This is a genomic window from Enterovibrio coralii (genome assembly GCF_001559595.1).
GTDB classification, from domain to species: domain Bacteria; phylum Pseudomonadota; class Gammaproteobacteria; order Enterobacterales; family Vibrionaceae; genus Enterovibrio; species Enterovibrio coralii.
Window position 1 is genome coordinate 1 of the sequence record NZ_LNTY01000022.1, and the last position, 100,330, is coordinate 100,330.

At 51.0% G+C, this 100,330-nt stretch carries 80 protein-coding genes, 1 tRNA gene, 20 pseudogenes and 2 riboswitches; of the genes and pseudogenes, 69 read left to right on the forward strand and 32 right to left on the reverse strand.

Going from position 1 to position 100,330, the window contains the following annotated elements; all coding sequences use genetic code 11:
• The first annotated feature begins 523 nt into the window (after positions 1-523).
• From ATN88_RS28160 to thiH, 9 genes and pseudogenes are all read left to right on the forward strand, one after another.
• On the forward strand, positions 524-655 hold the full coding sequence (locus tag ATN88_RS28160; RefSeq protein WP_269748105.1) for a hypothetical protein: 132 nt from the start codon (positions 524-526) through the stop codon (positions 653-655).
• A gap of 86 nt (positions 656-741) precedes the next feature.
• Positions 742-818: transfer RNA gene (locus ATN88_RS06615), tRNA-Trp, on the forward strand.
• A 300-nt stretch (positions 819-1,118) separates the two neighbouring features.
• A complete protein-coding gene (gene crcB, locus ATN88_RS06620; RefSeq protein WP_067413196.1) occupies positions 1,119-1,502 on the forward strand; it encodes a fluoride efflux transporter CrcB in 384 nt (127 codons plus the stop codon).
• Positions 1,503-1,552: 50 nt separating this feature from the next.
• A riboswitch (TPP riboswitch) is annotated at positions 1,553-1,650 on the forward strand.
• Positions 1,651-1,770: 120 nt separating this feature from the next.
• Positions 1,771-3,683: pseudogene (gene thiC / locus ATN88_RS06625) on the forward strand (phosphomethylpyrimidine synthase ThiC).
• A 9-nt stretch (positions 3,684-3,692) separates the two neighbouring features.
• Positions 3,693-4,357 (forward strand): annotated as a pseudogene (gene thiE / locus ATN88_RS28165) (thiamine phosphate synthase).
• Positions 4,335-5,124 (forward strand): annotated as a pseudogene (locus tag ATN88_RS06635) (HesA/MoeB/ThiF family protein). The pseudogenes thiE and ATN88_RS06635 overlap by 23 nt, the downstream one beginning before the upstream one ends.
• The gene (gene thiS / locus ATN88_RS06640) at positions 5,108-5,308 is read left to right on the forward strand and encodes a sulfur carrier protein ThiS (RefSeq protein WP_067413199.1); all 201 of its coding nucleotides are present in this window, start codon (positions 5,108-5,110) and stop codon (positions 5,306-5,308) included. The pseudogene ATN88_RS06635 and the gene thiS overlap by 17 nt, the downstream one beginning before the upstream one ends.
• A gap of 2 nt (positions 5,309-5,310) precedes the next feature.
• Positions 5,311-6,081, forward strand: coding sequence for a thiazole synthase (locus ATN88_RS06645; protein ID WP_067413202.1), 771 nt, complete (start codon positions 5,311-5,313; stop codon positions 6,079-6,081).
• Positions 6,082-6,095: 14 nt separating this feature from the next.
• Positions 6,096-7,221: pseudogene (thiH, locus tag ATN88_RS06650) on the forward strand (2-iminoacetate synthase ThiH).
• 60 nt (positions 7,222-7,281) lie between these two features.
• Here the strand turns inward: thiH and ATN88_RS06655 are convergent.
• A pseudogene (locus ATN88_RS06655) lies at positions 7,282-9,068 on the reverse strand (aminopeptidase P family protein).
• A 95-nt stretch (positions 9,069-9,163) separates the two neighbouring features.
• On the reverse strand, positions 9,164-10,132 hold the full coding sequence (locus ATN88_RS06660) for a LysR substrate-binding domain-containing protein (protein ID WP_067413206.1): 969 nt from the start codon (positions 10,130-10,132) through the stop codon (positions 9,164-9,166).
• A gap of 99 nt (positions 10,133-10,231) precedes the next feature.
• Between ATN88_RS06660 and ATN88_RS06665 the strand changes: the two genes are divergently transcribed.
• Both ATN88_RS06665 and tsrA read left to right on the forward strand, forming a co-directional pair.
• A complete protein-coding gene (locus tag ATN88_RS06665) occupies positions 10,232-11,428 on the forward strand; it encodes a multidrug effflux MFS transporter (protein WP_067413210.1) in 1,197 nt (398 codons plus the stop codon).
• Positions 11,429-11,616: 188 nt separating this feature from the next.
• Positions 11,617-11,907, forward strand: coding sequence for an H-NS-like global regulator TsrA (gene tsrA, locus ATN88_RS06670; RefSeq protein ID WP_067413213.1), 291 nt, complete (start codon positions 11,617-11,619; stop codon positions 11,905-11,907).
• 10 nt (positions 11,908-11,917) lie between these two features.
• On the opposite strand, the gene ATN88_RS06675 is transcribed toward tsrA, so the two are convergent.
• Entirely contained in the window at positions 11,918-12,796 is an 879-nt protein-coding gene (locus tag ATN88_RS06675; RefSeq protein WP_067413216.1) for a DMT family transporter, read from the reverse strand.
• Positions 12,797-12,933: 137 nt separating this feature from the next.
• Between ATN88_RS06675 and rmuC the strand changes: the two are divergent.
• From rmuC to hemB, 9 genes and pseudogenes are all read left to right on the forward strand, one after another.
• Positions 12,934-14,452 (forward strand): annotated as a pseudogene (gene rmuC, locus ATN88_RS06680) (DNA recombination protein RmuC).
• 184 nt (positions 14,453-14,636) lie between these two features.
• A complete protein-coding gene (ubiE, locus tag ATN88_RS06685; RefSeq protein WP_067413220.1) occupies positions 14,637-15,416 on the forward strand; it encodes a bifunctional demethylmenaquinone methyltransferase/2-methoxy-6-polyprenyl-1,4-benzoquinol methylase UbiE in 780 nt (259 codons plus the stop codon).
• A 10-nt stretch (positions 15,417-15,426) separates the two neighbouring features.
• Positions 15,427-16,055 (forward strand): annotated as a pseudogene (locus ATN88_RS06690) (ubiquinone biosynthesis accessory factor UbiJ).
• Complete coding sequence (gene ubiB, locus ATN88_RS06695; protein WP_067413224.1) at positions 16,052-17,686, forward strand: ubiquinone biosynthesis regulatory protein kinase UbiB; 1,635 nt, start codon at positions 16,052-16,054, stop codon at positions 17,684-17,686. The pseudogene ATN88_RS06690 and the gene ubiB overlap by 4 nt, the downstream one beginning before the upstream one ends.
• A gap of 83 nt (positions 17,687-17,769) precedes the next feature.
• Positions 17,770-18,000, forward strand: a complete 231-nt coding sequence (gene tatA, locus ATN88_RS06700; protein WP_067413228.1) for a Sec-independent protein translocase subunit TatA — start codon at positions 17,770-17,772, stop codon at positions 17,998-18,000.
• Positions 18,001-18,003: 3 nt separating this feature from the next.
• Positions 18,004-18,357, forward strand: coding sequence for a Sec-independent protein translocase protein TatB (tatB, locus tag ATN88_RS06705; RefSeq protein ID WP_067413231.1), 354 nt, complete (start codon positions 18,004-18,006; stop codon positions 18,355-18,357).
• Between the two features lie 40 nt (positions 18,358-18,397).
• Positions 18,398-19,156, forward strand: coding sequence for a Sec-independent protein translocase subunit TatC (gene tatC / locus ATN88_RS06710; protein WP_067413235.1), 759 nt, complete (start codon positions 18,398-18,400; stop codon positions 19,154-19,156).
• Between the two features lie 69 nt (positions 19,157-19,225).
• Positions 19,226-20,004, forward strand: a pseudogene (gene tatD / locus ATN88_RS06715) (3'-5' ssDNA/RNA exonuclease TatD).
• A gap of 113 nt (positions 20,005-20,117) precedes the next feature.
• Positions 20,118-21,172: pseudogene (gene hemB, locus ATN88_RS06720) on the forward strand (porphobilinogen synthase).
• A gap of 62 nt (positions 21,173-21,234) precedes the next feature.
• On the opposite strand, the gene asnC reads toward hemB, so the two are convergent.
• Positions 21,235-21,696, reverse strand: a complete 462-nt coding sequence (gene asnC / locus ATN88_RS06725; RefSeq protein ID WP_067413240.1) for a transcriptional regulator AsnC — start codon at positions 21,694-21,696, stop codon at positions 21,235-21,237.
• A gap of 178 nt (positions 21,697-21,874) precedes the next feature.
• Between asnC and ATN88_RS26900 the strand changes: the two genes are divergently transcribed.
• The 6 genes from ATN88_RS26900 to ATN88_RS06735 are packed head-to-tail and all read left to right on the forward strand — an operon-like array spanning position 21,875 to position 25,856.
• Complete coding sequence (locus ATN88_RS26900; protein ID WP_232312891.1) at positions 21,875-22,591, forward strand: type 1 periplasmic-binding domain-containing protein; 717 nt, start codon at positions 21,875-21,877, stop codon at positions 22,589-22,591.
• 11 nt (positions 22,592-22,602) lie between these two features.
• On the forward strand, positions 22,603-22,986 hold the full coding sequence (locus ATN88_RS26905) for a hypothetical protein (protein WP_232312892.1): 384 nt from the start codon (positions 22,603-22,605) through the stop codon (positions 22,984-22,986).
• On the forward strand, positions 22,983-23,426 hold the full coding sequence (locus ATN88_RS26910; RefSeq protein WP_232312894.1) for a PAS domain-containing protein: 444 nt from the start codon (positions 22,983-22,985) through the stop codon (positions 23,424-23,426). Before ATN88_RS26905 ends, ATN88_RS26910 begins: the two co-directional genes overlap by 4 nt.
• Complete coding sequence (locus ATN88_RS26915; protein WP_232312896.1) at positions 23,423-23,974, forward strand: GGDEF domain-containing protein; 552 nt, start codon at positions 23,423-23,425, stop codon at positions 23,972-23,974. Before ATN88_RS26910 ends, ATN88_RS26915 begins: the two co-directional genes overlap by 4 nt.
• Positions 23,914-25,101: an EAL domain-containing protein gene (locus ATN88_RS26920; RefSeq protein ID WP_232312897.1), complete on the forward strand. Its 1,188-nt coding sequence runs from the start codon at positions 23,914-23,916 to the stop codon at positions 25,099-25,101. The genes ATN88_RS26915 and ATN88_RS26920 overlap by 61 nt, the downstream gene beginning before the upstream one ends.
• Positions 25,086-25,856, forward strand: a complete 771-nt coding sequence (locus tag ATN88_RS06735) for a class I SAM-dependent methyltransferase (protein ID WP_067413244.1) — start codon at positions 25,086-25,088, stop codon at positions 25,854-25,856. The genes ATN88_RS26920 and ATN88_RS06735 overlap by 16 nt, the downstream gene beginning before the upstream one ends.
• Positions 25,857-26,394: 538 nt before the next feature.
• On the opposite strand, the gene ATN88_RS06740 is transcribed toward ATN88_RS06735, so the two are convergent.
• From ATN88_RS06740 to hemC, 4 genes are read right to left on the reverse strand one after another with little or no spacing between them, the layout of a single operon-like run.
• Positions 26,395-27,582 carry a heme biosynthesis HemY N-terminal domain-containing protein gene (locus tag ATN88_RS06740; RefSeq protein WP_067413247.1) on the reverse strand — a complete coding sequence of 396 codons (1,188 nt, stop codon included), beginning with the start codon at positions 27,580-27,582 and terminating at the stop codon, positions 26,395-26,397.
• Complete coding sequence (locus tag ATN88_RS06745) at positions 27,579-28,826, reverse strand: uroporphyrinogen-III C-methyltransferase (RefSeq protein WP_067413250.1); 1,248 nt, start codon at positions 28,824-28,826, stop codon at positions 27,579-27,581. Before ATN88_RS06745 ends, ATN88_RS06740 begins: the two co-directional genes overlap by 4 nt.
• Positions 28,810-29,583 carry a uroporphyrinogen-III synthase gene (locus tag ATN88_RS06750; protein WP_067413253.1) on the reverse strand — a complete coding sequence of 258 codons (774 nt, stop codon included), beginning with the start codon at positions 29,581-29,583 and terminating at the stop codon, positions 28,810-28,812. Before ATN88_RS06750 ends, ATN88_RS06745 begins: the two co-directional genes overlap by 17 nt.
• Positions 29,580-30,515 carry a hydroxymethylbilane synthase gene (gene hemC, locus ATN88_RS06755; protein ID WP_067413257.1) on the reverse strand — a complete coding sequence of 312 codons (936 nt, stop codon included), beginning with the start codon at positions 30,513-30,515 and terminating at the stop codon, positions 29,580-29,582. The genes ATN88_RS06750 and hemC overlap by 4 nt, the downstream gene beginning before the upstream one ends.
• Positions 30,516-30,893: 378 nt before the next feature.
• Here hemC and ATN88_RS06760 point away from each other — a divergent pair, with 378 nt between their 5' ends.
• Positions 30,894-33,458 carry a class I adenylate cyclase gene (locus ATN88_RS06760; RefSeq protein ID WP_067413261.1) on the forward strand — a complete coding sequence of 855 codons (2,565 nt, stop codon included), beginning with the start codon at positions 30,894-30,896 and terminating at the stop codon, positions 33,456-33,458.
• A gap of 48 nt (positions 33,459-33,506) precedes the next feature.
• On the opposite strand, the gene cyaY is transcribed toward ATN88_RS06760, so the two are convergent.
• Positions 33,507-33,818, reverse strand: a complete 312-nt coding sequence (gene cyaY, locus ATN88_RS06765; protein WP_067413265.1) for an iron donor protein CyaY — start codon at positions 33,816-33,818, stop codon at positions 33,507-33,509.
• Between the two features lie 124 nt (positions 33,819-33,942).
• On the opposite strand from cyaY, the gene lptM reads away from it, so the two are divergent.
• From lptM to yigB, 6 genes are read left to right on the forward strand one after another with little or no spacing between them, the layout of a single operon-like run.
• Positions 33,943-34,110: an LPS translocon maturation chaperone LptM gene (gene lptM / locus ATN88_RS25480; protein ID WP_083539434.1), complete on the forward strand. Its 168-nt coding sequence runs from the start codon at positions 33,943-33,945 to the stop codon at positions 34,108-34,110.
• A 24-nt stretch (positions 34,111-34,134) separates the two neighbouring features.
• Positions 34,135-35,388 (forward strand): diaminopimelate decarboxylase, encoded by a 1,254-nt coding sequence (gene lysA / locus ATN88_RS06770; RefSeq protein WP_067413268.1) that lies wholly within the window; start codon positions 34,135-34,137, stop codon positions 35,386-35,388.
• A gap of 9 nt (positions 35,389-35,397) precedes the next feature.
• Complete coding sequence (gene dapF, locus ATN88_RS06775; protein ID WP_067413271.1) at positions 35,398-36,228, forward strand: diaminopimelate epimerase; 831 nt, start codon at positions 35,398-35,400, stop codon at positions 36,226-36,228.
• Positions 36,225-36,896 (forward strand): DUF484 family protein, encoded by a 672-nt coding sequence (locus ATN88_RS06780; protein WP_067413274.1) that lies wholly within the window; start codon positions 36,225-36,227, stop codon positions 36,894-36,896. Before dapF ends, ATN88_RS06780 begins: the two co-directional genes overlap by 4 nt.
• Positions 36,896-37,810 (forward strand): tyrosine recombinase XerC, encoded by a 915-nt coding sequence (xerC, locus tag ATN88_RS06785; RefSeq protein WP_067413277.1) that lies wholly within the window; start codon positions 36,896-36,898, stop codon positions 37,808-37,810. The genes ATN88_RS06780 and xerC overlap by 1 nt, the downstream gene beginning before the upstream one ends.
• Before the next feature lie 9 nt (positions 37,811-37,819).
• Positions 37,820-38,545, forward strand: a complete 726-nt coding sequence (gene yigB / locus ATN88_RS06790) for a 5-amino-6-(5-phospho-D-ribitylamino)uracil phosphatase YigB (RefSeq protein WP_067413280.1) — start codon at positions 37,820-37,822, stop codon at positions 38,543-38,545.
• On the opposite strand, the gene ATN88_RS06795 is transcribed toward yigB, so the two are convergent.
• The 4 genes from ATN88_RS06795 to ATN88_RS06810 all read right to left on the reverse strand — a co-directional run bounded on the left by ATN88_RS06795 (position 38,529) and on the right by ATN88_RS06810 (position 40,887).
• Complete coding sequence (locus ATN88_RS06795) at positions 38,529-38,966, reverse strand: DoxX family protein (protein ID WP_067413282.1); 438 nt, start codon at positions 38,964-38,966, stop codon at positions 38,529-38,531. The genes yigB and ATN88_RS06795 overlap by 17 nt on opposite strands.
• Before the next feature lie 17 nt (positions 38,967-38,983).
• Positions 38,984-39,631 (reverse strand): HvfC/BufC N-terminal domain-containing protein, encoded by a 648-nt coding sequence (locus ATN88_RS06800; protein ID WP_232312899.1) that lies wholly within the window; start codon positions 39,629-39,631, stop codon positions 38,984-38,986.
• 103 nt (positions 39,632-39,734) lie between these two features.
• On the reverse strand, positions 39,735-40,601 hold the full coding sequence (gene bufB / locus ATN88_RS06805; protein ID WP_067413285.1) for an MNIO family bufferin maturase: 867 nt from the start codon (positions 40,599-40,601) through the stop codon (positions 39,735-39,737).
• Positions 40,602-40,626: 25 nt separating this feature from the next.
• Complete coding sequence (locus ATN88_RS06810) at positions 40,627-40,887, reverse strand: BufA1 family periplasmic bufferin-type metallophore (RefSeq protein ID WP_067413288.1); 261 nt, start codon at positions 40,885-40,887, stop codon at positions 40,627-40,629.
• A 389-nt stretch (positions 40,888-41,276) separates the two neighbouring features.
• On the opposite strand from ATN88_RS06810, the gene uvrD reads away from it, so the two are divergent.
• A complete protein-coding gene (gene uvrD / locus ATN88_RS06815; RefSeq protein ID WP_067413291.1) occupies positions 41,277-43,454 on the forward strand; it encodes a DNA helicase II in 2,178 nt (725 codons plus the stop codon).
• 60 nt (positions 43,455-43,514) lie between these two features.
• Here the strand turns inward: uvrD and ATN88_RS06820 are convergent, their stop codons facing one another.
• The 3 genes from ATN88_RS06820 to rarD form a co-directional block, all read right to left on the reverse strand.
• Positions 43,515-44,018: a DUF2780 domain-containing protein gene (locus ATN88_RS06820; protein WP_067413294.1), complete on the reverse strand. Its 504-nt coding sequence runs from the start codon at positions 44,016-44,018 to the stop codon at positions 43,515-43,517.
• Between the two features lie 29 nt (positions 44,019-44,047).
• Positions 44,048-45,787 (reverse strand): gamma-glutamyltransferase, encoded by a 1,740-nt coding sequence (gene ggt / locus ATN88_RS06825; protein WP_408607699.1) that lies wholly within the window; start codon positions 45,785-45,787, stop codon positions 44,048-44,050.
• Positions 45,788-45,990: 203 nt separating this feature from the next.
• Positions 45,991-46,896, reverse strand: a complete 906-nt coding sequence (rarD, locus tag ATN88_RS06830; protein ID WP_067413300.1) for an EamA family transporter RarD — start codon at positions 46,894-46,896, stop codon at positions 45,991-45,993.
• A 276-nt stretch (positions 46,897-47,172) separates the two neighbouring features.
• Between rarD and recQ the strand changes: the two genes are divergently transcribed.
• The 4 genes from recQ (at position 47,173) to ATN88_RS06850 (ending at position 50,684) form a co-directional block, all read left to right on the forward strand.
• The gene (gene recQ, locus ATN88_RS06835) at positions 47,173-49,014 is read left to right on the forward strand and encodes an ATP-dependent DNA helicase RecQ (RefSeq protein ID WP_067413303.1); all 1,842 of its coding nucleotides are present in this window, start codon (positions 47,173-47,175) and stop codon (positions 49,012-49,014) included.
• The gene (locus ATN88_RS06840) at positions 49,007-49,315 is read left to right on the forward strand and encodes a DUF3630 family protein (RefSeq protein WP_067413306.1); all 309 of its coding nucleotides are present in this window, start codon (positions 49,007-49,009) and stop codon (positions 49,313-49,315) included. The genes recQ and ATN88_RS06840 overlap by 8 nt, the downstream gene beginning before the upstream one ends.
• A gap of 132 nt (positions 49,316-49,447) precedes the next feature.
• Positions 49,448-50,113 (forward strand): 7-cyano-7-deazaguanine/7-aminomethyl-7-deazaguanine transporter, encoded by a 666-nt coding sequence (locus tag ATN88_RS06845; RefSeq protein ID WP_067413309.1) that lies wholly within the window; start codon positions 49,448-49,450, stop codon positions 50,111-50,113.
• A 130-nt stretch (positions 50,114-50,243) separates the two neighbouring features.
• On the forward strand, positions 50,244-50,684 hold the full coding sequence (locus ATN88_RS06850) for a GNAT family N-acetyltransferase (protein WP_067413312.1): 441 nt from the start codon (positions 50,244-50,246) through the stop codon (positions 50,682-50,684).
• A gap of 215 nt (positions 50,685-50,899) precedes the next feature.
• On the opposite strand, the gene elbB is transcribed toward ATN88_RS06850, so the two are convergent.
• A complete protein-coding gene (gene elbB, locus ATN88_RS06855) occupies positions 50,900-51,550 on the reverse strand; it encodes an isoprenoid biosynthesis glyoxalase ElbB (protein WP_067413316.1) in 651 nt (216 codons plus the stop codon).
• 525 nt (positions 51,551-52,075) lie between these two features.
• Between elbB and polA the strand changes: the two are divergent.
• A pseudogene (gene polA, locus ATN88_RS06860) lies at positions 52,076-54,865 on the forward strand (DNA polymerase I).
• Between the two features lie 198 nt (positions 54,866-55,063).
• The gene (locus tag ATN88_RS29070) at positions 55,064-55,111 is read left to right on the forward strand and encodes a hypothetical protein (protein ID WP_438356882.1); all 48 of its coding nucleotides are present in this window, start codon (positions 55,064-55,066) and stop codon (positions 55,109-55,111) included.
• Positions 55,112-55,732: 621 nt separating this feature from the next.
• Here ATN88_RS29070 and yihA read toward each other — a convergent pair.
• On the reverse strand, positions 55,733-56,395 hold the full coding sequence (gene yihA / locus ATN88_RS06865; RefSeq protein ID WP_067413318.1) for a ribosome biogenesis GTP-binding protein YihA/YsxC: 663 nt from the start codon (positions 56,393-56,395) through the stop codon (positions 55,733-55,735).
• 149 nt (positions 56,396-56,544) lie between these two features.
• On the opposite strand from yihA, the gene ATN88_RS06870 reads away from it, so the two are divergent.
• The 5 genes and pseudogenes from ATN88_RS06870 to hemN all read left to right on the forward strand — a co-directional run bounded on the left by ATN88_RS06870 (position 56,545) and on the right by hemN (position 61,021).
• Entirely contained in the window at positions 56,545-57,162 is a 618-nt protein-coding gene (locus tag ATN88_RS06870) for a c-type cytochrome (protein WP_067413321.1), read from the forward strand.
• Between the two features lie 658 nt (positions 57,163-57,820).
• Positions 57,821-58,467 (forward strand): annotated as a pseudogene (locus ATN88_RS06875) (class I SAM-dependent methyltransferase).
• Positions 58,464-59,009, forward strand: a complete 546-nt coding sequence (yihI, locus tag ATN88_RS06880; RefSeq protein ID WP_067413323.1) for a Der GTPase-activating protein YihI — start codon at positions 58,464-58,466, stop codon at positions 59,007-59,009. Before ATN88_RS06875 ends, yihI begins: the two are co-directional and overlap by 4 nt.
• Positions 59,010-59,507, forward strand: a complete 498-nt coding sequence (locus ATN88_RS06885) for a DUF2489 domain-containing protein (protein ID WP_067413326.1) — start codon at positions 59,010-59,012, stop codon at positions 59,505-59,507.
• A gap of 140 nt (positions 59,508-59,647) precedes the next feature.
• Entirely contained in the window at positions 59,648-61,021 is a 1,374-nt protein-coding gene (gene hemN / locus ATN88_RS06890) for an oxygen-independent coproporphyrinogen III oxidase (RefSeq protein ID WP_067413329.1), read from the forward strand.
• A 306-nt stretch (positions 61,022-61,327) separates the two neighbouring features.
• Here the strand turns inward: hemN and add are convergent.
• The 5 genes and pseudogenes from add to glnA all read right to left on the reverse strand — a co-directional run bounded on the left by add (position 61,328) and on the right by glnA (position 67,141).
• Positions 61,328-62,331, reverse strand: a pseudogene (add, locus tag ATN88_RS06895) (adenosine deaminase).
• Between the two features lie 147 nt (positions 62,332-62,478).
• Entirely contained in the window at positions 62,479-63,888 is a 1,410-nt protein-coding gene (gene glnG / locus ATN88_RS06900; RefSeq protein ID WP_067413333.1) for a nitrogen regulation protein NR(I), read from the reverse strand.
• A gap of 9 nt (positions 63,889-63,897) precedes the next feature.
• Positions 63,898-64,944: a nitrogen regulation protein NR(II) gene (gene glnL, locus ATN88_RS06905; RefSeq protein ID WP_067413336.1), complete on the reverse strand. Its 1,047-nt coding sequence runs from the start codon at positions 64,942-64,944 to the stop codon at positions 63,898-63,900.
• A 121-nt stretch (positions 64,945-65,065) separates the two neighbouring features.
• Complete coding sequence (locus ATN88_RS06910) at positions 65,066-65,620, reverse strand: DUF4124 domain-containing protein (RefSeq protein WP_067413339.1); 555 nt, start codon at positions 65,618-65,620, stop codon at positions 65,066-65,068.
• A 111-nt stretch (positions 65,621-65,731) separates the two neighbouring features.
• The gene (glnA, locus tag ATN88_RS06915) at positions 65,732-67,141 is read right to left on the reverse strand and encodes a glutamate--ammonia ligase (RefSeq protein WP_067413342.1); all 1,410 of its coding nucleotides are present in this window, start codon (positions 67,139-67,141) and stop codon (positions 65,732-65,734) included.
• A 574-nt stretch (positions 67,142-67,715) separates the two neighbouring features.
• Here glnA and typA point away from each other — a divergent pair.
• Positions 67,716-69,545: a translational GTPase TypA gene (gene typA / locus ATN88_RS06920; protein WP_067413345.1), complete on the forward strand. Its 1,830-nt coding sequence runs from the start codon at positions 67,716-67,718 to the stop codon at positions 69,543-69,545.
• A gap of 63 nt (positions 69,546-69,608) precedes the next feature.
• Here the strand turns inward: typA and ATN88_RS06925 are convergent, their stop codons facing one another.
• A complete protein-coding gene (locus ATN88_RS06925) occupies positions 69,609-69,857 on the reverse strand; it encodes a GlsB/YeaQ/YmgE family stress response membrane protein (protein ID WP_067413348.1) in 249 nt (82 codons plus the stop codon).
• A gap of 131 nt (positions 69,858-69,988) precedes the next feature.
• Positions 69,989-70,624 (reverse strand): DUF2959 domain-containing protein, encoded by a 636-nt coding sequence (locus ATN88_RS06930; protein WP_067413351.1) that lies wholly within the window; start codon positions 70,622-70,624, stop codon positions 69,989-69,991.
• Between the two features lie 95 nt (positions 70,625-70,719).
• On the opposite strand from ATN88_RS06930, the gene ATN88_RS06935 reads away from it, so the two are divergent.
• The 3 genes and pseudogenes from ATN88_RS06935 to ATN88_RS06945 all read left to right on the forward strand — a co-directional run bounded on the left by ATN88_RS06935 (position 70,720) and on the right by ATN88_RS06945 (position 73,065).
• Complete coding sequence (locus tag ATN88_RS06935; RefSeq protein ID WP_067413355.1) at positions 70,720-71,613, forward strand: virulence factor BrkB family protein; 894 nt, start codon at positions 70,720-70,722, stop codon at positions 71,611-71,613.
• A gap of 21 nt (positions 71,614-71,634) precedes the next feature.
• Positions 71,635-72,069, forward strand: coding sequence for a D-aminoacyl-tRNA deacylase (gene dtd / locus ATN88_RS06940; RefSeq protein WP_067413358.1), 435 nt, complete (start codon positions 71,635-71,637; stop codon positions 72,067-72,069).
• A 52-nt stretch (positions 72,070-72,121) separates the two neighbouring features.
• Positions 72,122-73,065, forward strand: a pseudogene (locus ATN88_RS06945) (bifunctional GNAT family N-acetyltransferase/hotdog fold thioesterase).
• An 82-nt stretch (positions 73,066-73,147) separates the two neighbouring features.
• Here ATN88_RS06945 and ATN88_RS06950 read toward each other — a convergent pair.
• The 4 genes and pseudogenes from ATN88_RS06950 to hslR all read right to left on the reverse strand — a co-directional run bounded on the left by ATN88_RS06950 (position 73,148) and on the right by hslR (position 78,436).
• Positions 73,148-74,977 carry an AsmA family protein gene (locus ATN88_RS06950; RefSeq protein WP_067413361.1) on the reverse strand — a complete coding sequence of 610 codons (1,830 nt, stop codon included), beginning with the start codon at positions 74,975-74,977 and terminating at the stop codon, positions 73,148-73,150.
• Between the two features lie 213 nt (positions 74,978-75,190).
• Positions 75,191-76,819, reverse strand: coding sequence for a phosphoenolpyruvate carboxykinase (ATP) (pckA, locus tag ATN88_RS06955; RefSeq protein WP_067413366.1), 1,629 nt, complete (start codon positions 76,817-76,819; stop codon positions 75,191-75,193).
• A 310-nt stretch (positions 76,820-77,129) separates the two neighbouring features.
• Positions 77,130-78,007, reverse strand: a pseudogene (gene hslO / locus ATN88_RS06960) (Hsp33 family molecular chaperone HslO).
• A gap of 18 nt (positions 78,008-78,025) precedes the next feature.
• A complete protein-coding gene (gene hslR, locus ATN88_RS06965) occupies positions 78,026-78,436 on the reverse strand; it encodes a ribosome-associated heat shock protein Hsp15 (RefSeq protein ID WP_067413367.1) in 411 nt (136 codons plus the stop codon).
• 267 nt (positions 78,437-78,703) lie between these two features.
• On the opposite strand from hslR, the pseudogene gspC reads away from it, so the two are divergent.
• The 14 genes and pseudogenes from gspC (at position 78,704) to cysQ (ending at position 91,344) form a co-directional block, all read left to right on the forward strand.
• Positions 78,704-79,613, forward strand: a pseudogene (gene gspC / locus ATN88_RS28825) (type II secretion system protein GspC).
• Positions 79,614-79,637: 24 nt separating this feature from the next.
• A complete protein-coding gene (gspD, locus tag ATN88_RS06975) occupies positions 79,638-81,653 on the forward strand; it encodes a type II secretion system secretin GspD (RefSeq protein ID WP_083539436.1) in 2,016 nt (671 codons plus the stop codon).
• A gap of 34 nt (positions 81,654-81,687) precedes the next feature.
• Positions 81,688-83,207, forward strand: a pseudogene (gene gspE, locus ATN88_RS06980) (type II secretion system ATPase GspE).
• Positions 83,194-84,413, forward strand: a pseudogene (gspF, locus tag ATN88_RS06985) (type II secretion system inner membrane protein GspF). The pseudogenes gspE and gspF overlap by 14 nt, the downstream one beginning before the upstream one ends.
• A gap of 43 nt (positions 84,414-84,456) precedes the next feature.
• Positions 84,457-84,894 carry a type II secretion system major pseudopilin GspG gene (gene gspG / locus ATN88_RS06990; RefSeq protein WP_067413372.1) on the forward strand — a complete coding sequence of 146 codons (438 nt, stop codon included), beginning with the start codon at positions 84,457-84,459 and terminating at the stop codon, positions 84,892-84,894.
• Positions 84,894-85,457 (forward strand): type II secretion system minor pseudopilin GspH, encoded by a 564-nt coding sequence (gene gspH / locus ATN88_RS06995; protein WP_269748109.1) that lies wholly within the window; start codon positions 84,894-84,896, stop codon positions 85,455-85,457. The genes gspG and gspH overlap by 1 nt, the downstream gene beginning before the upstream one ends.
• Positions 85,454-85,815: pseudogene (gene gspI / locus ATN88_RS07000) on the forward strand (type II secretion system minor pseudopilin GspI). Before gspH ends, gspI begins: the two are co-directional and overlap by 4 nt.
• Position 85,816: 1 nt before the next feature.
• A complete protein-coding gene (gene gspJ, locus ATN88_RS07005; protein WP_232312902.1) occupies positions 85,817-86,452 on the forward strand; it encodes a type II secretion system minor pseudopilin GspJ in 636 nt (211 codons plus the stop codon).
• Positions 86,449-87,470, forward strand: a pseudogene (gene gspK / locus ATN88_RS07010) (type II secretion system minor pseudopilin GspK). Before gspJ ends, gspK begins: the two are co-directional and overlap by 4 nt.
• Entirely contained in the window at positions 87,442-88,644 is a 1,203-nt protein-coding gene (gspL, locus tag ATN88_RS07015) for a type II secretion system protein GspL (protein ID WP_083539437.1), read from the forward strand. The pseudogene gspK and the gene gspL overlap by 29 nt, the downstream one beginning before the upstream one ends.
• Positions 88,645-89,130 carry a type II secretion system protein M gene (locus ATN88_RS07020; protein ID WP_067413381.1) on the forward strand — a complete coding sequence of 162 codons (486 nt, stop codon included), beginning with the start codon at positions 88,645-88,647 and terminating at the stop codon, positions 89,128-89,130.
• 1 nt (position 89,131) lies between these two features.
• Positions 89,132-89,878 (forward strand): type II secretion system protein N, encoded by a 747-nt coding sequence (locus ATN88_RS07025; protein ID WP_067413384.1) that lies wholly within the window; start codon positions 89,132-89,134, stop codon positions 89,876-89,878.
• A gap of 23 nt (positions 89,879-89,901) precedes the next feature.
• A complete protein-coding gene (nudE, locus tag ATN88_RS07030; RefSeq protein ID WP_067413387.1) occupies positions 89,902-90,453 on the forward strand; it encodes an ADP compounds hydrolase NudE in 552 nt (183 codons plus the stop codon).
• Between the two features lie 75 nt (positions 90,454-90,528).
• A complete protein-coding gene (gene cysQ / locus ATN88_RS07035; RefSeq protein ID WP_067413390.1) occupies positions 90,529-91,344 on the forward strand; it encodes a 3'(2'),5'-bisphosphate nucleotidase CysQ in 816 nt (271 codons plus the stop codon).
• 74 nt (positions 91,345-91,418) lie between these two features.
• On the opposite strand, the pseudogene sthA reads toward cysQ, so the two are convergent.
• Positions 91,419-92,833, reverse strand: a pseudogene (sthA, locus tag ATN88_RS07040) (Si-specific NAD(P)(+) transhydrogenase).
• A gap of 261 nt (positions 92,834-93,094) precedes the next feature.
• Here sthA and fabR point away from each other — a divergent pair.
• Entirely contained in the window at positions 93,095-93,739 is a 645-nt protein-coding gene (gene fabR / locus ATN88_RS07045; protein ID WP_067413393.1) for an HTH-type transcriptional repressor FabR, read from the forward strand.
• A gap of 5 nt (positions 93,740-93,744) precedes the next feature.
• On the forward strand, positions 93,745-94,122 hold the full coding sequence (locus tag ATN88_RS07050) for a YijD family membrane protein (RefSeq protein ID WP_067413396.1): 378 nt from the start codon (positions 93,745-93,747) through the stop codon (positions 94,120-94,122).
• A gap of 48 nt (positions 94,123-94,170) precedes the next feature.
• Here the strand turns inward: ATN88_RS07050 and trmA are convergent, their stop codons facing one another.
• Positions 94,171-95,277, reverse strand: a complete 1,107-nt coding sequence (gene trmA, locus ATN88_RS07055) for a tRNA (uridine(54)-C5)-methyltransferase TrmA (protein ID WP_067413399.1) — start codon at positions 95,275-95,277, stop codon at positions 94,171-94,173.
• A gap of 158 nt (positions 95,278-95,435) precedes the next feature.
• Between trmA and ATN88_RS07060 the strand changes: the two genes are divergently transcribed.
• The 4 genes from ATN88_RS07060 (at position 95,436) to murI (ending at position 99,670) form a co-directional block, all read left to right on the forward strand.
• On the forward strand, positions 95,436-95,963 hold the full coding sequence (locus ATN88_RS07060; RefSeq protein WP_067413413.1) for a cobalamin adenosyltransferase: 528 nt from the start codon (positions 95,436-95,438) through the stop codon (positions 95,961-95,963).
• A gap of 73 nt (positions 95,964-96,036) precedes the next feature.
• A riboswitch (cobalamin riboswitch) is annotated at positions 96,037-96,227 on the forward strand.
• A gap of 46 nt (positions 96,228-96,273) precedes the next feature.
• Entirely contained in the window at positions 96,274-98,097 is a 1,824-nt protein-coding gene (locus ATN88_RS07065; protein WP_157490675.1) for a TonB-dependent receptor domain-containing protein, read from the forward strand.
• 54 nt (positions 98,098-98,151) lie between these two features.
• Positions 98,152-98,814 carry a Dph6-related ATP pyrophosphatase gene (locus tag ATN88_RS07070; protein ID WP_067413402.1) on the forward strand — a complete coding sequence of 221 codons (663 nt, stop codon included), beginning with the start codon at positions 98,152-98,154 and terminating at the stop codon, positions 98,812-98,814.
• Positions 98,815-98,872: 58 nt separating this feature from the next.
• Positions 98,873-99,670, forward strand: a complete 798-nt coding sequence (gene murI / locus ATN88_RS07075; protein ID WP_067413419.1) for a glutamate racemase — start codon at positions 98,873-98,875, stop codon at positions 99,668-99,670.
• On the opposite strand, the gene ATN88_RS07080 is transcribed toward murI, so the two are convergent.
• A complete protein-coding gene (locus ATN88_RS07080) occupies positions 99,648-100,097 on the reverse strand; it encodes an RNA recognition motif domain-containing protein (RefSeq protein ID WP_067413405.1) in 450 nt (149 codons plus the stop codon). The genes murI and ATN88_RS07080 overlap by 23 nt on opposite strands.
• Positions 100,098-100,330 lie beyond the last annotated feature (233 nt).

Here is a 100,330-nt window from a genome sequence, read left to right on the forward strand (position 1 = left end):
AAGAAGCCTCGCTAGAAATAGCGGGGCTTTTTATCGTTTAAAGAAAACTTGGGACTCTCACGAGCCTTTGGCTTGAGTCCCGCTGGTGCGCCAGCCCGGCCGTTCCGCCACTTATTAAGAAGCCTCGCTAGCAATAGCAGGGCTTTCTTTCGTCTGCGATAAAGTAATTTTCCACACCACAACAACCCTCAGATCTCACATCCCAGTTGTGTCTGTATCATGTTCAACGACGGCAACCTTCGAGTTCTTCCTAGCGATCGCACACTGCCTTGGTTTTTAGATGATAAAACAATCATTTATGTAGAGATCTGAGTCACGCTATCATTAGTTCGCTGAATTTTAAGTATTTATAATGTTAGTATTATGTATGATTTGTTCGGCAACAGCAGAAACGATGAAAAGTCCAATAATGGATATTTAGGAGGCTTTTCGAACTATCGTTCACGATCTCAATTTCGGGACGAAATGACGTTTTTTTGTCGCGTTACTATGGATATGACAGACGATATTTGGAGAGCTTCTTATGGGTGATCTATCAGCCTTAATTCAGATGACTTTACTTTGTACAGCAGTCGCAACTGCGGTGGCTGCACCTGCGGTTATTGCTTTGCTGGCTTTTAACAAGTACAAGCAGAAACTTGCTGAAAAATCATAATATTGCTCGAGATATGTTCAGTTGGAACACTCCTTAGCATTATCTTCTAGCATTTTGCCAAAATGTCGCTAGAATGGCGTCCATATAGGGGTGTAGCTCCAATTGGCAGAGCAGCGGATTCCAAATCCGCGTGTTGGGAGTTCGAATCTCTCCACCCCTGCCACATTTAAAGCCTCAGCAGAAATGCTGGGGCTTTTTCGTATCTGTGATTTGGCACAGCATTCTGGCTGGGGTGTTATTCTGCTTGTTGGCCAAGCTAGGCGTTAAAGCCTCAGACTGCGCGTCCCGGCAGAAATGCCGCGGCTTTTTCGTAATCTGGCGTTTAGAGTTTGCGCCGCTGTTATCGCGTTTCCCTTTCCTTCTCATTCCTGCGCAAAACTTATTATTCCATTTATCGCTTTAGCGCTCTCTGATTTAAGGGCGTATGATATGCCTACTTAAAAATCCACCACGGTTACAGATAATGAATCAAGCCATACTACTGCTCTATATTGGGCTTGGCGGCGCATTCGGTGCCTGCTCTCGCTACTTAATCTCTGAACTTTGCGTCATGCTGATGGGAAGGGGATTTCCATATGGAACACTGACAGTGAACGTGGTTGGTTCGTTTATTATGGGTCTTCTCGTCGCAGGTCTCGAACAAGAAACCTTCGGCCCTGGCCCTTGGCGTCATCTGATCGGTCTGGGCTTTCTCGGTGCATTGACGACCTTCTCAACCTTCTCGATGGACAATGTGTTGCTGCTGCAACAAGGTGAATGGTTCAAGATGGGACTGAACATCATCCTTAACGTTGTGGTCTGTATTTTTGCTGCGTGGGCGGGTTTTCAGTTACTAATGCGCGGTTAATCACGTCATCAATTGTTGAGATGATGTAAAGCATTTCTTATACTGCGGTTTGATACTTGTCGGAGTGCCATTTGGCTGAGACGCGAAAGCGGGATCCGTTGAACCTGATCAGGCTAATACCTGCGAAGGGAACAAGAGAAAATGTGTTGTGAGTGCACAGCGAAAATTAGATAAGACAGAATAGTACAGATCTAACTTTCTACGCCTCAATCCTCTTGCTCAGCAAATCCGGCAAGCATTTATTCCCAATAAATACTGGAGTAATGCTATGTCGAATCGTAAACAAGCCCGTACCGAAGCCAAAGCGTTTATTGATAACCTGTCGGTGCAACCCTTTCCAAACTCTCAGAAAGTCCATGTAGAAGGCTCTCGCCCTGATATTCGCGTAGGTATGCGCGAGATCTCTCTTTCTCCAAGCCTTGTGGGCGGAACCAAAGACAACCCTCAGTTAGAGCCAAACGAGCCAATCCGTGTGTATGACACCTCTGGCATCTACACCGACCCAGACTATGAAATCGATATCTACGCCGGTCTGCCAAAGCTTCGCGAGCGTTGGATTGAAGAGCGTAGCGACACCGAGTTCCTTGATGGCGTAAGCTCAGACTTTGCAAAACTACGTTTGGATGATGAAACGCTGGATGAGCTGCGTTTTGGTAATCTGCCGACCATTCGCCGCGCCAAAGAAGGCCAGTGTGTCACCCAGCTTCACTACGCGCGCAAAGGCATTATCACCCCAGAGATGGAATACATTGCTATCCGTGAAAACATGGGACGCCAGAAGTTTGCAGATGAACAACTGAATCACCAGCATCCAGGTCAAAGCTTCGGTGCTAACCTGCCAAAAGAAATCACCCCTGAGTTTGTGCGCAAAGAAGTCGCGGAAGGCCGCGCCATCATTCCGTCAAACATCAACCACCCAGAATCTGAGCCGATGATCATTGGCCGTAATTTCCTGGTGAAAGTGAACGCCAACATCGGTAACTCTTCAGTGACGTCTTCGATTGAGGAAGAAACGGAGAAACTGGTGTGGTCAACGCGCTGGGGCGCAGATACCGTGATGGATTTGTCGACGGGTCGAAATATTCACGAAACCCGCGAGTGGATCTTGCGAAACAGCCCAGTGCCAATTGGTACTGTACCTATGTACCAAGCACTTGAGAAAGTGAACGGCATTGCGGAAAACCTGACGTGGGAAGTCATGCGTGACACCTTGATTGAGCAAGCCGAGCAAGGGGTGGATTACTTCACCATCCATGCGGGTGTCTTACTGCGCTATGTACCGATGACGGCAAAACGCGTAACCGGCATCGTATCGCGCGGCGGTTCTATCATCGCGAAATGGTGTTTGGCGCACCACACCGAAAGCTTCCTATACACCAATTTCCGTGAGATCTGTGAAATTTGTGCCAAGTACGACGTGCACTGTCGCTGGGTGATGGCCTGCGTCCGGGGTCGGTTGCTGACGCCAATGATGAAGCGCAATTTGCTGAACTGCGCACGCTGGGTGAGCTGACCAAGATCGCGTGGGAATACGATGTGCAGGTGATCATTGAAGGCCCGGGTCATGTGCCGATGCACCTTATCAAAGAGAACATGGAAGAGCAGCTTGAGCACTGCCATGAAGCCCCTTTCTACACCTTGGGCCCACTGACGACGGACATCGCACCGGGTTATGACCACATTACTTCTGGCATAGGTGCTGCGCTAATTGGTTGGTACGGCTGCGCCATGCTGTGTTACGTGACACCAAAAGAACACTTAGGTCTGCCAAACAAAGAAGACGTGAAAACCGGCCTTATCACTTACAAACTTTGTGCTCATGCTGCAGATTTGGCCAAAGGGCATCCGGGCGCACAAGTGCGTGACAATGCGTTGTCGAAAGCGCGCTTTGAATTCCGCTGGGAAGATCAGTTTAACCTGGCACTCGACCCAGATACCGCGCGTGCTTACCACGATGAAACCCTGCCACAAGAATCTGGCAAGGTCGCTCACTTCTGTTCGATGTGTGGCCCTAAATTCTGTTCGATGAAAATCAGCCAAGAAGTTAGAGAGTACGCCAAAAACATCGAAGAAGGTGAAGCCATTGAAGTGCAGATGCTGGAAGACCCACTCGAAGGCATGAAGCAAAAATCGGCTGAGTTTCTCGCTAAAGGCAGCGAGCTTTACCATACCAAAGCATAAGGAGGAGGTATGAAACCTTCTTTAAGCTTTGCGCGCATGGAGGGGGGCATTGGCCCCCTGTATCCGGTCGTCGATGATGTGGCCTTGTTAAAGCGTTTGTTGGCGTTTGGTGTCAAAACGGTGCAGCTTCGGGTGAAAGACCCGGAGCATCCCCAGTTGGATGCCATGATCCAAGAAGCCGTGAACTGTGGAAAACTCTGCGGTGCGCAGGTGTTTATCAATGATCACTGGCAGAAAGCTTTGGCTGCAGGCGCATATGGGATCCACCTTGGGCAGGACGATCTTAAAACCGCGGATCTGGCGGCGATCGCCAACGCGGGGATCCGTCTTGGCGTATCGACACGCACGGCTGACGAGCTGGACTTAGCTTGGCTATTCATCCTAGCTATGTCGCGATTGGTCATATTTTTCCGACACCTACCAAGCAGATGCCTACGCCACCACAAGGCGTGGCGCAGCTCGCCAAGCACCTGAAAACCGTGAACGGACAAGTGCCAACGGTCGCGATTGGCGGCCTTGATTTGTCTGTGGTGTCAGAGGTGTGGCAAACCGGCGTGGACGCAGTGGCTGTGGTACGTGCGGTGACCCAATCCTGTGACTTGGCGGCTACGTTGCAATCTTTCGCTGAAATCTTGAATGAGGAAGCGCGCCATGGCGAAGCAACCGCTCTCTGATCAGGCGTTTCAGCGTTATAGCCGACAGATCATGCTCTCGGAATGGGGCGAAGACAATCAAAGCGCCTTGGCCAATGCAAGGTGCTGATTGTCGGGTGTGGCGGCCTTGGCACGGCTGCAGGTTTGTACCTTGCCGGAGCGGGGGTGGGACAGCTTGTGTTGGCCGACGACGACGAGTTGGAACTGTCCAATCTTCCTCGTCAGGTGGCCTATCGTGAACGCGACCTTGGTAGTCACAAAGCAAAGGCACTGGCAGCGCAATTGTCAGCACTCAATAGTGACAGCCGTTGCCGCGTCGTCGCCAGACGTTTAAGCGGTATGTCCTTGTCATTGGAGGTGTCGCTCGCGGATGTGGTGCTTGATTGCAGTGACAACATGCAAACCAGACAAGCCGTGAATAAGGCCTGCGCAGAGAATCGCAAACCGCTCGTTGCCGGTGCGGCTATCGGTTGGCAAGGGCAATTGATGGTGTTCGATTTCTCTCGCACCTCATCGCCTTGTTATCACTGTCTGTTTCCCGCCAATGAAGAGCTGCGCCGCGAAACTGCCAAAGTGCGGGAGTGGTGGGCCCGGTTGTCGGTGCCATCGGTAACTTTCAGGCGTTAGAAGCGTTAAAGCTTTTGATGAACCAGAGCCAGTCCCAATCGTCTTTTTATCAGTTAGATGGCAAAACGCTAAGTTTGCGCTCGATGAAGGTGCCTTCCGATCCGACCTGCAGCGTCTGCCAGTGTGTGAATACGGAGGTGCCAGATGCAGATTTGGCTTAATGAACAGGCGTATTCGCCGTCTGCTGCCACCAACTTGTTGGCGTTGGTAGCCGAATTGGCGTTACCCGAAAAGGCCGTCGCTATCGCCATTGATGGTGACATTATTCCCCGTAGCCAGTGGCAGGAAACCGCGCTGACCGACGGAATTCAGGTTGCAGTATTCCAGGCGATTGCTGGAGGTTAGTCATGTTAAAGATTGCCGATAAAACCTTTTCTTCCCGTTTGTTTACCGGAACGGGCAAATTCTCGGGCACCCAAATGATGGCCGAGAGCCTGATTGCCAGTGGCTCTGAACTGGTGACTATGGCGTTAAAACGCGTGGATATCCAAAACCGTGACGATGACATCCTTTCACCCCTCATTGCCTCTGGCGTCAATTTGTTGCCAAACACCTCAGGGGCAAAGACGGCGAAAGAAGCGATTTTCGCAGCAAGATTGGCGCGCGAAGCCTTGGGCACCAACTGGCTGAAGCTGGAAATTCACCCGGATCCGAAATACCTCATGCCGGACCCGATTGAGACACTCAAAGCCGCGGAAGCTTTGGTCAAAGAAGGCTTTGTGGTGCTGCCATACTGTCATGCTGATCCTGTGCTGTGTAAGCATCTGGAAGAGGTTGGCTGCGCGGCAGTAATGCCGCTTGGCGCGCCCATTGGCAGTAACAAAGGTCTCGCGTCTCGCGATTTTCTCGACATCATCATCGATCAAGCTAAGGTTCCTGTGGTGGTTGATGCGGGGATTGGCGCGCCGTCTCATGCTGCAGAAGCGATGGAAAAAGGGGCCGATGCGGTGTTGGTGAACACGGCGATTGCGGCGGCAGCGAACCCCGTTGCGATGGCGAAAGCTTTCAAGATGGCCGTGGAAGCAGGGCGTATGGCTTATGAAGCGGGACTGGCCGGTCAGGTCAGGCATGCGGTGGCTTCGAGCCCATTAACGGCTTTCCTTGATGAGCTGGCATAAAGGTGGAGACAGGGATGAGTTTTTCAACATTTTGGGAAACGCAGGATTGGGATGATATCCGTTTGTCCATCGGCGCAAAGACAGAGGCCGATGTGCTTCGCGCGTTGGCGAAACCAAAGCGCGATTTGGAGGATTTCAAAGCCCTGATTTCTCCGGCGGCAGACGCACACTTAGAAGCCATGGCACAGCAAGCGGCCGCGTTAACCCGCCGCCGTTTCGGCTATACGGTCAATTTTTACGTACCGCTCTATCTCTCCAACCTGTGTGCCAATGCGTGCACTTACTGCGGCTTTTCAATGGAAAACCGCATCAAGCGCCGCACCTTGTCGGTCGATGACATTGAGCGTGAATGCAATGCCATCAAAGCCATGCACTTTGACAGCATTTTGCTGGTCACAGGCGAGCACCAAACCAAAGTGGGTATGGCGTATTTTCGGGAGGCACTGCCTGCGATAAAACGCCACTTCAGTTATCTGGCGATGGAAGTGCAGCCCCTAGAAGAAGCGGAATATGCTGAGCTCAAAGGTCTCGGTTTGGACGCGGTCATGGTGTATCAGGAAACCTATAACCGGGCGACCTATGGTGAGCATCATCTCCGCGGCAACAAAACCGACTTTGCCTACCGTCTGGATACGCCTGACAGGCTGGCGCGCGCGGTATAGATAAGATTGGCATTGGTGCTTTGATTGGCTAGATGATTGGCGCACCGACAGCTTCTTCGTGGCAAGCCATTTGGATTACCTAGAGCGCACCTATTGGCGAAGCCGCTATTCTATTTCTTTCCCGAGGCTGCGGCCTTGCGAGGGCGGCTCTTCGCAAAACTTGGTGCAGCCTAAGTCGGTGATGTCTGACAGGCAATTGGTGCAGCTTATCTGCGCCTATCGTTTACTGAACCCAGAAGTGGAATTGTCGCTCTCGACCCGAGAGTCGCCAGCGTTTCGCGACAAGGTCTTGCCGCTTGGTATCACCACCATGTCAGCGGCATCCAAAACCCAACCGGGTGGCTATGCGGATGATGTGCCTGAACTTGAGCAGTTTGAAGTGTCAGACGAGCGCAGTGCGGCGGCGGTCGCGCAGGCGGTCAAAGCGGCAGGGTTTGAAGTCGTCTGGAAAGACTGGGACCCGAGCTATTCCGGGTAATGGCTTCAAAATAAAAAAGAGCACCTTACGGTGCTCTTTTCTTTTACGAGTGTGTATTGCTTAGCGAGATAGCGGTGCAGTGGCTTGCTCAAGCCATGCCAGATCGCCACCGTCCAATGCTGGGCTCACGTCCTGCCACACTTTCTGGTGGTACTCATTCCACCATGCGATTTCGCTGTCAGTTAGCAAAGAGACATCCACCAAGCGACGGTCAATAGGTGCACGCGTCAGTGACTCAAAGCCGAGCATTGTCATGTCGCCAGCGGTTGGTACTTCCACCACCAACTCAAGGTTTTCGATTCGGATGCCGAATGCATCTGCACGGTAGTACCCTGGCTCGTTCGACAGCACCATACCTGGCAGCAATGCCACGGTATTTGGCGCTTTGGCGATTCGTTGAGGGCCTTCGTGAACACTCAGGAAGTGACCGACGCCGTGGCCTGTGCCGTGGTCGTAGTCAAAGCCATGTGCCACAAGTGTTGGCGTGCCAATGCATCCAGTTGGCTGCCAGCGGTACCTTTCGGGAAGCGTGCTGTTGCCAGCGCGATGTGGCCTTTCAACACCAGTGTGAAGGTGGTTTTTACGTCTGCGTCGCATTCGCCAATGGCAATCGTGCGGGTGATGTCGGTGGTGCCGTCTGGGTACTGACCGCCTGAGTCCACCAAGTACACATTGTTCAGCTCTAGGCTGCTTGGTGCAGGTTGGTTTAGGTGGTTGTAGTGACACATAGCGGCGTTGCCACCTGCCGCTGAGATGGTGTCAAAGCTCAGATCGGCCAAGGTCTCGTCTTGCTCGCGGAAGCTGTAGAGCTTGTCCGAAAGTTCAGCTTCATTCGCCAGATTGCCTTCGGCAACCTCGCTATCCAGCCATGCAAGGAAACGGCTCACGGCCACGCCATCGCGTACGTGTGAGGCTTTCATGCCCGCAATTTCGGTCGCGTTTTTAGCCGCTTTTGGCAACATGCACGGGTCAGCTGCGTGTTTGATGTCTGCGCCGTTTTGACTCAGCACTTGGCTTGCCCACGCGTTGCTGGTCATAGGGTCAACCATAACGGTTTTGCCGCTAAATGCAGCCAGTGTAGAGGCCATCTCATCTGGTGAAGCCACGGTAACACCCGCGCCAACGTGTGCCCCAAAACCCTCTGGTAGACGGCTTGGGTCGATAAACAGTGTGACATCGCCATTGGCTTGGACAATCGCGCTTGATAGCAGCACAGGCAGGCGAGAGACATCGCCACCACGGATGTTCAGCAGCCAGCAAATGCTGTCCAATTGGCTCAGCAGTGCCGCATCTGCGCCTGCTTTTGCAATCACTTCACCGATTTGTGCGCGTTTCTCCGCGCTGCCTTGGCCAACAAGCGCATTGCCCATCAAGCGTGCTTGGGTCAGTAATGGTGCTGGACGGTCGTGCCACAGCGAATCGATAGGGTTGCTATCAATAAGTGCAAGTATCAGCTTGCCATCCACGGTTTGCTCAGCATTGCTTAGCCAGTTTGCGCTGTGGAGGCGGGTATCAACGGCCACTTTGCTGCCAGTTGCCAGATTGCCTTGTAGCCATTGCAGCGCAGGCTCTTCAATCAGGTGGCGGTATTCGAAAATCTCACCCGGCACTTGCTTGCGAACTTGTACCGTGTAGCGACCATCGACAAACACGGCAGCCTTTTCACGGGTGATCACGGCTGCACCGGCAGAGCCTGTGAAACCAGTGACCCAATGGAGGCGCTCGTTGTGCGCAGGAATGTACTCTCCAAGAAATTCGTCTTCATGCGGAATGATCAGTGCGTCCAGTGCGTGATCGTCCAGCCAGCGTCTCAATGCATCGACGCGTTCAGCAATAATGGCGTGCATTTGTCGTCCTATTGGTAATACCTGCCGCTATTCATCCGCGAATGGGGTGAGGGCGACAGGTATGGGTAAGAAACCTTGTATGTAGATAGCATAAGCTATCTGTTTTCCTCAGCCGCTGCAATTTCCGTCATATGTCGACAACGCGAAATAATTAACTGCCGCAACCATTGGTGGCCGGGATCATTTTGCTGGCTTTGATGCCAGAACAAGGTATATGCCATTGGCGGCAGCGGTGTGGGTAATGGCAGCACCTGCAAATTGAGCTGTTTGGCGACCGCGTTGGCAAAGTGCGACGGTGAGGTGAAAACCAAATCCGTGTGGGTACAAAGGCTCGCGGCACTGTTGAAATCCGGTACATACATGGCAATGTCGCGGTCGAGACCTAGCTCTGCCAGTTTGTAATCGAGCAACCAGCGATCGCTACCATCGCAACGTACCTGCACATGACGCTGTTTGAGGTAGGCGTCGAGATCCCAAGGTCTATCCAACACGGGATGGCCTTTTCTCACGATCACGCGCTGGTGGTCTTGGTACAACTCTTCATAAATGATGCCTTTGGGTGGCATCAGCGTCAGCATGGCATCGGCAGGGTTTAAATCCTTGCCTGTGATGCCAAAGTCCACTTCGCCTCGCGCCATGGCATCGAAAGTATGACGACCCCAGGCTTCGGTATACAGGGTGATCGACGGTGCGGCATCGAGAATTTCGCCGAGAAACCGTGGCATGAGCAGCGGATAAGAGCTTTCCACTAAGGACAAGTGAAAGCGTCTGTCGCTGGTGGCGGGGTCAAATTCATCCGAAATCGTCAGCCCTTCCACATGTTGCAGCAGATTCTTCAGCCCCGGCTTGAGCGATAGGGCTTTCGGCGTTGGGTGTAAGCCACGGGACGTGCGGTTAAACAGTGGGTCATCGAATTGCTCACGCAATTTGCCAAGGTTCTTGCTGACCGCCGACTGGCTCAGGTGCAGCCGTTGAGAGGCGCGGGTGACATTGCACTCTTCTAAAAGGACATGCAGGCAAATCAGCAAACTGAGGTCATAACGGAGCAGTTGATTGAGGTTCATTGAGTGTTATTCCATAAGGGAATGTCTGACCTGAATATATACCATTTTTATTCATATCAAAATCTCACTACACTCTCGGCAAATTATCAGGAGAACAGTATGTCCACCCCTTCTTCAAAACCTGATAGCCGTTTAGTCGCCTTAATGGTGCTGCTGGTGCTGTTTAGCCCACTGGCTATTGATATTTATCTTCCCGCAATGCCTGTGATGGCAGAAGACCTTGGCGTTTCTGCAACCCGCATGCAAGACACCATCTCCTGGTTCTTGGTGACAATGGGATTGGGACAACTGCTGGCAGGCCCGTTGGCTGACCGCTTTGGTCGTCGTCCGGTGGCTCTAACTGGCATCGTGATTTATGCCGTAAGTGCGGGTTTAGCCTGGGTGGCCTCTTCAATGGATGCACTCTTGGCAGCGCGCCTTTTGCAAGGTGCAGGTGCTTGTGCGACCTCTGTATGTGCCTTTGCTGCGGTGCGTGACACCTTCAGCGGCAAGCGTTGTGGCCAGATGATCAGCTACCTCAATGGTGCTATCTGTTTCATTCCTGCGCTGGCCCCGTTGTTGGGTGCATGGTTAACCGCACAGTTTGGCTGGCGTTCAAACTTCTCCTTTATGATGGCTTTTGCTGTGGTGGCGTTTGTTCTGGTGCTGACCTTGTTCCGAGAAACCCGTCCTGCTGATACTGACACAAGCGGTCCTTTACTGAGCCCTGCGCGTTACTGGTCAGTATTGAAAGAGCCTGTGTTTATCTACCACGCCATGCTGTGTCTGCTGGCGATGTCGGTCATCCTCTCTTACGTGACGTCTGCGCCAGTGCGTTTGATTAACGGTCTGGGTCTGACCATGGATGAATTCACCGTGTGGTTCGGTATTAATGCCGCGTTCAACATCTTCGCGTCGATGACGGCTCCTAAAGTGATGGACATGATTGGCAGCCGTAAAACGCTGTATGGCGGTCTGATCACCTTAGTTTCAGGTGGCGTTTTGATGTTGTCACTGAGTCATATTCAGGCCGCGTGGGCATTTATGGTGCCAGTATTTATCTCATCTTTTGGATTTGCGTGGGTTTTAGGTTCAGCCGCAGGCAAAGCTTTGGAGCCATTTGGTCAGCGTGCAGGCACCGCAGCAGCGTTGCTAGGCCTGTTCCAAATGAGTGGTTCAGGCGTGTTGGTGAGCCTCAGTCAGCGTGTTGGTTTTAGCGAACCAGAACTGTTGGCGTTCCATATGTTCTTGATGTTACCGGGTTTATTGCTGCTTTGGTCTGCAAAAGGAAAACGCTGGCACACGGCAGAATGTTAATTTCAATAAATTGAATTAAAAATAAGACGCGGAAAGCGCACGGTCTCGACAACCGAAAATACCCATTTATTTGCCCGCATAATTAAAATTGTGCGGGTTTTTTTTGTTGTTTAAACTCGAAAGGGAGTATATTTAATATGCAAAAACTCCAAATCTTTTCAAATTCCAATTACAGGCAGTAAATAAATATGTCGATGTCGATGCTTGAATTAGCTCGTCATCTGGAGATGCTTGACGAATCTCCAGAGAAAGTTATGTTTGGGAAATTGCTCACCGAATTAAGCGGTATGAGCGAAGAGCGCGTTCAGCGTGCGGCGCGCCAGGTACCAATCAGCGGTTTGCGTGAACTGGTACATCAATTTAATAAAGTGATCCACGAGCGTCGTGGCGAGCGCGTACAAGAGTTGGCACAAGAAATGGCCAATGACGGGATATCCGCAGAAGAGCTGCGCGAGTATCTGGCGCAGCACAAACGTTAATCGCGTTTATTTACGCTTTACTTTTTCGCTGCTGAATTACCAATCCAATTACAATCATCACTAACCCGATAAGTGTCGTTGGGTGAATTTGTTCGCCTATAATCGTGGCGAGCAATATCAGCGAAATAAATGGCGAAATAAATATAAGGTTGCTGACTTTCGCAGCGTTGCTGGCGAGTTTGACGGCATTTAACCAAAGCACAAAGGTAATGCCCATTTCAAACAGGCCCACGTAGCTGACCGCTAGCCAACCCTGCCAAGGGATGCCCTGCCAGTCAGAGGTATAAAGGCTAAGGCTAATGGAAAACGGCAAAGAAAGTAGAAAGCCAAGCAAGAGCCCAATCACGGGGTCAGCTTGGTTTTTTGCGTTTAAAATCCAATAACCTGCCCACAGCAAGGTCGACAGCAACGCCAGTCCCACGCCGAGCGGACTGTCGAACTGTAAACCGAAGATGTCGCCTTTGGTGGCGATGATCACCACACCAATGTAGCCCAGTCCTGCGGCAATCCAATCCTGCTTTCGAATTTTCTGACCAAGGAAAATGGCGGCCATTAACGTCAGTGTAATTGCCCAAGAATAATTAATTGGCTGCGCCAGAGAAGCAGGCAATAAATCGTAGGCTTTAAATAACACCAAATAATAAATAAACGGATTGATCAGCCCGAGCATCAGGTAATAAAGCGGGCGTTTGGCAAAGGTAGAGGAAAGTTGGTTCAGTTTTCCTTGCCAGCCAGCAACCGCGATCAAAGAAAGGGTAGAGACCACACTGGCGGCGGCCAGCATCTGGATAGGATCCATGTAGGTCAGGGTGATTTTAAACGCGGTGGCGACGGTCGACCAAAGCAATACGGCTGCCAGTCCGTAGCTGATCGCAAGGCGGTCGTTCATGTAATGCACTTATTCAGAGTAAGGTTGAGAATTGGGCAGTCTAGAGCAAATAAGCATCACTGGAAAAGCTGGACATTTATCCAGTGTCTTATTAGCCTTCATTACGGGATATCACGAGAAATGAAAAGGTTATCAGCATGCAGATCGCGACTCTGCTTTCCGACAGTGCAGTGTGGATTGCTGCCGGTGTAGGCGCAGCCTCGATGGCGGCTCTTGGTGGTATGTATTACCGCATGGCACTGAGAAACGTGCGAGAGCTTATCGAGCAGCAGCATTTGGCTGACGAAAAAATCAGTCAGGCTGCGATGGCGCACTTACGTGCCGAAAATCAAACCTTAAAAGATGAGCTTGATGGCTTAGATCTCGAACGTGACAGACTCAGTGCCGAGCTTCGCACCCAATATGCCAAGCTTGCCGCTGCGGCTGAAAAGCTACGTCAAATGGAAGTGCTGCGTGCTGAGAAAGAGCAACTCACCGATACGCTGGATAACCTGCGAGACAACAAAGCCGCGCTTGAGCTGACCCTTCGCGAGCAACAAACCCGCACCGAAGAGCAACTGGAAGCGGCGGAAGCCAAAATTCGTCTGTTGGAAGGGGCAGAGGAGAGGCTTCGCGTCCAATTTGAAAGTCTGGCCAACAAGGTGTTTGACCACAAGACCCGCACCGTTGATGAGCAAAACCGTCAAAGCCTGGAATCTCTACTGGGGCCACTGAAATCTCAATTAGAAGGCTTTAGAAAGCAAGTGTCGGACAGCTTTGGCGAACAGGCCAAAGAACGTCATACGTTGGTGCATGAAATTAAAAACCTGCAAAAGCTTAATGAAGACATGACCCGCGAAGCGTGGCACTGACCCAAGCATTGAAAGGTGACAACAAGCAGCAGGGCAATTGGGGTGAAGTGGTTTTGGCGCGCGTGTTGGAAGAATCTGGCCTTCGTGAAGGCTTTGAGTACCAAACGCAGGTCAGCTCGAGAACGAAGACGGCAAGCGCTACCAGCCGGATGTCATTGTCAGACTGCCACAGGAAAAAGACGTGGTGATTGATGCCAAGATGGCATTGGTTGCGTATGAACGTTACTTCCATGCCGAAACCTTGGCAGAAAAAGATCTCGCCCTGCGCGAGCACGTGGCCTCGATTCGCGGCCATATTCGTGGGCTTGGCAGGAAGGACTATCACCAGCTTCATGGCATTCAAAGCCTGGATTATGTGTTGATGTTTATTCCGGTCGAGCCTGCTTTCCAGATTGCGATAGAAGCAGAGCCGTCACTCATACGTGAGGCATTGGATCACAACATCATGCTGGTGAGTCCAACCACCTTGCTGGTGGCACTGCGTACCATCAATAACTTGTGGCGTTATGAGCACCAAAACCAAAACGCGCGATTGATTGCAGAAAAAGCGGCCAAGCTTTACGACAAACTGCGTTTGTTTGTGGCGGATGTAGAAGTGATGGGCGCGGCATTAGATAAAGCCAGCGACAGCTACCAAAACGCAGTGAACAAGCTTTCTAGCGGTCGAGGCAATATTTTGCGTCAAGCAGAGAGTTTTAAATCGCTGGGCGTGGAAGTGAAGCGGGATATCAGCCCCGCTATGCTGAAAAGAGACACCACCGATGACAGTGAAGAGATGGCGACACTCGGCGTTTCATCGGAATGAACTGACAAAGGCTTGGCGCAGCAGGCTCTTTCTGGGCATGTTGCGCTTGTGGTCAAATAACCTTGAGATGCCAGTGTCAGTCTGAATCGCACTTCTTGTGGTTGATTGAGTATGTAAAGTACACTAAGCGGCAAAAATATCGGGTATTTTCAGTTTCCAGCCCGGTGTTACTCAGGGGTTTACAATGACAGATACAACACAGGGCGTGGCGCAAGACGCAGATCAGAACACCACTCACTTTGGTTTTCAGACCGTCGCCAAAGAAGACAAAGTTGGCATGGTAGCTAACGTCTTTCACAACGTAGCCGCAAAATACGACATCATGAACGACGTGATGTCCATGGGTATCCACCGAATTTGGAAGCGTTTTACCATTGATTGCAGTGGTGTTCGCCCAGGTCACCGTGTGCTTGACCTTGCTGGTGGTACCGGCGATCTCACCGCAAAATTCTCTCGCATTGTTGGCGACAAAGGCCAAGTCGTGCTGGCGGACATCAACAACTCTATGCTGAATGTCGGCCGCGATAAACTGCGCGATATCGGCATCGTGGGCAACGTGAACTACGTGCAGGCGAACGCTGAAGAGCTGCCATTCCCGGACGACTACTTTGACTGCATCACCATTGGTTTTGGTCTTCGTAACGTCACCGACAAAGACAAAGCATTGCGTTCGATGTACCGCGTGCTGAAGCCGGGTGGTCGCCTGTTGGTACTGGAGTTCTCTAAGCCTATCGTTGAGCCGCTCTCGAAAGTTTACGACGCCTACTCTTTCCATCTTCTGCCGAAAATGGGCGAGATCATCGCAAACGATGCAGACAGCTACCGCTATCTTGCTGAATCCATTCGCATGCACCCTGATCAAGATACCTTGAAGGGCATGATGGAAGACGCAGGCTTTGAGCAAACCAAATACTTCAACCTGACCGGTGGCATTGTTGCACTGCACCGCGGTTACAAGTTCTAAGGGGATAATGATGCCTCTGGACCCATTGGTTACCGCTGTCGTTGAAACCAGCCTCAACACCCTTATCCGTCAAGATGGGGAAAGCCAGCGTCGTTTAGCCAAGCTAAAGGGCAAAGTGCTGCGCGTAAGCCTGACGGATATCAACAAGCAGTTGATTTTCGTGTTCAGCCAACAGGTCGATGTGTTGGCGGCTTATGAAGGCGACGCCGATTGTGAGTTGGCGTTGGCTATTTCTGTTGCACCACAACTCAAAGACAAAGCCAACCTGACCAAGCTTATCAAACAAGACAAGCTGCACTTGGATGGCGATATTGATGTGGCGCAGCAGTTCTCCAATCTGCTCAACGGCATCAACCAGACATTGCTGAGTGGCTGTCTCATTACACAGGTGATGTGGTGGCACATACGCTGGTGCGTGGCGCACAACAAGGTTTGGCGTTTCTCAAACAAATGACTGAACGCAACCAACGGTATGTTGGCGAGTTGGTGGTTGAAGAATGGCGCCTTGCACCGGGTGCGCTCGAGATTGCGTACTTTGCCGATCAGGTTGATGACGTGCAAAGCCACGCCTCGCGCCTGTCTGCCCGTTTTGATGCGCTGGAGAAACGCCTTGCAGCCACTGAGACGGAGCGCGCATGACACCTAGCGAAATCCGCCGCCTCTACAAAATTACCAAAGTGCAGCTCAGTTATGGGCTGGATGAGTTGTTGCCAAAACAGCCGATCACCCGTGGTCCGCATTTGATGCGCAAAATGCTGTTTTGGATGAAAAACCAACATCAAGACAAACCCATGGGTGCGCGTCTGCGTCTTGCCCTGCAGGAGCTGGGGCCGGTGTGGATCAAGTTCGGTCAGATGATGTCGACCCGCCGCGACCTTTTCCCGCCGGCTATCGCTGATCAATTGGCCTTGCTGCAAGACCAAGTTGAGCCGTTTGACGGCAAATTGGCGAAAGCGCAGATGGAAGAAGCCCTCGGCGGTCCACTGGAAACCTGGTTTGATGATTTTGATGAAACGCCGCTGGCCTCTGCTTCGATTGCACAGGTGCACACAGCGACGTTAAAAGAAAATGGCCGCGAAGTGGTGCTCAAGGTGATTCGCCCTGACATCCTCCCAGTCATTCAAGCTGATATCAGACTCATGTATCGCATGGCGCGTATTGTTGCTCGCTTCCTGCCAGAGGCGCGTCGCTTGAAGCCAGTAGAAGTGGTGCGTGAGTACGAAAAGACCTTGCTCGATGAGCTGGATCTGATGCGTGAAGCGGCCAATGCCATTCAGCTTCGCCGCAACTTCGAAAACGACCATATTCTGTATGTGCCGGAAGTGTTCAGCGATTATTGCCGCACCTCGTTGATGGTGTCAGAGCGCATCTACGGCATTCAGGTGTCGGACATCGAGGGTCTTAAAGCCAACGGCACGGATCTGAAACTGCTGGCTGAGCGTGGTGTGCAGGTGTTCTTCACCCAGGTGTTCCGTGACAGCTTCTTCCACGCTGACATGCACCCGGGCAACGTGTTCGTCTCTTACGACCACCCAGAAGACCCGCAGTGGATTGGGCTCGACTGTGGCATCGTTGGCACCTTGAACCGCGAAGATAAGCGTTATCTTGCTGAGAACTTCTTGGCATTCTTTAACCGCGATTATCGCAAGGTGGCTGAACTTCACGTTGATTCGGGTTGGGTGCCGCATGACACCAACGTCGATGAGTTCGAGTTTGCTATTCGCACTGTGTGTGAGCCGATTTTTGAAAAACCGCTGTGCGAAATCTCGTTCGGCCATGTACTGTTAAATCTGTTTAACACTGCCCGTCGCTTCAACATGGAAGTGCAGCCACAATTAGTGCTGCTGCAGAAGACCTTGTTGTACGTTGAAGGCCTGGGTAGACAGCTTTACCCGCAGCTCGATCTGTGGGACACCGCCAAGCCGTTCCTTGAAGATTGGATGGGACGTCAGGTGGGTCCACAGGCAGTGTGGAATGCGATTAAAGAAAAAGCACCATTTTGGGCTGAAAAACTGCCTGAATTGCCAGAGCTGGTTTACGATAGCCTGCGCCAAGGCCGACAGGTCAATCAGCGTATGGACGTCATGTACAGAGAGTTTATGGCGGCGAGAAAGCGCCAAAACAAGGCGAAGTTCCTGTTAGGTGTGGGTGCCACTATGCTGGTGACATCTGCCATACTCTACAGTAATCAGATAGAAATTCTTCCTCAAGTCGCAGGGGGAATCGCAGTCTTCAGTTGGATGTTTGCGTGGCGAGCGTTCAATAAGTGAGATTTATCAATTTAGTTGTAACAGTAACCGAGTAGACTCCGGTAACTTTTTTATTCACCACATAACGCAGAGGTAGCACTAGCATGGGTGGTATTAGTATTTGGCAACTGCTGATCGTCGCAGTTATCGTTATTCTTCTGTTCGGAACCAAGAAGCTGCGCAACATCGGTGGCGATCTGGGTTCAGCGGTTAAAGGCTTCAAGAAAGCCATGGCTGACGACGAGAAGAAAGACGCTGATTTCGGCCAGGAAAAACTGGAAGAGAAAAACAGTACTGCACAAAAAAGCGAAGCGAAAGACAAAGAGCAGGCTTAATCCGTGTTTGATATCGGTTTTTGGGAGCTGATCCTAATCGCTGTTGTTGGTTTGGTGGTTCTCGGCCCTGAGCGGTTGCCGGTGGCTATTCGTAACGTGTCGCGCTGGATTGGTGCGGCTCGTCGTATGGCGGGTTCTGTGAGAGATGAGCTGGAACAAGAGCTCAAAATTCAAGAGCTGCAGGAAAACCTAAAAAAAGCCGAGCAGATGGGGATGAAAAACCTGTCACCGGAAATACAGCAGTCAGTTGATGAGCTCAAGAAAGCAGCGGAAGACGTGCAACGCCCTTACTCACCGAAGAGCGACAGCACCGACGCTGCAAGCGCATCCAGCCCTACAAAAGACAAGACGGAATAACGCTTGTTTGGGGTAGGGCCCCGTTTTTTGTCGAGAATCTATGTCATCAGTTGAAGATACCCAACCGCTCATCAGTCATCTGGTTGAGCTGAGAGACCGCCTGTTGCGCGCCTTGCTGGCTGTGCTGGTAGTGTTTCTTTGCTTGGTATATTTCGCCAACGATATCTATACCTTCGTTTCTGCCCCTTTAGTCGATCGTCTTCCAGAAGGTACGAGCATGATCGCGACCGATGTCGCGTCGCCATTCTTCACCCCTATTAAGTTAACCTTGGTGGTGTCGGTGTTCGTGGCGGTTCCCATGATCTTGTACCAACTATGGGCGTTCGTTGCGCCGGGTCTGTATAAGCACGAGAAACGTCTGGTGTTGCCACTTCTGGCGTCAAGCTCACTGCTGTTCTACTGCGGTGTGGCGTTTGCGTATTTCATCGTGTTCCCGCTGGTGTTTGGCTTCTTTACCTCCATCGCCCCGGAAAACATTCAAATAGCGACTGACATTGCCAGCTATCTGGACTTTATCCTCGCGCTGTTTATGGCGTTTGGTATCGCGTTTGAAATTCCGGTCGCCATCATATTGCTGGTGTGGACGGGCGCGGTAGAGCCAGACGACCTACGTCAAAAACGCCCGTACATCATTGTGGCGGCGTTCGTGGTCGGTATGCTTCTGACACCGCCGGACATCATTTCTCAGACGCTGTTGGCGGTGCCAATGTGTCTGTTGTTCGAAGTGGGTCTTTTCTTCTCGCGCTTCTACAAGCCGCGTGGAGATGAAAGCGAAAACGAAGAGCAAAGCGAAGGCTAAAGCCTGTCAAACATCGAAAAGCCAGTGTTACACTGGCTTTTTTTATGTCTTCAATCGGTGGGAACACAAGTGATAGATATTGGCGTCAACTTAACCAGCAGCAGTTTGATAAAGACCGTGACGACGTGGTCGCGCGCGCCCAAGAGGCGGGTGTGACTACCATGGTGCTGACGGGAACGGATCTGGAATCAAGCCCAGAAGCGGCAGAGCTCGCTGCGCGTTATCCAGGCTTTGCGTATTCCACGGCAGGTGTGCACCCGCACGATGCCAAAACAGTTGAAGACCTGACGCTGCCGTCTATCCGTGCCTTGGCGCAGTTGCCGCAGGTGGTGGCGATAGGGGAGTGTGGCCTTGATTTCAACCGTGACTTCTCACCACGTTCACAGCAAGAGGCGGTGTTTGAAGCGCACCTGACACTTGCCGCTGAACTTAACATGCCCGTATTTTTGCACTGTCGTGACGCGCATGAGCGTTTCATGGCCATACTGTCACCTTGGCTAGATAAGATCCCAGCGGCAGTTTTGCATTGCTTCACCGGCACTGAAGAAGAACTCAAGGTTTGCTTGGATGCAGGCCTGTACATTGGTATCACAGGCTGGGTGTGCGATGAGCGTCGCGGCGAAGCCCTTCGCGACATCGTGCCGCTTATTCCTGATGACAAACTGATGATTGAAACCGATGCGCCGTATTTGCTGCCGCGTGATTTAAAGCCTAAGCCAAAATCTCGCCGCAATGAGCCATGTTATCTGCCCCATATTGCCAATGAAATTGCGCAGCTTCGTGAGCAAGATGTGGAACAACTGATTGCCCAAAGCACCGACAACAGCCGTCGATTCTTTGGCGTGTAATTGCCGCACCAGTGCAATCTGAAGATGCCCGCCGTTAGGGTGAGTTGAGTCCTGTATCTTCAGGTTGCTTGGGTATATGATGCATTCTATGTACTTGGATTAAGGAGGATACCGTGACTGTATCTATTCAGGGCGCGTTTCCTGCCCGTCGCATGCGCCGTCTGCGCAAGCATGACTTCAGCCGTCGTCTGATGGCAGAAAACCAACTTTCAGCGAGCGATCTCATTTACCCAATGTTCATTCTGATGGGTAAAAACCGCCGTGAAAGCATCGACTCCATGCCGGGTATCGAGCGTCTGTCTATCGACCTGATGTTGTATGAAGCAGAATATCTGGCAAAGCTGGGTGTTCCTGCGATCGCACTGTTCCCTGTGGTGCCACAAGAATTCAAATCGGCGACCGCGGATGAAGCACACAATCCAGAAGGTCTGGTGCAACGTGCGGTGCGTTTGCTGAAAGAGCACGTGCCGCAAATGGGCGTGATCACCGACGTGGCGTTGGACCCTTACACCCTGTCGGGTCAAGACGGTCTGACCGACGAAGACGGCTATGTCCTGAACGATGAAACCACAGAAGTGCTGATCAAGCAGGCACTGTCACACGCAGAAGCGGGTGCAGACATTGTTGCACCATCAGACATGATGGACGGCCGCATCGGCGCGATTCGTGAAGCACTGGAAGAAGCGGGCCATATTCACACCCAAATTCTGGCGTACTCTGCAAAATACGCGTCGCATACTACGGCCCGTTCCGCGATGCCGTCGGTTCAGCGGCAAATCTGAAAGGTGGCGACAAGAAAACCTATCAAATGGATCCAGCCAACAGCGATGAAGCCTTGCACGAAGTGGCAATGGACATCAACGAAGGCGCGGACATGGTGATGGTGAAACCGGGCATGCCATATTTGGATGTGGTTCGTCGCGTGAAGACCGAGCTCAAGGTACCTACCTTTGCTTACCAAGTGTCTGGTGAGTATGCGATGCACAAAGCCGCTGCGCTAAATGGCTGGCTGGATGAGCGCAAGACAGTGATGGAATCTTTGCTGTGCTTTAAGCGTGCGGGTGCGGACGGTATCTTGACCTACTTTGCGAAAGACGTGGCGCGTTGGTTGGCGGAAGAGCAGCAAATGGAGCTGCCTGAATTGCCAAACCAAGAATCGGCGGAGTAATCCAACGACCCATGAAAAAGCCAGCGTATGCTGGCTTTTTTACGTTTGAAGTCCTGTCTTTTCTAGGGAGAGACGTTGCGCTTGATGGGGTTTTGCAGCGAAATCAGGGTTTCGGTGGATTGCACTTCTTCGATGGCTTGAAGCTTGTCGATCAGCACATATTGCAGCTCTTCGATGGAGCGGCACATCAGCTTCACGAAAATGTTGTAAGCCCCAGTCGTGTAGTAGGCTTCAACCACTTCATCCAGTTGTTGCAACTTCTCCAGCGCAGAGTGGTAATCGCGCGCGGCATAAAGGTTGATACCAATAAAACAACACACGTCATAACCTAGGGCTTTGGTGTTCACTAACACCTCGGTGCCGGTAATGATGCCGGCAGTTTTCATCTTTTCGACGCGGACATGCACTGTCGCGGGACTCACTGCAAAACGCTTTCCCATCTCTGCGTAGGGGACCTTGGCATCGGCCATTAAGGTGCGCAGGATTTGGCGATCCAGATCATCTAATTTTGCAATTTCATTCATTTAAATTCACTAAACTCCATGTTAACCGCATTTTCCGTGCATGAAACTTGACCAAATTACGATTTAACCAATACGGTGTAATTTCTTCTTACATAAAAAAGAAACCTAAAAATAAATTCTTATGCGTCAGGTCATTAAGTGGTTAGTCTTCATTTTTATAACACTGAAGAGCGGCGCAGTGATAGCGTCGAGTCAGGTTCTTGCTATTCACTCCTACCATCCTGATTTTTTTTGGACCCAATCTCTGGTTGAAGGTATCGAGTCTGGCATCAAAGGACACGAGATCACGGTAGAGCATACCTATCTCGATTCCAAGCGCGTCCAGAGCGACGGTTACTTTGAAAACCTCAAAAGCCTGTATCAGGCACGCCTTGCCGACCATGATTATGACGCGATTCTCACCACAGACAACGCGGCGATGTGGCTGGTTGGTGAGCTGGCGGATGAGATTGGTGACACGCCGGTGATTTTCTCCGGCCTCAATACCGCGACCAGCAAAATAGATTACGCCGTCCCTCGCCTAACAGGGGTGAACGAGGCGATCGACATTTGGGATAACATTGGCCTAATCAAACAGGCGAACCCTGATGCAGAACGCGTCTGGATTGTGCTGGATGACAGTTTCTCCAGCCGGCAGTATTGGACCGCGATTGAATCGCAACTGGCGAGCGACACTCAAGGCGGCGTGGAGATCAAACGCTTTCACGGTTTGTTGTTTGATGAGCTGGTCGAGCAAATCGCTCAGTTAGATGCTGGCGATGTGGTGCTGTTCGTGTCCTACTTTAAAGATGCCAGCGGCACCTTTATGGAGCACAGCGACCTGCTAACCGCGATTCAAAGCAAAGCCAATGTGCCAATTTATGGTGCCAGCAGCTTTATGCTCCTTACGGCGTAGTAGGCGGTGTGATGGTTGATGGCAAACACCACGGCAGTGTGCAGGCGAGACTCTTGCGTGAGTCCCTGGCTGGTGTCATGCCAGCTGTGGTGATGAATGCCAACCGCACCATGTTTGGCTATGAAGCGGCGAAAAAATGGGGCGTTGACCTCTCTGCGTACCCGAATGCCGTGATTGCTGATAAACCCCCGTCATTTTGGAAGGCGCACCGCACTGCGGTGAACAGCAGTTTGGCCATCCTCGCGGTGTGCGCGCTGATCATCGCCATTCTCACCAAACACCTTCGGAAACAAAAACAAAGCGAGCGTGCATTGGCGCAAAGCCGTGCGCTGTTCAAAGGCGTGTTCGATCAAAGCATCAGTACATTGCGCTATTGGATTATCACGGTCGTGTGATATCCGCGAACGGGGCTTTCCAACGTCTATTCCCTGATGCTATGGCGAAATCCGCTTTGCCGTTATGGCGATGGTCAGATTGGTTGAGTGCCGATCGCATCAAATTACACGTCGAGTCTTTGATTGAAGGGCAGACCAGCCGCTTTGAAGCCTGCTTGCTGTCAGAGCAACAGCGCGAAGTGATTTTGGATGTCGCTATCAAAGCCTTGCCTGAACACAGCCACGCCGATGCGCAAATCCTGTTTGAGGCGCGTGACATTAGCCAGCGTAAATCGGCTGAGCAAAAACTGCAGCGCAGTGAAGTGGAATACCGCATGCTCTACGAGCAGCAGCCTGTGATGCTTTTAACCATCGATCAGCAATCGCGTATTCAGTCCGTCAACCAGTGTGCCTCTGAACTTCTCGCTTTTCCAAGCGCCACATTTTGGGCCACAAGGTGACAGACTTTTATGCCGATGGCAGTCCGCCACCGCGAAGCCTTCTTGCCAGCAAACGCAAAGACAGCAACACCGATATTCTTCGCCGTGAAATTCGCTATCGCACCAGTGACGGACAAGTACGATGGATTCGAGAAAGCCTTCGTTCCACCCAAGTGCAATCACAGCTCTTGCTGGTGGGTGAAGATATTACTGAAAACCGCCGCATGGAGCAGCAGCTTCGCTATCAGGCACAACACGACTTCCTCACTGGGCTTCGAAACCGTAACTACTTTGAGATGTGTCTGGCCGACGCATTGCGCGAAACTAATGAGATGGGACTGGTACATGCCATGTTCTACATCGATTTGGACCAGTTCCGTGTGATTAACGACACCGTCGGGCACGAAGCGGGTGACGAAGCCTTGAAGCAAACCGCACAAGTGCTGAAGAGCTTGTTACCTGAAGGTGCCACGTTGGCACGCCTTGGCGGCGATGAATTTGCCGTGATTTGCTACAACTGCAACGAGCAGGCGGCATTAAAGCAAGGTCACCAAATCTTGGAAGCCTGAGCGGGCTGGATTTCTATTGGAACAACGCGCGACTGGCACTCGGCTGTTCGGTGGGTGTGCGTATGCTTGACCACACCGCAGGCTCACCACAGCAAGTCCACGCCCAAGCGGACACCGCTTGTTATGCCGCTAAGCACGACGGCCGTAGCCGTGTTCACTTCTACCGACCTGAAGATCAGGAGCTTCGCCGTCACGAGCGCGAAATGGCGTTCGTGAACAAGATTCACCAAGCACTGGCCGAAGATAGAATTGAAGTTTACGCCCAGCCGATTGTGAGGGTCTCACCAACGCTGGGTGAGAAGCTCTACTTTGAAGTGCTGGTCAGAATGCGTGAAAGGACAGGTGAATATGTGGCACCCGGCCAGTTTATTTCGGCCGCTGAGCGCTACAACATGGCGCACCTGATTGATAAGCGCGTGATTGAAAAAACCTTGGGTTGGTTTGCGGCTAATCCGAAATATGTTGACGATATCGCGATGGTGTCGGTCAACCTATCCGGCCGATCAATGAGTGATCAGGGCTTTATTCAGTTCCTCATTGAAGCCTTGCGTCTGAGCATCCTTCCAAGCGACAGAGTGTGCTTGGAAATTACCGAAACGGCGGCAATCGGCAACCTGACCGACGCTATCGACCTTTTCACCCAACTTAAGAAACTCGGTTGCACCATCGCCTTGGATGACTTTGGCTCTGGGTTGTCTTCGTTTGGTTATCTCAAACGCCTGCCAGTGGACATTATCAAGATTGATGGTCAGTTCGTTCGAGATATCGCCGAAGATGAAACTGATTTTGTGATGGTGCGTGCTATCCATGAACTGGCTACCCAAATGGGCAAGAAAACGGTGGCGGAGTTTGTCGAGAACGATGCTATTTTGCAACGCCTCAAAACGCTCGGTGTGGATTACGCACAGGGCTACCACTTCAGCATTCCGAAACCTATGGATCAATTGGTGATGGAAACCTCGATACATACGCTTCCTAAAGCACTCACTGGCGCGAAGCGATGTAGCGCACTGCCGCTTTTGGCGTTTTCACAGGCCTGTTCCCGTCGAACTATGCCCCTTGGCTTTATTTGGGGTTATACTCGGCGGGATTATCGTTCTGGAGAACTCAGGTGCAGATTGCTTTAACCTGCGAAGCGCCTTCACGCGCTGACACCCTTACTGACATAGCCGCCCGCTGGGGCCTAACCCATGATGACAATGCAGAGTTTGCATTGGTGCTGACGGACACTCGCCTTGAATTGCGTAAACTCGACGAGCCGAAACTCGGCGCGGTTTTCGTGGATTTGGTTGGCGGTGCAGTAGGTCATCGCCGCAAATTTGGTGGCGGTAAAGGCCAGTCCATTGCCAAAGCGGTGGGCTTGAATAAAGGCGCAACACCGACGGTGCTGGATGCAACAGCCGGCCTTGGTCGTGATGCGTTCGTGCTGGCGTCTTTGGGGTGTCACGTGCAGATGGTTGAGCGCAATCCGGTTGTTGCTGCCCTGTTGGATGACGGTCTAGAACGAGCCAAAACTGACCCTGAAATCGGTCAGTGGGTGAGTGAGCGCATGACCATGGTGCACGCATCCAGTCACGATGCACTGGCAAAGCTGGTGGAAGACGGCGACGTGGTGCAGCCAGATGTGGTGTATCTCGACCCTATGTACCCGCACAAGAAAAAGTCTGCATTAGTGAAAAAAGAAATGCGGGTGTTCCAGTCCTTGGTGGGGGCCGATTTAGATGCGGACGGCCTGTTTGAACCAGCCTATGCGCTGGCAAGTAAGCGTGTCGTGGTTAAACGCCCGGACTACGCAGAGTTTTTAGCCGGCAAAACACCGTCAACCCAGATCGAGACCAAGAAAAACCGCTTTGATGTCTATGTGAAAGCGGCGATGCGTTAATTACCTTTGCAAGAAGGAGCGGTCGATTGGCGAAAACATTGTGTGATTGGAAAAGTAAAGAGATTGAAGCGATCTCGACGGGCTCTACAAACTGGTTAAAAAGCCCGAGTTTGTGTGTCGAAAATGCGCCCGCGTGGCCAATTCAAAAAAGGTGCTGTGCAAGCCCATTCCCCTGAATGAGTGAGCCCCAGAAACGAAAACGCCTCCCAGAAGGAGGCGTAACGGCTAGGGTCTGGATTACTCCATACCTTTAACCAGCAGAACTGTTAGTAGACCGGTAACTACCGATACCAACAGACCTGACACGATGATCCAAGGTAACATATCCATGATAGAGCGGGCTCACTTATAAAGGGTGTTAGAAATTATTTTTTGTTACGTGCCTATTTGATAACAGCTACTTTGTCTTAACAACGGCCTGTAAATAGCAGTTAATCATTATTAACAGGTTGAAACATATTGCTTTATCTTTGAACAAACTGTCTGTGAATACGTACAAAAAAACGCCCCGAAGGGCGCTTTTTGATCATGAAATGTTTCAATCTTTGTGAGGCAGTGCAAGCTTTAGTGCTTCGCGGGAAATGCTGTTCGCGGTGCCTGAATCGTTCAGTTTTTCCAAGGTGTCGACCAACCATGCGTAGTCGGTTACATCGGCTCTGACATCCAGTGCTTTTTCGAAGTGCTGACGTGCTTCATCCCACTTCCCTTCACGGAAATACAACTGGCCCAATGCGCTGTGTGTCACTGGGTTGTTCTCGTTGTAACGCAGCAAATCTTGCAGTTTTACAATCGCTGGGTGGTAATCCGGCAGGTTGAGCTCTGGCAGTAGGGCAATCAGCTTCTCATCGGGGTTCTTTTTCAGGTTCTCACGCAAAATCACGTAAGCCTCTGAGTCAGCCTGACGAGCGATCAGCTGTGTCACCAAACACGCAATCAATGGCGTTTGTTGGCGCGCATTGCGAGACAAGCCGTTCCAGTGCGCCAGCAGTCCGTCACTGCCTTTTTGCGAGGCGATGTGTGCCATCAATCCGCACTCGGCTTTCTGCTCGAGCTTGTTCGCTTCAGCATCAGTCAGGGCTTTTGCGCGTTTTAGTGACGGCAACAGGCGAAGAAGTGCCTGCCAGTCCTGAAGCTGAAGGTAAGTGTCTTTCAGCAAGGACAGCAGCACGGTGTTGCGCGGGTTGGCATCCACCAAGCCCTGAAGGCTTGCCAGTGCTTCTTCATACTGCCCCTGACGGTATTGCAGCTTGGCACGGGTCAGTGCTGTCGCCAGGCTATCCGCGCCCACATCGTTTGCTTGTTGCAGGTATTTGTCTCGGCTGTCGACATCACCGCGGTTTTGCGCCGCTTCAGCAGCTGCCAAATAGTTGAGCAGCGGTGCATCACTGTAGGAAGAGCCTTTAACAACCAGCTTCTCTGCTTGTTTCCAGTCGCCTTCCAGCAACTTCAGCATGCCGTCGTTGGTCAGTGCACGCGCTTTCTTGTTTTTTCTGCCCGCGAACCAGCCGCGGGTAGAGCTAGACAGCGAGAACAGCTTGCGAAGGATAGCTTCCAGCAAGAAGAAAGCTGCAAAAGCAAACACGACCAAGATGATCAGTGTGGTCAGACTCATCTCAATGGTCTGGTTCGCCGCAGAAATCAGTACATAGCCTTGGTTGCCCGCAAGCTCAGGCCCAACTACGATGCCGGCAATCAGGGCAATGACCAGCAGAAGGATTTTGATCATTGGCTCGCCTCCTCAGTTGGCAGCGGAGCCAGATCGCGACGTAGGCGCTCTGCCAACAAATCGCTGATCAACTGCTGGCTGTTCAGGGCATCTGGGTAGCTCACGTCAATGGTTTGCTTACTGAGGTAGTCCAGTGTGCTGATAAAGCTTTCGGTGATTTTGGCGTCTTGGTTGTAGAAACGCTCCGCCCATTCAGACGCAGTTTTTAGCGACTCGGCATACAGGCGGCCATTGCCGCGGTAAACCGCTGTCATTGCCTGATCCAGTTTGGCTTTGAGGTTTTCTTGCAAGTAGAACGTCTGCGCGGGTGTCAGCAAAGGCACCACGTTGCCATCTCGTTTGCGGTAAGTAATGAACTGACCCACAAAATCGCTCATCGACGCTTTAAGGTTCTGCTGCCAGTCATCCACGTTGGTGGATACGGTTTCCGGCGTCACTTCTTGCGCTTCTGGCATGATGGCATTTGCCAACGGCAGTTTATCGACTTCCTGTTGCAGGCTGGTCAGACGCAGCACGATACCGTCAACGTCTATGCGTTTGATGGCTTTCAGTTGTTGGATGTCTTTTGCCATCGCCTGACGAATCGGTGTCAGTGATGGGTCATTGAGCTCTGCAATACGTTGGTCTGCCGTTTCCATCAAGGTGGTAGCAGTCAGCACGTCATGTTCAAGCCATAGCTGACGACCTGCTTGGTTCACCAAGTATTCCGCTTCGGCCAGTAGCCAGTCATTCGGGCGACGACCCTTCACGTCCGCCAGTGCTTTTTGCAGGCTTTGAATGGTTTTGTCTTGTTGGGCGATCAGCACGTTGGTGTCTTGGGTCGCTTTCTCAACCGCTGACTGCGCTTTTTCTTCGCTGCTCGCCAGGGCTTGTTTGAGATCTGATACTTGGCTGTTCAACGCCGCAAGTTGCGCGTTTGTTTGCGTCGCTTGTTGGTGGCCGTGGTAATAAAGGCCTGCACCGAGCGCAATCACTAGCACAATGGCAATCGCGCCTAGTTTGTTGCCGCCTTTTTTCTGTTCTTGCGCCTTTGGCTCAGCCTTGGTGTCTGGTGCAGCGGTTTGCTCTGGTTTTTTGGTAGCGTCAGCCGATTTCGTCTCGGCGGCGTTATCGGTCGACGCGGTAGTGTTTGTGGTAGGGGAATTGCTGGCTTTTTTGGCAGAAGCTGGCTTTTCCTTGCCGGTAGAGGATGCTGGCACTGAAGTGTTTTTGTCTGTGCCCGAAGTCTTATTGTTGTCTGTCATCCGAATGTCCCGAGTTATTCATCTCGTATAACGCGTTAAACAGCACCGTATTTGAGGGACTGCTTACGCAACTGATAGCGTTGAAACCAAGCTCAATTGCTTGATTATAAATCCGTTTGCTAGGCACCAGTATATGGCATTCTCGCAACCATTGCTGATCATGGTCTGAGAATGACTGATACATCAGCGTCAATTGTTCACCACTGGTGAAGACGATGGTATCGACATTTTCCCTGCGCCATTGCGTGATCTGGGATGATAAGTGCTTGTCATCCCAGTGTCGTTGATAGGCCTCAAAATAGCGCACTTGCGCACCGTTTTTTGCCAGCGTGTCACCTAAAAGCGGTCGTCCGCCATTTCCACGCAAAATCACTACATCTATCCCATCCACGTTTGAAAACAGAGAAAGAGAGAGCATGCCTTCGCTGTCTTCCGTGGGTGGCAAGGTCGCATTCACACCTGCAAGTGATTGCCAGACGGACGCTGTTTTTTCGCCGACGGCAACGTAATGGAGGTCGTCTCGCCACGCTGTTGTGTCTTTAGATAATGTGTCCACCGCGTATTCGACAGATCGCGGGCTTACCGCAATGACCACGCTGTTCGGTGGTAAGTCACACAGGGTTTGACAAAGGGAAGGGAGATCGCGGCCGGGAGAGAAAGAAAGTAAAGGCGCCGGCAGCGCCCTTACTCCAGAGACGTTCAGTTGTTCAACCAAGGCTTCACACGAGGGTGAAGGTCGAACTACCAATACGGTCATACTTCGTCCTGATACAGTCTTTCAAGGATGGCGCGAGCGCCATCTTCTAGCAGTTGCTCAGCAAGGCCGGTACCCAGCTCTTCCGCTTTCTCTAGCGGGCCAGTTACTTCGCCGCTGATGATTTTGCTACCGTCTGGCTCGCCAACCAAGGCGCGAAGGTGGATTTGGTCACCGTGAATTTCTGCGTAGCTGCCGATTGGCACCTGACAGCCGCCCATCAGACGGTTGTTCATAGCACGTTCACACAAAACGCGGTGCGTGGTGTTGGCATCGGCAAGTGGAGCAAGCAGGGCGCGAACGCGATCGTCATCCAGACGACATTCGATACCGACTGCACCTTGGCCAACGGCTGGCAGGATTTCTTCCGGTTCGATTTCGTTGCGGATACGGTCATGCAGGTTCAGGCGGTTTAGACCCGCTGATGCCAAAATGATGGCGTCGTATTCACCGGCATCCAGTTTGCCAAGGCGTGTGCCGACGTTACCGCGCAGATCTTTCACCACCAAATCTGGGCGCATGGCGCGCAGTTGGCACTGACGGCGAAGGCTAGACGTGCCCACAACCGCGCCTTCAGGCAGTGCGCTGATGCTTTCGTAGTTGTTTGAAACAAAGGCATCACGCGGGTCTTCACGCTCACAGATGGTGACCAGACCCAGACCTTCAGGGAATTCGACCGGCACGTCTTTCATAGAGTGCACCGCGATGTCCGCGCGACCTTCCAGCATGGCTTGTTCCAGTTCTTTTACGAACAGGCCTTTGCCGCCTACTTTTGCCAGCGGCGTATCTAAAATAATGTCGCCTTTGGTGACCATAGGCACCAATTCTACAACCAGTCCTGGGTGCGTCGTTTCAAGGGCATGTTTTACATATTCTGCCTGCCACAATGCCAGTGGGCTTTGGCGTGTCGCGATGCGAACGGGAGTTGAATTCATAGTAGCGTCCATTTAATTTGCTTGGGCAAATCTTATCACCGCTTGTTATCCCTTGATAATAGAAGCTAATAACTTGCGTAAATCGTGCGAAGTCGAGCGACTTCGTCTAAGCTAGCGTGATGGAGATCAAGTATTTTGGGTCTTGCTGGGGTGGATAACCCTGCTTGGTTCACTGTTTTTTGAATCAAATTTGAGATAAAGCGTTGTGTATCTCACAGTTTTGGTCATATAGTGAGCGAAGTGAAGCGATAATATAGAGACGTTGGTCGCTTTACGCTCCGAAGAAAAACTGTTAGATTGATCACGTTTTTATCCATGGGCTCCGAAGTCGTACTTATATCGGACCCGTTACGTTGACTAGGATGTCGGCAACTTTGGATGTTTATCTTGCAAAACTATGTTGATCAGCAATTAGAGCGTCTTAATGACTTCAATCGCGTGCGATTGGAGCGCGCCAGAAGCGCTATGCACTCTCAGGCCGTTAATATCTTTAACGTATTGCCTGTATTGCTGCACTTTAATCATCCTGCTGTCCCTGGTTACCTAGAACGTAGTGTCGTTCATGGCATTTCCGATTTTTCCCTTTCTGATATCCAGCAAGACTTCGTTAACGACTGTGCGCTAGCACTGAATTCTGCTGTGCCTGAGAAACCTGTTTCTCAAAACTTCCCAATCAAAGGCCTGTTTTCAATGGGCAGTACTGCGTCTATGGGGCAGAGCCTGACCAGTGACCTTGATATTTGGGTGTGTGTGCAGCAGTGGGTGAGCGAAGAAGAGCGCACCATGCTGGATGCGAAATGTTCGCTGATTTCTGATTGGGCAATGACACAAGGCGTTGAGGTCAACTTCTTTGTCATGTGTGAACAACGCTTCCGCCAAAATCTGGCGCAAGAGATGACCTCTGACAACTGTGGCTCCACCCAGCACTACCTGTTGCTCGACGAGTTTTACCGCTCTGCCGTGCATTTGGCGGGTCAGCAGTTGCTGTGGTATTTCGTGCCGCCGGAAATGGAAGGGTGTTACGAAGAATACGTGGGCGAGATGATCGCCAGCGGTGCAATCAACCGCGATGATTATGTGGACTTTGGCGGTCTGCCATCTATCCCCGCGGAAGAGTATTTTGGCTCCAGCTTGTGGCAGCTTTATAAGAGTATCGATTCACCTTACAAATCGGTGCTGAAAGCGGTTCTGTTGGAGGCGTATTCTTGGGAATACCCAGGCACTCAGCTTTTGAGCGTGGACGGCAAACGCCGTTTCTTCTCAGGCATGTTGGATGTCTACCAGTCTGATGCTTATTACCTGATGCTGGAGAAGGTCACGCGCTACCTTGAGCGTATTGATGACCATCGCCGTTTGGATCTGGTACGTCGTTGTTTCTACCTCAAAACCCACGAGAAACTCACTCGCGAACCGGGTCCAGGCTCCGTGCCATGGCGACGTGAAGTGCTGTGTGTGTTGACCCGTGAGTGGGGTTGGACGCAAGACGACATTGCGCGTTTAGACAATCGCCGCAACTGGAAAGTGGAAGAAGTCAAAGAAGCGCACAACGAGCTGCTTGAAGCGTTGATGTTGAGCTACCGTAACCTTATCCGCTTTGCGCGTCGTAACGACATTACCTCGGCAATTAGCCCAGAAGACATCAGTATTCTGGCGCGTAAGCTGTACGCGGCATTTGAGGTGCTGCCGGGTAAAGTAACCCTGCTGAACCCTCAGCTTTCACCGGATTTGCACGAACCGAACCTGAGCTTTATTCAGGTGCCGGAAGGTCGCAGTAACCCGCCGGGTTGGTACTTGTACAAGCAGTCATTGAAGCCGGTTGACATCATTGGTCGTGCGCCACTTGAGCACAACCGCTACCTATCTAAGTTGGTGGCTTGGGCGTACTTCAATGGCATGCTGACAGAGTCAACCTGTCTGAATTCGGTGGCGAAAGCGAGCAACGTCGACATCGACAAGCTTTACCAGCTAGTGAGTGACATGCGAAACACCTTCTCGGTGCGTCGCCCACAACCGTCGCTGCAAGCCCTGTCGAGCCCGTGTGAAATTCGCAAGCTGGCTCTGTTTATCAACTTGGAACAAGACCCGACCACAGAGCTGAAACAGCCTGCGGTACGTTTTGATTTCAAAAACACTGATATTTTCAGCTACGGCCCAGAGCAACAATGCTTGGTTGGCAGTGTGGACTTGGTCTACCGCAATAGCTGGAACGAAGTGCGTACCCTGAACTTCAAGGGTGAGAACGCCATGCTGGACGTGCTGAAAACCTTGCTGGGTAAGATGCACCAAGACGCTATCCCGCCTGAGTCCGTGGACGTGTTCTGTTACGCGGGCAAGATGCGTGGTTTGATCCGTAATCTGGTTTATCAATTGGTGGCAGAGTGTATCGACATGCGCCTGAAACCGATCGATCAGGAAAAACGCCGTCGCTTTAAAGCGATTCGCGTGGCCGACCAAACCTTCGGTCTGTTCTTTGAGCGTCGTGGCGTGTCTGTGCAGAAGCTCGAAAACTCGGTCGATTTCTACCGCTCTATTTCTACCAACAAGATCAACGGCTCGCCGATTGTCGTGTTGGATAAAGACGGGGAAGTGCATCCGCCGGAAGTGGTGGACGCGTACGCCAGTGAAGGCCTGATCCAGTTCTTCTTCGAAGACTGTGATGAAGGGTTCAACATCTATGTGCTGGATGAAAACAACCGTGTTGAGGTGTATCGTCAGTGCAGTGGTGATAAAGAAGAGATGGTGCAGGGCGTGAACCGTTTCTACACCGCGCCACAGGATAAGAGCAGCTTTAGTGGTCAGGCTGTGAACTTTAACCTGCCGCAGTTCTACGACATCGTGTATCAAGCTGACGGTCGTGCGCAGGTCATTCCGTACAAGAGCGATCGCCAGTGGCAGCGCAATAACGAATCTCGCTCAGAAACCGCGCAATTTGCCTCACGCTAATTTCATCGCGTAATCGCTGACAAGTGGCCTTGTCAGCGACTCAAAAACTTACCAGTCGACCGCTTCGCCCGCGTGCTTTGCACACTCTTGCTTCACCATCGCCATAAATTCCATACCGGTTTTGCTGCACAGCCATTTACCGTCTTTATAAGCAAAGTGGAAACCGCCTGATTTTGACGCCAGCCAGATCTCTGACATCGGCTCTTGACGGTTAATAATGATTTGGCTGCGGTTCTCAAATTCCAGTGTCAGTACGTTGCCATTGGTTTCGTAATCGATATCTGCACCGCTTTCGTCAATGCCTTCTTCGATGGCCATCCACTCGGCGTCCACCAGTTCATGGTATTGGCTTGTGTTCATTACATTCCGTCCTATTGCTTTTCAGTGTGTTGATGCGATTATATACCCAAACGCGCTTGAAAAACTGCCTCGGGATATAGGTCAGTTATAAAGCGTATTCACTCTTGATATACGGGCACTGAAGATGCGAACGACCCTAAAACTTGCTGTGTTGTCAGCAACAGTACTGCTGTCAGCGTGTGGCCAACAAGGCCCACTTTATTTTCCGGAAGACGCACCTGCACAAAATGCAGCACCTGCCCAGACGGAAATTGCAAACGACACGCAAGCTCAGGATCCCGCTCAGCAGTAGAGTAACGGACAGGGAAGGACAACGTTGGACTATTTTAACTATCAGAATGACGGACAATTGTGGGCAGAGGATCTGCCGTTGGCACAGTTGGCTGACACTTACGGCACGCCGCTTTATGTGTACTCGCGTGCCACGCTAGAGCGTCATTGGCACGCCTTTGATTCTGCGGCGGGCGACCATCCGCATCTGATTTGCTATGCCGTGAAGGCGAACAGTAACCTAGGTGTGCTGAATGTGTTGGCGCGTCTTGGCTCGGGCTTTGATATCGTTTCACAAGGCGAATTGGAGCGTGTACTGGCAGCAGGTGGCGATCCGGCGAAAGTGGTATTTTCCGGTGTGGGTAAGACTGCAGTGGAAATGGCACGTGCGCTGGAGCTGAACATCAAATGCTTCAACGTTGAATCGGAAGCGGAGCTTGACCGCCTCAATCAGGTGGCTGGTGAGCTGGGTAAAGTGGCACCTGTTAGCCTGCGTATCAACCCGGATGTAGATGCGAAAACGCACCCGTATATCTCAACGGGTCTGAAAGAAAACAAATTCGGCATCGCGTTTGACCGCGCTCGCGAGGTTTACCGCTATGCAGACAGTCTGCCGAACCTGAATGTTCAGGGTATTGACTGTCACATTGGCTCTCAGTTAACTGACATCGCGCCATTTATTGAATCCACAGATCGTCTGCTGGCACTGATTGATGCGCTGCGTGAAGACGGTATCAACATCACTCATTTAGATGTAGGCGGTGGCCTTGGCGTGACCTATCACGAAGAAAAGCCGCCTCAGCCTTCTGAATACGCCAAAGCTTTGCTGGAGCGTTTGGAAAATCACGCCGATATTGAACTGGTGTTTGAGCCGGGTCGTGCGATTGCGGCCAACGCGGGTTTACTGTTGACCACAGTGGAATACCTCAAGCACAACGAAGAGAAAAACTTCGCCATCATCGATGCCGCGATGAACGACCTGTTGCGTCCTTCGCTTTACCAAGCGTGGCAGGAAATTGTTCCTGTGAAACCGCGCGAGGGCGAAGCCAAAACCTATGATTTGGTGGGCCCTGTGTGCGAAACCGGCGATTATCTCGGCAAAGACCGCGCTTTGGTTCTTGAGGCGGGTGATGTGCTGGCGGTGCGTTCGTCAGGGGCATACGGCTTTGTGATGTCATCGAACTACAATACGCGTTGCCGCGCCGCTGAGATAATGGTGGATGGCAGCGAGGCGCATGTTGTGCGTCAACGTGAACCCCTGACCTCTCTTTGGGAGTTGGAACAGGTTTTACCTGAATAAAGGATCCGGATGCAGATACAGTTTTCCAAAATGCATGGGCTCGGCAACGACTTTATGGTCGTTGATTGTGTTACCCAAAATGCGTATTTCTCTCCGGAAATGATCCGCCGCTTGGCGGATCGAAACACCGGTGTAGGGTTCGATCAGTTGCTGGTGGTTGAGCCGCCTTACGATCCGGAAAGTGACTTTCACTACCGGATTTTCAACGCAGACAGCAGCGAAGTAGAGCAGTGTGGCAATGGTGCACGCTGCTTTGCCCGTTTTGTCCGTATGAAAGGGCTGACCAACAAGCATTCCATTCAGGTCAGTACCAAAGCGGGCAAAATGGTCCTGAAGGTGGAAAGTGAAGATTCGGTCACGGTGAACATGGGCGAACCCATTTGGGCACCGGCGAAAATACCTTTCCGCGCAAACACCGAAGAAAAAACCTATATTTTACGTGTGGATGACCGCACTCTGTTTGTGGGTGCCGTGAGCATGGGCAACCCTCACTGTGTGACAGTGGTGGACAATGTCGACACCGCAGATGTCGAAACATTGGGCCCGCTGGTTGAATCTCACGAGCGTTTCCCTGAGCGTGTTAACGCAGGCTTTATGCAAGTGCTGTCTCGCAATGAAATTCGTCTTCGCGTCTACGAGCGCGGTGCGGGTGAAACCCAAGCGTGTGGCAGCGGCGCGTGTGCGGCGGTTGCGGTTGGCATTGCCCAAGGGCTGCTTGATGAGTCAGTCAAAGTAAACTTGTTGGGCGGCACGCTACACATTCGATGGCGAGGACCGGGACATCCGCTCTACATGTCGGGACCGGCGTCGCACGTTTACGATGGACAAATAACAGTATGACGGAGCTTTCCAAGCTCGATAGGCCACTGGTACAGGCATTGTCTGATGAAGCCGTGGTGAGTTACTTAAAAGACAACCCTGACTTTTTTATTCGCCAACCTGAGATGGCGGAGCAGCTTCGCATTCCTCATGCGGAGCGTGGTGCCATCTCGTTGGTGGAAATCCAATTAGGTCGCCTTCGTGAGCGCGTGGCCCATCTGGAAGAAGACATCACCCAGTTGATGAGCATTGCCGCAGGGAACGAAAAGCTGTTTCGTGCGTTCGCAGAAGCGCATCGCGCCTTGTTCGCCGTCAACCGTGAAGAAGGCATTCATCAAGCTCTGCGTGAGCTGGCGAAATCACTGAATCTCAGTGTTAGCCTTAGGTTGTTCGACTCTGAGCACCACGGTCTCAACCGTAAAAGTGTGGACGCGGTAAAAGCGGCGCATTTTTGTGGTCAGCGTATTTATTTGGGTCGCCTTCGTAAAAGCGACGGTGAGCATTTCATGTCGCAAGCCCCAGAACTGGGTTCTTATGCGCTGATCCCGGTGAGCCAACACAAAGAGCTCGGCTTTTTGACCTTTGCCAGCCGAGATGGTGGCCATTTTCAGCCGAGCATGGACACCTTGTTTGTTGAACAAATCGCAGAACACATCGGCATCTTGCTGACTAAGTGGCAGGCGGAGTAATGAGCCTGCCTTCCACGATGGAAAAGCCGCTCTCACGTTTTTTTGAATACATGATCCGTGAGAGAGGGCTTAGCCGACATACCGAACTTAACTACCGCCAACAGCTCACTGCCAGTGCTGATTATCTGGTTAAACTGGGTGTCACCAAATGGCAGGATGTCGACGCCGCTTGGGTGCGCCAGATTGCTGCGCAAGCCAAACGTGACAAGCTAAAGCCAGGTAGCATCGCTCTTCGTCTTTCCGCCCTTCGCAGTTTTTTCGATTTCATGGTTGCCGATGGTGCCATGGGTGCCAACCCAGCCAAAGGCGTGGCGGCGCCCAAGCAAGGCCGCACCTTGCCGAAAAACCTCGATGTGGATGAAATCAACCAGCTATTGTCGGTTGATGCCGATGACCCGCTAGCCGTGCGTGACCGCGCCATGATGGAGCTGATGTACGGCGCAGGCCTGCGTTTGTCGGAGCTGATTGGCCTTAACATGCGTGATGTCGCCGTCCGAAAGGGTGACCTTCGCGTGATTGGTAAAGGCGACAAAGAACGCATTGTCCCGTTCACGGGTATGGCCAAAGAGTGGCTGATGAATTGGCTCAAAGTGCGTAACCAGCTTTTGAAAGGGCCTGAAGACGCGCTGTTTATTTCTAAGCTTGGAAACCGCATCTCGCCGCGAAGCGTACAAAAACGTATGGCGGAGTGGGGACAAAAGCAGGCGGTAAATAGTCATATCAACCCGCATAAACTGCGCCACAGTTTCGCGACGCACATGCTGGAATCATCCGGCGATTTGCGCGCGGTGCAGGAGCTTCTTGGTCACGCCGACTTGTCGACGACCCAAGTGTATACCCACCTCGACTTTCAACATTTGGCGAAAGTGTACGACGCCGCGCACCCAAGGGCGCGCAAGCGAAAAGCGGACTAAGAGGCACTGATGAAGTTTTATCGCCGCTGGCAGCCTGTTCAGGCCATGACTTTTGATTTGGACGACACCTTGTATGACAACCGTACGGTGATCTTACGCGCCGAGCAGTTGTTGCTGGATTGGCTGCAGGCGCGTTGCCCCGAAATGTCGGCTTTTGATTGGGCGGAATGGCAGGCAATGCGACTGCAGGTCATTGAGCGTGATGTGAGTTTGGTGGGCTTTGTCACTGACATTCGTCGCGCGCAAATCACACTGGCGGCAGGTCGCTGCGGAATGGACGCCATCAACGCCAAACAGTTTGCCGATGAAGCCGTGGCGTTTTTCCTCCACGAGCGCAGCAATTTTTCAGTGCCTCAAGACGCGTTCGATACCTTGTCTGCGCTCGCCGAAGACTATCCGCTGATTGCTATCACTAACGGCAATGTCGACAGTGAAAGGCTTGGTCTCTCACCCTATTTCCAACAGGTGTTTGCCGCCGGTCCAGATGGCGCAGCAAAACCCGATGGCGCGCTGTTTATCAAAGCGCAGCAAGCGTTGGGACTTCCTGTGAGCCAGATTTTGCACGTGGGCGATCATTTAAAATCTGACGTGCGCGGTGCCAAACTGGCAGGCTTTAAAGCGTGCTGGTTTAACGACACAAAAAAGCCGCTGACAAAGCAGCGGCACGCATCCATATTGCCGGATGTGGAAATCTCTCACATCGGCCAATTACTCTCGCTTACCCGCGATTCTTAAGCCAGTTGTCTACGGCCAGCAAGCCTGGCCCCATGATGACAGTTACCAGCAGCATCACGCCCCACATTTGATGGTCAAAGAACCCTTTTTCCCAAAGAGCAGGGTAAGACACCACCGCAATGATGTTGAAAAAGAACAGCACAAACGCAGCAGGGCGAGTCAGAAAACCCAATGCCAGAAAGACAGGAACGATAAGCTCAGTGGCCGTGCCCAAATAGGCGGCGAGTTCCCATGGCAACACAGGCACCTGATATTCATATTCAAACAAGAACAAGGTGCTGTCCCAGCTGGCAATTTTGGTTTGCCCAGCATTAAAGAACACCCACGCCACCCACAGGCGACAGATCAGCAGCAATACAGGAACAAGAGGCTTCAGCGCAGCTTCGAAGAGTTCGTCCAATTTGTTAAATACAGCAATCATATGCCTTTTCCTTTTTCTTATTGAAGGTGAACGAGCGTAAAGTCAGTAAACACACCCCGCTGCATTGCCGCAGCCAGATGAGAAAGCAATGGTGGGTCAATTAACCCCATTTCATAGTCGCGACAGGCATCGATAAGCTTGGCTTCATCAGGCTCAATCGAGATCAGCTCAACGCCGTCTTCGGTTTTTTGCAGCAAGATGCCTTCACCTTGCGTCATGTCGATGGATGACAGCGCATCGCCATCGTTTCGTGACACAGCCTGCCAGATAGCGCGGACCGGATAGGCACTGATCATCACTGATACGGACGACGACACCGACAGGCGAATGTGTTCAAACTGATCAGGGCGAAGCTGCTGCAATGCCAGCAGCGGAAATACGCTCGCCGTCAGCGGTGTTTGATTGACCTGCTGCAGTTGCCATTCGAGCGTGGCAATGTCCGCCAGATACGGGACAGCGTCGATGATGTTGGGAATAGACGCGATAGTGCGGTCAAACCCTTCGCCGTATTGGTCGGCGCAAGAAGACGTCATCGGCGTTGCCAACACATGGTGCCTTGCTAGCGCGTCAAAGCATTCACACCCCACCAGTGCATGCACTGTGGGATAAACCGTTTCCAAGCATTCACTCAGTGTCATCACAAAGTTATTGCGATAAACCTGCATCAAGCGTCTGCGTCGGTCAGTCCGTTGGATACTGGCAGTGTGTAGTCTTGGTAGTGCAAGGCTTCACTGAACTGTCGCTGCAGTGTGGCAAGATCTGGCGCACTCATAGGGCGACTCCGGTGAGTGGCGTTAAAGACGCTTGGGTCACAGCCTTGAGTATCTTGTCTGCCTTTGCTGCTTCCGCGAGCAGTACTTCAGGGGCAGGAATGTCCCTGTCCCATTCAATCAGTGTGTGGCGCGGGCCATTTCGAGCAATCCACGCTTCATACAACGCCCAAACCGGCTCAGAGACGGGCTGGCTATGAGTATCTATCCATATTTCCCCTTCGGGCAAAGGATTGACGGTATAACCTGCTAAATGAATTTCTTGTATCCACTGAGGGTCGATAGCGTCGAGGTAGGTGTCAGCATCAAAGCCGTGATTAAAGGCACTGACATGGACATTGTTTAAGTCCAGTAACAAGCCACAGCCTGTGCGCCTTGCAACTTCAGCAAGAAAATCCCACTCGGTGATGGTGGAGTGTTCATACCGTAAATAGCTCGACGGGTTTTCCACCAGAATCTGGCGACTTAGGGTGTCTTGCGTGATGTCCACATTGCGACAGAAGATATCTAATGCTTCTTCTGTGTAAGGTAAGGGGAGCAGATCATTAAAGTAGGCACCATCAACAGAACTCCAGCTCAAATGATCGGAGACAAACAACGGATTGACCGTGTCGACCAAACGTTTGAGGTTAGAGAGGTGTGCGGTGCTTATCGGGTCAACGGAGCCTAAAGACAGGCCGACCCCGTGGCAACTGATGGCGTAACGGCGCTGCAAGGTATGCAACGCCTGAAACGCCTCAGATTCAGGCTGGAAAAAGTTCTCGCTGTGTACTTCTAACCATCCGATATCCGGGGAATGATTAACGAAGTGGTCGTGATGTGGGTGTCGAAGCCCCACGCCAATCCAAGGAGAAATCTTATCCATGCCTAAGCCTCTTCGTCTTTATCGATTAAGAAGCGGTGCCAGAACCACCTACCAGGCGATCACACAGGCCTTTTGGAACAACAACGAATGCGTCTTTCTGTGCATCTTTGGTCGAGGTACCTGCACAAGAGCTGGTTGCTGTTGCACAGTCGTTTTTACCTGCTTTAACCACGCCATAGCACTTCTCTTTCTCTGCTGCTTGTGCAGGAGTAGTCGTCAAAGTGGTAGCACCAACAGCCAGCAGACCCGTTACAGCAGCAGCGACAGCAAGATTAGTCTTTTTCATGTTCAATCCTCTCTCTTCGGACGGATGTCTTTAAGATTATCAATTGGTTGTAATACGGCGCAGTCTTCAATGACGCGCTCAACTAAAAGGATAGGACGCAAGACTGAAAACTTTCGCCTTCATGCTTATTTTTTATGCATTAAAAAGTCTCAATTTTTCGAAGCTATTTGTAACTGATTGAAAAGTAGTTATTTAAGCAAAGGCTTTTTTATGGCTAATGCATTAGTGTTCATAGTATTTTCAAAGAGAAAAATGCTTCAGAGATGAAATTTAAGGAGAGGTAAGGGTCGGAAGTTGGGGCATGCTCACTTAATACGCGGAAACCTGCACCTTGGATGGGTTTCGGTATATAATCCTCAACCAGTGTATAAATAACCAGTGAATGAACGATGGACGTATCTCACCTGATTGACGGTCTTAACGACAAACAACGCGAAGCCGTGGCTGCCGAGCTAGGCAACTATCTTGTCCTTGCTGGCGCAGGAAGTGGTAAAACACGGGTGCTGGTTCATCGCATTGCCTGGTTGATGCAGGTTGAGCATGCATCGCCGTTTTCTATCATGGCGGTGACCTTTACCAATAAAGCGGCGGCAGAAATGCGCGGTCGTATCGAGCAGTTGATGCATGGCACCGCGTCTGGTCTTTGGTGTGGTACCTTCCACGGCCTGTGTCACCGTATTCTTCGCGCGCATCACTTAGATGCCAATCTGCCGCAAGACTTTCAGATTTTGGACTCGGACGACCAGCAGCGTTTGCTGCGCCGTTTGATCAAAGCGCAGAACTTGGATGAAAAACATTGGCCAGCGCGTCAGGCGTCTTGGTACATCAATGCCAAAAAAGACGAAGGTCTGCGTCCGCACCATATTGATGCGCAGTTTGATCCGGTGGAGAAAACCTGGCTGCGCGTTTATGCCGCGTATCAAGAAGCGTGTGATCGCGCAGGCTTAGTTGATTTCGCAGAGCTGCTGCTACGTTGCCATGAACTGCTGCGCGATAAAGCCCACATCCGTGAGCACTATCAGGCGCGTTTCCAGCACATTCTGGTGGACGAGTTCCAAGACACCAACAACATTCAATACGCTTGGCTTCGTATGATGGCGGGCACCCAAGCGAACGTCATGATCGTGGGTGATGATGACCAGTCAATTTACGGCTGGCGTGGCGCGAAAATTGAAAACATCTCGCGATTTTTGAACGACTTTACCGGCGCGAAAACCATTCGCCTTGAGCAAAACTACCGCTCAACCGGCAACATCCTGAAAGCGTCAAACCATCTGATTGAGAACAACGCCGAGCGCATGGGTAAGAGCCTTTGGACCGACGGTCACGAAGGTGAGCTGATCTCGGTTTACAGCGCATTTAACGAGCTGGATGAAGCCCGTTTCGTGGTTGGCAAAATCAAAGCGTGGCACGATGACGGTGGCGCGCTGAATGACACTGCCATGTTGTACCGCAATAACGCCCAATCGCGTGTACTGGAAGAAGCCTTGATTCAGGCGGGCCTGCCTTATCGCATTTATGGCGGCATGCGATTCTTCGAGCGTCAGGAAATCAAAGATGCGCTGGCGTACCTTCGTTTGATGGCCAACCGCTTTGATGACGCGGCCTTTGAGCGCGTGGTGAACACTCCAACGCGTGGTCTGGGTGATCGCACGTTGGAAACCATTCGACTGGCAGCGCGCGATCGCGGTGCCACCATGTGGGAAGCGAGTAACCAACTGCTGGAAGAGCAAGTGCTGGCAGGTCGCGCTGCAAACTCACTGCGCCGTTTTATCGAGTTGGTGAATGCCTTAGAAGACGATACCCGCGAGATGGCCCTGTTCCAGCAAACGGATTACGTGATTCAAAACTCTGGTCTGCGCGCCATGTACGAAGCGGAAAAAGGCGAGAAAGCCCAAGCGCGTATCGACAACTTGGAAGAGCTTGTGACCGCAACGCGCCAGTTTGAAGTGCCAGAAGAGGTACAGGAAGACATGTCGCCGCTGTCTGCCTTCTTGTCTCACGCGGCATTGGAAGCGGGTGAAGGTCAGGCGGACGAGTTTGATGACGCCGTGCAGTTGATGACGCTTCACAGTGCCAAAGGTTTGGAATTCCCAATGGTCTTTATGGTCGGCGTGGAAGAGGGCATGTTCCCTAGCCAAATGTCTGCGGAAGAAGCGGGTCGCCTCGAAGAAGAGCGCCGTCTTTGCTACGTGGGCATGACCCGTGCCATGAAAAAGCTGTTTATCACCCACGCCGAAATGCGTCGTGTGTACGGCAAAGACATGTTCCATAAAGCATCGCGTTTTATTCGCGAACTGCCGGAAGAGTGTCTGGAAGAAGTGCGTATGCGTGCCAAGGTGTCGCGTCCTGCAGCTGCCACTGGCCGCTTCTCGCAAACCCAAACTCAGCAGAACTTCAACCAAACGGGCTTTAGCTTGGGGCAGCGTGTACTGCACCCGAAATTTGGTGAAGGTACCATCATCAATTTTGAAGGCAGCGGTCAGCAAAGCCGTGTGCAAGTGGCCTTTAACGGTGAAGGCATCAAGTGGCTGGTAACCCAATACGCCAAGCTTGAAGCGATGTAAGTGCTAAAAACAAAAAAGAGGTGGCCTAAGCCACCTCTTTTTTATGGGCGTGAATGTCGACTAGTTTGGCGTTTTGTCCGACCACAGGCTCGACAATGCGCTGGTTAGGCCATCGCTGGCACCTTCACCGGTCAGGTAATTCAAGATAACTGGCGCAAACTTTTGCACCATTTCAGGCTCAAGACCCAGCATGTTGAAGACCTTTTGCACCGACGCGATGTCAGACAAGTTGCTGCCAAGACCACCTGGGATCATTTCAGTCAGTGAGTCCATGCCCGGAATTTTTTCCAGCAGCTCACTGCTTTGTGAATCGCCGAGCGTTTGATAGGCCATAGCCAGCATTGCGCCTGCACCGCCAGCGGCTTGCGCGTCATTGATATCAAGGTCTTTTGACAGAAGCTCTGTCAGCGGGTTGTCTGCAGTTTGCGTGCTCACGCCAGAAAGCAGATTGCTGGCGTCTTTGTTTGCTTCGCTGAGCAGATCACCCAACCCGGTTGCCTTGCTTGGCGCAGCAACCAGAATAAGCAGGGACGATAACATCACCCAAATTACATTTTTTCCCATCCTGAAATCCTCATTTGTTCTGATGTTAACTATTGCGCGATAACCAGGCCTTCACGTCGAGGGTCAGCCCCACCTTCTAGCGTACCGCTGTCAATCACAATACCGTGCAACCCAGAGGTTAAGTCACGTACGTTGACCTCAAAGCCCATGTTCTCAAGCGCAGGTTGGAAGCTTTCCGCGTCTGTACCTGCTTCAAGATCATAGGTGCCGAAGCGGTTTACCAAGTGTGGCAGATCGATGGCAGATTGAATGTCGAGTCCCCAGTCCAGATGAGCAATCAGGGTTTTTGCTACGTAGCCGATGATGCGGCTTCCGCCTGGAGAGCCAACGGCCATGTATGGCTTGCCGTCACGCATAACAATGGTTGGAGCCATAGATGAGCGAGGACGTTTGCCGGGCTCGACGCGATTCGCAATAGGGTAGCCGTCTTTGTGCGTTCTAAATGAAAAGTCGGTCAGCTCGTTATTAAGCAAGAATCCGCGCGTCATTATGCGCGAGCCAAATCCGTTCTCGATAGTGGTGGTGATGGAAACTATGTTGCCGTTTTTATCCACGATAGAGAAATGGCTGGTGGATGGCAGCTCTATGGACTCGTCATCAGCGCGCGGCGGCAGCGTTTTAGCGTGGCTAAATTCCGGTGCACCCGCGGTGACATTTTCCAGTGCGCCTTGCTCAGGAATCAAATTGGCTCGACTTTCAATATAAGCCGGCGCCAGCATGCCCTCGACGGGCACAGGCACATAGTCGCTGTCGGCGATGTAGCGGCCGCGGTCGGCATACGCAAGGCGGGACGCATCACCAAACAAACGCCAGCTTTCGGGATTGTCTTTACCCAGCTCTTTAAGCGGGAAATGGCTCAAAATACCCATAATTTGCCCCACGGTGATCCCACCAGACGTTGGTGGCCCCATGCCGCAGATGCGGTATTGATGATACGGCGAGCACACAGGTGGGCGCTCAACGATGCGATAGTCAGCCATATCTTTCTTGCTGAGCACACCTGGGTTACCGGCCGCTTGCTGCACGGTGGCAACTATGTCATCGGCGATTTCACCTTCGTAAAAGTTATCAATGTCTTGTGCAACCAGCTTTAAGGTGTCTGCATAGGCTTGGTTGACGAGGCGATCGCCAATGCTGAGCGGGTTGCCAGTATCATCAAAGAAATACTGGTAGGTGGAAGGATAGCGGCGCAAGCGATCGGCATCGCCTTCAATCAATCCCGCCAGACGTGGCGACACTTCAAAACCTTGTTCGGCCAATGCAATCGCTGGGGTCAAAACGGCGCGCCAAGACAGGTTTCCATAGCGCGCGTGAGTGTCGTGCATTAAGCGCAAAGTGCCCGGCGTACCGACAGAGCGGCCTCCAACCACGGCATCATAGAATTTCAGCGGCTCCCCGTTTTCATCTAAAAACAGGGTGGGTGTGGCGTCCATCGGCGCAGTTTCTCGGCCATCAAAGGTAGTGAGGGCTTTGGCTTTTGCGTCCCAATAGACCAAAAATGCCCCGCCACCAATGCCTGAGCTTTGCGGCTCAACCAGCCCAAGCACAGTTTGCACCGCCACCATGGCATCAATGGCATTACCACCTGCTTCAAGTATTGCGGCTCCGGCCTTACTGGCATGCGGGTTGGCTGCCGCGACCATCCATTGTTCGCCCTTCACGCTTTTTCGCATCACACTGCCGGTTGCCAACTCTGGTGCGACGCTGTCGGCGACATCCGCTTCGACGGTAGCATGAGAGAGTTGAGGAACAAGGGAAGTGGCCATCATGGTCAGCAGAAGCTGGAAGGAGGGAAGCTTTTTCATTGTTAGTCCTTTACGCACCCGTTCAACTGGACTTTGAGTATAGATGCCGTTCGCAAAGGTGGTGTCGGATTAATGAGGCAATGTGAGCGATTTTTGTTTTTGTGGCAGAGGGATACTGAAAAGTGCGAGGTAATAAAAAAGCGGCACATTCGGTGCCGCTTTGAGGGTTATTTCTTTTGCTCTCGACGCGTCTTTTGGCGCTGTCTGACGGCATCAAAGGTGAAGATCACCAATGCGGTCCAGATAAAGGCAAACGTGGTTGCCTTGTCTGCTGAGAACGGCTCGCCATAAAGGCCCACGGCCAGCATGAACATCAAGCTTGGGCCAATGTATTGGAAAAAGCCCAAGGTCGAAAGGCGAAGCTTGGTTGCCGCGCCGTTAAAACACAGCAATGGCAGTGTGGTGACTACGCCTGCGGCCATCAAGAGCACGTTCAGCGACAAGCTGTTTTCCATCATGTTTGATGTTGCGCTGTCGGCAATAAACAGCAGGTAAATCACGGCAGCGGGCAGCAGTACAGCCGTTTCGATGAAAAGGCCGGTCGCCGCATCAACATTGATTTTTTTACGCAGTAGGCCGTAGCAGCCAAAGCTTCCCGCCAGCACCAGTGCCACCCAAGGCAAAGAGCCAAAGGTCACCACTTGCACAGCAACACCCAAGAATGCCAGTGCGACAACAAGCCATTGTAGTTTTCGAAAGCGCTCGCCAAGAAAAACCATGCCAAGCACAACGTTAAACAGCGGGTTGATGTAATAGCCAAGGCTGGCATCCAGCATGTGACCGCTGTTGACCGCCCAGATAAAGATCAGCCAGTTTGCGGCAATCACGACGGCGGTGATGGTTAACAGTCCCAGACGCTTTTTATCTTTTAGCAGCAGCTTCACGCGCGCTAAGCCGCTACTCATACGCAGAATGAGGGCCAAGAAAAAGAAAGACCAAAGAATACGGTGCACCAGCACTTCCAGCGGTGGCACGTCGGTGAGGGCCTTAAAGTAAATCGGTGCGATGCCCCACATGGTGTAGGCACCCAGTGCCAGCATGACACCGCGGCGTGTTTGTTGCGCGTCGTTCACTGCAAAATCTCTACATCTAAATACGTGAAAGAACAAAAACCGCCAGATGGCGGTACGTGCAGCGAAAAATAATGGGGCATAAGGCGTTGAGCTAATGGAGAGCCAACAGCTGCCTTATTTGTAAACGTTTTGGCTGCTTTCGCCAGTATATGGAACTCATTTGACGAAGCACACCTTTTCAGATGAGAAATATTGAACAAACAGTTCGATGTCGTTGACCTTTTATCCGAGACCCGCTGCGTTTAGAATGAGCGGCTACCACACATGAGAGGCTCCATGACCGTCACTGATTCATCTCCAGAACAAACACAAGATCTGACCGTATTGCAGACGGTGTTTGGCTACCACAGCTACAGGGACGGCCAGAAAGAAATTATTGATGCCGCCATTGCGGGTCAGGACAGCCTCGTCATTATGCCGACAGGTGGTGGTAAAAGCCTTTGCTATCAAATTCCAGCCTTGGTGCGCGACGGGTTGACCGTGGTGATTTCACCGCTGATCTCTTTGATGAAAGATCAGGTCGACCAATTGCTTGCCAACGGCGTTCAGGCGGCATGCCTGAACTCATCCATGACGCCAGAAGACCAGAGTAAGACGTGGCAGTCACTGCGTGATGGCAGCTTGAAGCTGCTTTACATGTCGCCAGAGCGCGTGCTGATGCGTGATTTTATCGAGCGTTTGCAAGCAGTGCCGCTGGCATTGATTGCGGTCGATGAAGCGCACTGTATTTCTCAGTGGGGTCACGATTTTCGTCCTGAATACGCCCAGCTTGGCAGCCTGAAACAGCATTTTCTGAATGTGCCCGTGATGGCGTTAACCGCCACAGCGGATGACACCACGCGTCAGGACATCTGCCAGCGCTTGTCGTTGGACTCGCCACATGTGTATTTGGGCAGCTTCGACCGTCCGAACATTCGCTATACCCTGATTGAAAAGCACAAGCCTCAAGCGCAACTGACCCAGTTTTTGACCACGCAAACCGGGCAAAGCGGCATTGTTTACTGTAATAGCCGTAAGCGTGTGGAGCAGGTGGCGGAAAAGCTGTGCGATCAGAATATCCGCGCGGCGGCCTACCACGCGGGGATGACTAACGAGCAGCGTGCGTGGGTTCAAGAAGCGTTCCAGCGCGATGACGTGCAAATCGTGGTCGCCACCGTGGCGTTCGGTATGGGGATCAACAAACCCAACGTGCGCTTTGTGGTGCATTACGACATTCCGCGCAATATCGAGTCCTACTATCAGGAAACGGGGCGCGCCGGCCGTGATGGTCTGCCTGCAGAAGCCGTCATGTTCTATGACCCGTCTGACATTGGCTGGCTGCATCGCTGTCTGGAAGAAAAGCCCGAAGGGCCTCAAAAGCAGGTGGAGAGCCACAAGCTCAACGCCATGGGCGCGTTTGCAGAAGCGTTAACGTGCCGCCGCTTGGTGCTGTTGAATTACTTTGGTGAGTATCGCGAGAAGCCGTGCGGCAACTGTGATATCTGCCTTGACCCACCGACAATGTTTGATGGCACCGAAGTGTCGCAAAAAGCCCTGTCCTGTGTGTATCGCGTCAACCAAAGCTTTGGGGTGGGTTACACGGTGGAAGTGCTTCGCGGTATGCAAAATCAGCGCATCAAAGACCACGGCCACGACAAAGTCAGTACTTATGGTATTGGTAAAGATTCCAGCCACGAGTATTGGGTCAGCATCTATCGCCAGCTTATTCACCGTGGCTATCTGGTGCAGAACATTGCCAGAAGCTCTGTGCTGCAATTAACCGAAGAGGCGCGTCCGGTGCTTCGTGGCGAAATCGCTTTGGAGTTGGCAGTACCACGTCTGGGTCTGTCGCCGCGTTCGAAAGCGGACAAACTGGGTAAACGCAACTACGACAAGAAGCTCTTTGCCAAGCTTCGTAAGCTGCGTAAGGCAATTGCGGATGAAGAAGACATCCCGCCATACGTGGTGTTTAACGACGCGACCTTGATTGAAATGGCCGAGATGATCCCTACCTCGCAAGGTGAGATGTTGGCGGTCAACGGCGTCGGTCAGCGCAAACTAGAAAAATACGGTGATGTCTTCTTGGATGTCATCGAAGACCACATCACCTTAGGATCAGACAGCGCGAGTTATGGATAACAGGCTTTTTTCGCTCTCTCATTTCGACGCCGAGGAAGGGCGTCTGGTACTGGCCGCCGACGGGCTGGATTTTGACAACACAGAAACCTATCTCGAGGCGTTTTGCCAATTGATCGGTGCCAGTGTGTCAGACAAGCAAACCGATGCCGATCTGCATTCTTGGCTCGTCAACTTTGAAGGTATGCGCTTTATGCTAAAAGGCGAGCACTACAGTGCCAGTGTGTGGTTGGAAAAGCTCGATGCTGACGGTGATGATGAGCTCGCTTTCTTGCACGGATGGCTCTCCAAACTGCTTTCTTAAGCCTCTTTTCTCCGCGGGTTGTCAGTAAAAAGAATTGCTGTATAATTCGCCACCTCTTAACCAGTCAGACCCAAAAATCTGGCTAATTAGTAATCTTGGGTTCCCTCGCCCCCAATGACAAAAAGGTTCACAATGAGCACTTTTACGCCTGCGCAACAGCGCAAAGCCCTTTCTTATTTGGTGGTTTTCCACCTTATTATCATTGCGTCAAGCAACTACTTGGTACAGCTGCCTTTCACCATTTTTGGTTTCCACACCACTTGGGGCGCGTTTACCTTCCCGTTTATTTTCCTGGCGACTGATCTGACTGTCCGTATTTACGGTGCAGGCATGGCGCGTAAGATCATTTTCAGTGTGATGGTGCCATCGCTGCTGATCTCTTACGTCCTCTCTGTGTTGTTCTTCCAAGGACAATATCAGGGTCTGGGTCACCTGATGGAATTTAACCTGTTTGTTGCCCGCATCGCAGTGGCGAGCTTTATGGCTTACCTGCTCGGTCAAATCCTCGACATTCATGTGTTCAACCGTCTGCGCCAAACCAAACAATGGTGGGTGGCTCCAAGCTGCTCAACGCTGTTCGGTAACGCTATCGACACCTTGGCGTTCTTTGCTATCGCGTTTTACAACAGCCCAGATGCCTTTATGGCAGCGAACTGGACTGAAATCGCGCTAGTGGACTACGCGTTCAAACTGGTGATCAGCCTTGGCCTGTTTGTTCCTATGTACGGTGTGTTGCTGAACTATCTGGTTAGCCGCATCACGCAAGTGAACCAAGCGGTTGAAACCAAGTTGGTATAACACCGACAGCGAAAGATTGAGGGAAGAAGAGCCGATCGTGAGATCGGCTTTTTTTATGTCTGCGGGTTCATACGAAACGCTATAATCGAAAAACAGGCGAGATGACGCCCATGCAACAAGGAACTCCCTCATGATTATTCGAGAAGGCACGCTGGCGGAAGCGGTGAACGTGCTCGGCCAAATCGATGAATTTGCTCGTCAGGAAACGCTAGAATCACTCAAAAAACGCATTGGTGACAAACCCTTTCTCGTTCTGGTGGCCGATCAGGACGGCGAGTTGGTTGGGGTAAAAATTGGCTATCAGTTGGATGATGACTGTTTTTATAGCTGGCTGGGTGGCGTGACCAAACACGGTCGCCGCCGAGGTGTCGCGCAAGGACTGCTTCATGCGCAAGAGCGATGGGTGGCAAAGCATGGCTACCGAAGTATTCGTGTGAAGTCGAGAAACTGCTTTGCAGGCATGCTGTGTCTGCTGCTGAACAATCATTACCAAGTGGAACATCTCGAAAAGAAAGATTCACTGGATCAATACCGGCTTCATTTTGTGAAGAAGATCACGCAAGGCGCATAAAGCAGCAAAAAAGGCAAAAACATGCTTGCAGATGATAATGAGAATGATTATTGTTTAATTGTTCCGCGGCGATACGCAATCTCTTCGCTACTGAACACACGACATTGCTCACATTGCTTCCAGTATATGTTTTTGCATGAGACGCTAACGCAAGTTACGTTTTCAACTGATGCAGGCGACGCCCTCCAAAAGGCGTCGCTTTTTTCTTTTCTGGCTTATGCCAATTCCACCAGTTTTTTTACCAACTTATTGATACCTGATGCTGCTTCACTGACGGAAGTCGCCAGCATGTATGCTGGGGTGGAGAGCACGCGGCGACTTTGATCCAACACGAAGTCATCCACAGGGCAATCGATGTGTTCACCGCCCATGGCATTGAACGCTGCGGCTGTATCAGGATCGGTACCAATAGTGCCCTTGGCACCGGGACCGTATACGCTAGGGATCAAGATCGGCGAGATACACACATAACCCGCAGGCTTGTCTGCCTTGGCAAACGCGGTACAAGCTTCCAGCACCTGATCGTGCACCGCCATGTTGGCACCGTTTACCGCAAAGTCGCTCAAATTTTTGGCAACGCCAAAGCCACCAGGCAGGAGCAGGGCATCAAAGTCAGCAGGGTTGAGTGCGGTGAGCGGTTGGATGTTCCCACGCGCGATGCGAGCGGCCTCGTCGAGGACGTTGCGTGTCTCGGTCGATTCTTCACCTGCGCGGTGATTAATCACATGGTGCTGCTCGACATCAGGGGCGAAGCAATGCCAGCTTGCGCCAGATTGTTCGATGGCAAGCAAGGAGAGCACGGATTCATGGATTTCTGCGCCATCGTAAACACCACATCCTGAGAGAATTACAGCCACTTTTTTCATCATCTAGTCCTCGGGGCATTGTTTGCTGGGTACGATCAAATTACATGTCGTCGCTGGGTGAGTAGACAGAGTATGCATAAACAATCGCCAAATTACCGAAATTTTGCACCTTGTGAGATCGCCAACAAAAAATCGGTGATCAGGAAAAAATATTGAATAACTCGCAGTGGGAGAGAATTTCTTTTTCCACAGTCGATGATCTACGATCGATCCTGATCATGATCAAAGCATGATGTTTAAGTGTATAAATTATAAAGATTTAATTTTGTGAATTTGAGAAAAATGCGCTGCGATCTGAAAGGCTAAAAATAAATACCAACAAACTTATCCACAGGAGTGTCTGGTTTAAACTGTGGTGGAAAATGATATTCACAGAGGAAATTGTTCTTTTTGACCATTATGGCGTCAGTTAGGGCTGTTTGGTTGGGTTTATATCGCACACAGATATCACATTCGTGGGTACACAGTTCTTTCGAGTCATGGCATCCTTAGCCATCAATCATTTTCAGGTTAGCTTATAACGTTATGGCGACGACTTCTGATAACCCGTTGATCCTGGTCGACGGCTCTTCTTACCTTTACCGCGCGTATCACGCCTCTCCTAACTTGACCAACCCGAAGGGCGAACCAACGGGAGCCGTATATGGTGTGGTCAACATGCTTCGCAGCCTGGTAAAACAGTACCCACAGTCAAATGTGGCAGTGATCTTCGATGCGAAGGGCAAAACATTCCGTGATGACATGTACGCAGAGTACAAGGCCAATCGTCCGCCAATGCCGGATGATCTGCGCAGCCAGATCGCGCCGCTGCACCAGATCATCGAAGCGATGGGCTTTCCAATGCTGGTTATTGAAGGCGTCGAAGCGGATGACGTTATCGGTACCTTAGCGGATCAAGGTTCTAAAGCGGGCATGCCAATTCTTATCAGCACCGGTGATAAAGACTTGGCGCAGCTGGTGGATGAGAACGTCACACTGATCAACACCATGACCAACGTCATCATGAATCCGCAAGGCGTTCACGACAAATACGGCTTTGGCCCAGAACACATCATCGATTACTTGGCCTGATGGGTGACAAGGTCGATAACATTCCGGGCGTACCGGGTGTCGGTGAGAAGACGGCGACAGCCTTATCGCGGGTATCGGTGGTCTGGATGCGCTGTTTGAGAACTTAGATAAGATTGCGGATCTGGGTTTCCGTGGTTCAAAGACCATGGCGAAGAAGCTGGAAGACAATAAAGAAAACGCGTATCTCTCTTACCAGCTTGCAACCATCAAACTAGATTGTGAACTGCCATACAAACCTGAAGAGCTGGTTAACCGCAGTGCGGACAATGAAAAGCTGGTTGAGCTGTTCACTGAACTGAACTTCAAACGCTGGTTGGCAGAAGCACAAAGCGGCAGCGCAGGTGTGGATGCGGTGGCCGAGCGTGCGTCTTCAGGCGCAAGTGCACCGGCGGCTGAAAAGGCCGAGGTGACCTTTGAAGCGGCCTCGATTGATCGCAGCCAGTACGAAACCATTCTGACCGAAGAAGCCTTCCGCGCATGGATGGACAAGCTAGATAAAACGGATGTTGTGGCGTTCGACACTGAAACCGATAGCTTGGATTACATGGAAGCGAACCTCGTGGGTATCTCTTTTGCAGTTGCAGAAGGTGAGGCGGCGTATCTGCCACTGGCGCACGATTATCTGGATGCACCTAAGCAGCTTGATCGCGACTGGGTACTGGCCGAGATGAAACCTTGGCTAGAAAATGCCGGCGCATTGAAGGTAGGCCAGAACCTGAAATATGACGCGAGCGTGTTGGCGCGTTACGACATTGCGATGAAAGGCATTGCTTACGACACCATGTTGGAGTCATACGTGTTTAACAGTGTGGCAGGCAAGCACGACATGGACAGTCTGGCGATGCGTTACCTGCAGCATAAGTGCATCAGCTTTGAAGAGATTGCCGGTAAAGGTAAAAAACAACTGACCTTTAACCAAATCGAGATGGATCAAGCATCGCCGTATGCCGCTGAAGATGCCGATGTGACGCTACGTCTGCACAATGTGTTGATGGCACACCTCAAAGCGGATGAGAAACTCAAGGTTATCTTTGAGCAATACGAAATGCCGCTGGTGCCAGTGCTGTCGCGCATGGAACGTCATGGCGTCTTGATCAGTGCTGAAATGCTGGCGCAGCAATCTCAAGAAATCGCGGTTCGTTTGGACGAGCTCGAAAAAGAAGCCTTTGAGCTGGCGGGTGAAGAATTTAATTTGGCTTCACCAAAACAGCTTCAAGCTATCTTGTTTGAAAAGATGGGTCTGCCAGTGGTGAAGAAAACCCCATCAGGCACACCCTCTACCAATGAAGAAGTGCTGCAAGAGCTGGCACTGGACTACCCGCTGCCAAAACGCATTTTGGAATACCGAGGTCTGGCGAAACTGAAATCGACCTACACCGACAAGCTGCCAAAAATGGTGAAACCGGCAACAGGCCGCGTGCACACCTCTTACCATCAAGCCGTCACGGCAACCGGTCGTTTGTCATCAACCGATCCAAACCTGCAGAACATTCCAATTCGTAACGACGAAGGCCGTCGTATTCGTCAGGCGTTTATCGCACCCGCGGACAAAACCATTCTGGCTGTCGACTACTCGCAAATCGAACTGCGCATCATGGCGCACCTGTCAGGTGACGAAGCCCTGATTGACGCGTTCCGTCACGGTAAAGACATCCACAGTGCGACGGCGGCTGAGGTGATGGGCATTGATATCAGTGATGTCACCTCGGAAATGCGTCGCCGCGCGAAAGCCATCAACTTCGGTCTTATCTATGGCATGAGTGCTTTTGGTCTGGCGAAGCAGTTGGGTATTCCGCGTGGTGAAGCGCAGCAATATATGGAGCGTTACTTTGAACGCTACCCAGGTGTGCGCCAATACATGGAATCAACGCGTCTGCAGGCATCGGAGCAAGGCTACGTTGAGACTATCTTTGGGCGTCGTTTGCAACTGCCAGAAATCAAATCAAGCAATGCAATGCGCCGTAAAGGGGCTGAGCGTGCGGCTATCAACGCCCCAATGCAGGGTACGGCTGCGGATATCATCAAGCGTGCAATGATTTTGGTGGATGCGTGGATTCAGACCCAACCGGAAGGGCGTGTTGCTTGATCATGCAAGTACACGATGAATTGGTTCTGGAAGTAGATACCGCACATCTGACGGACGTTGAGCAACAAGTTTGTAAGCTGATGGAGTCTGCGGCATTGCTCGAAGTTCCATTGGTTGCTGAGTCTGGAAGCGGCGAAAACTGGGATCAGGCGCATTAATACGCACCTTTGAGCGCGATGTGAATCACATAAGCACTTAAATTTTATAGCGAAAAAAGCCCGTAAAAACGGGCTTTTTTTATGCATGTGGACAAACAAATGAAAACAAAATGACCGAAATTATGAAAAAAACTACGTAAAGGGTTTTCTTAATCGGCCATTTGATATACAGTAAATGACGTAGGGTACAGAGGTAAGATGTTCTATCTTTCAGACCTTTTGTTTCACGTTATTGGATTTAGCTGATTCAGCAGCCCCGGTTGACGAATGTCGACCGGGGCATTTTTTATGTGTCAAATTCCACTTCGCGTCCTTTCGTTTAACTCCAATTAAATCCTTTAAATACAATGATATATAAAGTAACTCTTTATTGTGGTCGTATTTTGTTACCTTTTATTAGAGTAATTACTTTAAATTGGGCGCAGTGACGTTATAATGACCACTGCTTCTTGTTCTTGATGTGATTCGGTGGCTTGTTACTGACTTTTGACAGGCGACCACACGTTATTTCTAGCCGATTTGAATGTTCAAATCGGTTTTTTTTTGCTCATCTTATTCTGTAACTCACTTCCAGCTCATTTGTCATGAAACAACATGTAGCAAACTTGATATTTATCATTAAAAAATAAGTTTAAGCAAAATGTTAAAACATGATTTTTATCAGTCGCTTAATGGCGGTGTTTGAAAGGGGAGTTGAGCGATGAGGGAAAGATACGCGGTGTTTGGTTGGCTCAAACTTGCAGGGTTGGGAAATATCACTGACACTCAGTGTATAACGACTAAAACAAACCTCCTATTTCTCTCCCGTTACCCCACCCATGAGGTGGGGTTTTTATTTCGAAAGCTATCGTCCGTGAAAGGGGCGATTTATGCTCCAGCTTCCGCGTTGTCGTCGCCTGCTTCTACGTCTTCAACCATGCCTTCATACGTTGGGAAGTACCAACCATCTAGCTTCTTACGCAGTTTGTCGACGCCAATGCCTTTCAGTGATGAATACAATTCAACTTCCACATCACCACCAAAGTCTTTCGCTGCTTCACGCACTTTGGTCAACTCCGCTTTGCGTGCACCGCTTTTCAGCTTGTCACATTTGGTCAGCAGAGCCAGAACAGGCAAATTACTGTCTACGGCCCAGAAAATCAGGTCCTGATCCAATTCTTTCAGTGGGTGACGAATGTCCATCAATACCACCAAGCCTTTTAGCTGTTGGCGTTTTTGCAGGTATTCACCCAGTGACTTTTGCCATTTTTTCTTCATTTCCAGAGGAACTTGCGCAAAGCCATAGCCTGGAAGGTCAACAATGTGGCATCCCTCATCCACTTTAAACAGGTTGATCAATTGTGTGCGACCCGGCGTTTTACTGGTTTTAACTAGACTTTTATTGTCACACAATCTATTGATAGAACTAGACTTACCTGCGTTAGAGCGACCCGCAAAGGCAACTTCAATGCCTGTGTCAGCTGGCAGCGCACGGATGTCGGGTGCACTGGTGATAAAGTGGGTCTTGCGATAGTTGAGTGAAGGATTCACTGTTAACTCCGTCTCGACTTTATGTAGTCGACTGATTACTTTTATGTGAAATTGTGTAAAATGAACGTGCTCGGTTTTTGCTCAACGATTGTATCACGAAGACGTGAGCACCGTGGTATTGGAAGCTTGATAATTATAAACGGAATGTCATGAAGAAATTAGCGCTACTACTCACCTTACTTGCGAGTTTTACCGCCCATGCGCAGGGAGATGCAGAAGCAGGTAAAGCAAAATCAGCCACTTGCGCCGCATGCCACAGTGCTGACGGCAACAGTCTTATCCCTGCAAATCCTGTGTTGGCTGGCCAACACGAAAAATATCTGTTTAAGCAGTTAAAAGAATTCAAGCTCGGTATGCAAACTGGCGGCGAACAAGGCCGTTACAATGCTGTGATGGCAGGCATGGTTGCACCGCTGTCTGAGCAAGACATGGCAGACCTTGCAGCATTCTATGCATCACAAACTGCCAAACCTGGCACCACACCTGAATCGGCTATCGAAGTGGGTGAAGAGCTTTACCTCGCCGGTGACAAAGAGCGCGGCATCGCAGCATGTATCGCTTGTCATGGTCCGCGTGGTAACGGTACTGCACTGTCAGGCTTCCCGAAAATCTCTGGTCAGCATGCTGAATACGTTCAGGCGCAGTTGGTCATGTTCCGTGATGGCGTGCGTAACAACGACCTCAACGGCATGATGCAAATCGTTGCGGCCAAGCTCACTGACAAAGAAATCGAAGCGATTTCGCAATATGTGGGTGGTCTGCACTAAGCGTTTCGCTTTACAGACACAGTGAAGAAAAAGGCAGCTTAGCTGCCTTTTTTTGTTTTTATTGCCTATTTTTCCATGGTGTTTGTAAGCGATCCGCCATTCGAAGCCTAGAAAGTTGCCTGAAAATTTGCCGTTTTTTATTTTTTTGTTCTATCTTTCATAGAGATAAACAAGACATGCTTTATCGCTATGTCTGAATTGTGATGCATCGCCTGTTTTACATCTCAGAGATACGTAAACTTATCTATGTCGACAGGGAGCTCGACAGGGAAAAGGACAATCAGGACGATATCGCAGGGCAGCGGTAAGGATTCAAACGGAATTTGGCGTGGAACGCTCAGTGATCAGGGTTGATTGCAGTCTGGATGACTAACGTGTGAAGGGATCACACGACAGGACACCTTCAGGACGAAGGAAAGGACACACACCAGGATGGTGACGAAAACAGGGTGTTTGTGAGTAGATAACTCAAATAAAAATGGCAGGATGCCTTATTGCAAACGGAAAATTGTTCACCGGGATGTGGTGTTGCTGTTAGGGATGAAAACGGTAAATACCGTTCTTAGGAACGCTATAGAGCGACAGGCTTTGCCTGTCGCTTTTTTCTTATTCAACTTTCTGCTACATTTCCGCCATTCAATTTGGTGTAGAAATCCCCATGTCACTTGAATGCCCTCTATGTAGATCAGCGGATGTTGCTGATTTCGAGCAGGATAGACGCCGTCGCTACTTTCGTTGTCAGGATTGTTATCTGGTCTTTGCAGACCCAGACTGCCTGCTGCCGCCGGAAGAAGAAAAAGCCGTATACGATCAGCATGAAAATTTTGTTGAAGATGAAGCTACCGCGCTTTCCTGAATCGCCTTGCTTCACCTTTGATGCAACGGCTCGGTGAGGGAACCTTTCAAGGATTAGACTTTGGGTGTGGCCCTGGCCCAGCATTGGCAGCAATGCTGACAGAAGCCAGCCATGACATGACAATCTATGATCCCTATTTCGCGCCCAATGCGACTGCATTGGAGAAGACATATGACTTTGTCACCTGCACCGAAGCAATTGAACACTTTTACACACCTCACAAGGAATGGAGACTGTTGCTGAGTTTGGTTAAGCCCGGAGGCTGGTTGGCTTTTATGACCAAACTTGTGATCGATGCTGATGCTTTCAAAAGCTGGCATTACAAAAACGACCCAACCCACGTGAGCTTCTTCAGTCGCGAAACGTTTAGCTTCTTAGCAGACCGTGATGGTCTTGACGTGGACTTTGTTGGTAACGACGTAATATTACTGAGGAAGAGAAACGAATGACCCGCAAGAAAAAAGGCCGCAAAGTTGGCTCTGAAGGGCCAGCACAATACAACGAAAAGTCACTGAGCCGCGATGATGTTGCTGCTCTGGCTCGTAAGCGCAAAAACAAGCGCAAAGGCCTGAAAGCTGGCTCTCGCCACTCTGGTGGTAAAGAAGAGCAAATACGTATTGCGCAGCAACAACGCGACCCGCGTCTTGGCAGCAAAAAGCCAATTCAATTGGTTGTTGAAGCGAAGCCGCATCCAAAATCTGCCGCTGCGAAGAAAGCACGCAAACTGAGTGCTGAGCAAGAGCTGGAGATGCTGGAAAATGATGCACAACTAAATGTGCTGCTCGACCGTATTGAAAACGGTGAGAAGCTGGGTGCTGGTCTACAGTCTTACGTGGATGAGAAACTGGATCGCATCGAAGCATTGATGAAGCAGCTAGGCATCTTCGACGAAGAAGAGCCAGAAGTAGAAGAAAAGCCGAAGCAATCGAAACGCCGTGGCGATGACGATTTGCTGGCTGAGTTTGAAAACTTCAAATTTGATCAGGAGTAAGTGTTGGAGACTCTTCCTTTAGGTGTCGTTGCCCTTGGTGGCGCAATCATTCTTGGACTGGCAACTTATGCAGGCTGGCTGTTGGCGAAATTGCGTCAACAAACCAAAGCACAAGAAACCGCAATGAATGACGCGATCAAACAGCGCAACTTGAAAATCATTGAAAGTGTAGATGTGATTGCATTGGCAACATTGCAAGAGCAGTGTGATTTGTCGGAAGCGGCTATTCGCCTTTACATGATCATGGACCACCTACAAGGAGAGAAACGCGTCGATTATCCTGCGCGTTTTCCGGCACTGTATGAATTGTACGACGTGGTGAAAGACATGCCGCGCGGTGATGCACGCAAAACGATCCCTAAAAAGGAGCGTATGCGTCATGACATGAACCGCATGAAGGCAGAGTCTCGACTCCAGCAAGCCATTCATACCGAACTGGAAGAGATTTTGGCATTTACCGGTGCCAAAATGACCCCAGTGAGCACCCTGGCAAGTTGATCACTACGATCAGCTCAACAGATTTATCGGGCTGAGCTCGAGAAAGATTCATCCGCGACCGGAGAGTGTGTAAAAATACGCCTGAGCAAATTAGCTCTGGTGCATTACCTCTCCGGTTGTTTATTTTGGCGGGAACATAGATGTCTAAGCAGCAAATCATTTGGGACCAGGCACTGATTGAGAAGTACAACTACTCAGGGCCTCGTTATACGTCCTATCCGACCGCACTGGAATTCCACGAAGTGTTCACGGCGGCGGAATTTGATATGGCGTGTACCCAGTATCCTGAGCGCAACTTGTCGCTCTACGTACACATCCCATTTTGCCATACCCTTTGCTACTACTGCGGCTGTAACAAGGTCGTGACCCGTCATGCGCACAAAGCGGATGAATATCTGGATGCACTGGAGCACGAAATTCGTCAACGCGCTTACTTGCTGCGTGAGCGCAACGTGACTCAGCTGCACTGGGGCGGCGGTACGCCAACCTTCCTGACCAAAGCGCAAATCTCTCGCTTGATGACCTTGCTTCGTCAAGAGTTCCGTTTGTCAGCGGACGCCGAAATCAGCATCGAAGTTGACCCGCGTGAAATCGAGCTGGATGTCCTCGACCACCTGCGTGCAGAAGGGTTTAACCGTCTGAGCATCGGTGTGCAGGATTTCGACAAGGCCGTTCAAAAAGCGGTTAACCGTGAGCAAGATGAAGGTTTCATCAAAGCCATGGTAGAGCGTGCAAAAGAACTTGGCTTCCGTTCGACGAATCTGGATTTGATTTACGGCCTGCCGCACCAAAATGGTGAGACGTTCGCGAAAACACTCGAGCAAGTGCTGGCGATGAAGCCGGGACGTTTGTCCGTGTTTAACTACGCACACTTGCCACAACTGTTTGCTGCGCAGCGTAAGATAAAAGAAGACACCTTGCCGTCACCGCGTGAAAAATTGGCGATGCTGGAGCAAACCATCACCACGCTCACAGATGCAGGCTACCAGTTTATCGGCATGGACCACTTTGCACTGCCGGATGATGAACTGGCCGTTGCACAGCGTGAAGGCATCCTTCACCGCAACTTCCAAGGCTACACCACGCAAGGCGACTGTGACCTATTGGGTATGGGCGTGTCGGCGATTTCCATGATTGGTGATTGCTATGCACAGAACCAAAAAGAGCTGAAAAAGTACTACCAGCAGGTGGACGAGCAGCGTCATGCGTTGTGGAAAGGCGTGATGTTGGACGGTGATGACTTGCTGCGCCGTGAAGTGATCAAATCGCTGATCTGTAATTTCTCACTCGACAAGCGTGCGATTGAGCGCGAATTTGATGTGAGCTTTGACAGCTACTTTGCCGAAGACTTGGATTTGCTGAAGTGCTTTATCGACGATGAGTTGGTGACTGTCACGGCAGATACTATCGAGGTGACGTTGAAAGGCCGCTTGCTGATCCGCAACATCTGCATGTGCTTTGACACCTACTTACGTGACCGTGCTCGTCAGCAGCAATTCTCTCGTGTGATCTGATTTTTCAGTTCCAGAGATAGCAAAAAAGCCGCATTAGCGGCTTTTTTTGTGGCAAGTGATGCGCGAGTTATCGCTTATACACCACTACCAATACTGAACACAGCCAGTACCACAGCAAGTGCTGCCGCTGCCAGTTGACCTGGACCCGCAGCAACAATTTCATTCACAGTCAGCATTGCGTCGAACATAGGACGTCTCATCCGGCGTTGTTAGTTGATTGAAGCGGCGGCATTGTACGTGAGTTTTGCACAAAAAAACACCGGCCTTTGCCGGTGCTTTCAAATAAATTTTTAGGCTGGGAGACGCTTAACCGCGCGCTTGTGCTTTCGCTCTCAACTCCGCTTTTTCACTGTCAGACAAGAATGCGATGTCCAGTCCGTTTTCTTGAAGCTGAGTGATTTGTGCTGCCGTTAGGCTGCGCCCAGTGCTGCCACTTCGTACTCGTGAGGCAGCTCAATACCTGATACCGCTGGATCGTCAGTGTTCAGGGTTGCCAGGATACCGTGGTCGAGGAACTGCTTCACAGGGTGACTTTCCAGTGACGCGACTGTGCTGGTTTGCACGTTCGACGTCAGGCAAGATTCAATACCGATACGGTGCTTTGCCAAGTAATCCATCAGTGCTAGGTCTTCAATGGCTTTCACGCCGTGACCGATACGCGTTGCACCCAGTTCGTTGATGGCTTGCCACATGCTTTCTGCACCCGCGGCTTCACCCGCATGAACCGTGACGTTCAGATTCGCGGCACGCACTTTGGCAAAGTGGTCGTTGAACTGATGACCCGGCTGACCCAGCTCATCACCGGCTAAGTCGATAGCGACCAGATGCTGTTTCAGTGCCAGCAGTGCGTCGAGCTCTTGCATGCAGGCGTCAACGCCGAAGGTACGGCTCATGATACCGATAAGGTTGGTTTTCACGCCGAAGTTACGGCTGCCTGCAGCAACGCCGTCGACAATGGCTTCCACCACACCTTGGACTGGCAGCTTGTGCTTCATCGCCATGTAGTATGGTGAGAAACGCAGCTCGGCGTAATCGATACGTGCATTGAGTGCGTCTTCCACGTTCTCGTAAGCCACACGACGTACCGCATCCAGATCGCCCAATACAGCCACACCCCAATCCAGTTTGGACAGGAAGCCAACCAGATCCGGCTCGTTAGACATCACTTGAACGTGTGGACGAAGTGCTTCAATGGTATCGGCAGGCAGTGCCATACCAAACTTCTGTCCCAGTTCCAGAATGGTGCTAATGCGAATATTGCCATCAAGATGACGGTGCAGATCCGTCAACGGAAGGTGGGTAGCGATCATAAAATTATCCTTATATTTACTTTTCGCAATTATAAGGGCTATGAACAAGATCGTCAGTACAGCTTCAGGGACAATCCGCCCAAAAGGGCGGAATTGGTTAACTTGTTTACTGTTTGTGTTGATATTTTGCGCTAACTCGCAATGGGGTTAGGGCATTTGAAGCTCTTTCAGCTTACGCGTGAGCGTGTTTCGGCCCCAGCCAAGCAGCTTTGCAGCTTCCTGTTTGTGGCCACGTGTGTGGCTTAACGCCTCTCGCAGCAAGATACGTTCAAATTCGGGCAGGGCTTCACGCAGCAGATTTTCATCACCGTTAACCAGAGAGCTTTTCGCCCATTTCGATAACGCCATCTGCCAACTGTCGCCTTCACCGTTCATGTTGCCACCGGCTTCAGGCTGCATCAGCTCTGGGGGTAAATCTTCCGGCAGAATTTCTTTACCGCTCGCCATCACCGTGAGCCAACGACAGATATTCTCAAGCTGGCGCACATTGCCCGGCCAAGGCAGGGACGAAATTAACTCCAACGTCGCTGGATGCAGAGACTTCACTTCAATATCCAGCTCATCTGAGGCACGTTTGAGGAAATGCTTGGCCAACTGGCCAATGTCCTGACGACGCTCACGCAGGGGCGGCAGGTGCACACGAATGACGTTTAGACGGTGGAACAAGTCTTCACGGAAGGTACCGTCGGCAACCAGCTTTTCAAGGTTTTGGTGGGTTGCTGCGATGATGCGCACATCCACTTTGATAGCCTGATGACCGCCGACACGGTAAAACTGGCCGTCGGCCAACACGCGCAACAAGCGGGTTTGAATATCGAGCGGCATGTCGCCGATTTCATCGAGGAACAAGGTGCCGCCATTGGCTTGTTCAAAGCGTCCCTGACGCACGCTATTTGCACCGGTGAAGGCACCTTTCTCGTGACCAAACAGCTCGGACTCAATCAAATCTTTAGGTATAGCCGCCATGTTCAAGGCAATGAAGGCGTTGCTTGAGCGCGGACTGTGGCGGTGCAGCGCGTGCGCGACCAGCTCTTTACCAGTACCGGACTCGCCGTTGATCAGCACCGAAATCGACGAGCGAGACAAACGGCCGATAGCACGAAACACTTCTTGCATCGACGGGGCTTCACCAATGATTTCCGGTACGGCTTCTTTGGACTCTTTCGGTGCGCGCTGACGTTTTTGCTCTTGGCTGTGTGAGACAGCGCGTTCGACCAGTGCGACCGCTTCGTCGATATCAAAGGGTTTTGGCAGGTATTCGAATGCACCTTTTTGGTACGCGCTGACCGCCGCATCCAAGTCAGAGTGAGCGGTCATGATGATAACGGGCAGTGTTGGGTATTCATCCTGCAGGCGGTTTAAAAGGGTGAAGCCGTCTGTGCCCGGCATACGAATGTCTGAGACCAGCACATCGGGCACTTCGCGGTTGAGTCCTTCTAACACACTGTCTGCATCGGCAAAGGTCTCACATGCCATTCCAGCCGCATTTAGAGTGCGCTCTAAAACCCAGCGGATGGAGCTGTCATCGTCAACAACCCAAATAAGTCCTTTGCTCATGATTTCCCCTTAACGTTTGATCGGTAGCAAGATGGTAAAAGTGGTTTGCCCAGGCCAGCTATTCACGAGAATTTTTCCTTTGTGCTGATCGACAAGGTTTCGAGTGATGGATAAGCCAAGCCCTGTGCCGCCCGGGCGACCAGATACCATGGGATAAAACAAGGTGTCCTGAATGTCAGGACTGATACCCGGACCGTTGTCCGTGATATCGATGCGCGCAGCTAAGCGATGTCGCTTGCCGTTTATCACCACCTGATGTTCGGTGCGTGTGCGCAATGTGATTTCGCCTTGTGGCGTGTCTTGAAGAATTTCGGCCGCGTTGCTGACGACATTCAGCAAGGCTTGCTCAAGCTGATCGGGATCCATTTCCAAATCCGGCAAGCTCGGGTCGTAGTCACGGTGAATCGTGATCTCGCCTGCACTGAGTTCGACCAACTGACGCACTTTTTCCAGCACAACGTGGATGTTTTCTTGTTGGCGGTGCCCCGGACGTTGAGGGCCCAAGAGACGATCCACCAAGTTTCTCAAGCGGTCGGCTTGCTCAATGATAATGCGGGTGTATTCACTGAGGCTTGGGTCAGGCAGCATTTTTTCTAGCAGCTGTGCTGCGCCGCGAAGACCGCCCAGCGGGTTTTTGATTTCGTGGGCAAGGCCGCGCACCAACTCTTTCGCCGCTTGTTGCTGAGCTTGCTGTTGCAGCTCTTTGCTGATCTGTTGCTGGTGACCAATGGCTTTAAGTTCAACCAGCATCGAACTGCTGCGCTCCCATTGCAGTGGACTGGCACTGAGTTCTACTTTGCGCTGGTTGCCATCGATGACCAGAGTGACATCGCTGTCAGTTAGTCCTTGACCAGTGGCAAGGGTTTCTTGCACCTGCGCTAAATCAATCGAACAATGCTGAATCACATCGGAAAGAGGCTGTTCGCGAAGGCGACGGGCACTGAGGCAGAACAATTGTTCTGCCGCGGGGTTAGCGTAGGTCACGACAAAGTTCTCGTCGAGAACGACGACTGCCGTGATCAAATTGTCCATGACTGATTCAATAAGCGTGGCCACAAAACCTTCCTAATTGGCTGCACCATGTTGGTGCAATCAAGTTTACCCGATAGTCCGTGTTTGTGCAGCGTATTAGGTCCGCTTTTTGCAACAAGCCCGACAAAGGATAGAGTCGGAAGGATTACAACGGCTTAGGTGTTGCCTTTGGCGGTGTTTTGCGATGAATATTTCGGTGCAAAAACACGGTGACTGACTTCGATGTTGCAATTACCTTGCCATCTTGCAGAAGTTGCACCTTGATTGCGTGTTCGCCGCGATCCACATTGTTCAATTCTATGGATAAACCTTGTTGAGCCTTCTGGGCTTTGCCATCAATCACGGCACGTACGCTTTGGCCTTTGCCCAAAGGCAGGTCAGTGGTCAGTGAAAGAGAGATGTTTCCCTCGTTGTTGCGAATGGTTTCTTCATCAAGCGGGGAAAGCAGCAATACATCCGTGGCGGATGGAGCCTCAGGCTCTGGCGGAACAGGGGGCGCATCTGGTGAAGGCGGCGCTACAACTTGCGGGCTGGTGGACAGCGGAATGTCTTTGAGTTCGATTTCCAGTTCAAGGCTGACCTCAGGGGGAGAGTCACTAAAGTGCACTACACCATTTTCATCGACCCAGCGGTAGTATGAGCCCGCGACTGAAGGGGCTGATATTGCACAACAAAGAAGCAAAGCACCGACGATGCGCATGTGTTTATCCTTGAGTAAAAAAAGATATTCTGCGCCTAAACACCTGAACCACAATAGAAAAAGGGCTCGCTTGTGAGCGAGCCCTTTGATTTCCGAGCAACCCGGCAGGAATTACACTGAGTAGTACAGTTCGAATTCCAGTGGGTGAGTCGTCATGTTCACTTTCTCTACGTCTTGAGATTTCAGAGCGATGTAAGAATCGATGAAATCATCAGAGAATACGCCACCTGCAGTCAGGAACTCACGGTCGTCGCTCAGTGCTTGCAGAGCTTGCTGCAGAGACTCAGCTACTGTTGGGATTTCTGCTGCTTCTTCTGCTGGCAGGTCGTACAGGTCTTTGTCCATTGCATCGCCAGGGTGGATCTTGTTCTTAATACCGTCAAGACCAGCCATCAGCAGTGATGCAAACGCCAGGTATGGGTTTGCTGCTGGATCTGGGAAGCGAGCTTCGATACGGCGCGCTTTCGGGCTTGGTACCACTGGGATACGGATAGAAGCTGAACGGTTACGTGCAGAGTATGCCAGCATAACTGGTGCTTCGAAGCCAGGAACCAGACGCTTGTATGAGTTGGTTGATGGGTTCGCAAATGCGTTGATTGCACGTGCGTGTTTGATGATACCACCGATGTAGTACAGAGCTGTTTCAGACAGACCGCCGTACTTGTCGCCAGCAAACAGGTTTTGACCGTCTTTTGCCAGAGATTGGTGAACGTGCATACCAGAACCGTTGTCGCCAACCAGTGGTTTAGGCATGAAAGTCGCTGTTTTACCGAATGCGTGAGCAACGTTATGAACAACGTACTTGTAGATTTGGATTTCGTCCGCTTTTGAGGTCAGGGTGTTGAAACGCGTTGCGATTTCGTTCTGACCTGCAGTAGCAACTTCGTGGTGGTGTGCTTCAACAACCAGACCCATCTCTTCCATTACCAGACACATTGCTGAACGGATGTCTTGTGATGAATCAACTGGTGCTACTGGGAAGTAACCACCTTTCACGCCTGGACGGTGACCTTTGTTGCCGCCTTCGATAGAAGAACCGCTGTTCCATTTCGCTTCTACGTCATCGATCTTGTAGAAAGAACCTGACATGTCTGTGTGGAATTTCACGTCGTCAAACAAGAAGAACTCTGGCTCTGGACCTACCAGAACAGTGTCTGCGATACCAGTAGAGCGCATGTAGTCTTCAGCGCGTTTTGCGATTGAACGTGGATCGCGGTCGTAGCCTTGCATAGTCGCAGGCTCAAGGATGTCACAACGGATGTTCAGTGTGCTGTCTTCAGTGAATGGGTCCAGCACTGCGGTAGATGCGTCTGGCATCATAACCATGTCTGATTCGTTAATGCCTTTCCAGCCCGCTACAGAAGAACCGTCAAACATCTTACCGTCTTCGAAGAAGTCTGCGTCTACTTGGTGTGCAGGGATAGAGATGTGCTGCTCTTTACCTTTGGTATCGGTGAAGCGCAGGTCAACAAATTTAACTTCGTGCTCTTGGATTAAGGCGAGTACGTTTTCTACTGACATGTGAATAAACCTCCGGTGTCATTGTTCTCTAAAATGGCGAGTTGGCTTAGGTGCGCCCCACCAAAAAATGGTCTGAACTCCCTAAAGCGAAAACCGTGCCAAGTTTAAAATTCCCGTAATTGCCTATGTTTAGGCGATTTAGTGCCACAAAGGTGCAAATATGTGATCACTTTTGGTGCGCGTCCGCACTATCTTGGTGCAAGGAAGGATTGCGTCCTTATCGCAACCATTTCGCAGCGGTTGCTTAACGTTGTCAATCACTGTTGTCTGAGTTTTGAGAAAGGTTGCTTGAGCTGTGATCTGGATCGGAGTCCTATGTTTTGCCTGCATGTGGCGCATAAATCTCCCGCGCAGGGCGAAAAATGGCGGCGTCCTACCATTTTTCACCTGCCAGTTTGTGTGTCATAGCTAAGGCGAAACGAATATAAATCGATCATAGGTCACATAGTTCGTGGGTTTTGAGTAAAAATCTGTTAAATTACGGCCGTTTTTTTAATCAAGTGGCGGTGAGTGCCTCATCTACTAATAGATGATGGCTTTTGACGACACATCTTTTTTGAGTGAAAGAGAACCCATGTCTACCTTACAGATAGATAAACTGAGAAACATCGCGATCATCGCGCACGTTGACCACGGTAAAACTACCCTGGTTGACAAACTGCTTCAGCAGTCTGGCACCCTGGAAACGCGTGGCGAGCACGAAGAACGCGTCATGGACTCGAACGACATCGAGAAAGAGCGTGGCATTACCATTCTGGCGAAGAACACCGCTATTAACTGGAATGACTACCGTATCAACATCGTAGATACCCCAGGACACGCCGATTTCGGTGGTGAAGTTGAGCGTATCATGTCGATGGTTGACTCAGTTCTGCTGATCGTTGACGCGGTTGACGGCCCGATGCCACAAACCCGTTTCGTAACGCAAAAAGCGTTCGCACACGGTCTGAAGCCAATCGTTGTTATCAACAAAATCGACCGTCCTGGCGCGCGTCCTGACTGGGTTATGGATCAGGTGTTTGACCTGTTCGACAACCTGGGTGCAACTGACGAGCAGCTGGACTTCCAAGTGGTTTACGCATCAGCACTGAACGGTTGGGCGACCCTGGAAGAAGGCGAGACTGGCGAAAACATGGAACCACTGTTCCAAGCTATCGTTGATAACGTATCAGCACCAGAAGTTGATATTGACGGCTCTCTGCAAATGCAGATCTCTCAGCTGGACTACAGCTCTTACGTTGGCGTTATCGGTGTTGGCCGTGTGACCCGTGGTTCTGTAAAACCTAACCAACAAGTGACCATCGTAGGTGCTGACGGTAAGACCCGTAACGGTAAAGTCGGTACTGTACTGGGTTACCTGGGCCTTGAGCGTCATGACGTTGCATCTGCAGCAGCAGGCGACATCATCGCAATCACTGGCCTTGGCGAGCTGAAAATCTCTGACACTATCTGTGACGTAAACGCGGTTGAAGCACTGCCAGCGCTGTCAGTTGACGAACCAACTGTAACCATGACGTTCCAGGTAAACACCTCTCCTTTCGCAGGTAAAGAAGGTAAGTTCGTGACCTCACGTAACATCCTTGAGCGTCTGCAGAAAGAGCTGGTACACAACGTTGCACTGCGCGTTGAAGAAACTGAAGACCCAGATAAATTCCGTGTATCTGGTCGTGGTGAACTGCACCTGTCTATCCTGATCGAAAACATGCGTCGTGAAGGTTTCGAGCTAGCTGTATCTCGTCCAGAAGTAATTCTGAAAGAAGAAGATGGCCAGCTGATGGAACCGTTTGAGACCGTGACCATCGACGTGCAAGAAGAGCACCAGGGCGGCATCATGGAGAAAATCGGCCTGCGTAAAGGTGAGCTGACTGACATGTCTCCAGACGGTAAAGGTCGTGTGCGTATGGACTTCATCATGCCATCTCGTGGCCTGATCGGTTTCCAAACTGAGTTCATGACCCTGACTTCAGGTTCAGGTCTGATGTACCACACTTACGACCACTACGGTCCGCACAAAGGTGGCAACATCGGTCAACGTAACAACGGCGTACTGATTGCAAACGCAGCGGGTAAAGCCCTGACTAACGCCCTGTTCAACCTGCAAGAGCGCGGTCGTCTGTTCATCGGTCACGGTGTAGAAGTTTACGAAGGTATGGTTATCGGTATCCACAGCCGTGACAACGACCTGACTGTTAACGCCCTGAAAGGTAAGCAGCTGACTAACGTACGTGCATCAGGTACTGATGACGCGCAGGTTCTGACTACGCCAATCAAATACACCCTTGAGCAAGCTCTTGAGTTTATCGATGACGACGAACTGGTAGAAGTAACACCAGAAAGCATCCGTATTCGTAAGAAACTGCTGACTGAAACTGACCGTAAGCGCGCATCTCGCGGCGCGAAGTAATCGTCAGTTTAAAGACATAAGAAAGCCTCCCAGTTGGGAGGCTTTTTTTTTGCGTAAAATCTGCTACTTCGCGACTTTGTTATAGATAAACAGCAGAATAAGTGCACCTACCGTCGCCATGACAATACTGCCAATACTTAATCCGCCTGTCGTGCCAATACCAATCAAGGTACTGACCCAGCCACCGACAACGGCACCTGCGATGCCCAGTAGCGTTGTCATGATGAATCCGCCACCGTCTTTCCCAGGCATAATCCACTTCGCCAGAATGCCGGCGAGAAGCCCAAGAATGATCCAGGAAATAATGCTCATGTGTTCTCCTCCAGGTTGAGAGACAGAACGAAATCGTTCTGTTGAATGCAGGCATATCTTTGCCTGCCAAAACCTTAAAGGAATTTGTCTCACATGTTGTGTCTCAACCTAGAGAATAAGCGAACACTAATTTAGTTTTTCAATGTCGCCAAGAAGCGCTCGGATTCTGCAATCGCCGCTTGCATGTCTTTGATCGCTCGATTGATTTCTTGCTCCAATCCTGCAAATTCACCTTTCAGTGCACCTATGGCCGCCGCATTCAAATTATGTTTAAGATACAGGGCGTTATCGCGTAGTGTGTCCAGTACGGGTTCCATTTTGCTTTCTGCTTTTTTCATGGCAGACAACATCTGGTGGTAGCTGCGTTCGGTTTCTTTGAGTTTGCGCTCGCTTTCACGGCGCAGTTTGGCACTGGAATAGAGCGAGAGCTCTTCTTGCCATTCATCGAACAGGGCATCGGAAACGTCTTCGACCGCGCTAATGCGCTCTTTGACGTTATCCACTGCTGCTTCGCTTTCTTCATACTGGTCGTTGATGGTGTTATACATGGCTTCTAACTCGCCGCCATCAAAGTGGGTCAATGCCGTCAGCGCATCGAGTGCACTGGTGAATTGCTCACTGGCATCTTGCTGCGCCTCAGAGGCGGCTTCGACGCGGTCAGCCATGATGTCGCGTTTGTGGATGCCGACTTTTTCCATCGTGGCATAGTAGGCAGACTGGCACCCTGAGAGCGCGAAAATAAGAAACAGCGAGGAGAGAAGACGCACGGTAAACTCCTTGAATTGTGGGTGAATACGCAAGCTATCTGAAATATGCATCTTCAGATTGTTTGGGTATATGATTACTTTCTTAAGAAAAAACTATGGTTGAAGCTGTGGAACGACTCAAGCATTCTTTGCTCAGGATGGGACATATCCTGTTTGCTTTTGCAAGACACCTTGTATTACGTGTAAGTCACGATCGGTTGACGGTCAGCGCAGGGCACATGGCGTATGTGACCTTGTTATCGTTGGTTCCTTTGATCACCGTCGTATTGTCTGCACTGTCTATCTTCCCAAGCTTTGCTGACGCCGGCGAGCAGATAAAATCTTTCGTGCTACATAACTTTGTTCCCGCATCGAGTGAGGTGCTGGAACAATACCTGAATGAGTTTGTTGCCAACGCAGGCAAGATGACTGCCGTGGGTGTGGGTTTTCTGTTTGTGGTGGCACTGATGTTGATTTCAGCCATTGATGCCAGTTTGAACTACATCTGGCGAGTGAAGCACAAGCGCGCGCCCGTGATTTCGTTTTCCATTTACTGGATGGTACTGACGTTAGGGCCTGTGATGGTGGGCACCAGTATCGGTGTGAGCTCTTACTTGGGCTCTTTGAACCTGCTTAACGTGGAAGGCAGTGAAATGTGGGCACCGCAGCTTTTGCGCTTGCTGCCATTTACCTTAACCACCTTGGCGTTCTTTGGTTTGTACACCTTAGTACCGAACCGACGGGTGGTGATCTGGCACGCGCTGACAGGTGCTGTGTTCGCCAGTTTGCTGTTTGAGTTCAGTAAGAAGGGCTTTTCCATCTATGTGGCGAAGTTCCCGTCCTATGAGTTGATCTACGGGGCATTGGCGGTCATTCCGCTGTTGTTCGTGTGGGTTTATCTCAGTTGGTGTATTGTCCTGTTGGGGGCGGAAGTCACCGCCTCTTTGGGTGAGCGAAGCCTTTGGTACTCGCCGGAAAAAGATCCAAATACACAGTCTATTGATAATTAAGATGATAAAGAGGGAGCTGGTATGATTGCGCTTATTCAGCGAGTCAGCGAAGCCAATGTAGTGGTTGATGGCAAAGTAGTTGGTGCGATTGGCAAAGGGTTGCTGGTGCTGTTGGGCGTGGAGAAAGGCGATGACGACAAGAAAGCGCATCGCTTGCACGAGAAGGTTCTCGGTTACCGCATCTTCGGTGACGAGAACGACAAGATGAACCTCAACGTTCAGCAAGCAGGTGGTGACGTGCTGGTGGTTTCTCAGTTCACGCTGGCCGCAGACACCAAAAAAGGCATGCGCCCAAGCTTTAATGGCGCGCCGCCAGCCGAAGCCGAGCGTCTTTACGACGTCTTCTCACAATACTGTCGCGATAGCGGTGTTCGTACTGAAAACGGCATTTTTGCGGCGGACATGAAGGTGAGTTTGGTCAATGATGGCCCAGTGACCTTCTGGCTTCAGGTCTAATTTCACCACGTCGCTTTATCGAGTAACACGGGTTCACAGGGAGAGGAACGGCATGTTTCGATTGGTTACCCCAACCAAAGACAACGAGCTTCAGGCGTACTACCACTTTCGGTGGAAGATGCTGCGTGAACCTTGGCGACAGCCCGAAGGCTCCGAGCGTGATGCCTATGATGTCGGCTCGCATCACCGCATGATCATCGACACCAAAGGCGAGCCGATTGCGATTGGCCGCCTTTACCTTACCCCAGATAACGACGGACAAATTCGCTATATGGCGGTTGCGCCTCAATACCGCGGTCGTGGCCTTGGTGCCCTCATTTTGATGGCATTGGAATCCCTTGCTCGTCAGGAAGGAGCAAAGCGTTTGGTGTGTAACTCCCGTGAGGATGCGATTGGGTTTTACAGTTCAAATGGTTTCGTAAACCAAGGCGATCTTAGCGAGGAGCGCGGTCCTGTCCGTCACCAACAAATGCTCAAGCCGCTCGACCCAATGTCAGACGTGGTTCGACGTCCAGAGTGGTGCCAAGAGTTGCAACACCGTTGGCAGCAACAAATTCCCATCAGCGACAAAATGGGTGTGCGTATTTCTCAGTTCACGGGTTACCGTTTTGAGGTAGCTGCATTGCTCAACGCCAACCTTAATCCGCACCAAACCATGTTTGCTGGCAGCGTGTTTAGCATGGCCACCTTGGCGGGCTGGGGCATGGTGTGGCTGATGATGAAAGAGCGTCAACTCTCCGCGAGTATTGTGCTGGCGGACAGCCATATTCGTTATGGTAAGCCAGTGACAGAGCGTCCGCGCGCGCAGTCTCACTCGATAACTTGAGTGGGGATCTCGACCGATTGGCGAGTGGCCGAAAAGCGCGCGTGAAGATGGAAGTGACCATCTACAGCGGCGATGATGTTGCGGGCACCTTTGTCGGCACTTATGTCTTGTTGCCCGAAGCGCAATCCGATGAAGATGACGGTCAGACTCAGACCTTGCTGTTCGGATAAGGCTGCTTTGCTTTAGCGCGTTATTTCTTCGATAACTGCACGTCCGCCTCGCCGGACACCAAATCCCAACGTCCCGATAAGTTCAGGCTCTGGTTGTTTTCTTTGATGACAACCGGTGCAAGGTGATGCGGCCGCGATCGGCAAGCAGTGTGATCCCGCCGGTTGCCAGTGGCCTTGGTTCGGCACTTTCATCACGCATCCGATGGTTGATCACGCTGAGAACACCTTGAGACAGGGATTGCCCCTTGTCGGCATTGATCCACATGCGATGTGGTGTGGCGGACAATTCGCCACTCAGGCTGTAAGCAAAGCTGTCTTCATCGCTCGCAAGTCCCGATAGCGACACGTCGATGTCGTGCTCGCCGTTAATACCTAGCGGCAAGCCTATCCAACGCAGGTACAAATCATTTGGAATACTGAGTCCGCTTGCCGTCACATGCCAAGGTGCACTGGACTTGGAAAGGTCAATGTCGGCTTTAGCGGAAAGCTGGCCTTGGATAAAGGACAGCGATAGCGGGTCGAGTTGCCACTTGCCGTTGTCGCTTTTCATTGAAAAGTAAGGTGATGACACAGGAATGCGGTTGATGCTGGCACTTGCAGCACTGGCCGACAGTTTGCCGTGCCAAAGTCCAGATTCCCCCCCTTTTTTCACTGTGAGGTTTTGGCCGCGAAGGTTCAGACCAACCACTTGGAGCGGGAATGTAGGGTCGAGGTGCACCACACTGGTGTGTTTGATGGTGACGTTATCCAGTGAAATGTCCTTGAGTGCTGAAAGCGCGCCGAGGCTTGATTGAAACACCTGGTCCTCGGCATTGAGGCTCAAACCGCTCACGATAAGGTTATCGAGTTCGAGCGCGCTAGGGCTCAGCGTGCCCGCGAAAGAGAGAAAGCCCTCTTCATCAAATTTGGTGGAAAAGGCGTTAACCTCAATACCTGCACCAGACAGCGACGCTTCGGCTAGCATGTCGGTCATCACCCAATCGTTATAACGCAGCAAGCTGGTATTAAATGACAGAAGTGCGGACGTGGTGGAGAACAGCGGTTGCCCTTGTCGCAAGGTGACGCCTTGTAACGATGCGTTCAAGTGCTCGACGGTGACGGTATCAAACGAGGCACTGATATCGAGCAAATCTAGACGACGGAAAGTGATTTCGTTGTCTTTGGTAAACGCCTGCCACTGTTCAACCACGCGAGTTAACGCGTCGGAGTGCTCCAATTGCGCGTCACTTAATGTCAGCTGGTGGAAGAGCCATTGGCGCGAGTCGGCCAAGGTTGCGCTGCCCGTGATGTTGCCCCAAGGGCTGTTAAACGAAATGCCCCAGATTTCCCATGCGTCATCGTCTCTTTCGCTGTCGAGCAAAAGGTTGCTGATTGGCAGGCCGTCGACTTCCACCATGGGCGTCGAGAACAGGAATTGCCCTTGCCAGTCTCCCCATGGCGACGCGCTGTTCTGCCAGTCGGTCAATTGAATGGCGGCTTCTTTAAAGGCCACGGTTTTACCTGCGTAGCTAATATCATCAAGGGCCATGTGTTTGATGATGAGTGCCTTAGGCAGAGATTGTTGCCATTGGTCTGTAAAGGTTGCACCTTTGATCACGACACTGTTTAGCGTGGGCTCGCTGCCAATAAAAGAAAGCGGTGCAAAGGACGCGGCCACATAGTTGGCGCGATAGCTGTCAGCCCCCGTTTCATCCTTACTGTTAAGCAGTTCGGGTTGAATAAAGGTCAGGGTGAAAGGCTTAGTGATGTCGTAGCGAAGCTCATCGGCCGTGAGTTCATAGTCAGAGAAAGTGCTGACGGCGTGTTTTGCCATCGTCAGGCCATATTGCGTATGCAGCAGTGCAACGACCGTAAGCAGGGCCACCGCAACAACAATAATGACGGATGCAAACAACTTGGCGAGCAATCGCATGGCGAGTCAGTCTCTCTTTATACCGTGCTTGAAACCGTAAAATAGGGAGCATCAAACAAGGTAAGTGTTCGGTATAGAAGGCGTGAAGCCCCGTGTTTACTTGAGGTTGGCGTAAAAAACACCATTATTCAAGAAGTAAAGAAAGAGCGCGTGAAGCAAGATAAAGAAAAGCCCCCATAAGGGGGCTTTTGTGTTTTTCCGTGTAATCTGGGATTACAGTTGTGGACCAGCTTGAACCAGTGCTTGGCCTTCTGCAGTGTCTGTGTATTTCTCAAAGTTCTTCACGAAGCGTTGAGCCAGATCTTCTGCTTTGCTTTCCCATTGTAGTGGGTCAACGTAGGTGTCACGTGGGTCAAGGATTTCTGGGTCAACGCCAGGCAGTTTGGTAGGAACTTCCAGGTTGAACACAGGGATTTGTTTGGTCTCAGCTTTTTCGATTGAGCCATCCAGAATCGCATCGATGATCGCGCGGGTATCTTTGATAGAGATACGTTTTCCAGAGCCGTTCCAACCGGTGTTAACCAGGTACGCTTCTGCGCCAACTGCTTCCATACGCTTAACCAGTACTTCTGCATACTTGGTTGGGTGCAGCGTCAGGAACGCATTACCGAAACACGCTGAGAAGGTTGGTGTTGGTTCGGTGATACCACGCTCAGTACCTGCCAGTTTCGCGGTGAAGCCAGACAGGAAGTGGTACTTAGTTTGCTCTGGAGTCAGTTTAGACACTGGAGGCAGAACACCGAATGCGTCAGCAGACAGGAAGATAACCTTGTTCGCATGACCGCCTTTAGACACAGGCTTAACGATGTTTTCGATGTGGTAGATAGGGTAAGAAACACGGGTGTTTTCAGTTTTCGAACCGTCATCGAAATCGATAGAACCGTCGTTGCGAACCGTTACGTTTTCTAGCAGCGCATCACGACGGATTGCATTGTAGATGTCTGGCTCAGCTTCTTTAGACAGTTTGATGGTTTTTGCGTAACAGCCGCCTTCGAAGTTGAAGACGCCGTTGTCATCCCAACCGTGCTCATCGTCACCGATCAGTGCACGTTTAGGGTCAGTAGACAGCGTTGTTTTACCTGTACCAGACAGGCCAAAGAACACTGCAACGTCGCCTTCTTTGCCCATGTTTGCAGAACAGTGCATTGATGCAATGTCTTTCAGCGGAAGGAAGTAGTTCATCATTGCGAACATACCTTTCTTCATTTCGCCGCCGTACCAGGTACCGCCGATCAGCTGCATGCGCTCAGTCAGGTTAAAGACAGTGAAGTTTTCAGAGTTCAGACCGTGCTCTTCCCACTTCTCGTTGACGCATTTCGCACCGTTCATTACCACGAAATCAGGCTCAAAGCTTTCCAGCTCTTCTTCTGTTGGGCGGATGAACATGTTTTTCACGAAGTGCGCTTGCCACGCTACTTCAGTCACAACACGGATGCTTAGGCGGGTATCAGGGTTTGCACCACAGTAACCGTCAATCACAAACAGACGTTTGCCAGACAGCTGAGCGGTAACGAGGGCTTTAAGATCATCCCATACGTGCTGGTCAATTGGCTTATTATCGTTCTTGCCTTGATCCGACCACCACATGGTGTCGCGGGTAGTATCGTCGCGCACAATGTATTTGTCTTTAGGAGAGCGACCAGTAAAGATACCAGTGTCTACAGAGACAGCACCAAGCTCGGTAACAATCCCTCTTTCGTAGCCTTCCAGTTCTGGTTTCGTTTCTTCAACAAAAAGTTGTTCATATGTAGGGTTACGAACAATCTCTTTTACATTGAAAAGACCGTGCTTTGACAAATCCATATTATTTGCAACCTTTTTCTCGACGTTCATGACAGTCATAGGTGCTCCTTGGGTAAGATGTAATTAACTGTCGTCCATGCTAGCAACCTGAACTGGGCAATTCAGGGATTCAATTCAAAAAATAACCACAAACAAATTAAGGGAATGTAATTCTCTTTTCCGTTGTGTCTTATTAATATTACCGCCTTGTTGCGCAGTTGTGCCACACCATATCGGTTATTATTTGTACAAAATTAAGCAGTTACAAATCAGCGTAGCTTTTGTGGGAAAATTGGGCAAATAAATAAAAAAACCGGCACAGAGGCCGGTTTTTGTGGGTTTTTTGAGCGTTAATTAATAAAGAAAATTATTAATGCACCGCGTCTGATGCTGGACCGTTTTGTTCGTAAAGTGCTGAAATATCAACAGAATCAAACTCGTAGTCTGCACCGCAGTAATCACAGTGAAGTTTAATGTTTCCCATCTCTTCGAGCATTTTTTGAACTTCTTGGCGATCAATCGCGACAATCGCTGAAGCACTGCGCTCGCGAGAGCATGAACACTTAAATGTCACGGTTTTTGGCTCGTAGACTTTTACATTTTCTTGGTGATACAAACGGTATAACACTTCTTCAGCGTCCAAAGTGAACAGTTCTTCGTTCTTCACGGTCTCTGTCAATTGCGCCAAATGGTCAAAATCTTGTTCGTTATTTCCTAGGCCGTCTGGCAGGATTTGAAGCAACATACCCGCTGCTTTATCTTGGCCGTCAACGTCACCAGTGCGAAGCCACAGACGGGTCTTCAACTGCTCTGAACGTGCGAAGTAATCTTCTAGGCAAGCTTCGAGTGTGTCAGCTTCCAAACCCACGATGCTTGGTAGCGTTCGCCTTGCTCTGGCTCGATGGTGATAACGATATTGCCTTTACCCAGCAGCTCTGGCAGCGTGCCTTCCGCTGGCACGTTGTCATTCCAACGCGCAGTGCCGCGAAGCACTTGGTTGTGGTTACCGTTGATCACTACCAGTGAAACAGGGCCATCACCTTGTAGTTGCACTGTGATGCTACCTTCGAATTTCAGGGTCGCAGTCAGCAGGCTGGTGGCTGTCATCAGCTCGCCCAGCAGTTTTTTCACAGGTGCAGGGTAGTCTTTGCCACCTGTCAGCTGTTGGAAAGAATCAGAGAGTTGAACCAGTTCGCCGCGTACTGAGACGCCATCGAACAAGTAACGGTGCAGACTGTCTTGTGCCATGGGATAACTTCTCCGGCGTTAATCGTTACTGTTTCTAAATTTAATAATATCGCGTCGCTGCTTTTTATCAGGACGACGATCTGGACTTGGATTGTGTGCATTCAGCTGACGTTCGAGAGTGCGTTGTTCACGTTTCGTCAAACTTTCATCTGTTTCGCGATAGAGGGTTTGGGCTTCCGGGGCACCACGGCGCTGTTCGCTGAGCTTTTCGATGACAACGACCTTCTCGTCGAAACCGAGTCTCAACTTAATTTCAGCTCCCACTTCGACGATTTTGCTCGGTTTGGAACGCTGACCGTTGTAGTGGACCTTGCCACCATCAATCATGTTTCTTGCTAGGGTGCGTGTTTTATAAAAACGGGCAGCCCATAGCCATTTATCCAACCTGACTTGTAAATTTTCGTCGTTTTTCTCGTGCTTGAAACCCACTAAACACCTCTCTAACGTATGGTGGCTAAACTTACCACGTTTACATAATACGATCAGCATCACAATTAGGGGTCTTATATGGTGTTTCATCGTCTAACTTTCAAGCCGCGATGGAATCATTTCCCCAAATTTTCGCACCTAGTTATCGGCAAGTGCACAGAAAAAGGGTAAATTGGAGAGTCAAGTTACTGAAGTTGAAACATAGATATACACTTCAAGTATTAGCTGAGTGACTTTGGAAAGTCGGCTTATAAAAACAGGAACAGCATGTCTTCGAATTTTGGGATGTCGCGTCTCGCGAATTTCGCGCAACCACAACTAGGGAAAGAGTTTCATACCCGTCTGGCAAAGTGGGTAGCACGCCTGTTGATTTTATTTCTGGCGTGGACGCTAGGCCGACTGATTTGGGTATGGTTTGAACCTGCCTCAACGCAACCCGCGGCGCAATCAAATCGTCCGTTTGTTGCTTCCACGACTGCGTCTCCTGCTTATCAAATTGATCAGCTTGCTCGTCATCAGTTATTTGGTGAATTCAATGCCAAGCTGCGCCAGTCGCACCGAAACCCGAGCCTGTGGTGGAAGCACCGAAAACACGCCTTAACTTAACTTTGGTAGGGTTGGTGGCAAGCTCGGAACCTGAACGCGGTCTTGCGGTTATCGCAAACCGTGGCTCACAGAAACATATGGGATTGGCGAGCCAATTGAAGGCACGCGCGTCACCTTACGTCAGGTACTAAATGACCGCGTCATTTTACGAAACAACGGCCGTGATGAAGCTTTGATGCTGGCGGGCGTTGATTACAACAAAGCAACGCCGCAGCGCCAGACTCGTCCTGCGGCACCGGCTGCACCAGCATCCAATGGCAGTGGGCCGGATCTAAGCTCAGTAAAAGCAGAGATCATCAATAACCCGCAAGCACTGTTGAAATACATCACCCTGTCTCGTGAACAAAACGAGTCAGGCCTTATTGGTTACCGACTGGGGCCTGGAAGTGACAACCGCTTGTTTAAAGAAGCTGGCCTACAGACTGGCGACATCGCGGTGGGAATTAACGGTGCGGATTTGACCAATCCCGCGGAAATGAACCGTATCTGGCAAAGTTTGTCTGATGCATCTGAAATCAGCCTAACCGTTCAGCGTGACGGTCAGTTGCACGAAATCTATATCAGTCTGTAAGTCAGACTGGAGACGGAGAATACAGTGAAAATCGGTAAGAAACGGAATGCTTGGCTCATCGCCGGTGTGCTTACCATGCAGAGCGTAGGAGTTTGGGCAGCAGAATTTAGCGCCAGCTTCAAAGGCACTGACATGCAAGAGTTCATCGAGATTGTTGGACGCAATCTCGAGAAGACCATCATTGTTGACCCTGCCGTGCGTGGAAAGGTCAATGTGCGCAGCTACGATGTGCTGAATGAAGAGCAGTACTACCAGTTTTTCCTTAATGTGCTCGAAGTCTACGGCTTTGCTGTGGTGGAGATGGAAAACGGTGTGCTGAAAGTTGTGCGCGACAAAGATGCCAAGCAATCTGCGGTGCCGGTTGTCGGGAACAACTCTGTGCAGGGCGATGCCATCATCACACGAGTGGTGTCGGTTAAGAACGTGACAGTACGAGAGCTGTCGCCTTTGCTGCGTCAGCTGATTGATAACGCCGGTGCCGGTAACGTTGTGCACTACGATCCAGCCAACGTCATCATGATCACGGGTAATGCTGCGGTAGTGAATCGTCTGGCGGAAATCATCGAGCGCGTCGACAAAGCCGGTGATACCGAAGTAGAGATCGTTAACCTCAAGCATGCCTCTGCCTCTGAAATGGTGCGCATTGTGGAATCGCTGCACAAGCAATCCGATGGCAAAAACGTACCTGCATTGCTCCAACCAAGTTTCGTTGCTGATGAACGTACTAACTCAGTGCTGATCTCTGGCGAACCACAAGTGCGAGAGCGTATTCGCAAACTGATTGCTCAGCTTGACCGCGAAATGGCAACCACGGGCAACAACCGCGTTATCTATCTTCGTTATGCAAAAGCCGAAGACGTGGTTGAAGTGTTGCAAGGTGTGTCAGAAAACCTGGTCGCAGAAAAGCAAGGCGGTCAGCGTCAGCCAAACGCAGCTGCCGGTGGCGAGGTGAAAATCTCTGCGCACAAAGGCACCAACGCATTAGTTATCACCGCGCCGCCTGACATCATGCGCGCGCTGGAAAGCGTGATTGCACAGTTGGATATCCGTCGTGCGCAGGTATTGATTGAAGCCATGATCGTGGAAATGTCGGAAAGTGACGGTGCGAACCTAGGTGTTCAGTGGGGCTCGCTTGACGGCGGCGGTATCCAGTTTGGTAACACGGGCGTGCCAATCACCAACTACTTGGCTGCGCAAGAAGAAGCAAAAGACACGACTACCACCGAGTCTCGCTTCGACAACAATAACAACTTGGTTGAAGTGCCAATCACTGAGTCGGGCGACCCAACCGCGATTGCTGAAGTGCTGGGCGGCGTGAGCGGCTTGGCGGCAGGTATCGTGATGGGCGACTGGACAGCACTGGTGACCGCAGTGTCGACCAACAGTGATTCAAACATCCTGTCTTCACCAAGTCTGATGGTTCTGGACAACGAAGAAGCGTCATTCATCGTGGGTGAAGAAGTGCCGGTTGTAACCGGTTCGGCCACAGGCTCAAACAACGACAACCCATTCCAGACCGTTGAGCGTAAGGACGTGGGCATCAAACTTAAGATCACGCCGCAAATCAACGAAGGTGATTCTGTTCAGCTGAACATCGAACAAGAAATCTCAAACGTACTGGGTGCGAGCGGTGCCGTGGACATTCGCTTTGGTAAGCGTCAATTGACCACCTCGGTCTTGGCGGCAGATCAGCAGATGATTGTCCTGAGTGGTTTGATTGATGAGCAGACCAATGAAAGCGAGCAGAAAGTGCCGCTGCTGGGTGACATTCCAATCTTGGGTCATCTGTTCAAGTCGACCTCGTCGGGTAAAACCAAACGCAACCTGATGCTGTTTATTAAGCCGACCATCATTCGCACAGGCTTGACGGCCGATGGCATCACACAGCGTAAGTACAACTATATCCGTGCTGAGCAAATCTACCGTGCACAGGAAGAAGTGAAACTGATGCCGGGCGTGACCACACCTGTGTTGCCTGAGTATGGTGCAGATCTGTCTATGCCTGCGGAAATACGCGCCATCATGGCGGAATTGAGGTAATCGCAGTATGGATACGGAACTGAACGAGTCAGAGATGGACATCGTGCAGGATATCGCACCAGACGTACCGCTAAGCACACTGCGTCTGCCGTTTGGTTTTGCCAAGCGGCACGGCGTGGTGGTCGAGCGCACGGAGCAAGGTTACTTGCTTTACTACCGCGACCAACCAAAACCGGCGGTACTGGCTGAAGTAAGGCGTGTCTTAGGACACGCTTTTACGCCTATAAAGCTGCTTGCTGACGAGTTTGATCCAAAGCTGACGCAGCTTTATCAACGCGACTCGTCAGAAGCGCAGCAACTGATGGAAGACATCGGTGCCGACAGTGATGACTTCTTCGCGCTGGCCGAAGAGCTACCGCAAAGTGAGGACTTACTCGAGTCCGAAGACGATGCGCCAATCATCAAGCTCATCAACGCCATGTTGGGTGAAGCCATCAAAGAAACGGCGTCTGATATTCACATCGAAACCTTTGAAAAGAGCCTGTCGATTCGTTTTCGTGTCGATGGCGTACTGCGTGAAGTGTTAAGCCCTAGCCGCAAACTGGCTCCGCTTCTGGTGTCACGTATCAAGGTTATGGCCCGACTTGATATCGCTGAAAAACGCGTGCCTCAGGATGGCCGTATTTCGCTGCGTATCGGTGGCCGTGCGGTAGATGTGCGTGTGTCCACCATGCCATCGTCTCACGGTGAGCGTGTGGTGTTGCGTCTTCTTGATAAAAACGCCACCCAGCTGGATTTAGAAAGTTTGGGTATGACGCGTGCGGTGCATGACAACTTCCAAACCTTGATTAAGCGTCCGCACGGTATTTTGCTGGTAACCGGTCCTACCGGTTCAGGTAAATCAACCACCCTGTATGCGGGCCTGACAGAGCTGAACAGCTCTGAGCGCAATATCTTGACCGTTGAAGACCCGATTGAATTTGATATCGACGGTATCGGTCAGACGCAAGTGAACACCAAAGTTGACATGACGTTTGCTCGCGGCCTTCGAGCGATTTTGCGTCAAGACCCCGACGTGGTGATGGTCGGTGAGATCCGTGACTTGGAAACCGCGCAGATTGCGGTGCAAGCCTCGCTGACGGGTCACTTGGTTATGTCGACCCTGCACACCAACACCGCAGTGGGCGCGTCACGCGTCTGCGTGACATGGGTATCGAGCCTTTCCTTGTGTCTTCTTCGCTGCTCGGCGTATTGGCTCAGCGTCTTATCCGTACCCTTTGTCCTACCTGTAAAGAGCCTTACGAAGCCGATGCGCAGAGTAAAGCCTGGTTTGATATGTCGCCGGATGAGCCATTGACCCTTTACAAAGCGACCGGCTGTAAAGCGTGTAACCACAAAGGCTATCGCGGCCGAACCGGTATTCACGAACTGTTGGTGGTGGATACGCAGGTGCAAGAGCTTATTCATAACGAAGAAGGTGAGCAGGCGATCGAGCGTTACATTCGCCAGAGCACGCCAAGTATCCGTGCAGATGGTTTGTCAAAGGTACGTGCCGGCCAAACCACGCTTGAAGAAGTCTTGCGTGTGACGCGGGAGGCTGATGGCAGCGTTTGAATACAAAGCGTTAAATGCCAAAGGCCGAACGGTCAAAGGGGTCATTGAAGCCGATACCGCAAGACAAGCGCGCCAGATGCTGCGTGAAAAGTCGCTGGTGCCAGTGGAAATTGCGCAATCGCACGAGAAAGAGCAGCAAACGCAATCCCAGTCAGTTGGCTTTAAACGCGGGATCAGCACCAGTGAACTGGCACTGTTGACCCGTCAGCTTGCTACCTTGGTGCAAGCAGCAATGCCGCTGGAAGAGTGTATTAAAGCGGTCGCCGAGCAATCGGAAAAGCAGCGTTTGAAAAACATGCTGACCGGCGTGCGAGCGCGTGTGGTGGAAGGTTACACCTTGGCTGACAGCTCGGTGACTACCCGCATGTGTTCGATCAACTGTTTCGCTCTATGGTGGCGGCAGGTGAAAAGTCCGGTCACTTAGGGCCTGTGCTTGAGCGACTTGCCGATTACGTCGAAAACCGCCAGACGGTAAAGAACAAACTCATTCAGGCGATGGTCTACCCAATCGTTCTGACTGTGGCAGCTATTGGTATCGTGGCTTTTTTGCTGGCAACCGTGGTGCCAGACATTGTTGGGCAGTTTGTCGATACGGGCACTGAGTTGCCGGGCATGACGCAAGCACTGCTGAACATCAGTGACTTTGTTACCAATTGGGGCTTGCTGCTGCTCGCAGTCATCATTGCGTTCATCTTCGGGGTGAAAACCATGCTCAGAAGCGAAAAGCGTCGCTTGGCTTGGGACAGACGCGTTCTGAGCCTGCCAGTGATTGGCCGCGTGGCGAGAGGGCTGAACACGTCGCGTTTCGCCCGCACCTTGTCGATTTGTACGTCGAGTGCCATTCCGCTTCTCGACGGTATGCGCGTCTCTGCCAATGTCATGACCAATACCTGGGTGAAAGCCAAGGTGCTGGAAGCATCCGATCGCGTTCGTGAAGGTTCAAGCCTTCGTGTGTCGCTCGAAAAGTCCAAGCTGTTTCCTCCCATGATGCTGCACATGATCGCCAGTGGTGAGCGAAGCGGTGAGCTAGAGCCCATGCTGACACGTGCGGCAGACAATCAGGACAGAGACTTTGAGTCACAGGTAAACATTGCGCTGGGCATTTTTGGTCCTGCGCTCATCATGGTCATGGCAGGAATGGTGTTGTTCATCGTCTTGGCGACACTGATGCCGATCATTCAACTACAAAACGTAATGGGTGCGTAACCCGAGTACGCTGCTTTGCAGCTTTTTTCAGGAGAGATAACACATGCAACGTCGTCAACAGGGTTTCACCCTGCTGGAAATCATGGTTGTGATTGTAATTTTGGGCGTATTGGCAAGTTTCGTTGCACCTAACCTGCTGGGTAACGTGGACAAGGCTGATCAACAAAAAGCCGTGACCGACATCAGTACATTGGAAGGGGCGATGGACATGTACCGTCTGGACAACAGCGTGTACCCAACCACCGACCAAGGTCTGGATGCGCTGGTGAACAAGCCAAGCAGCTCTCCAGAGCCACGCAACTACCGTCAAGATGGCTATGTGAAGCGTCTGCCTAAAGATCCTTGGGGCAACGACTACCAATACCTGAACCCAGGTGAGCACGGCACTGTTGATATCTTTACGCTAGGTGCTGACGGCCAAGAAGGCGGTGAAGGTATCAATCAGGATATCGGCAACTGGAACATGCTAGAGATCAACTGATCCATGAAGCGAGTTGGGCGCCGACGGGTTTTACATTGCTGGAGATCTTGCTGGTATTGCTGGTGCTAGGTCTCAGTGCAGCGTTTGTGGTGCCTAACCTGCCACAAGATAAAAGCGATGAGGTCAAAGAAGAGGCCAGTCGCTTTTATCAATTGGTGCAGCTTTGGACCGAGCAGGCATTGATATCGGGACAAACCTTTGGTCTTCGTGTCGATGACGACAAGTATCAGTTGTTTAAGCTGACGCCAGAAGATTGGGTGCCGGTCGAGAAAACGCGTACCAAAACCGATGTGAGCATGCCAGAAGGCATAGGGTTAGATCTGGAAGTCACGGGGTTCGTGGATGAAGAGGACCGTCTTTTCGACAGAGAAAGCCTGTTTGATGAAGATCTGTTTGTTGAGGAAGAAGACAAACCCAAACCGCCACAGGTGGTGCTGATGGGGAATGGCGAGATCATCCCGTTCAGCTTGACCTTTTTAGATGGCAAAAAGCGCCTTTGGCAAGTAACGGGTAACGATGTGGCAACCTTTGAAATGAAAAACCTCAATGAGGATAAAGAGTGAGAACGGCTCGCGGCTTTACCCTGATTGAAGTGCTGGTGGCGATGGCTGTGTTTGCCATTTCCGCCTTGGCCGTGATGAACGTAAGCAGCCAACAGGTGAATACCTGAGTGTGCTGGAAGAGAAAACGTTCGCCTCCATGGTGGCCGACAACCAACTTGCGCTGTTAATGCTGGAAGGCAAAGTGCCGTCATCTGAAAAGAACGGCAAGTCAGAGATGGCAGGGCGTGAGTGGTATTGGAGCATCAAGCCGATAGCGACAACGCAAAATACCCTGCGTGCGGTAGATGTGATTGTGTGGCAAGACGAGCGTAAACAAGGTGCGCTGGCGACGGTGAGAACCTATGTGCCGGCCAACTAACGTGAAAAGAACAAAAGGCTTCACCCTGATTGAAGTGCTGTTAGCACTGGCGATATTCGCCATGGTGGGGCTAGGCGTACAACAGGTTTTCAGCGGTGTGCTCAACAGTAATGAGCAGACCCAAGAGGCTGGCGATTCGCTAAAAACGCTTCAGCGTGCGCTGATCATCATGGACAGTGATTTTCGCCAGATGATGGCACGCCAATACCGCAATGGCGGTGAAGAAGCCGAAGAAAAATTGTTGGAGTTTGGCGATGACCTGTTGGACTCCGAATCACAAGGCATTCGCTTCGTGCGTGGCGGCTGGGTGAATCCACAACAGCTTTTCCCGCGTGGTGAAGTAGTGAAGGTAGGGTATCGCATACAAGACGACACCCTAGAGCGCATTCGCTGGATGTACGCCGATGACAGCTCGGCGGTAGAGCCTGCTGTGATGCCAGTGATGGATGGCGTGAAAGACATCAGTTTTGAAGTGCTAGGCGAAGATTCTTGGACCAAGAATTGGGATGCGCCAATGCAAATGCCAAAGGCTCTGCGCGTGAAGCTAGACACCGAACGGTATGGCGAGTTGACCCGCGTATACATTTTGCCTGAGCAGACATTAGAAAGTTCGGGTTCTTCGGGGATAACGCAATGATGAGGCGATCTTCCCGTCGTAGGCAGCAAGGTGTGGCCTTGCTGATTGTGCTGCTTTTTATGGCACTTGCTACCACGGTTGCCGTGAGCATGGCGAATCGCATGTTCGTGAACTTTAACCGTGCGGAAAGCCAGTTTCGCTATCAACAAGCCTATTGGTATACCCAATCGGTGGAGTCGTTGGCGCGCTTTGGTCTTGAAGAGAGTTTCGACAGCGACGATACCGTGACGCTGAGCCAGCCTTGGGCGGTGCGTGATCAGGTCTATCCGCTTGATGGCGGGCAGGCGACGGGTAGCGTGTTTGATAAGCAGGCGTGCTTTAACGTTAACGGCTTGAGAGACATTCAGCCAACAGACAACGGCACTAATCCGTTTCTAGTGGTGGCATTGCAGCAACTGATTGAGTCGCAAGATATCGACAGTTTTGAAGCGGAAACGGCCGCCGCTGCGACCTGGGAATACATAGATACCAACACTGGCGTGCAATCGCCGCTGGGTGTGGAAGACAGTGAGTACGAGGCGAGAAGCATCCCCCATGTGACGCCAAATGGTTACATGGCAGACATCTCCGAGTGGCGCGCCGTTAACGGCGTAACCCGTGAGATGTTTGATAAGGTCAGCCCGCTCCTGTGTGCATTGCCAAACAGCAATTTGGCGGTGAACGTGAATACCTTAACGGAGGAAGAGGCACCGATATTAAGTGCGATCTTCCATCCGAATTTGTCGGTGGACGATGCCAAACGCCTGATCGCCGAGCGCGATCCGGTTGATGGCTGGAAAGATGTAGCAAGTTTTCTTGCGGAGCCTTTGCTCTCTGATATCAATCAGGAAGACAGAGAAAAGCTTCAAAGCTATCTGGATGTTCGCAGCCGATATTTTGAATTAGACACAGAAATAACCCTCGACAGCACCGCACTGAGGTTGCGTTCGCTGTTGAAAAGGGATGATGAAGCACGGTAAGTGTAATCCGTCGCCGATTTGGAGGAATGAGTGAGCGAGATCCTGACAGTAAGGCTTAATAGTGACCCCAACGAGGTGATCCCTTGGTTGGTGTGGTCTGCAAGCCAGCAGGAAGTGATCGCCTCGGGTGAGGCTGAAAGCCTGTTGCAGCTAACGGATTATGCAAAAGAGCGAGATGTCATTGCATTGGCAGACTCAGCGGCCATCACCATGACCAAGGTTGCCATTCCGTCAGGCAGTGAGCGTCAGTTGGATGCTGTACTGCCGTACCTGCTTGAAGATGATTTGGCGCAAGACGTGGATGCACTCCATGTCTCTATGCTGGGTAAATCTGCTGAATCTGCCGACGTCGCTGTGATTGCACACAGTGTGATGAAACGGTGGATTGAAGAGTTGTCTGATGCGGGCATGGTGGTCAGAAAGCTGATCCCCGATGCTCTTTGCCTGCCGCTTCAAGAGGAAGGCATCTCAGCGGCAAAGCTGAATGACAGATGGTTGCTCCGCGTATCCGAGACTGAAGGTTGCGCCGTAGATGAAGGCTGGCTACCAATGTGGATGCGAAGCCTCAATGACCGTCAGGAAGATGAAACACCGTTGCCAGTGGTTAGCTATTCTGCGCTACCGGAAGATGCGGGCGACAATTGGCGCAGTGACCCGGCTGAAATGATCATGCTGTTGCTGGCGCAAGGTGCTGTTCAAAGTCGCTTTAACCTAATGGCGGGTCGCTACAAACCTCAGAATCAAATTCTTAAACACCTGCGTCCTTGGCGTGGTGCTGCTATTGCTGCGGGTTTGGTGCTTGCGGTGCTTGGCGGTGAGAAAGTGGTGAACATCTACCAGATGGAAGCACAAGCTGCACAACTTCGTGCCCAAAGTGAAGCGCGTGTGCGTGCCTTGTTGCCACAGAACCAGCGCATTCCAACAACCAGCTATATGCGAAGAATTGTGGAAAGCGAAGTGGGTCGCCTGTCTGGTGCGGGTGCACAAACGGGCGTGATGATTTGGATGTCGGAAATTGGTCCCTTGTTAGGCACAGTGCCGAGCATTGAGCTGGATTCATTGCGCTTTGACCAAGACCGCGGTGAGCTGCGCCTGAATGCGAGAGGCAAGGATTTCGGTGACTTTGAGAAGTTACGTGAAGCCTTTGCCGCAGAATTTTCTACCGAGCTTGGACAGCTGAGCCGCAACGATCAAAGCGTAACTGGCGCCTTTGTGCTGAAAAAGGAACAGTAAATGAAAGCACTTATCGCCTATTGGCAAAACCTGTCTCGCCGTGAGCAACGATTGTTAGGCGTTGCGCTGGTGGCATTGGCACTGGCGGGTCTTTACTGGGGAATTATCAGTCCACTGCAAGAACGCGCAGATGCCGCCAAACAGCAACTGGCGAATGAACAAAGCTTGCTGACGTGGGTCGAGAGCAAAGGCGCAGAAATCGAAGCGTTGCGCGCGGCGACGGGCAACCGTGGTCAGGTCAGTGCATTGCCGCTCAACCAGTCTGTTACCTCCAGCGTTAAACGGTTCAATCTTGAAATTTTACGCCTACAACCGCAACGAGAAGAGTTGCAGGTGTGGCTAAAGCCAATGCCTTTTAACACCTTGATTCGCTGGCTGGACTTCCTGTCGAAAACCCACGGTGTGGAAGTGAAGTTCATCGACTTGGGTAAGACAGATACCCAAGGCATGGTCGAAGTAAAACGTCTGCAACTGGGAAGAGGGTAGGATGAAACGCACGATAATCATGAGCCTCCTCTTCGTGTTGGTGCTGTTGGTCAGTGCCATTGTCCACATTCCGGCAAGTTTTGTGGTGCGCTACATGCCGCCCGTTCAGGGCCTGCAACTGGGCGCGGTGAGCGGCACGCTGTGGAATGGCACTGCGGCGAATTTGAATTGGCAAGGTCAGCCATTGGGTAAACTGAATTGGCAATTTAACCTGATGCCACTTTTGACAGGGAAGGCAGACGTTGCGATCCGCTTGTCCGGTGTGCCGGGTCTGTCAGCGCGTGGCAACGTAGGCTACGGCCTTTCCGGTGCCTATGCCAATAACCTCTTGTTCTCGACCTCTGCCAATGTGGTGCAGTCATTCATCCCATATCCAATGCCCGTCAGCCTAGCGGGGCAGTTTGACCTTACCTTGCGAGATTACCTGTTTACTAAACCGTTTTGTGATGTGCTTGAAGGCAATGTGGCATGGTCGCAAGGCAGTGTGACCTCTGAACTGGGTACGGTTGACCCAGGCCTTGTGGTGGCAGACCTGACGTGTGATGACGGGCGTCTGTCTCTCAATGGTGGCAGCAAGTCTGATGCATTAGAAACGGAATTTAGTCTGTTATTGTCGCCTGATCAGCGATATAACATGAATGGCTGGTTTGTGCCTGGCGACGCGTTACCTCAATCCATGCGAGGTGCGCTCAGCTTTGTGGGTCAACCAGACGAAGAAGGTCGCTATCGATTGAGCTTTAGCGGTTAGCCTGATAGCGGGAGAGGATCATCATGAAAAAGCTTATCGCCCCTGAGATATTATCAAAGGAAGTCGTAGCGAAGTCGCGCCTGTTTCAAATTGAGTCGTTGGATCTGAAATTCAGCAACGGCGAAGAGCGCACTTACGAGCGCATGAAGCCGAGTGGTCGCAGTGCCGTCATGATTGTGCCTGTCACAGAATCGGGCGATCTGTTGCTGGTACGAGAATATGCTGCCGGGACAGAGCGATATGAGCTAGGCTTTCCAAAGGGATTGGTTGATCTGGGTGAAACCGCACTGGAAGCGGCTAATCGAGAACTAAAAGAAGAAATTGGATTTGGTGCCAATCAACTGACTCCATTGAAAGAAGTGGTGCTCGCACCGTCTTACTTTTCAAGCAAAATGACCCTGTTTGTGGCGCAGGACCTGTATCCAGAGAAGCTCGAGGGCGATGAACCTGAGCCGTTGGAATTGGTTCGCTGGCCCGTCGCACAGGCAGAAGAATTAATAACTCATGTCGATTTTGGGGAAGCCCGCAGTATTACTGCATTGATGTTAGCCTTGAAATATCTCGAGGCGCGTTAGCTGTTTTTTGCACGTCGAGTGACGATAACTCGGATTCGCCAAGTCGTAGAGTGAGAGCCCAATGAGGAGTGCTACATGGAGCTGTCACAGCTACTTCAACCCGTGATAGAAATTGCCCGTGCGTCCGGACAAGTGATCTTGGACATTTACCAGCGCGGTGATTTTGAGAAGAAAGTAAAAAGCGATGATACGCCAGTGACCAGTGCCGACATGGCAGCACACAAGCTGGTGACTGAGCGTCTTTCTGCGCTGACGCCAGACATTCCTGTGTTGTCAGAAGAAGACGCCAGCATCCCGTTCAAAGACCGCGAAGGTTGGGAGCGTTACTGGCTGGTGGATCCGCTTGATGGCACGCAAGAGTTCATCGCGGGCAGCGGCGACTTCGCGACCATCATTGCGCTGGTGGAAAACAACCAACCTGTGATGGGTGTGGTGTATGGCCCAGTGTCTGGCGTGTCGTATTACGCTGCGAAAGGTCACGGTGCTTGGAAAATCATGCCTGATGGTGAAAAGCATCGCCTTTCTATTCTTAAGCATGAAGATGAGCTGGCATCCTTGTCGATAGCGATCAGTCGCCGTCAGGATATTAAAGCCATTACCGATCGCTTAGAGCCAAGCCGCAATTACGATTTGGTGCCCTTGGGCTCTGCCGCGCTAAAGTCTTGTCTGGTGGCCGAAGGTGCCGTGGATTGTTACCTGCGCTTAGGACCAACGGGCGAGTGGGACACTGCCGCGACGCAATGCATTGTGGAAGAAGCCGGTGGCCGTATCTTGGATATGACCTTGTCTCCGCTGTCTTACAACGAGCGTGACTCACTGGAAAACCCGAACTTCATCGTGTTGGGTGATACAGAACTGCCTTGGCGTCAAATCGTTCGCCTCGAAGGCTAACGCATCGCGATAAAGACAAGCCAAAGACCAAAAAAAACGGAGCGAACGCTCCGTTTTTTATGTTTTCCTTTCAATCAGAACAGCCGATTCAAGCCATTCAATGCGGCCACGCGATAGGCCTCTGCCATGGTCGGGTAGTTGAACGTGGTGTTGATGAAGTAATCCAGCGTATTACCTTCACCTTTTTGTTCAAAAATCGCTTGCCCGATGTGGATGATTTCCGCCGCACGCTCGCCGAAACAGTGAATGCCCAAGATTTCTTTGGTTTCACGGTGGAACAAGATTTTCAAACTGCCCACATCCATTCCCGCGATCTGTGCGCGAGCCAAGTGCTTGAATTGGGCGCGACCCACTTCATACGGCACTTTGTCTGCTGTCAGCTCTTGCTCGGTTTTGCCCACAGAGCTGATCTCTGGGATGGTGTAAATGCCTGTTGGGATATGGTCAATCAAGCGGCCCTTCGCCTGACCTTCGCAGATAGCTTGCGCCACGATGCGGCCTTGGTCATAGGCGGCACTGGCAAGGCTTGGGTAACCGATAACATCGCCTACCGCATAGATGTGCTCCACTTCGGTGCCGTAATTGTCGTTCACTTTTAGCTGGCCACGAGAGTCTGCTTTCAGTCCTACAGCCTTCAGGTTCAAGGAGTCCGTATTACCCGTTCTGCCGTTAGCGAACAGCAGACAGTCTGCCTTCATCTTCTTGCCCGATTGCAGATGCAAGATCACGCCATCTTTGGTGCCTTCAATTTTCTCGTAAGTTTCGTCGTTACGGATCAGTACGCCGCTGTTCCAGAAGTGGTAGGAAAGGGAGTCTGACATTTCATTATCGAGGAAAGACAACAGACGGTCACGGGTATTGATAAGATCTACCTTGATGCCGAGCCCGCGGAAAATCGACGCATATTCGCTGCCGATAACACCTGCTCCATAGATGATGACGTGGCGAGGTCGTGTTGCAGCGACAGGATAGAATCACTGTCGTAAACGCGTGGGTGTTTGAAATCGACATCTTTCGGGCGGTAAGGACGAGAGCCGGTGGCAATCACAAACTTGTCTGCCGTGTACTTGTCGACAGTACCGTCTTCCGCTTGCACTTCAATTTCATGTGTGCCGCTAAAACGCGCACTGCCGTGCAAAATGGTACAGAGGTTTCTGTCGTAAAAACCTTGGCGCATACGGGTTTGTTTGCCAATCACTGACTGGGCATGGCCTAGAATGGCAGAGAAGGTACTGTGAACTTGGCGGTTGTCGCCAGTATAAATCGGGCTTCGGTTAAACTCGATAATACGGCTGACAGTATGACGCAGTGCTTTAGAAGGAATGGTACCCCAGTGGGTACAGCCACCGCCGACGGTGCTTTCCTTTTCAATCACGGCGACCCGTAATCCTGCCTTGGTCAGACCCATGGCTGCACCTTCGCCGCCTGGGCCACTGCCGATAACAATGGCATCAAAATGGTTGATGGATTTCTGGGTCGCTTTGCTCATATCCGTATGACCTTTTGTTTTCATTATGTTAAGGGTAACGACATGATTGTAACGTTTGATAGGTGTTTCGAGAATCAAATCACTACTATTCAGCGTAGATGATCACGTAACTTTGGCGAAAAAGCAGACGTTCGCTTCATGATCATGGTGAGTTGCTAGTGATCTAACACAGGATTACTGAAACTCATCCGATCAGGAACTGAACTCACCGAAAAAACCGAGTATAGTTTGCTGTTAGATTTCATGAGGTAAACACTGGCGATGGGAATAAGAGCACAACAGAAAGAAAAAACCCGGCGAACGCTAATTGACGCGGCTTTTAGCCAGCTTAGTGCCGACCGCAGCTTTTCCAGTCTCAGCTTACGCGAAGTGGCAAGGGAGGCCGGTATTGCACCGACGTCTTTCTACCGTCACTTTAAGGATATGGATGAACTTGGCCTGACCATGGTAGACGAAGGGGGGCTGTTGTTGCGTCAATTGATGCGTCAGGCTCGTCAACGTATTGCCACTGAAGGCAGCGTAGTCAGAACGTCTGTGGAAACGTTCATGGAATTTATCGAGAGCAGCCCAAACGTACTGAGGCTGCTTTTGCGTGAACGCTCTGGTACATCAGCCGCGTTTCGTGCCGCTGTCGCACGTGAAATACAACATTTTGTCGCTGAACTGACAGAATATTTCGAAGCGACAGCAAGTCTGACTCGTGAAGAAGCCTATAATCAGGCAGAGGCGTGTGTCACTTTGGTTTTCAGCTCTGGTGCGGAAGCCTTAGATCTCGACAAGCGCGCACGTGCAGAACTTGCAGAGCGTCTGGTGATCCAATTGCGCATGATATCGAAAGGCGCGTATTGGTACCGAAAAGAGCGTGAACGTAATGCACTCAAGGATAAGTTGTCTTCAGGCAGGTAATAAACATGGAACAAAATCTACAATCAGAACGTAAATTTCTTCTCCTCGCTGTCGTCGCGGGTTTGTGCGGCAGTGCCACACTGTCCACCCTGTTCGCCGATAGCGTGGCATTCTCTATTTTCCCGATTATCGCGTTTGTGCTGGCGGTTTACTGCTTCTACCAACAACATGTGACTCAACCTCTAACAGAAGGCACGCCGATGATTGCGTTCGCCTGCTTCTTGGTTGGCGCATTCGGCTACTCAGCGTTTGTACGCATGCAACTGCCTGAACTGGGCGGTAACTTCTTCTCCATCATCGTCACCATGGCTCTGGGCCTTTGGGTATTGCACAAGATGGGCTGGCTGACCGTCACTAAGAAGAAAGAAGCGATTGAAGAGTAATTCGACGCGAAGACAAAAAAAGGAGCCTTTCGGCTCCTTTTTTTATGCTTATTTGCGTTCCAGTAGAACGCCAGCTTCCATATGGTGCGTATATGGGAACTGATCAAACAGTGCGAAACGCGAAATACGGTGCGTTTCAGACAGGATATCCAGGTTGTCTTTGAGCGTGTCTGGGTTACACGAAATGTACAGGATGCGATCGTATGCCTGCACCATGCGACATGTCCCTTCGTCCATGCCTGAACGTGGTGGGTCAACAAAGATGGTGTTGCAGTTGTAGCTCTTCAGATCCACGCCTGCTTGCTGCAGACGGCGGAATTCACGCTTACCTTCCATCGCTTCGGTGAACTCTTCCGCAGACATACGGATGATTTGCACGTTGTCGATCTTGTTCGCGGCAATGTTCCACTGCGCAGAATCAACCGAAGGCTTAGCCAGCTCTGTCGCCAGTACGCGCTCGAAGTTGTCAGCCAGAGCCAATGAGAAGTTACCGTTACCACAGTAAAGCTCTAGCAGATCGCCGGTGCTGTCTTGGGTACAGTCTACCGCCCACTCCAACATTTTCTCTGCCACTTTACCGTTAGGCTGGGTAAAGCTGTTTTCAACTTGTTGGTAGGTCAGGGTGCGGTCATTAACCGTCAGCTTCTCAACCACGAAGTCGCGGTCGATAATGATTTTTTGCTTACGTGCACGGCCGATCAGGTTCAGGTTAAAACCTTCATCGTTCAGGCGTTGCTTCAGTTGACGCGCGTTGGCTTCCCATTCTGCATCCAATTGGCGGTGGTAAAGCATCGATACCAATACTTCACCGCTCAACGTAGACAGGAAATCCACTTGGAACAGTTTGCGACGCAGGCTTTCAATTGGCTTGATGGCATCAACCAGCAGTGGCATCAGATCATTGATGATGCGGCTCGCTTGTGGGAATTGGTCCACGCGATACTTCTGCTTAGTTTCCTGATTGAACATGATGTAATAGAGATCATCACCCTCATGCCAGACACGAAACTCCGCGCGCATACGGTAGTGCTTGTCTGGGGACGGAAACACTTCCAACTCAGGAGCGTTGAACTCGGTGAACGCGGATTGCATGCGTGCAATTTTTTCGTCCAGTTGCGCCTGATATTGGGTGGTGTCAATCAGGGTATTGCTCATATTACCTAACCTGCATAACTAAAAATGAGCGCAAATTGTAAGTAGCCAAACCGTATTGTCCAGCCTTTTCGCTGACTTTTTCACCAGTCGTATGTTCTGGCGGCGGAAATGGAAGGCTTAGTATAAGATTGGCACAAATTGTTCTGGCAGGATTGATCATGAGCTTTCGAAAACCGAAAAACCGCAAGGAAATTTGTTACCCGTTTATCTATGAATCAGCACTGACGTGTGATTATGAAGTTCACACCGATGAGCTGTGTAGCCTTCTGGGTATGGTGCTGGCACAAATGCCAGAAGGGTTTGATGATGTTGTGGCGGATCTGGAAACGCTGCACCCGAAAATCTACCACTTAAATGGTTCGGTACGCGGCAAGAACGGCATTTTCGAGGAAGACTTGGAATGGCTGCATGAACGTTACGATCACTACAACAAATTGAGTGCAGGTCGCGTGACACGTTTTGTATTACCACGTGGCCCCGTTGCGGTCATGGCTCTGCATCAGTGTCGCACCGGCTCGAAGAAAACAGTGCGACTGCTTCACCGCCTTGATGAGTCTGGTGTGAAGTTTGAAGAGACGCTGCCACGCTTTGCCAACCTACTGGCGAACTTCTTCTTTGTGCTGACCGTGTACATAAAAATGAAGCTTGATGTCGAGGAAATTGACTACATCAGTATTAATTACTGAGTTTATGTTTCTGATTACATTTAATTACCTGGGTAATTAGATCTGCTTCTCATTATCTAAGTATCAATGGCGCGCTGACTTCTCTATAATCAGCGCGCTTTTTACTTCCAGCTGGGAATCCGGTGTAAATCCGGAACTGGCGCGCAGCGGTAATGAGAAACGAAGGTGACTGGGCGAAAAGCCGGACACTGCACGTAATGTGTGGGAAGTCGTCACCGTAGGGGGTCTCTAAGTCCGAATATCAGCTGGACAACAATGTGGTATCAGGATCTCCTGACATCATTAGATACACGCGAATTTTGGATCTGATATGTCTAATAAACTTCTGGCAGCAGGAATGTTGCCGTTGGCTGCGTTTGCGCACGCCGAATCTATCTCCTCTTCTGCCGACGACGCTATGGTTGTCACCGCCTCTCGATTCGAGCAACCCGTTTCTACTGTTTTAGCACCTGTTTCTGTGTTGACTCGCACCGACCTTGAAGAACTTCAAGCCAACAGCTTGGTTGATGCATTGAAAACCCTGCCAGGTATTGAGATTGGCCAAAGCGGTGGTCGCGGGCAAAATGCGTCGATTTTCCTGCGTGGTACAGAGTCTCGTCATGTATTGGTGCTGGTAGACGGCGTTCGTCTCCCTCGTACCATGTTGGGCACGATTGACTTCAACATGCTACCACTCAATACCGTTGAGCGTATTGAAGTGATCCGTGGCTCAGGTGCAACCGTGTACGGTTCTGACGCGATTGGAGGTGTGATCAACATTATTACTCGCAACAATGCAGAAGCCACGCGCTTTAGCATGGGAGGAGGTAGCTTTGGGACTGCATCTGCTGATTTGGGGGTAACGCGTAAACTAACCGATAGTCTGTCGATGCAATTGATGGGCGGGATGGAATCAGTCGATGGGTACAATGTTCGCCCGAGTGATGAAAATGTTGGTGACAAACATGGTTTTGAAAGCAAGAACGTTTCTTTGCGTTTGAGCTACGTACCGAGCGAAAATTGGAATTCAAACGTTATTGGTCGCTGGTATCAAAATGAAGTCGAGTATGACAGCTACGGCAGTAAACAGAAGCTTTGGGTCGAAAGTAGTGCAATAAGTGCTGACTCAGGCTACACATCCGGCAAATGGAATACGTTGGCTCGCTTAGAAGTGGGTCAGCAAAAAAACTATGATTTTGCGGATGGACTGACACCTTCAGCGGACAACCTGAATAGTGAGATCCGCCAAATCTACTCAAGTCTAACGTCTCGCTACCAAGCGAGAGATAACTTGGCGGTAACGACAGGCGTTGATTTGACGCTGGAGAAATACCTCGACGGTAACTTCATCTCAATTGATTCTATTGAAGACAATCCTCGCCAAAATATCGGTGTGTTTGGTTTAGTGAACTGGAACATTACAGATAGCATCCTGTTGGAAGCGAGTTCGCGCTACGATGATAATGACCAGTTTGGCGACAACACGACCAGTATGGTTGCAGCAGGTTGGACGATTAATGAAGACTACCGTCTGTTTGCTAGCTACGGCACCGCTTTTAAAGCCCCAGGTTTTGATAAACTGTATGGTTGGGGTGGAAACGCCAAGTTGAAGCCAGAAGAATCTGAGAATATTGAAGTGGGACTGGAAGGTACCACCTACAATGTTGGCTGGAGCTTAAACGGCTATATTAACACCATCGATAACTTGATTATTTCCAGAAAAGACTCGTCTGGTGAATACGTAAACGAAAACGTCGAAGAAGCGCGAATCAAAGGTATCGAGCTGACTGCAGATTTCGATTTGGGGCCGGTTTACAACCAAGTTTCACTTGAGTTGCGCGATCCAAAAGATTTATCGAAGAATGAGCAATTGGCGCGTCGAGCAAAAGAAGTCGCGAAATGGCGCACATCTGTATGGTTGGGTGATGTCTTGCTAGGTACGCAGTTTATGTACCAAGGCGAGCGTCCAAACTTCTCGGGTGGTGGCATGCTGGACGCCTACTCGGTTTGGGATTTGACTGCGCAATATGACATTTCGAACAACATTACCCTAGGCGGTAAAGTGGCGAACCTGTTCGATGAAGAATATGAGACCGCAGGTGATTACCCAGCGGCAGAGCGCGCGTTCTACGTTAATCTGAACTTCGCGTACTAATCGTATCTTTTGCTAAAAGCCGCCATCAGGCGGCTTTTTCTTTTGGAAGTAAAAATGAAAAAACGCGTTATTGTCAGCTGGTCTTCGGGTAAAGATTCCACACTCACGCTTTGTCGGTTGCTCAAAGACAATCGCTACGACGTGGTCGGGCTATATACCACGTACGTGGAAGACGCCGTGCCGTTTCAGGCAACACCCATCTCTATCGTTCAAGCGCAGGCTGACGCTATCGGTTTGCCGCTGGTGCTGATTGAATTGAATGAGGTCTTTCCGCCAAACGAGGTCTATCAGCAATCTATCGTTGAAGGGATCAAAACGAGCGGGCTAGATGTTGATGCTGTGGCGTTTGGAGATATGTTCTGTAATGGTATTGAAGCGTATCGCCGAAGCTACATCGAGCCACAAGGTTGGGAGTGCGTTTTCCCGCTAATAGGTGAAAGCAGCAAGGCACTTGCGAAAGAGATTATTGAGATCGGTATTCTAACCTCACTCAGTACGGTTGATACTTCCCAATTGTCATCTGAGTTTTTAGGACGACACTATGACTTGGCTCTCCTTGAGGACTTGCCAGAAAACTGTGACCCATGTGGAGAAGATGGCGAGTTTCACACTATGGTGACCAATGCGCCATGTTTTCAGTATCCCTTGGAACTTGTGGTTAACAATGAAGAGAGAGAGGGCAGATTTCATCATCTGATTTACCGTCTTAAGGCGTGAGTGATTTTCAACACGCACTGTGCGAAGTATCATGGCGGCGCAAATAAACGAAAAGGTAATGATTGTGAAAAGTGTGCTGATTTTTGATTCAGGTGTAGGTGGTCTTTCTGTCTTTCAGGAAATCTCCGCATTGATGCCCAATCAGCACGTGATCTATGCCTTCGACAATGCCGCCTTTCCATATGGTGAACTGGATGATGATGTTCTGGTAAGCCGAGTGTGTGGAATGGTGTCTGCGCTTTGTAAAGAGCATGATATCTCGCTGGTGGTTATTGCTTGTAATACAGCGAGCACAATTGTACTTCCTCACCTTCGTAGCCAACTGACCATTCCTGTCGTTGGCGTCGTACCCGCTATTAAACCTGCTGCACAATTAAGCCAAACAAAACACATTGCCTTGCTTGCCACACCGGCGACGGTAAAACGTACCTACACCCAAGATTTAGTGAATGAGTTTGCCCCAGACTGTAAAGTTGAAATGGTGGGGTCAACAGCACTGGTGATGATGGGGGAGGACAAGCTCCGTGGTAAGCCGACAGATATGGCGAAGCTTGACACTATCCTTGAGCCTTTTCAGTACGGTGTGGATTGCGTTGTACTGGGGTGCACGCACTTCCCATTATTAAAAGACGAGATTCAGCAGATGCTGGGTGAAAAGTGCCGCGTCATTGATTCCGGTCTGGCGATCGCTAAGCGCGTAGAAATGCTGCTTCGCCAAGAGGGGAGTCACTCCCTCTCAGCGTTAAGCAGAAAACACGATGTATTTAGTAGTGCAGAAGTGAAAGAAGAAGAGGCACTAAATAAAGAAATGTCCCAAATGGGCTTCTCTATTATTAAGCGCGCTCCGACTTTCTAGGGTCGTTTGCTTCTCTTACTTTTAAGGTGCGCTCGCCATATTCGCTGTTGTTTAATTTTTCGATGGCTTCAGGTGCGTCACCTGCGGCCATAACAACAAAACCAAAACCACGGCGTTTTCCCGTTCTTTTGTCTTTCATTAAACGAACGGCAAATACTTCCCCATATTCCGCGAAGAGATCTTTCACGTCATTTTCGTTTGCGCGATAAGGCAAGTTGCCTACATATATAGTCTTGCTGTTAGTCGCGGCAGATTCAGGAATATCGCTTGAAGACTTGGTAGAGAGAAAAGATAAAGCGATACCTACGGTAACTGCACCCAGAGCGAATGCGTAGCCTGTGCTCTCAATCATCTGAGAGCTGTTAAAGAGTATTGCGCCAACGAAAGCAATGGCAGCGGTAATAAGCAAACTGATAGATATTCTCATAATCGTCAAAATTAAAAGTCAGTTAGAAGAAATAGCATGAGGTCTGAAATCAATGCTGATTAAAATAAATACAATTATCGGGTTGATATTACGGTTATTGAGAAATTATTGCTAGCAAGTGAATGTGACGGCCATCTAATGTTGCAATATGTCATGTTTTTCAGAGTTTAGGTTGAATTGTGTTCGGTTGAGAAGAAATTGCAGAAAAAGCCTTGCCAATGTGATCACAGTCT

Bases quoted from the DNA above. Each gene is read 5' to 3' on its own strand.
- ATN88_RS28160 (WP_269748105.1), top strand. From the start codon at position 524: ATGGGTGATCTATCAGCCTTAATTCAGATGACTTTACTTTGTACAGCA.
- crcB (WP_067413196.1), top strand. From the start codon at position 1,119: ATGAATCAAGCCATACTACTGCTCTATATTGGGCTTGGCGGCGCATTC.
- thiS (WP_067413199.1), top strand. From the start codon at position 5,108: ATGCAGATTTGGCTTAATGAACAGGCGTATTCGCCGTCTGCTGCCACC.
- ATN88_RS06645 (WP_067413202.1), top strand. From the start codon at position 5,311: ATGTTAAAGATTGCCGATAAAACCTTTTCTTCCCGTTTGTTTACCGGA.
- ATN88_RS06660 (WP_067413206.1), bottom strand. From the start codon at position 10,132: ATGAACCTCAATCAACTGCTCCGTTATGACCTCAGTTTGCTGATTTGC.
- ATN88_RS06665 (WP_067413210.1), top strand. From the start codon at position 10,232: ATGTCCACCCCTTCTTCAAAACCTGATAGCCGTTTAGTCGCCTTAATG.
- tsrA (WP_067413213.1), top strand. From the start codon at position 11,617: ATGTCGATGTCGATGCTTGAATTAGCTCGTCATCTGGAGATGCTTGAC.
- ATN88_RS06675 (WP_067413216.1), bottom strand. From the start codon at position 12,796: ATGAACGACCGCCTTGCGATCAGCTACGGACTGGCAGCCGTATTGCTT.
- ubiE (WP_067413220.1), top strand. From the start codon at position 14,637: ATGACAGATACAACACAGGGCGTGGCGCAAGACGCAGATCAGAACACC.
- ubiB (WP_067413224.1), top strand. From the start codon at position 16,052: ATGACACCTAGCGAAATCCGCCGCCTCTACAAAATTACCAAAGTGCAG.
- tatA (WP_067413228.1), top strand. From the start codon at position 17,770: ATGGGTGGTATTAGTATTTGGCAACTGCTGATCGTCGCAGTTATCGTT.
- tatC (WP_067413235.1), top strand. From the start codon at position 18,398: ATGTCATCAGTTGAAGATACCCAACCGCTCATCAGTCATCTGGTTGAG.
- asnC (WP_067413240.1), bottom strand. From the start codon at position 21,696: ATGAATGAAATTGCAAAATTAGATGATCTGGATCGCCAAATCCTGCGC.
- ATN88_RS26905 (WP_232312892.1), top strand. From the start codon at position 22,603: ATGGTTGATGGCAAACACCACGGCAGTGTGCAGGCGAGACTCTTGCGT.
- ATN88_RS06740 (WP_067413247.1), bottom strand. From the start codon at position 27,582: ATGATCAAAATCCTTCTGCTGGTCATTGCCCTGATTGCCGGCATCGTA.
- ATN88_RS06745 (WP_067413250.1), bottom strand. From the start codon at position 28,826: ATGACAGACAACAATAAGACTTCGGGCACAGACAAAAACACTTCAGTG.
- ATN88_RS06750 (WP_067413253.1), bottom strand. From the start codon at position 29,583: ATGACCGTATTGGTAGTTCGACCTTCACCCTCGTGTGAAGCCTTGGTT.
- hemC (WP_067413257.1), bottom strand. From the start codon at position 30,515: ATGAATTCAACTCCCGTTCGCATCGCGACACGCCAAAGCCCACTGGCA.
- ATN88_RS06760 (WP_067413261.1), top strand. From the start codon at position 30,894: ATGTTTATCTTGCAAAACTATGTTGATCAGCAATTAGAGCGTCTTAAT.
- cyaY (WP_067413265.1), bottom strand. From the start codon at position 33,818: ATGAACACAAGCCAATACCATGAACTGGTGGACGCCGAGTGGATGGCC.
- lptM (WP_083539434.1), top strand. From the start codon at position 33,943: ATGCGAACGACCCTAAAACTTGCTGTGTTGTCAGCAACAGTACTGCTG.
- dapF (WP_067413271.1), top strand. From the start codon at position 35,398: ATGCAGATACAGTTTTCCAAAATGCATGGGCTCGGCAACGACTTTATG.
- ATN88_RS06780 (WP_067413274.1), top strand. From the start codon at position 36,225: ATGACGGAGCTTTCCAAGCTCGATAGGCCACTGGTACAGGCATTGTCT.
- xerC (WP_067413277.1), top strand. From the start codon at position 36,896: ATGAGCCTGCCTTCCACGATGGAAAAGCCGCTCTCACGTTTTTTTGAA.
- yigB (WP_067413280.1), top strand. From the start codon at position 37,820: ATGAAGTTTTATCGCCGCTGGCAGCCTGTTCAGGCCATGACTTTTGAT.
- ATN88_RS06795 (WP_067413282.1), bottom strand. From the start codon at position 38,966: ATGATTGCTGTATTTAACAAATTGGACGAACTCTTCGAAGCTGCGCTG.
- ATN88_RS06800 (WP_232312899.1), bottom strand. From the start codon at position 39,631: ATGCAGGTTTATCGCAATAACTTTGTGATGACACTGAGTGAATGCTTG.
- bufB (WP_067413285.1), bottom strand. From the start codon at position 40,601: ATGGATAAGATTTCTCCTTGGATTGGCGTGGGGCTTCGACACCCACAT.
- ATN88_RS06810 (WP_067413288.1), bottom strand. From the start codon at position 40,887: ATGAAAAAGACTAATCTTGCTGTCGCTGCTGCTGTAACGGGTCTGCTG.
- uvrD (WP_067413291.1), top strand. From the start codon at position 41,277: ATGGACGTATCTCACCTGATTGACGGTCTTAACGACAAACAACGCGAA.
- ATN88_RS06820 (WP_067413294.1), bottom strand. From the start codon at position 44,018: ATGGGAAAAAATGTAATTTGGGTGATGTTATCGTCCCTGCTTATTCTG.
- ggt (WP_408607699.1), bottom strand. From the start codon at position 45,787: ATGATGGCCACTTCCCTTGTTCCTCAACTCTCTCATGCTACCGTCGAA.
- recQ (WP_067413303.1), top strand. From the start codon at position 47,173: ATGACCGTCACTGATTCATCTCCAGAACAAACACAAGATCTGACCGTA.
- ATN88_RS06840 (WP_067413306.1), top strand. From the start codon at position 49,007: ATGGATAACAGGCTTTTTTCGCTCTCTCATTTCGACGCCGAGGAAGGG.
- ATN88_RS06845 (WP_067413309.1), top strand. From the start codon at position 49,448: ATGAGCACTTTTACGCCTGCGCAACAGCGCAAAGCCCTTTCTTATTTG.
- ATN88_RS06850 (WP_067413312.1), top strand. From the start codon at position 50,244: ATGATTATTCGAGAAGGCACGCTGGCGGAAGCGGTGAACGTGCTCGGC.
- elbB (WP_067413316.1), bottom strand. From the start codon at position 51,550: ATGAAAAAAGTGGCTGTAATTCTCTCAGGATGTGGTGTTTACGATGGC.
- ATN88_RS06870 (WP_067413321.1), top strand. From the start codon at position 56,545: ATGAAGAAATTAGCGCTACTACTCACCTTACTTGCGAGTTTTACCGCC.
- yihI (WP_067413323.1), top strand. From the start codon at position 58,464: ATGACCCGCAAGAAAAAAGGCCGCAAAGTTGGCTCTGAAGGGCCAGCA.
- hemN (WP_067413329.1), top strand. From the start codon at position 59,648: ATGTCTAAGCAGCAAATCATTTGGGACCAGGCACTGATTGAGAAGTAC.
- glnG (WP_067413333.1), bottom strand. From the start codon at position 63,888: ATGAGCAAAGGACTTATTTGGGTTGTTGACGATGACAGCTCCATCCGC.
- ATN88_RS06910 (WP_067413339.1), bottom strand. From the start codon at position 65,620: ATGCGCATCGTCGGTGCTTTGCTTCTTTGTTGTGCAATATCAGCCCCT.
- glnA (WP_067413342.1), bottom strand. From the start codon at position 67,141: ATGTCAGTAGAAAACGTACTCGCCTTAATCCAAGAGCACGAAGTTAAA.
- typA (WP_067413345.1), top strand. From the start codon at position 67,716: ATGTCTACCTTACAGATAGATAAACTGAGAAACATCGCGATCATCGCG.
- ATN88_RS06925 (WP_067413348.1), bottom strand. From the start codon at position 69,857: ATGAGCATTATTTCCTGGATCATTCTTGGGCTTCTCGCCGGCATTCTG.
- ATN88_RS06935 (WP_067413355.1), top strand. From the start codon at position 70,720: ATGGTTGAAGCTGTGGAACGACTCAAGCATTCTTTGCTCAGGATGGGA.
- dtd (WP_067413358.1), top strand. From the start codon at position 71,635: ATGATTGCGCTTATTCAGCGAGTCAGCGAAGCCAATGTAGTGGTTGAT.
- ATN88_RS06950 (WP_067413361.1), bottom strand. From the start codon at position 74,977: ATGCGATTGCTCGCCAAGTTGTTTGCATCCGTCATTATTGTTGTTGCG.
- pckA (WP_067413366.1), bottom strand. From the start codon at position 76,819: ATGACTGTCATGAACGTCGAGAAAAAGGTTGCAAATAATATGGATTTG.
- gspG (WP_067413372.1), top strand. From the start codon at position 84,457: ATGCAACGTCGTCAACAGGGTTTCACCCTGCTGGAAATCATGGTTGTG.
- ATN88_RS07020 (WP_067413381.1), top strand. From the start codon at position 88,645: ATGAAAGCACTTATCGCCTATTGGCAAAACCTGTCTCGCCGTGAGCAA.
- ATN88_RS07025 (WP_067413384.1), top strand. From the start codon at position 89,132: ATGAAACGCACGATAATCATGAGCCTCCTCTTCGTGTTGGTGCTGTTG.
- nudE (WP_067413387.1), top strand. From the start codon at position 89,902: ATGAAAAAGCTTATCGCCCCTGAGATATTATCAAAGGAAGTCGTAGCG.
- cysQ (WP_067413390.1), top strand. From the start codon at position 90,529: ATGGAGCTGTCACAGCTACTTCAACCCGTGATAGAAATTGCCCGTGCG.
- fabR (WP_067413393.1), top strand. From the start codon at position 93,095: ATGGGAATAAGAGCACAACAGAAAGAAAAAACCCGGCGAACGCTAATT.
- ATN88_RS07050 (WP_067413396.1), top strand. From the start codon at position 93,745: ATGGAACAAAATCTACAATCAGAACGTAAATTTCTTCTCCTCGCTGTC.
- trmA (WP_067413399.1), bottom strand. From the start codon at position 95,277: ATGAGCAATACCCTGATTGACACCACCCAATATCAGGCGCAACTGGAC.
- ATN88_RS07060 (WP_067413413.1), top strand. From the start codon at position 95,436: ATGAGCTTTCGAAAACCGAAAAACCGCAAGGAAATTTGTTACCCGTTT.
- ATN88_RS07065 (WP_157490675.1), top strand. From the start codon at position 96,274: ATGTCTAATAAACTTCTGGCAGCAGGAATGTTGCCGTTGGCTGCGTTT.
- ATN88_RS07070 (WP_067413402.1), top strand. From the start codon at position 98,152: ATGAAAAAACGCGTTATTGTCAGCTGGTCTTCGGGTAAAGATTCCACA.
- murI (WP_067413419.1), top strand. From the start codon at position 98,873: ATGATTGTGAAAAGTGTGCTGATTTTTGATTCAGGTGTAGGTGGTCTT.
- ATN88_RS07080 (WP_067413405.1), bottom strand. From the start codon at position 100,097: ATGAGAATATCTATCAGTTTGCTTATTACCGCTGCCATTGCTTTCGTT.